Here is a 115,343-nt window from a genome sequence, read left to right as displayed (position 1 = left end):
GCATCTTCCTGCCCATTCTCATCAACTCCTTCACCGAATTCGGCATTTTCGGCATGTCCAACTACGGCATCCTGTTCTACCAGCTCCTGATTTTCCTGGTCAGCCTGCGCTATAACCCCCGGCTCAGCACGCCCGAGCAGCTGTTTATCAAACGGATGCGCCCCGAGCTGGTGCCGGCCGGCTGAGCCCCACCGGCCCGCCGGCAGCGCTTCCCCCGATTTTTCCTTTCTATTCACCCTTAGCTCCCTTCATCATGAAAGTAATCGACAACCTCCTGCTACTGGCCCGTTTCTCCCTGATGATGGGCATATTGATAATTCCCCGCGTGTTTTCGCCCCACCTCACCGACAGCGCCCTCTCGGAGCAGGAATATGCCGAAGGCGAGCCGCTGGGGCTGGCACCAACCTACCCCACATCGCCCGAAACGCGGGCGTTGTATGCCGCCGTTGAGTGGGAGGGGCGCGGCCCCGCTGCCGGCGCTTTCGGACGGCAAAGTGCTGGCCCGCGCTACTCTGCATCGCGCCAGCGTATGCACCAGTCCCCGCACCTGGGCAATGGCCCGCTGCGGCGCGGCTCCCGGCCCTAGCTGCCCGCCGCCGGCTCGCGGCCCCGGAAGCGACTACCCAAGCCAGTGCTTCGTGCGGAATATTCCGCCGGGGCGCTGGCTTTCGCTATTGGGGAAGCAGGCGGCCCGGCAGGGTGCACCGGCCTTCATTCGCGGTGCCCATACCCTGGAGCGGCACTCCAGTTTATGGAGTGCCGCAATCGGTGGCCGTATACTATTGCCCATATTATCAGTTGGTTAAGCGCAAAAAATAGCTTTGGCACCACCTTGGTATCAGGTCAGGCATGACCACTACTACATTATCAGCTCCTGACCAAGTACTGCTAACCGGTTTGATGGACAAGCTGGGATATGTGCCGACGCAAGCGCGTGGGATTCGGCTGCGGGGCATGTGCAACCCCGATGGCAGCCTGCGCTGGGTGTGGCCGGCGACGATGCACGAGCCCTTATTTCTGGAATTTTATAACGCGGCTTCGCCGAAGGCGAAACTATTTGAGTGGTCGGTCAGGCTGGCATTTGCCTGCGGCCTGCAGGGCCTGCTGTTCCCGCTGTTGCCCACTCGCTACGGCCGCACGGGCGTTCAGGGGTGGCCCATGACGGATTTTGCGCTGTTTACGGGCACCCCCGGCACTTACCGCAAGGCGGTGTGCTGCCACACCAACACCACGGGCCAACGCTTCTTTGTGAAGATGCCGCTGACCCCGGCGGCCACGCTGTGCGTGCAGGCCGAAACCCAGGCCCTGCGGGGGCTGGCCGACCGGCCGGCCGTTTCGTTCCGGGTGCCGGAGGTGGCAGCGGCGCCGCACGCTGGTTTCCTGCACCAAACCAGCGTGAAGCCCGCGCAGGCCGCCCGCGCCAGCTGCCTTACGCCCCGGCACCTGGCCTACCTACGCGAGCAGCTGCACGAAACTTCCGTGCGCCGCCCCCTGGCCGATACCACGTTCTGGCAGAGCACCGAAGCGCAGGTATCGGAGCTGCAGGGGCTGCCGGAAACCCGCATTCCCTACGGCCTGCGGGCCAAGCTGCTGCAGCTCTACCACCGCATCGACTCGGAGCAGGTGGCAGCGCTGGCCTTCGCCCACGGCGATTTCACGAGCTGGAACTGCTGGCTCGGCCCCGACCTGGTGGCCCTCTACGATTTGGAGTTTGCCCAGCCCGAGGCCCCGCTGCTCTACGACCTGTTTCATTTCCACGTGCAGCAGGGCTTGCTGGTGAGCCGCCGCCGGCCCGCGCAGGTACGGGCCGCCATGTGGCAGCAGGCCCGCGCCGAGTTTCCGGCCCTTCCCGAAGCCGAGCTGGCGCTGGCCTGGCAGCTGTACCTGCTGCACCACGTGTCGCGCTACGCCCTGGCCTACCATGTTCAGGAAGCCTGGCACGCGCAGGTGCAGTGGCAGCTAACCGGCTGGAACGAGTTGCTGACCCTGGAGCTGGCCCCCCACGCCGCGCACCGCCAATTGTGCCTCTACGATTTTCTGGATTCGCTGCAGCCCCGCGCCGGGGTGGTGCTCAAGCAGCGCGCCGAAAACGCCTACTACCCCGGCCCCACGGCCGACCTGGACCTGCTGGTGAGCCGCCCGCAGGTGGCCCGCTCGGTGGCGTTTTTGCGGAGCTTTCCGCTGGTGCGCTCGGTGGCGGTGCGGCGGCAGGCCCACATGCGCTCGGTGGACTGCTTTTTTCAGGACGGCACGTTTCTGTCCATCGATTTGCTGCACGAGCTCTGGCGGAAGTCGGTGTCGGTGATGGACGGCGCCGAGGTACTGGCCCACGCCCGCCACGCGGCCGGCATCACGGTGCCCGCGCTGCGCCACGACTTTGAGTACACCTGGTTGTTTTACTGGCTGAACGGCAGCGACCTGCCCGCCGCCCACCGCCGGCACTTCGAGCAGTGCACCCCGGCCGAGCAAGGCGAGATGCTGGACCACCTGGCTACCAAGTACAACCTGCATTTTAGCAGCATCGGGGCCGCCGCTACCCACCAACCGGCGTTGGCGCAAGAGGTGCGCGAGCACCTGCGGGAGCATTCCGGCAGTGGCTTTTTTCGGCGGCAGTGGCGGGCGCTGTGCTACGGCTGGGGCGTGGCCACCTCGTTTTTCCGGCCCAATGGCTTCGTCATCTCCTTCAGCGGCGTCGACGGGGCGGGCAAATCCACGGTCATCGAAAAGGTGAAGGAACACCTCGAGAAAAAATGGCGCAAGCGCGTGGTCGTGCTGCGGCACCGCCCCTCGGTGCTGCCCATCCTCAGCGCCTGGAAATACGGCCGCGCCGAAGCCGAGCGGCGCACGATGGCGAGCCTGCCGCGTCAGGGCCTGAACCAGAGCCTCAAATCCTCGCTTGCCCGCTTCAGCTACTACTACCTCGATTACCTGCTGGGCCAGGCGGTGGTGTGGCTGAAGTACACCAGCCGCGGCCAGGTGGTGCTGTACGACCGGTACTACTTCGATTTCATCAACGACGGCGAGCGCAGCAACATCCGGCTGCCCGAGCGCCTCACCAAGGCCCTGTACACCTTCGTGAGCAAGCCGCGCCTCAACTTCTTCCTCTACGCTGCCCCGGAAGTGATTTTGCGGCGCAAGCAGGAGCTCTCGGGCGAAGCCATTGTGCAGCTCACGCTGAAATACCGGACGCTGTTCGGGCAGCTGGCCGGGCAGTACCCGCAGTCGCGGTACGTGCCCATCGAGAACGATAATCTGGACAACACGCTAGCCCTCATCGGTCAGTATATCCAAGCGGAGGTTTAACATGCGCACTTTCCTGGAACAATGGGTGCGCCGGCGCAACCCCACCTTTCTCATTCACCCGGCCGTGCCCACGGGCTGGCTGCTGGGCTTCGCGGCCCGCACGGCCGGCGCGCTGCTGCGCGGCGCGGCGCTGGGCCTGCGCGGCCGCCACCCGCACGGCGCTATGCTGGGCCACGGCGTGCAATTCGCCTACCTAAGCGGCATTCGCTTCGGGGCTTGGCTGAAGGCCGGCGACCAAGTGCGGTTCAGCGGCCTGAGCACCGGCGGCCTGGTTATGGGGAGCAGCGTTAGCATTGGCGCGTTCAGCCAGGTTATCGTGTCGACTTCCTTGCAGGAGCCCGGCGCGTTCATTCGCATTGGCAACCGGGTGGGCATCGGCGAGTTTGCGTACTTGGGCGGCGGCGGCGGCCTGCAGATTGACGACGACTGCATCATCGGGCAGTACTTCAGCTGCCACCCCGAAAACCACCGGCATGCCGACGTGGGCGTGCCCATCCGGCTGCAGGGCGTGGTGCGCCGGGGCATCCACATCGGGCCCGGCTGCTGGATTGGCAGCAAGGTGACGGTGCTCGACGGCGTACGCATCGGGGCGGGGTGCGTGGTGGCGGCCGGGGCCGTGGTCACGCGCTCGGTGCCTGCCCGCAGCGTGGTGGCCGGGGTGCCGGCCCGCGTGATTTCCACCCGCGAGGCGCCGTCGGTGGCGGCACCTCGCGAAACCGCGCTGGCCTCATGAAAACCGTGCTGATGACGGCCTACGCCGTGAACCCCTACAAAGGCTCGGAAGACGGCATGGGCTGGAGCTTTATTCTGCAAGCCGCCCGCACCCACCGCGTGGTGGCCGTAACGCGCGAAAACAACGGGCCGGCCATTCGCCGCTTCCTGGCCGAGCACCCCGAGCTGGCCGCGCTGGCCGCCGGCATCACCTTTCTGTATTTCGACCTGCCGGCCTGGCTGCGCTGGTGGAAAAAAGGCCCGCTGCTGTCAGTGCTTTACTTCTATATGTGGCAGCTGGGGCTGGGCCTGTGGCTGTGGCGCCGCCGCCTGGCCGCGGCCGTGGACGTGGTGCACAACCTGAACTTCCACAACGACTGGACGCCGTCGTTTCTGTGGCTGCTGGGCCGGCCGCTGGTGTGGGGCCCCATTGGCCACCACCCGCTCATTCCGGCCAGCCACCTGCGCCAGTACGGCCGCGCCGCCTACTGCCAGGACCGGGCGCTGGGCCTCATGAAGCGCGCTTTCTGGACGTTTGACCCGTTTCTGCGCATCACGCGCCGGGCAGCCGGACAGGTGTTGTGCATGAATTCGGCGGTGGCACCCCGGCTGGGACTGCGCCCCGGCCGCTTCGAAATCGTGCCTTCAGTGGCCATTGACATGCCCACCGAGGCACCCGCCGAAGACCCCGCGCCGGGCCGGGAATTTGTGGTGATGATAGCCGCCCGCATGGTACCGCTGAAGGGGTTCGACATGGTGATTCAGGCCTTCGCGGCCTTCTACCACGGCCTGAGCGCCGCCGACCAGTCCAACGCCCGCCTGCTGCTCATTGGCAGCGGCGTGGAGGAAGCACGGCTGCTCCGGCTCGTGCAAAAACACCGCATCGGGCACTGCACCCAGCACTTGCCCTGGCTCGACCGGGCCGAGCTGCTGGGCACCTACCGCCAGGCCTCGGTTTTCTTTTTCCCCTCGCACGAAGGAGCCGGCATGGTGGTGGCCGAGGCCATGAGCCACGGCGTGCCGGTGCTCTGCTACCGGAACGAAGGCCCCGGCGAGCTGGTGCCGCCAGATTCCAGCCTCACGGTGCCCTACGCCAGCTTCGGGCAGAACGTGCGCGATTTCGCCGCGCAGCTCGGGCGGCTGCACGCCTGCCCGCTGCTGCTGGCCGCCGAAGCCCGCCTGGGCCAAAGCCACACCGCCACCCACCACACCTGGACCCGCCGGGGCCAGCAATTATCCCGCATTTATCAGCAAGCCCTTGTATCATGAAACGCATTATCTCCGTTCATCTGCTGAATGACCGCAGCGGCAGCCCCCAGGTGCTGCGCAACTCGCTGAGCTGCCTGAGCAGCGCCGGCTACCACATCGACCTGCTCACGGCCACCCCCGACGCCGAGGCCGGCTGCCTGAGCGAGCTGCCCGGCGTGGTGACGCACGCGCTGCCCTACCGCTGGCAGCCCAGCCGCTGGCGCACGCTGCTCAATTTCTGCTGGGTGCAGCTGGTGGTGTTTGCCAAAGTGCTGCACCTGGCCGGCCCGGGCACGGTGGTATATGTGAATTCCTTGCTGCCCGGCGGGGCGGCGCTGGCGGCCCGCTGCCGGGGTGCCCGCGTGGTGTACCACGTGCACGAGGTATCGCTGCGGCCGGCGCTGCTGCAGCGGCTGCTGTGCGGCATCGTGAACCTGACGGCCGACCGGGTGCTGTTCGTGTCGCACTTCGTGCGGCGGCAGCTGGCGCTGTCGGTGCCGCAGCAGGCGGTGGTGCACAACGCCTTATCGCCGGATTTTCTGGCCGAAGCCGACGCCGTGGCCCCGGCCGCCCAGCCCTTTCGGGTGCTGATGGCCTGCTCGCTGAAGGACTACAAAGGCGTGCCCGAGTTCTTCGGCCTGGCCCGCGCCCTGCCCGAAATGGAATTCGACCTGGTGCTGAACGCGGCCCCGGACCAGGTGGCCAGCTACCAGGCCAGCTACGCCCTGCCTGCCAACCTGACCCTGTACGCCAGCACCGCCAACATGCACGCCCACTACCGCCGGGCATCGGTGGTGGTGAACCTGTCGCGCCCCGCCGAGTGGGTCGAAACCTTCGGCATGACCATTCTGGAGGCCATGCAGTACGGCAAGCCGGTCATCGTGCCCGTGGTGGGCGGGGTAGAGGAGGTCAACATCGTGGGCAAAACCGGCTTTGCCATCGATGGCCGCGACCTCTCGGCCCTGGAGCGGGCGCTGCACCTGCTGCAGCAGTTCCCCCGCAAGTACGCCGCCATGTCGGCCGCGTGCCGGCGGCGGGCAGCCGAGTTTGCCCCCGGGCGCTTCTCGGAGCAAATAAACCAGCAGTTCGAGGCCGAGTTCGCGCGGTTTCCGCTGGCCCCGGTGCCAGTTCTTTATCCGGGGCGACCCATTCCGATGGTTGGGTAGTCCCGGCACGTTGCTTTTCACATCCCTTTTTATTTCTATTTGGCTCAACAGCTTATTCCTCTCTTTCATGTCAACCAAAAAAGTAGCTATTATCGGCACCGTAGGGCTGCCCGCCTGCTATGGTGGGTTCGAAACTCTAGTGGCCCAGCTCGCAACACACCTACACCAGGAGCACGAGCTCACGGTGTATTGCAGCGGCAAACGCTACCCCAAAGCCCAGCGCCAAACCCACCACGCGGGGGCCCGGCTGGTGTACCTGCCGCTGGACGCCAACGGCGTGCAAAGCATTTTCTACGATTGCCTGTCCATTCTGCACGCGCTGTTCTACGCCGACGTGCTGCTGGTGCTGGGCGTGCCCGGCGGCATTCTGCTGCCCTTCGTGAAGGTGTTTACCCGCAAGCGCATCATCGTGTCCATCGACGGCATCGAGTGGCGCCGCAGCAAGTGGAACCGCCTGGCTAAGTGGTACCTGCGCCTGGCCGAAAACCTGGCGGTGAAGTTTTCGCACGCCGATATTTCCGACAACGATGCCATTCAGAACTACACGGCCCGCACCTACAGCACGCGCAGCCGCGTCATCGAATACGGCGGCGACCACGCGGTGTGCCAGCCCATCACGCCGGCGCACAACGCGCGCTACCCGTTTTTGAGCAGCCCCTATGCCTTCAAGGTGTGCCGCATCGAGCCCGAAAACAACGTGGCCATGATACTCGAAGCCTTTGCCGAACTGCCGCAGCACCCCTTTGTATTGGTGGGCAACTGGGCCAACAGCGCGTTTGGCCAGCAGCTTAAGGCGCAGTACGGCGGCTTGCCCCACCTGCACCTGCTCGACCCGATTTACGACCAAGCCGAGCTCGACGTGCTACGCGGCCACTGCCAGGTGTACATCCACGGCCACAGCGCCGGCGGCACCAACCCGTCGCTGGTCGAGGCCATGTACCTGGGCTTGTCCATTGTGGCCTTTGGCGTCTCGTTCAACCGGGCCACCACCGAGCACAAAGCCCGCTACTTCGCCACCAAGGAAGAGCTGAAGGCCCTTATCAAAGACACGAGCCTGGCCACCTGGCAAGCCCTCGGCCGCGAGATGAAAACCATCGCCGAGCGGCGCTACAAGTGGGAAATCATCGCCCGCAAGTACAGCGCCCTCTTTCACAACCCCAGCGGCGCGCGCCGCAAGGGTGGCCTGCGCGCCCAAATCAGCCTGCTCGGCCAGGATGACTTGTTGCAACACGAACTGGGCCATTACGCTTCCCCAAGCATGTTTTACGAAGAAGAGCTGTAGGCCCCGGCTGCGCAGTCTCCTCCCGTTATGCGGCTTGTTCATCCTCTTTATTTTTCACCTGATACTGCCTTTTTACTAACATGTTAGAGCAACTACTTCCGTCTCCAGCCGACCATTCGCAGCAATGGTTGGCGCTGCTCGCATCCATTGCTACGGTCGAAGCCGATTCTTTTTACCAAAAACACGAGCGCTACCTGGCACTGCACGGCTGCGGATTTATGGCCTACGTTTACCAGGAGGCAATTGTGCAGATTTTGCTCGACGCGAATCTGGATGAGCGCTACGAACTGTGCGGGGTCTTCCGCCGCGTCATGAGCCAGAGTATTGACGCGCATTTCGGACAAATGGAGCTGACGGACCACACCCTGCGAGTCGGCCTGGCCGACAACGCCCGGCAGTGGCTGGCCTTTTTGCATTCGATGTCCCTGGCCGATAAGACATCCTTTCAGAGCGTCCACTTAGGCTTCCTCACCAGCTACGGCTGCAATTTTATGTCGCAGGTGTACTACGACACCTTCGAGTGTGCCCTTCGGCCGGGAGGGCTCGTAGCACCCGACAGAATTCTGGCTCCGTTTGAACAGGCACTGGGGCAAGGGCTGAAAAAGGCAGCTACCGCCCGGCCCGACTAACCGGGCCGGTTCGTGGGCCAGTCTTACGGTAGGGTTGTGCTTCGACCAGCGGCGGCTGGTTGGGGTACAACCCTACCGCATTTACGGTAGGATTTTTTCAACCCGGCGTTTGGAGCGGGTAGTAGCTTTGTTCTGTGGCTCATCTCTCTCAATGCGGCAAAGCCCACCGGTGCTCACATACCCAAATAGGACAGGTTTAATTATACTAAAATCACTTGCTAATAGGCGATTATATTGAACTTTGCCGTTGACAAGTATTCTTAATTCAGCTTTCGTTGCCGAGGGCGCCTGTAAGCCAAGTAGCTAATACCAGTGCTTGCACCAAAGGCAAATTTTTCTCTCCAAACAGAAAAAATATAATTAAAATAAGTTACAACCCTTTATGATTTACCCATTACCTTCCTCTGATTTGAAAACAATTTTATTTTTCTGCATATGAAAACGCTTTACTCAAAGGCTCTTATCATTCGAGCTCAGCAGCCCTGGCGCTTTTTGTGCCTGCTGGGCTGCCTGCTGGCAAGTTTGGGGGCACAGGCACAGTCCATTACGGTGCAGGCAGCCCTGGGCAATACGCTGCCGCTACAGGATTTTGGCTCGGTCCAGGTCAACCGCACTTCGGCTCAACAGTCCTTCCTCGTGAGCGGGGCCAACCTCACCGGCGCCGTCACCCTGAACACCGCAACGGGATTTGAAATCAGAACGGGGGGCAATGCTTTCAGCACTAATGCGATAACATTGAGTCCTACCGGTGGCACCCTTAGCTCCACCGCCATCGATGTCCGCTTTGCGCCGGTACCGTCCGGTACCCATCCGGACGGCTCCGGGGCCTATGCCGACAACCTGGTGGCGTCGACGCCGAGCGGTGCGGGCACGGTGTCGCAGCTGGTTGCGGTTGCGGGTACTGGCCAGGCCACGCCCACCAGTGCCTATGTGTACGTAGACCCGGCCACCCTGGCGTTTGGCACGGTGTCGCAGAGCGGCTCGGGCCAGGTGCTCAGCTTTGTGGTTGGGGGCGGCAACCTGGGCACCACGCCCATTACGCTGGCTTCGGCCCTCTCGGGCGGCACTGCGTCGGGCACCATCCTCATTCGCAACCCCGCCGTGGCCAACAGCGTGTTCGCCACTTCGCTCACGATTGCCCCGGTGAACGGCCAGGTGCCCGAAACCACCATCGAAACCCGCATCAACGGCCCGATTGCGAGCCAAAGTAATTTCACCGGCACGGTTACCGCCACCAGTGGCGCAGCCGTGGCCGCGCCCAACAGCGTGGTGCAGATAAAGGCCAACAACCCCTTTTCGGGCGGCAACACGTCCTCGACCTTTACGGTGAGCACGCCCCCCACCAACCCGGTAACGCCGGGCTATCCTTCGGGCGGCCAGCCGCTGCTGCCCTTCAATACGGTACCCAACAAGGCCTCGGCTACGCAAACGGTGCTGGTGAGTGGCAGCTTTCTCGTGAGTGGCATTACGGTGGGCGCGCCCACCAATTTTCAGGTGTCGCTCGACCCGGCCTTCCCCGGCCTGGGCAATGGCGGGGCGGGCACCGTAACAAACAACACCCTGGTAATTAATCCTGTAGAGGGCAGCGTGTCGAACGTTTCGGTTTACATCCGGTACGTGCCGGCCGTATCGGGCACCGAGAGCGGCACCGGGGTTATCTTCGACAGTGCCCCCGCCACCTCGGTGGCCGCCATTGTGCAGGCCAACAGCGTAGGCAGCGTGGAGTCGCAAACCCTGTACACCCAGGAAGGCCCCGTGGTGCTGACGCCGGGCGTGAGCACGGCGCCACAACTCATTCGCATTCATGCCGAGCTGCTCAGCAGCCCCTTGCGCCTGTTCGTATCGGGCGAGTCGGCCGGGGCGCTGGGCAACCCGTCGGGCTACGCGCAGTTTCGCCTTTCCAAAGATGGCGTCACCTACACCAACCCCACAGTAGCGGGCGCGGGCTTCATTACCCTCAACCCGGACCCCGGCACCAATGCCATCGACCAGGACGTGTACGTGGTATATGCGCCCAACCGCGTGGGCCTGGCCCAGGCAGTACTGCAGTACCAGACGCCGGATGTAACGGCTTCCCCTTCGAACGCCCTGACGCCCGTGGTAAGCTCGTTTTCGGGAACGGCAGCCAACAAGCTACGCGGCACGGCCATCGACGTGGAACCCACCCGCGACACGCCCTTCGCCGCGTCCCGCAACACGGGGGCCTCATCGGCTTCGATTGCCTTCAACCCCGACGTCAACCTCACGGGCTACGGCAAATTTCACGTGGTGCTCATCAGCACCAGCGCCACGCTTACCACGCCGGACGTGATGCCACTCGATGGAACGGATTACAATTCGGGGAACGGGGCCTTTCAGAGCGCCGGCCAAAGCACGCTGACGGACACGCAGGGCAAAGTGTATTACGTGGTGTATTCGGGCGGCTCTTCGACGGCCACGGTAACGGGGCTGAATTCGAACACCACGTACTACGCCTACGTGTTCGACTACAACAGCACCAACCCAAACTCGACCACCTTCATCAACAACGCCGAGAACTACAAAGGCCCGGCCCAAACCACCGTTTTCGGCGCGGTGCTCGCCGGCAGCCCGCTGCCCGTGGAACTGATGAGCTTCACGGCGCAGGTACAGGGACCTGCCGTGCGCCTGGACTGGGCCACGGCTTCGGAGCAGAACAATGCCGGCTTCACAGCGGAGCGCAGCACCGATGGGCGCACGTTCGTGGCCCTGGGCCGGGTGGCCGGCGCGGGCACCAGCGCCGCACCGCGCAGCTACGCCTTCCTCGATAAGAGCCTGCCCGCGGGCACGGCGCTGCTGTACTACCGCCTGCGCCAGACCGACCGCGACAGCACCGTGACGTTCTCGCCCGTGCGGATGGTGGCGCTGCCCAATGTGCCCGTAGCGGCACAACTGCTGGCGTACCCCAACCCCGCCCACGGCGCGGTGCTGGTGCGCGTGCTGGGCCTGGCCCCGGCCGCTACGGTGGAGGTGTACGATGCGCACGGCCGTCTGGTGCAGCGCACGCCCGCGCCAATGAGCGGGGCCGAAGCCACGCTTCCCCTGGAAGGCCTGGCGCCCGGTATCTACGCGGTGCGCTGCGGCTTGCTCAGCCAGCGCGTGCGGATAGATTAAGGCACCAACGGGCGGCGGCCCGCGCGCAAGCGGCCGCGCCCACCTTAACTGCCGCTCCTGGCTGGGGCAGCGTGCGCATTTCATTAATCAACTGTCGCCGTTTCCCGGCGGAATAGTCCTCTTACCTCGATGAAGCCGCAACCCATTCAAAAATTCCGCATCTCCGTTATCGAAGATGACTTGTGGTACGGGCAGTTGCTGCAGTACCACCTTTCCCAGAACCCCGATTATGAGGTGGCCCTGTACGCCTCGGGCAAAGAATTTTTCAGCGGCGTGCGCGAGCGGCCCGACTTGGTGACCATTGATTTTTCGCTGCCTGACATCTCCGGCGACCAGCTGCTACGGAAAATTGCGCAGCTCTACCCCGGCCTGCCGGTCATCGTCATTAGCGCCCAAAGCAAAATCGGCACCGTGGTGGAGCTGCTCAAGCTGGGGGCCATCGACTACCTCGTGAAAGACGAGCACACCCGGCAGTCGTTGTGGAACGCCGTGCGGGTGGTGCGCGAAAACGCCGCGCTGAACCAGCCGGCCGCTGCTCCCGCGTTGGCCCCGGCCGACGCCCACGGCTTCAGCACGCTGCTGAAGGGCAACAGCCCGGCCATCCAGCGCACCTTCGACATGATGGCCCGGGCCGCCCAAACCCCGGTCAACGTGTCCATCAACGGCGAAACTGGCACCGGCAAAGAGCTGGTGGCCAATGGCATTCACCTGCACTCGGAGCGCCGGAAGGGGCCGTTTGTGGCAGTGAACATGGCCGCCATTCCCAGCGAGTTGGTGGAAAGCGAGCTGTTTGGCCACGAAAAAGGGGCCTTCACGGGGGCCATTGGCCGCAAAATCGGCAAGTTCGAGGAGGCCAACCAAGGCACGCTGTTTCTCGACGAGATTGGCGAGCTGAGCCCGGTCATTCAGTCCAAGCTGCTGCGCGTGCTGCAGGAGCGCGAAATGCAGCGCGTGGGCGGCAACGACAAGATTAAGCTGAACGTGCGCCTGGTAACGGCCACGCACAAAAACCTGGCCGAGGAAGTGAGCAAGGGCACATTCCGGGAAGACCTGTACTTCCGCATCATGGGCCTGCCCATTGTGCTGCCGCCGTTGCGCGAGCGCGGCCCCGACATCGTGGTGCTGGCCCAGCATTTCCTGGAAGCTTTTTGCCATGAGTACCAGAAGCCGCCGCTGCTGCTATCGGCGGCGGCGCAGGCCAAGCTGGTGGCCTACGACTACCCGGGCAACGTGCGCGAACTGAAAACGGTACTGGAACTGGCCGCCGTGCTCAGCAACGGCCACGAAATTCGGCCTGTCGACCTCCTGTTCACCCCCCCCACCAAGAGCAAGGACTTTTTGTCGGAGGAAAAAACCCTGCGCGAATACACCCGCACCATCATCCGCTACCACCTCGACAAGTATAGCAACAATGTGCCCCTGATAGCGGAGAAGCTCGGAATCGGGCGCTCGACGATTTATAAACTGGTGCAGGACGGCGAAGTATAATGTGCACCATCCTTTCCCCCAAGAGCGGCGACGCGACGTCCCCGATGTACCTGCGCACGGTTGGCGGCGGCAAGCCCCCTGCCGATGCGCTGCCCTCGCCCGCGTGCGTGGCCCAGCCCATGCCCGGCGTGGTACTGGCTGGCGACGGCCCCCAAACCGTGGGCCTGCGGCGCAGCCTGCTGCGCGAGCAGCGCTGGCGCGGCGTAATGGAAACCCTGGGCAACAACACCTGGGAATACAACCTGCAAACCAAAAAGATGCGCCTGAGCCCCAAGTACCAGCAGTTGCTGGGCTACTACGGCGAGGCGATAGAGACTGAAATGGGCCTGGCGCCCCTTTACGCCAACGTTGCCCCCGCCGAACGCGCCGCCGCCAGCCAGCAGATGGCCGCGTACCTGCGCGGCGAACGCTCCCTGTTTGAGGTGACCTACCAGCTCACGGGCCCCGATGGCACCGACGAATGGGTGCTGTCGCGGGGAATGGTAACGCTGCACGACGACGGGGGCAAGCCCTTGCTGATAACCGGTACCCACACCGACATCACGGCCATTACCAAAGCCAACCTGGCGACCGAAGCCGCCAGCCTGCGCCTGGGCAGCACCATTGCCAGCCTGGAGCATGCCGTGCTGCTGGAGGATGAGCACCGGCGCGTTATTCTGGTGAATGCCGCTTTTTGCAGCCTTTTTGGCCTGGAGGAGGCCCCGGCGGCGCTGGTGGGCACCAGCACGAGCAAACTGGCGGAACAGATGAAGGCGTATTTCAACGAGGAGGACTCCTTTGCCCTGAGCATCGGGGTTATGCAGGATTCGATGCAGGCCATCAGCGACGAGTCGCTGGTGTTGCGCGACGGCCGCACCCTGCTCCGCAACTTCACCCCCATTCAGGTGCGGGGCGCTGGCGCGGGCTTTCTCTGGAAATACGAGGACGTTACCCGGCGCGTGAACGAGAGTGAAGCCCTGCAGCGGCGGGAGCGCAAGTACCGGAGCATTTTGGAAAACCTGAACCTGGGCTTACTCGAAGTAGACCTGGCGGGACAGGTTACCTTCGTGAACAACTGCTACTGCGAGCTCACGGGCTACACCCAGACCGAGCTGCTGCACCACAACCTCGACCACCTGCAGGTAAACGAGAGCTACCGGCAATTGCTCGAGCAAAAGACGAAATCGCGGGCCCGGGGCATTTCCGATACCTACGAATTGCCCATTAAAAACAAGCAGGGCGACCTGCGCTGGCTGCTCATCAGCGGTACCCCCGTCTACGGCGACGAGCAGCAGGTCATCGGTTCCATCGCGGTGCACCTCGACGTCACGCACCAAAAGCAGCTCGAAGCCAAGCTGCGCGATGCCAAAAAACTCGCCGAAGAGTCGTCGCAGGCCAAAGAGATGTTTCTGGCCAACATGAGCCACGAAATTCGCACGCCCATGAACGCCATCATGGGCATGAGCCAGTTGCTGAGCCACACGGCGCTCTCGCCCCAGCAAGACAACTACCTGCACGCCATCTCCACGTCGGCCGAAAACCTGCTGGTCATCATCAACGACATCCTCGACCTGTCGAAGATTGACGCGGGCAAGATGATGATTGAGAAAACCGGTTTCTGCCTGCATAAAATATGCGAACAGGTGGAGAAAACCCTGCACTACAAGGCCGATGACAAAGGCCTGAGCCTGGTGGTGGAGGTAGACCCCAACACCCCGGAGGTGCTGCTTGGCGACCCCCACCGCCTGGTACAGGTACTGCTGAACCTGGCCGGCAACTCCATCAAATTCACCGAAAAAGGCGAAGTCCATATCGGGTGCGTCCTGGCGGGCATTATCGGCACCGATGCCGTGCTCGAGTTTACCGTGCGCGACACCGGCATCGGCATGGAGCCGGCCTATGTCAAGAACCTGTTCCAGGCCTTCAGCCAGGAAAACGCTTCCATTTCGCGCCAGCACGGTGGCACGGGCCTGGGCCTGAACATCTCGATGAACCTGGTGTGCCTGATGGGGGGCGACCTGCAGGTGACCAGCGAGAAAGGCCAAGGGACGCAAAGCCGCTTTTCCTTGGTGCTGCCCATCGGCACCGACAGCGACCTGCCCCGCAACGAGCTGACCGTGAGCTCCAAGCTCATTCGGGAAAGCCTGCGCGGCAAGCGCGTGCTGCTGGTAGAAGACAATGCCTACAACCGGATGCTGGCCAAGTCGTTCCTGCGCCTCGCCCACATCGTGGTGACGGAGGCTGAGAACGGAGCCGCCGCGGTGGAGCTGACGCGCACTCAGGAGTTCGACCTGATACTGATGGACCTGCTCATGCCCGTGATGAGCGGGTACGAAGCCACCGCCGTTATCCGCAACGACCTTAAGTTGCACCTGCCCATCATCGCCCTCACGGCCAACGCCCTGCGCGGCGACAACCAGAAGTGCCTGGATGCGGGCATGAACGACTACCTCTCGAAGCCCTACAAGGAAAACGACCTGCTCAAAATCGTGCATGAGTGGGTGGTAGCCCCCCGGCATCTCAAGCAAGGCGGCGACAAGCTGTACCGGACCGACACCCTGAAGGAAGCTTCCAACAACGACCCCGTGTTTGTGGCCTTTATGCTGCGCACGTTCCTGCAAAGTGGCGAAAGCTGGCTGGCCTCCCTGCACGAGGCCTTCCGCGAGGGCAGCCTGAAAGGGCTAAAAGAGGCCGCGCACAAAATTCGGCCCAGCCTGGCGCATCTGCATATCTACCAGGTGCTGCAGCTCGTGACCCGGCTCGAAGCCTGGGAAGGAAACTTCGACGGCCCGGGCATCCACCCCATCGTGGAAGTTATTGAAACCCTGCTGCGGCAAACCATGGACCAGATGACGAAGGACCTGGAACAGTACGCCCTCCCAGTGGAATAGGCCCAGCGGCAGCCCCTTCATGACCGTCTTTTTACCCCGATGAAAAAATCTGTCGCCTTGGCTCTGGCACTGGTGTGCGCGCCCCTTATCCTGCTGGCGCAGGCTGGCAGCTGGAACCCCTCCGGTGCCGACTTGGCCTATCCCCGCACGCTGCTCAAGGCCGCGGCCCTGCCGGGCGTGCGGGCTTCGCTGAGCGCGCCCGACCGGCTTGGCATTTACCAGGGACTGTGGAACGACGTGCAGGCCCCGCCGCCCACCGACAATACCTCGGCCGCTGGCCGGCGGGCGCGGGCTACGTATGCCAAGAACGCGGCGTTTGTGGTACTGCTGGGCCAGCAGCCCAGCATCAGCGGCCTGGTGGCGTTGCCCGGTGCGGCGCGGGCCACCCTGGTGGCCGACGCCCGTGGGCTGCTCGAAAGCATCAACACCGACGTGGAAGTCTTCGCCACGCCAACGGGCGCCACGCCCTATACCGAGTGGCAGTGGCGCTCGAAAGAGTTGATTGACTACCTCGTGGCCTACGACCTGCTGCGCGGGGCCGGCGAAACCCCCGCGGACCTGACGGCTGGTGCCGGGCGCCTGCAGGCATTTGCCGGCCACCTCTACCAGCAGTCCGTTACGCCGATGGGGCCCTACAGCTTCTACGCCAACGTCAAAAACAACCACACCCTGATGACGGCCGCCGCGCTGGGCCTGGCCGCCGTGGTGCTGAACGAGGCCACCAGCGCCGACGCTACCCAGCAGCCCGCCACCTGGGCCGGCACGGGCCTCTACCACCTCGACAACGTGCTGTGGCGCGATGCCCAGCGCCAGTCCGACTCGACCCAGGTGGCGGGCTACGCCGAGGGGCCGTACTACCTCAAGTATGCGTTGCTGAATTGCCTGCCGCTGTTCCGGGCCATGGGTAATTTCCTGCCCGACGGCCGCCTGCCCTACACGTTCGGGGCCACCACGCGCAGCATCCGCAACCCGTATTTCGACCCCAAGTATGGCCGGCTTTACGAGTGGCTTACTGCCATCCGGATGCCCGACGGCCGCTTCCCGGCCCTGGAAGACTCCTACGTGGACATGGGCATGCCCGAGCTGGCCCTCACCGGCCAGGCGCGGTACGTGCAGCCCATGTACTTCAGCAAGCTCACGGGCACGGGCCTGGCCTCGCTCACGGGGCAGCTGCGCGACATTACGGTGGACATGCGCGCCGGCTGGCTGGCCGCCGCCGTGCTGCCCACCGCCCCCGCCCAGCCGGCCCTCACCGTGCTGCCGGCCAGCGGCAACCTGGTTTTTCGCTCCGGCAACGACTCGCTGGCCACCTACCTGCACGTATACGGCCGCGGCGGCCTGGCCCAAACCAACGCCGGCGGCCACAGCCAGGGCGACGCCAGCAGCTTCATTCTGCACGCCCGCGGCCAGCTCCTGGCCCTCGACCCCGGCTACCTAAGCTATGCCCGCCGGGCCGAGGTGGGCCAGGCCGCCAACCACAACCTGGTGCTGGTAGACGGGGCCGGGCCCGCCATTGGCACGCCCGGCGCGGGCAGCCCTGCCCAGTCGGCCGTGCAGCACGCTTTTCAGACGCCGCAGCTGGCCTACGGCGAAGTAACCACGGCCTATATGGGGGCTACCATCACCCGTAAAACCCTGTTTATCCGCAACGAATACTTCCTGCTGGCCGACGCCGTGCAGGCCACCGCCGCCCACACCTACACCTGGCAGCTGCACGGCTACGGGCTGCAGGGCGGCACCGCTGCCACCGGTCTCTGCACCCCCGGCCTGGCCAGCCACGAAGCCAGCTGGCAGAAAAACGGAGCCGGCCTGCTGGCCCACGTTACTGCTACGGGCGGCACCGCCACCTACGCCACCGCCACCAACCCCCACGAAACCACCTACAATACCGCCGAAAACCATACCACGCTGCTGGTGCAGCAACCCAGTGCCCTGCAAACCCAATTTCTGGCCGCGCTGTACCCGTACACCACGGCCAGCCCGCAGGTGGCCACCACCAGCCAAGCCACCACGGCTGCCCTGGCCACCACCTCGGCCGGCTTCATCGACGTGGCCTTCGCCCAGGCCGACTCCGTGCTCAGCACCGACGGCAGCGGCCGGCTGCCCCAGGCCGTGAGCGCCGACGGCCTCCTGAACTTGTATTCAGCTACAGCCTCGGGCGCTTTTGCCCAGCTTTTCATGCAGGGGGGCACCGTGCTGTTGGTCGGCGCTACGCCCGTGCTGCAATCTGCGCAACGGGCCACCCTCAGCTGGCAGCGCACCGGGGCTACCAGCTACGCGGGCTACGCCAGCCGCGCCACTACCCTCAACTTGGCCATGGGCAGCGCCCCGGCTGCCGTCACCGGAAGCGCTGTGACCGGCTATACCTACGATGTGGGGGCCCGGGAGCTGCAGGTAGTGCTGGCGGCCGCCGGCAGCTTTGAGGTATTCACCACGGCCAGCCAGTCGCCTTTGCCAGTAGTGTTGGTTGATTTCACGGGGAAGCGGGCGGGGAATACCGTGCTGCTGGCCTGGCACACGGCTTCGGAGCAGCAAAGCCTGGGCTTTGAGGTGCAGCGCATGGCGGGCCCGGACGCCGCCTTTACCACCCTGGGCTTCGTGGCAAGTACGGGCGCCGGAACTGCCCCCGCGAGCTACGCCTTTGGCGATGCGCTGGCCCCGAGCACCCTGGTGTACTACCGCCTGCGGCAAGTTGACCGGGATGGTGCGGCCACCTATTCGCCCGTGGTGGCGGTACGCGCAGCCACGGTTGCCGAAGCGCCCGTAACCTTGCTGCCCGCCTTTCCGCAGCCCGCCCGCCACGTCCTGACCGTGGCCCTGACTGGGCCCGCGCAGAACGTGGGCTTGCGGCTGTTCGACAGCCTGGGGCGCGAAGTTGCCCGCCAGCACGGCCACCAGCCACTCACCGAACTCGACGTGAGCCAGCTCATGCCCGGCTTGTACTACTTGGTTGCCCACGATGCCAATGGCCACCCCCTGCCCGGCCGCCAGAAGATAGTGGTGGGGCCGTAACGAATTCGGGAGCCAAGGGGCCGCCAGCGAATAGCACGTGGGGGCTTCCTTTCTGATTTACCCGGCAAGGCTGCTGTTGCAGGAATCGAATGCTGACCAGCGCCGCTAACAACCCCGTCTGTCGCTTGTAGAACAGCTTCATCATTCATAATTGGCCAGTAAGTAACAACGCTTACACTGCCGCACGCGTACCATATATTGCTTTCTCCCCCGGAAAATTGCAATGCTATGAATCAGCGGCTTGGCACTTCTGCGGTTCCGTTCAAGCGTAAAGCGCAAGGCGCAGCCTGCTATGCTGGTTGATGGCAGCGGGGCAACCGCCCCCTTTCTGCTCAATTCCATTTCGACTGCTAAGCAGCTGTGGGTCGGAGGCCTTGGGGTACTGGCGGGGCTGGGCCTACTGCTTTTTTACCTGGCGCATCGGCTGCGCGCCCGCCAGGCTCGAAACTTAGCTGCTCAGATTAGCATCCGCGCCGACATCGCGGCCAACCTGCACGACGAGCTGGGGTCGCAGTTGATGCGCATTCACTTACTGGCCGAATCCATGCTCCTGCAGCCCGGCGGCAACGCCATGCTGCCCGAGTTGCTGGGCTCCATTCAAGCGGCTTCTTCGGCGCTGCGCGACGTGGCCTGGGGCCTCGACGCCAACGCCGACAACGTGAACGCCCTACAGGACCGCATGCGCGAGCTGCTCGACCAGATGCGCCTGAACTGCCCGCTGGCTATCAGCTTCACTACCGAAGGCCTGGAGGGAACCGAAGCCATGCCGCCGCCCCTGCGACAGGAAGTGTATCTGGTGTTCAAAGAAGCCATTACCAACGCAATGCGGCACGCGCCGGGCGCCAGCAGCCTCGGGGTGCGCCTCTGCCGCGAGCAGGATTCTCTGTTGCTCGAGGTGCTCGACGATGGTGCGGCGGTAAAACCGGGCTGCCGCCACAGCATGGGCCTGCGCAACATGGCCAAGCGGGCACGGGAGCTGGGCGGCGAACTCGTGACCGGACCGCGAACCGACGGGGCCGGCTTTCGGGTGTGGCTCTGCGTGCCGCTGGTAGCGGAAGCTGCACCCTCTTGGCTTTCGCAGTGGGTTAGGGTGCCCCGGACGGGCAAGCGCGTGCTGGTGGCGGCCCCGGGGCGCAAGGTGCCGGGGCCAGACCAGGCAAAGCCCCGGGAGCGACGGGAACCCCCAAAACTCAGATAATGCCCCGCAAGTGCTGGCTGAGCAGTTGCGTGCGGCTATTGACCTGCATTTTACGGTACACGTGCTTGACGTGGGTGCGAATGGTGAGGGTGGACAAGTCGAGCCGCAGGGAAATTTCCTTGTCGCTCAGCCCGTCTACAATGCCCTGCAGCACCTGCCGCTCGCGCGGGGTGAGCAAGTCGGAGTGCGTGGTGGGCGTGGGCCGGAAGTGCGAAAGCACCTTGCGGCCCACGGCGCGGCTCATGGGGGCCCCGCCGCGGGCCACCTCCAGCACGGCTTCTTTAAGTTGGGCCAGGGGCGTGAGCTTGGCCATGTAGCCCGTGGCCCCGCAGCACAGGGCCTGGTAAATATGCTCCACGTCTTCGTAGGCCGTGAGCATGATGATTTCCATGGTGGGGTATTTCTCCTTTAGCAGCGGGAGCGCCTCGGTGCCGCTGATGCCGGGCAGGCCGATGTCGAGCAGCATCACCTGCGGGGCCATGGCGTCGGCCAACTGCTCGAGGGCATCTTCGATGGAATCGGCCACCAGCACTTCCCGGATTTCGGGCTGCATCTTAAAGTAGCTTTCCAGCAGTCGGCTCACCACGGTGTCATCCTCTACGATTGCCAGCGATAAAGACACCATAACTCAAGCGACTAAAAACGGCCTATAAACACGATGTCTGGACGTGCATCAGCTCCGTTGCAGCTGGGCGCGCACGCTCTTAGCAAGGTAGTTATTTTCCAGTATCTAAGCGTGGTCAAGCTTAATGCATCCGGAATCAACGTAGCAAAGGTAGCTGCCCCGGCCCCGGCCGAAGTTCCGGCTCAGCTACCCTAAATGCGGGTCATGAAGCGGAACAGGAAGAGGCAAACCGGGCCTGGAGCTACCCAGGGGCCTTTCTGCTACCACAACCGGGCAGGGCATGACCCGCAAATGCGGTAGGCCTTTCACTTGGGTCAGGGTTAAAGCCCCGTATACCTTTGCGTACTTTCGACGCTCGGCGATAGTTCTTCAGGCTGTTCGTACAAGAGCACCAGCCTGATGACCTGTTTTGTAGTTCAGCTTGTGGCATTCCCAGCCAACGTGGCCAGCGGCTTGGAAAGGTGAAAAAATATGCTACCCGGTAACAATATCATTTGACAGCTAATTAGTTACATGGTTATCAGCAGAAACAGTATGGGTATCCGCGCCGACCTCCGCCTGTTGCGCAACATCCTGGACCACGCGCCGGTCCTCATTTGCACCGTTGGCCCGGACGGGCAGCTGAAGCACGTGAGCGGGGCTTCTCGGTACCTGTTGGGCCCGGGACACAACCAACTGGTAGGTCAGGCGTTTGTCAACATCTTGCACGCCGAGGACCGCGCCGTGGCCCTGGCTGCCTGCGCGCAGGCGCTGGAGCAGGACAGCCCCGTTCTTTTCGAAAGCCGCTGCCTTAATGCCGACGGGGGCGAGGCCATCGTGGAATGGTCGGCCTTCCGGCCGCCGGCCGATGCGCTGTTGGTCTGCATTGGGCGCGACGTGACGGCGCAGCGCCAAGCTACCCGCCGCGCCCGTCAGCAAGAGGAATATTGCCGGGCCGTGACGGAGCACGGGTTCGACATGATGGCCCTGCTCGACGAGGAAGGCTGCTACCTCCACGTGGGCGGCTCCGTCACGTTGGCATTGGGCTACCAGCCCGAGGAACTGGTCGGCCGTTGCGCCTTCGATTTTATTCACCCAGACGACGTGGCCGCGGCGCATGCCAGCTGGACTGAGCAGGGCCACCGGTCCCTTTTCACCGTGTCTGATTTCCGCTTCCGCGCGGCCAGTGGGGAGTGGCGCTGGATGGAAACCTCCATTAACAACCAGCTGCTGAACCCCGACATCCGGGCGTACACCGCGGTTTCGCGCGACGTGACCGAGAAGAAAAACCGCGCCTTCGAGCTGGCGACCAGCGAACAGCGCTTTCGGCTGCTGTTCGAGAGCAACCAGAACCCGGCCGTTTTTCAGGATGCCGATGGGCGGGTGCTGAACGCGAACCCTTCTTTCCTGGCCTTTCTGAACATGACCAAAGAGCAGGTGATGCACCGGCCACTCACCGATTCTTGGCCGACAGACCTTGCCCCCAGTGGCGAAGAACGGTTTCGGCAAGCTCTGAATGGGCAGCAGCTAACCTACGAACCGTCGCTAATGCTCGACGGTGTGGAACGGACCTTCGCCGTGACCATGATTCCGTTGGTGGTGGAGGGCCGGATTGCCGGCGTGTACACCACGGCCAGGGATATTACGGAACTGGCTTCCGCGCAACGCCTCATCAAGCAGCAGGCCAACCAGCTTCAGAGCATTCTGGAGGGCATCAACGATGCCTTTATCTCGCTCGATAAGGAGTGGAAGATGACGTATATCAACAGCCGGGCCGAGCGGCTGATGAAGCTAAGCCGCGAGGCGGCCCTCGGCGTCAATATATGGACCTTTTTTCCCCAACTAGTGGGGGGCGTTTATTACCAGCAGTGTCAGCGCGCCATCGACACGGGAGCACCGGTGCAGTTTGAGGTGTATGCTGAGGATAGCCAGTCGTGGCTGGAGCTGAAAATATATCCTTTTGCCGATGGCGTATCGGTGCTTTTCACGGACATCACCAAGCGCGTGAAGGACGAGAAGCAACTGAGATTACTGGCCTTGGTGGCCCGGGGAACGGTCAACAGCGTCATCATTACCGACGCGCAAGGCCGCACCGAGTGGGTGAACGATGCCTTCACCCGCGACACCGGCTACACCCTGGCCGAGATGCTGGGCCAAAAGCCGGGGGCCGTGCTGCAAGGCCCCGAAACCGACCCGGCCGCCATCCGGCGCTTTCAGGAGCGGCTGCCGCTGCCCAAGCCGTTTTCAGTCACCATCCTCAACTACAAAAAGTCGGGGCAAAAACTGTGGTTCATGATGGACATCACCCCCATTTTCAACGATGCGGGCGAACTGATTCATGTCATCGCCATTCAGCAGAACATCAACTTCCGCAAAGAGATAGAGGCCAGCCAGGCCAAGATGACCCAGGATTTGTACCGTCACAACCGCGATTTGCAGCAGTTCACCTACGTGATTTCGCACAACCTGCGGGCTCCGCTGGCCAATGCCCTGGGCCTGGCCACGGTGCTCACGAAGGTGGATAAAAACACGGACGTCTTTGCGACGTCCCTCACCAACCTGCGCCAGAGCATGGTGCAGGCCGACAGCGTGCTCAGGGATTTGAACCAGATGCTCTCCATTCGCGACCAGAAGGACCTGCTGACGCAGGAGCCCCTGGCGCTGAAAGAGGTCGGCGAGCAAGCCATTGATAACATGCAAGAGGCCTTACTCCGGTGCGATGGACGGGTAACGCTCGACGTTGAAGAGGACCTCACGACGCGGGGCAACCGCGCCTATCTCTACAGCATTTTCTACAACCTGCTGTCCAATGCCATCAAGTACCGTTCCGAGGAACGCCCCTTGCGGGTGGACATCGAGTGCAGTACCGGTACCCACGGGGGGCCTGTCATCACCTTCACCGACAACGGCTCCGGCTTCGACATGTTCAAGGCAGGCTCCGATGTCTTTCAGCTCTACAAGCGCTTCCACACCAACCAGCGCGGTCGGGGCATTGGCCTGTTCCTGGTCAAGGCCCACGTTGAAGCCATGGGCGGCAAGATTGAGGTGACCAGCCAGGTAAATTTTGGCACCCGCTTCATCATTCACTTAGACAAGTCTTAACCCTGGTCGTATGCTCACCTACCTCATCGACGACGACCCCATTAGCCTGTTCGTGTCCGAGCAAACGCTGCGCCTGGAAGGCTTCATGGCTCCCATCGTTCCTTTTACCGGAGCCGTGGAAGCCCTGGCCTATTTGCTGCCCCGGCTCGTTGTAGAGCCGCCCGAATTTATCTTCCTCGACCTGAACATGCCCCTGATGGACGGGTGGTCGTTTGTGGAGGCGCTGGTCCCCCACGCTGCTGCCCTGAAAGGCCGGTGCCAGATTTACCTGCTTACCTCCTCGCTAGCCCTCGAAGATACCGAGAAGGCCCGGAGCCACGCGCTGGTGCAGGGCATCATTCACAAGCCGCTCGACGAAGACGAAATTCGGGCGGCAGTCCTAGAAAGAAACAGCATGGTCTCGGCGGCTGCGCATAAGCTATTGGTATTCAATAACCCGGGTATTGCATAGGCTTGCAGGCTGGGATAAGAAGATTCCGCAATGCGAGCAGACGTTTTGGATAGAAACGAGTAGGGTGCTAAATACCTGGGGCGATGGCCCTTATGTGGGGTGCAGCGGGGGCTATTGAATACCTTTTTAAGTGCGAACCGAGTGCATGGCCAAGGAGTGCTTGGCAAGGGCTGCGCAGGGCTTTGCCCCGCGCGTAACGCGCCGCTATGAGCACGGCTGCCGACACAAACAAGGCCAGGCAATGGCACGCGGTGCACTGCTACGTGGACAGCCCATTTTGGCCGTTGCCGTACTCAACGCAGAAATACTGGGTGCAAACCACAGCCTGGCCGTGAAACGCCAGGCATTGCTTCAGCGGCTGCCGTGCATTTTTTAACCAGCTCGCGGAAGCCAACCCAGGTGAAGCGCTGGCCAATGAACTCAGCGTTGGGGAAGCTGGCGTTGCCGGCCAGGGTGCCACTGGTCACGAAAATCGGGAAAAGTCAGTCTTCTGGGTCGCCCAAATGCCGCCCGTCAGGTTGTGGCCGATGAGCGGGCCGGCCAGGTTCATCTCGTCCATAATCTGTTCTTTAATTCCAGAATCTGTAGTGTGAGTCCCACCGGCACTGGGCTGCGTGTTCGCGGGCAGCCCCGGCAGCAAAAGAAATTTTTTGCTGCCGGGCATAACAGAACCAAACCGCTCCTGTCTGAAGTGGTTCACCTTGGCTGAGCCGATTTCGCGGATGCTGGGCGATTAGGGGCAGGGAATCTGGAGTATCTATTTATTTAATACGCTGCCAATCAATATTTTGAATTGATTGGCAAAGGCCGGCTGGTTGACCTGCTCGTGCGACGCGGCGCCTTGCACAGCCCCGCACATGTGCGGGCGGGCTTTGAGTTTGGTGGAAATGGCCCGTCGTGGTGCCAGCTTTAGCGTTGCCCCCAGCCCCAATCCATCGAAAACCTGACCGCCGCTGCGAAGGCTCTACTGTTGCCGTACGCTTCTGGCTTGCTCTTGGTAGTTCTCCAGTTTATTCAAACTGTTTTAACAAGCACCTATGATGAAAAAGTGTCTTTCCCTGCTGCTGTTGCTTTGCAGCGTCAGCTTCGCCAACTCCGCTTCGGCACAGAGCAAGCCGAAACCTAAACAGAGAAACGCCTTCAGTCACGCCACCGAATCGAGCGAGGGGAGAACCAATAAAGTCCGGTTCCGAAAAGGAAGCCGGCGCGGCGACTTCTTCGACCTGCACTTTAAAAACCTCGCGCAGTTCAAGACTGCCAAGTCCAACAGAAGCTATCGGTTCAGCAACGCTAGATAAGTAAAAAGCTGCTGCTGCGTACGAGGCAGCAGCTTTTTGCGCTAGAAAGGCAATGTCCAAGGCTGGAAAGTAGGAATTGGCGCGGGGCACACGGCCCTAAACGGCCCATGTGCTCTCAACCCCTGACCAGGTAGCATACCTGAGCGAACTGACCCGCCACGGCACGAGAGCCGTGAAAACGTGCCTGCGCGCCCAGACCATATTAGCCTTGCTAGCCCTGCGTGCAGGGCCTAAGCTGTGCTGCCGTGGTGGCGCACCAGTGGGCGTGCTACGCCACGGTTTGGCAGTGGATGTAGCAATTTAGCGTTCGCGGCTTGGCCATGCTAGCCTGCCCCGCAGCGGCCGGCCACTGCAAACCATGGGCTAAGAGCGGGCCGAACCCACCTTCCTGGCTTGTAGCAATGCCCCGCATGGCCCAGCCGGTGGTCGCTGTGCCTGCTGGTGGAAGGCCAGTGAACTCGGCTACTGCCGCCTGCTCTCGGCGGCTTCCGCCCACACCGTTCTCAAAAAAACGCGCTCCAGCCCCGGCTAAAGCGGCAGTGTTGCATTGGCCAATGGGCAGTACATGCTGTGCGATATTTAAACGGGTAAAACGGCTACCAAGGTGAAAGCCCTTAAGCAACTGAAGTACCGTTTGCCTAAACCTCGGTTAAACAGGAATGGGTACTTTACGACGTAACCTTGCCGCTATTTTCTAATCCATAAAGGGGTGAAGTAGCGTGGACTATCAACGTAATAGCCTTTTTTCGTGGTGTGGTAGGTCAGCGTTTTCAATCGAATCAAGAGCTTCGTATAGTCTTGAAATGAATGTGCATAGAGGAGTTCGCAATCCTTGAGGGAAAAGGCGAGCACCCTTTCTCGTTGCACTGCGACGGGAGAACAAGAGATGATGATACTCGACTGCAGCTCTTTGCACGTTACATCGTTGTCAATCAAAACCCACTTATCCCCGATGTACGCTTCGAGTTGGAATGCAACATAGCGCTGAGGAGCGCTGGTTGTGTAAAGTATCTCAACCTTGGCGAAGCTCGTTTTCCTCGGCGCCGCGGTTGGGGTTGGGGAGACGAGCAACCCAACTAAATGAAAAAATGATAGCAGGTTCATGCCGAATGTAAGACAGGCGTTAGTAGGCTCAAAGGTTCACCTGCTTTTTTGAAATCACCGAAACGCTCGTGACTGTTGCAGAACCCGATTTCGTAGAGGGAAGAAGCAAGGCAAGAAGCTGTTTCGCGACAAAGAGGTAGTCCGCTTTCGGCTCAGTGAGCAGGTGCCACGCCATAATCTGTACCGCCGGCTGGCCGAGCTCGTGGACTGGTCATTTCTCTATCAGGAAACGCAGGACCTTTACAACCTACCGGGCAGCCCTCGTTGGACCCGGTGGTGTTTTTCAAGCTCGTGCTCGTGGGCCGGCTAGAAAACCTCGTGAGTGACCGGCGCTTGGTCGAGTACTGTGCCCTGCGGCTGGACATCCTCTTGTTTCTGGGCTACGAGGTGGACAAAGAGCTGCCCTGGCACTCCACGGCGAGCCGCACCCGCCAGCTCTTCCCGGCCGCCGTGTTCGAGCGCCTCTTCGACCACGTCTTTGCCCAGTGCGTGGCCCGGGGCCTGGTCGCCGGCGACACGCAGGCCGTGGATTCGGCCCCCGTCAAGGCCAATGCGTCGCTCGACAGCGTGCGCGAAAAACAGCCGACAGGTGCCAGCGGGCCTTTTTTGGCCACGGGCCAGCCGGCGGTCCCGTCGCCAGCCGTCACCGCCGCGGCCCACCACTTACGCCGCGAAGCGGCCCGGCAAGCCAAGCGCCGGTCGGAGCCCGGGCCCCTGGGTGCGCAGCATGAGCAAGCCCGTTTGCTCAGCAACAAAACGCATTACAGCCCCACCGACCCCGACGCGCGCATTTCCATCAAACCCGGCAAGGCCCGCGCCCTCAACTACCTCTGCAGCCTGGCCGTCGACACGGCCCACGGGGTCATCCGCCACGTGCAGGCCGATTACACCGACAGCCGCGACAGCCTGCATTTGCCCCGCTTGCTCACCGGCTTGCAGCGGCGCTTGGGCACGAACGAGTTGCGCCTGCGCGACCTACTGGCCGACGCCGGCTACGCCAACGGCTCGAATTACGCCCTGCTCGAAGCTCAACAGGGCACGGCGTGGATACCCGTGTTTGGCCAGTACAAGCCCGAAATCGCGGGCTTCACCTACGACGCTTCGGCGGACACCTACGCCTGCGCAGCGGGCAAAGTCCTGCCCTTTCACCGCTTCAACGTCACCCCCGACGGCAGTTGGGTCAAGCTCTACTGGGCCACCTATCGCGACTGCCAGCAGTGCCCGCTCAAGCCGACGTGCGTGCCCGGAGCCAAGCGCAAACAACTCACCAAAACGATTTACGACGCCGCTTACCGCCGCGCCTGGCAGCGCCAGCAAAGCCGGCGCGGGCACCGCCACCGGCACCTGCGGCAAAGCACCGTCGAGGCCGTTTTCGGCAACCTGCTGCACCACTACGGCCTGCGTCGGATGAACGTGCGGGGGCAGGCTGGGGCACACAAAACCATGCTACTGACGGCCGTGGCCTACAACCTTAAAAAGCTGCTCAAGCACCGCCCCAACCGGCAAGCGAGCCTGGCGATGGTCCTGCCACGGCCCTTGTTAGCAGCTGATAGGCGCGCTAGGCGGCAAAATAGGCGCTCCCAAGTGCCAACCCCGGCACTCGGAGGCCGCTAACCAGAAAGTGAACCGCTTAAACCGAGTTCTGCAACAGCCACGAGCGTTTGTTAAACGTTCGCACACAGGCGACCATTAGCCATTTTGGCCGCGGTGCTTCCCTTATTGGGCTAGCCAGCGCCACCAGGCCTTTGTATTGCCTCCGCACCCGGTCTGTGGGCTTGGTTACAAGAACAAGTTTGGTATAAAGGTTAACCGATAGGCTAGAAATCGGCTTCCACTTGACCGTAAATAATGCTCTAGCATCCCTGCAATGAGCTTTTAAACAGTTGTCTGAGGCGTTCGCACTCGCCCTGAAGATTGCGCGACAGGGGGTGGCGCAAGGGTAAGAACAGAAATTTCCGTCAGGGCCGCCTGGGCGGATGGCGGCGCGAATGGCGCGTCGCAAAAACCGGGCGTTGGTCAACGAAAAAGGGGGGTTGGTCAATCGGAACGTAGCGCATGGGAGAACGGCGGCTTCTTTTGAGCCATCAAGTCACGAGGGGGCTTCCTAAAGACCACTCAACCACCAACGCCACCCCGATGAAAGCGCTGCTCACTTTTTTGCTGCTGTTGCTGACCGCCCACGCTCTGGTTGCCCAATCCCGTCCCCCTGCCGCCCTACCAGCTGCTGACCGGATTACGGTAACCGTTCACCCCGGCATTGAGCTGTTTACCATTGTGCAGCTGCTGGCGGGCAAGTATGGAATGCCCAACAAGTCGGTGTACGCCAAAGAAACCGAGGCTTATTTTGTGCCCTTCGCCAACCACCCCGCCGTGCGGCAGGCCCAGCGCCTGCAAAAGCTATACAGCGACACGCCCGAGCTAGGCTACTGCCTCGACAACTTCCCCGACGTGCGCATCCACTACCCGGCGCAATCGAACTGGTACACCCTGAACGACAAGGACACGATACAGACCTATATGCGGCTCTGCAAGCAGTTTGCCGAGGACAGCCATTTCTGGGCTTTTTACCAGCAGCACCAAGCCGATTACGCCGCCTGGGCGAAACCCCTGCAAGCCCGCCTCGCGAGTGAAGGCCTCGTGGACAAGCTCGATTCGTTTTATCGACTCCGCACCACAGCGGCCCGCTGGACCGTTTTCCTGGACCCGCTCAACAGCTGGGGGGCCCACGCCATTACGGCCAAAACCCTCAACCCGCGCTACGCCGACCGGGTCGTTTACAACGTGGGCTTTCTCAACCGCGAGTCGACCGACACCAGCGTACCGGCCTTCAACCTGGGCGCCGAATCGGTGATGATGGTCTGGCACGAGGGGAGCCATATTTACACGCAGGCGCTTCAGCAGCGGTATAAGGCCGATATTGCGAAGCTGGCGTACCTGTTCAACCAAGCCGACGCGGGCATGAAGCACAACAACATCAACGACTGGGCGCACTGTTTCGACGAGAACCTGGTGCGCGGCATCACCATTGCCTTGTTCCGGCGGCACCAGTCGCCGAAAGAGGCCCGCAAACAGGCCGCGCAGGAAATAGTCGGTGATTTCCAGTACGCCGGCGACATTGCCGACGTGATTTCGGCAAAGTATACAAGTCGGCGGACCGACCAGAATTTCGAGCAGTTCTTCCCCGAAATCCTGGCGTACCTAGCCCGGAAGTACCCAACCGCCAAATCGACGAACCTATGAGTGCTGCCCGGCCGCGCGTCTTTCCCGAATGGCCCGTCCACCTGCTCATCTGGGCGTTGCTGCTTGTCAAAGACGTGGCGACCACGTATGCCATACCCGCCTACCCGGTGCCCAAAACAGCGGTGGCCACCTACGGGCTGCTGGGGCTGGGCTACCTGCTCATCAGCGCGGCCGCGTTTTACTTGTCGGTGGGGCTGGTGGCCCGGCCGTTGCGGACGAGTGTATTGGGCTGGCGTCCTTTTGGCCGGGCGGCCCTGGGGTTGCTGCTGACCCTGCTTCTCATCACGGGGATGCGCTACGGGCTGGAATTCTACGTGTTCAAGCCCCTGCTCGGCTTCGACAACTACGTCCTGAACACCACCTTTACGGCGCGGTGGTTTGTCGAGAATAGCGTCCGGTTTTATTTCGATTACGTGCTGTATGGCCTGCTCTTCGGCGTTATCCGGCACAACTTGCTGGCCGAGCGGCGGCGGCGCGAAACCCAGCAAGCCAACACCACGGCCGAACTCACCTTTTTGCGCTCGCAGCTGAATCCGCACTTTCTGTTCAACACCATTAACGATATTTACGCGCTGGTGTACCAGAAGTCGGACGACGCGCCGGGGGCCTTGCTGAAACTATCCGAATTGCTGCGCTACATGCTGCACGAAGCCCACCACGACCGGGTGTTACTGACCCGCGAACTGGACTACCTGAACGGGTTAATCGAGCTACAACGCCTCGGCACGAAAGGCAAGCTGCACCTCGACTACCAGGTGCGGGGCCCGCTGAACGGGCAAACCATAGCGCCGATGCTGCTGGTATCCTTCGTGGAAAACGCGTTCAAGCACGGCGTGCTCAACAACCCCGCGCAGCCGGTGACGCTCCACCTGACGCTAACAGCGACGACCCTGGACTTATCCCTGCACAACGCCAAGAACAACCAGCAGAAAGACCAGCTGGGCGGCATCGGGCTGCCCAATGTGCGGCGCCGGCTGGCGCTGCTCTACCCGACGCGGCACACGCTGGCCGTGGCCGATACGCCCACCGATTTTCAGGTTACGCTTCACCTCGACTTATGATGGAACCCATTCAGTGCCTGATTGTGGACGACAAACCGTTGGCCATCGACATCCTGACCGACTACGTGGCGAAGGTGCCGTGCCTGCAGCTGGCGGGCAGCAGCGAAAACCCGGTGGAGGCCCTGAATTGGGTGGGGGAACGGCGCGTCGACCTGGTTTTTCTCGACATCCAAATGCCGCAGCTGACGGGGCTGCAGTTCATGCAGGCCCTGGACCGGCGCGCGCAGGTGATTCTGACCACGGCCTACGCCGATTACGCCCTGACTGGCTTCGAGCACGACGTCATCGATTACCTGCTCAAACCCATTTCGTTCGAACGGTTCTACCAGGCCGTCCAGAAGGCGCAGCGGCGGCTGCGCCCGGCCCCGCCAGAGGCACCGGCCGAAACGTCCCGCCCCTACCTGTTTGTCAAAACCGAACACCGGATGCAGCGGGTCGATTTGGCCGAGGTGCGCTACCTGGAGGGCTTGCAGAACTACGTCATCATTCACACGACGACGGAGAAAATCATCGCCCGGCAAACGCTTAACAGCCTGGAAGCAAGCCTGCCCGCGGCGGCGTTTGTGCGGGTGCACAAGTCGTTCATCGTGTCGCTGGCCCACGTCCACACCGTGGAGCGCAGCCGCATTTTTATCCAGGTAGAAGCCGGCGCTCCCCAAATCATTCCTGTCGGGGATGCGTACCGGACCGCCTTCTACGGGAGGCTGTAGCGTGGTTCTGCCCTCGATTTACCAGCATTTTTTTGCCCGTTTAGTAAGATTTGCCGGCCGGACAACCGGACGGCTCCAGGCAGTATTTGCCCCAACACGAGCGGATTGCGGCTGCTTATAAACCCCTTATTTCCAGTATGAAAACCCTGATTTTAATTGTTCTGTCCGCTCTGCTCTCCCTATCCGTCCGAGGTCAGAGTGCCACCGGATACCCGCAACTTATGGATGAAGCGGGTGCCGCCATGCAGGCCCGGAAATTTTGCGACGCGACTGCCCTTTTTGAGCAGGCTTTCACGCCGGATTCCGCCCAGGCGTCGATTTTCGATTTGTTTGCGGCGGCCCTCTCGTCCGCCCAGTGCCCCGCCAAACAGCCGCTGGCCTGGCGCTGGCTGGGCCAACTGAGCCGCCGCCGGCCGCTGCCCATGCAGGCCGGCGACCTCGACAACATCGTGTCCGACGCGGGCCTGGCTTCCCTGCGGGCCAACGAAACCGCCTGGGCGCGCTGGCTCGCGGCCATGCGCGGCGCCATTGCCGAGCAGGCCGTGGCCGAACAGGCCCGACGCGCCCGGTGGCTGACCGAAACGCAGGCCCGAGCCCTGGCCTTCCCGTCGAAAGCCGACCGCCAGCAGGGCCGCGTGGCCCCGGCGCCGGCGGGATTCGCGCTCTACTTCAGCCAAGTGCCGGGCGACACGGTGCGCGTGCCCTACCTGGTGCGGGTGCCCGCCGGCTACGACCCCGCCCGGCCGGCGCCGGTGGTGGTGTATCTGCACGGCGGCGTGGTCAGCACCCCGCAGTTCGGCCATGCCAACCCCGAAGTAGCCACGCAGGAGCCAGTGTTTGCGGCTGCCCCGGCCAACGCGCTGGTGGTCTATCCGTTCGGCCGGAAGAGCTTTGGCTGGGTGGAGCAGCCGGCCGCGTTTGCCCAGGTGCTGCGCATCGTCACGGACGTGCGCGCCCGCTACCGCACCGACCCGGCCCGTACCACGCTGGTGGGCCTGAGCAACGGCGGCTCGGCAGCCCTGTGGTTTGCCGCGCAGCCGGCCGCGCCCTTTAGCCGGTTTGTGGCCCTGTCGCCCGCGCCCAACCTGCTGCTGGCACAGTCAACCTACGGCCCGCTCGGCAAAACCAAGCCCGTGTTGATGGTCAGTGCCCAGGACGATGACATCTATGCCTACGAAGCCGTGCGCGCCGCCTACGACGCGCACCGCCCCGGCCGCTCCAACTGGGTTTTTCAGACTGTGCCCAAAGGCGGCCACGGCTTTATATATGGCCCCGAGGGGCAGGCGCTGCTGCGTCAGGCGCTGCAGAGTGATGCCGCAAAACCAGGCAAGCGGAATTATCCAGCGGTGGGCACGGCCCGGTCACCGCGTGCTGCGCGGTAGCTCGCTTGAGGTCTAGCCCAACTGGTAAGAGGTTGGTGAGCTGGGTTCAAGAAAATGGTCGAACAGGCAAACGGCCATCCATGTAGAAGTCCGTGTAGCTGAAATCGCGGTTCCGTTCACTGCTCCACACAGCGGCCATTAAATCGCCCCAGGAGCGAAAGCCACAGCCCATGAAATGCCCCCAGCCACTACGGACACGCCATTCGGGCTGTATTGGTGCCAATCCCCTCCCGCCCACACCTGGCCCTCGATGATGGCGTGCCGAATTTCGCGCGCTTCCCGCAATGAGGGCCACTTTTGTACTACCCATACCTAGTGCTTTGTAAAGCATTTTTCCAGTTAGCCGGCATGAAAACCTTTACGTTCAACACCCTGCCTCCCCTGCAAGACTTCCAGTTTTTAACGGATTCCTCGGGCTACGTCTTAACCCAAGCGGGACAATTATATCAGTTTGCTGGGCAGCACACCACGTTGGTCGAAACCCCGCGTCAGTTTACTGTTTCGCATTTTTATTTTCGCGACCAAACCCATGGGGCGTTGGTGGGGGTATCGCACGTCACGGAGCCTCCGATACAAAAAGGAGACCTTGGGGTAGCCGTCGTTCCGTTACTGCTGCTCCTGTGGCTGGCGTGGAAGGGGAGGCGACAGGCTACCACCCGCCGCTTGGCTGCTGCCTCGGGCTTCCTGCTGCTGACCAGTGGGCTGCTGCTCTCGTGTAGTTCCGCGTGGCAGCACTACCGCACGCCCGACCCCGCTTCCCCCCACGCGACGCTGCTGACGCATGCGCCGCTGGGCCCCTTGTCCTTTCATCGCTACTTCGCCAACAAGGGCCAACAGTCCTTCGTGGCGCTCACGCAGAACCAGGGCCGCAGCTGGGAAACGCACGAAATCCCCACCAACTTCTACCCCACGGCCCTTGCCAGCGTCGGCCGCAACTTTGTGGTGGGCACGTACGCCCGCCCGCAAGCGGGGGCGGTTCCGCTGCACGGCGATGGCGACCTCTGGGTGTACGGCACCGATGCGACGCGGACACCGCAGCTGGCCACCAACACCGGCCAGCATCCGCAGGGCATTCGCCTGAGCCGGGGCGTGACCGGCTTGCTGGTATCCGCCCGGGATTCGGCCCTCTACGTCTTTGGCAGCGACCGCATGCCCACCCTGCCGCCTTCGGTGATGAGTGCCACGCCGGGCAACATTTACGTATTGCCCGCCAGCTTGCAACCGCCCACCCGGTTGGTGGACACCCCGGATACCGTCGATGTGCAGTCGCTCGCGCAAGCGCGCACGGGCGAGCTCTGGGTAACGATGGCCGGCCGCAAACCGCACCTGAGCCACGGCAACCTGGGGTACGTGGCGTTGCCCACCAAACGGCTGCTGCGCTTGGCAGCCGGGCAGTGGCAACCCGTGACCGTTGCGCCCTTCACAAGCTTTGAGCAAGTGGTTTTCGTGCCGGGCACCCCGACCGGCTACCTGTTGGCCGACACGGGCGAGGTGCTGGAAACCCGCACCAACGGCGACGCCTGGCACCCGCTCGCGCGGCAGGGGGTTCGCCGGCTGCACCCGTGGCAGCACGCCATTACGTGGCTGGAAGGAGACAACCGGTTGGTGCTCCACGCCGCTCCAGAAAAAGAGTAAACGGGCACGAAACCGGGGCATCGCCCACTGGTCACGTTCGCGCGCCAAACCAACCGGTTCTCGTGTTTGAGCGGACGCCTCGTGGCTACCCGGCCGCAACCGGGCCGCCCTTTTGCTCCTTCAAGCAGCTTTTTAAACACCGAGGTGTTTGTCTCTCCCGTCCTCGCTTCTGTACATTATGCTTCCTTTTGTTCCCCGCCTGCTGGCTCTTGTTTTTAGCGGGATGACCTTGTGGGCGCATGCCCAATCGGCCCCCACGACCCCGGCTTCCGCTTCCCTGGCCCCAACCATTGCCCCGACGGCAACGGCCCCCGCATTCAAGAGCCTAACGCCCCAACAGGTGGACCACGTGGCCGCCTTGGGTCAGGTGTGGGGCTTTCTCAAATACTTTCACCCCGCCGTGGCCGTGGGCCAGCGCGACTGGGACACCGAGTTCCTGCGCCAGCTACCTGCGGTGCTGGCCTGCCGTTCCGTCGCCGAGCGCAGCCGCCTGCTCAACGCCTGGGTGACCGGCCTGGGCCCCGTACCGGCCTGCCCGGCCTGCGCCGTGCCGCCGGCCACGCCCGTGCGCCTGGCCCCCGACCTGCGCTGGGCCCGGGACGCGAAGCGCTTCAGTGCCCCGCTCCGGCAGCAGCTGGCCTTTATCGCAGCCAACCGCCACCAAGGCGCGTCCTACTACGTGGAGCAAAACCGGGCCAACACGGTGTTTCCGCACGAGGAAGCCTACGCCGAGCCGGCCCTGCCAGCCCAGGGCCTGCGCCTGCTCGGGCTGTGCCGCTACTGGAACATGCTGCAGTACTACTACCCCTATCCCTACGCCCTGGAAGGAGAGTGGGCGCGGGTACTGCCCGACCTGCTGCCCCGCTTTGCGGAAGCAACTACTCCGCTCGCCTACCGGCACGCCGCTCTGGCCTTGTTTGCCCGGGTGCACGACGGCCACGCCCGTTTCTACCCGCCCGACCCACTACTGGAGGCCGAACGCGGCGCGTACCAAGTGGCCGCCGATGTTCAATTTATTGACCGCCAAGCCGTGGTCGTGCGCGTACGCCGCGACGGGCTCGTGCCCCCTTCGCCCCTGGAACCGGGCGATGTGCTGACGCACCTGGCGGGCACCGCGGTGGCCGATTTGGTCAAACAGCGACTGCCGGAGACGGGCGCTTCTAACGAAGCGGCCCAGCTCAACACCATTGCCCTGAACCTGCTCTACACCCCTACGCCGCAGGTAGCGCTAACGGTGCTGCGGGCCGGCCAGCCCCTGCGTTTGGTTTCCCCCGCGGTGAAGGTGGGTTCGGTTCCCCCCGTGCAGCCGGCGGTAGCCGACAGCATGTACCGGTTCCTGACGCCCGAGGTGGGCTACATCGACATGGCCCGCATCAAGGGGGCCAAGGTGCCCGCCATCATGCAGGCCTTTGCCCACACCAAAGGCATCGTGGTGGACCAGCGCAACTACCCGGCGGAGGCCATACTCTTCTACCTATCAGGCTTTTTTATAAAGCAGCCCGTTCCCTTTGCCAAGTTCACGCAGCGCGACCCGTCCTACCCGGGGCGCTTCCTGTGGCAGCCGGCCGACACGCTCAAGCCCGTCGGCACCACGCCCTACACGGGAAAGGTAATCGTGTTGGTGAACGAAGTGAGCCGGAGTTTGGCTGAATTTACGGCCATGGCCTTACAGGCCACGCCGCACGGCACCCTGCTGGGCAGCCAAACGGCGGGCGCGGACGGCAATACGACCCCGATTACGCTGCCCGGGGGCTTGAAAACGCTAATGACCGGCATTGGCGTTTATTATCCGGATGGCCGCGAAACCCAACGAATCGGCCTTCGGATTGACGTACCCGTGCGCCCCACGATAGCGGGGCTGCGGGCGGGGCGCGACGAACTACGGGACCGGGCCGTCGAACTCATTCTTCAGGCACCGGCCGTGGCGAAATAGGGGCAGCACCGTCGACAGCGACAAAGAATGCGCCCCATTATGCACCCGCCGATGCATGTCTGGAGCACCTGATTCGCTGCCCTTTGCCTTACCATCCGTTGCGAAAACTCGGGCTCTACAGCAGCGACGGTCGTTGTTGGCACCTCAGAGCGAATGCTAAAATGCATTTACCTCTTGGTAGCGGTGCTGAGAGCCAGCGCCTGAATAACTCCAAGGCCACCCTCTATAAGCACCTACGCCACCGCTAGGTGGTCATCCATGCGCACCGAAAGGCGGCAACTGCCAAGGCCACCGATTAACTTTCGGACCAAACTTTTAACCAAGGCCTCTGTTCCTGCATCCGCCCGCTGCACCCGGCAGGTGGCATGGCCCGCCCGGCGGCCGGCGGCCCGACGCTCCATGTAGGACCTCGCCGACATTCTAACCACCACCCTCACGCTCTCGGAAGATGTGTACGTGGCCCTTTTATGCCCGCCGGCGCACCGACGCGGCCGGCACGGTGCGCGGCCGGTTCTTCCTGCGGCTGGACGACGGCCCCCCGGTGGTGCTCGGCGAAGTCGTCTACGCGGTGGCCTTCCTGACCCAGGCGCACGAGTACGTGCGCACCGCTTACTTGAAGACCGATGCGGAACAGTTGCTTGAGGTGGTCTAGGAATGGCGGACAGAAGAGGGACGTATATTTCTTCTGAGATGACAGCAAAAAAGAGCGGGGCGTCGCCCGACAAACGGCGCAAATACGACGAGGTGTTTAAGGCGGAGGCCTTGCGCCTGGCCACGGAAAGTCGCAGCACCCAAGCCGCGGCCCGGCAATTGGGCATCAGTCCCAAGCTGCTTTATCGCTGGCAACAAGCGCAGCTCGTGGCCGAAGTGGGCAGCGTGGAAGTGGCCGCGACCCGGAAGTACGCGCCCTGCGCGCGGCCAACAAGCGGCTGGCGCAGGAGCTCGACATTTTAAAAAAAGCCTTGGTCATCTTTGGCCAGCCGACGCCGTGAGCGCCTACCAGCGCATCGCCCAGTGGGCCACCTAGGTGCCCGTGCGCCAGCGCTGCCAAGCGCTGCGCGTGGCCCCGGCCGCCTACTACGCCTGGCACCGGCGGCAACGCCAATCCGTGCCCGAGCCCGTCTGGCAAGTAGCGGTTCGCAAAGCGTTTGCAAACCATAGCCAGCGCTACGGCACCCGCCAATTGTGCGCCGAAGTGCAGGCCGAAGGCCACCGGGTGGGCCGCTGGCGCATTCGACGTGTGCTCAAGGCCCACGGCTTGCGCGTCCTCCGGGTACGACCCAGCAGCCCCGCTCGGTTGTGCCGCGCACCACCGACTCGGACCCGGCCGAGCCGGCGGCCCCCAACCGCTTGCTCGGCCAACCGGCCCCCATTGCCCCCAATCGGGTGCGGGTCGGCGACATCACGCACTTGCCCCGCCAGGGCGGTGGCTGGCTCTAGCTGGCCGTGTGGCTGGACCGCTGCTCGCGCAAAATCGTCGGGTGGGACGTGCGCGACACCATGCCCGAAGACCTAGTCAACGAAGCCCTTCGGCGGGCGCTGGCCGTGCGTTGGCCCCCGGCCGGACTCATTGTGCATTCCGACCAAGGCAGTCAGTACACGGCCACCCGCTTCAAAGCCCTGCTGACCCGCCACGGGGTCCGGCAAAGCATGAGCCGGCGCGGCAACTGCTACGACAATGCCCACGCCGAACCCTTTTGAAGCCGCTTCAAAGCCGAGCTCCTTGACGGCGGCAGCTTTCCTGGCCTGGCCGAAGCCACGCTCGAAATCAGCCACCACATCGCCTATTACAACGCCGAACGGCGCCATTCTGCGCTCGGTTACCACTCACCCAACCACTCGGAACTCATCTGCAAACCACGTCCCAATTGGGTCCGGCTTAGCTAGACCACCTCAACTTCGTGAGGGCATACCTCAGAGCAGTTTGCCAATGTCTGACGGGGCCTTCTGTTGCTTCATGTTTCGGGGCTATTCTTCTGGCAGGCGCGGCGGTGCTTGTACACCCGCATTGCCGAAATTCGACTGCTGGCATTGGCGTTGTCTCCCCTTGCTAAGTGGTTCGTTCCTCAGGAGGCTTTCTAAAAAGGTGCTGAAATGACAGCTGATGCGGGATTATTATGCGCATTGCTACCCTTCAGACTAAAGCACTAGCCGAAAACCTAGTTATTTAGCGCCCAGTTTTCGCAAGTGCTCGGCGGCGTTGGCGTTCCTGGGATTTAGCGCCAGGGAGCGGCGGTAGTTCTCAATGGCCTGGGGCTTGTCGTCGGCGCTTTCGTAGGTTTCGGCCAGACTGTCGTAGGCATTCCACGCGTGGGGATATAGGCTGACGTTTAATTTAAACAGCTCCAACGCGGCCTTTGGCTGGCCCTGCTGCAGCAGGGTGTAGCCCCAGGTATTTACGTAGGCTTCGGTGAGGTGCAACTCGGGGTGCTTCTTTTTTACGGCCGTGACCACCGCTGCCGCCTGGCGGTATTGGCTGGCCGCCAGGCCCGCCCGCAACGCTTGCAGGGCGGGCGGCACGCCGTATAGGGCGTCGACAATCTGCCAGGCCGTGGCCTGGAGGGCGGCCTGCGTATTCGGGTCCGACTCGTTGGCCAGCAGCACGATGCCAAACTGCAGCTGCGGGTACAGCTCGCAATAGCTGGCGTAGCCGAACGTGCCCCCCGAATGCTGGAGCCGCCGCTTGCCATCCACGGTCTGGTCCAGGTTCCAGTTGAAGGCGATGGCCTCGGCGTCGGGCCGGCCCCAGGTGGGCTGCTGGACCAGGGCCACCGCTTTATCCGACGCGGCCAGCTGGTATTGGAGGTACTTCACCATATCGGCTGGGCTGTATTGCAGTCCGCCCGACGCCCGCGAGGTTTCTATGGCGTCGTACGGCATGTGGTGGCCGTTACCATCGTAGCCCGTCGATTTCGGCCCCGTGCCCGCCGAGCCGGTCAGGTGCAGGGGCTGGTCGATGTAGCGCACCAGCAAGTCGGCATACGAGGCCTGGTACACGCTTTCCAGCATGTAGGCCAGCAGTTGCGAAGCCACGTTGGAATGGCGCGGCAGCAGGCCCGGAAAGGTATCGAGCCTGGCCTGGTGCAGGTCGGCCAGGAAGTTTTGCTTGGTGTAGCCGCGCATGCGTTTCACCGCCAGCAACGGCACCGAGTCCGTGCTGGCGTGCTGCAACAAGCCCTCCAGCAAATTCTTGGGTAAATTATTCGGCAGCCGGGAAGTGGTATTAGCCAGATGTTTTAGCGTAATGGGCTTGCCCTGGAATGCCAGGTTGGGATAAGCCCCCGGCAGGTACTTGCGAATATCATCGTTCAGGCTAACCCGCTTTTCCAGCACCGCGTGGGCGAGTAGCAGGCTGGTAAACGTCTTGCTAATGGACCCGATTTCGTACGGGGTATTCTGCGTCGCAACCTGGCTTTTGCCTTTTTCCGTCGTGCCGAAATGGTAGAAGTAAGCCCGGCCGTTTTGGGTGATGCCGATGGACAACCCCACCCGCGCTGGCTGCTGCATAAAGGCATTGCCCAGCCGCTGCACTACCGTATCCATCCGTGCTTTTACATCAGGTGCCGGAGTGGTTTGTGCTTGCCCCAAAACACGCTTTGGTGGCGCGAGCAGCAGGGTGGCGAGAACAACAAACAAGGGAACTTTTCTGGTGTTTTTCATGCAGAAGGAAGATGGGACAAGCAGGGTAGAGGGGCAGGTAGGTTTGTTCCTTGCCGAGCCGATTTCAGGCTGTATAGCCGTGGGAACTGCGCTTATAGGGCATGGTTACAGGCGACCCGAAGCTTTTTCTGCCTGGGTTTCGGTGGGGCATAACTCAAAAAAGCTCAGCCAGGCCCTGACGAAGCTTTCTGTTACTACTGTTTCGGGGCTATTCGTCTGGCGGGCGCGGCCGGGCAGCGTTGGCTGCGTTTTGCTTGCAAAGCAGCCGTGCTTTCGCGAGCAATGGCATCGTGAGCCGCTGGAGCTGTGTGCAGCTGGCGGCGCAACGTTTGGGGGCGGAAGCAGTCTATTAAAGGCTTGGGAATAGTGCCCGGGCTTCTCACCTTTCCACGTTACACATGGTACGCATTCTATTCTTTTACCTGGCGCTGCTGGTGGCCGGTCCTGCTTTTGCCATCAAGCCAGTAGCCAAATGGTGGGCCAAACCCGACACCGTGGGCCTGAAATACCGGCAGATGGAGATTACTACTGCCGATAAGGTGAAGCTGGTGGCTTGGCTGATTGAGCCCGACGCCGCAGCCGTCGACCAGCATACCACGGTGGTGGTGGCCGGGGCCGATTCCTACAACATGTCCAGTAACATCTACACGGCCCGGGCGCTGGCCAGTGCGGGCTACCGGTCGTTGCTGTTCGACTACCGCGGATTTGGCCACAGCCAGGCTTTTGCCATCGACCAGCAGCGGCTGTACTACGAAGAGTTTTCCCTCGACCTGCGCGCGGCCCTGGCCGAGGCGCGGCAACTGGCCCCGCGCGACCGGGTGGGCATTCTGGGCTTGTCGATGGGAGCCCTGGTTGGTTCGGAAGTGGCGGCGCGGGCCCTGCCCGATTTCTTAATTACCGAAGGCTACCCCGGCGACCTGCCGGGCGTAGTTGCCTACCAAAAAGCGGCCAGAAACAAAACCGTTACGCTCCCCGCCGAGGCCACCGCCTACCCCCGGGTAGCGGCCCGCGTGCGCTGCCCGTGGCTGCTCATCGCCGGCACCCAGGACAAGAACACGCCCTTGGCCGACTCGTCGGCCGTCGTGCAAGCCGCGCGCCGGAACCAACGCCGCCAGTTAATGACGGTGGACTGCGGCCACCTGGGCGCCCAGGAGAAACTGACCGAAAAGTTTTTTGCCGAAGGGTACGTGCGCGCCATTGGGCGCTTCCTGGCGGGCGGCAAAGCCTAGCCCTGAGCCCGCCGTGATAGGTGACGCAACAAAAAGCCCCGCCAGACACTGACGGAGCTTTTTGTTGCGTCACCTTTCGGAGGGATTCGGGCGGCGGGGCAGCAGCGCGAACTTTTAGTTCGCCTGGCCGAACGATAATCGGGTGAGCAGCGCGGGGACGCGAACTATAAAGTTCGCGCTACTGCTACCCCGCGCCCCGCCCGTACCTTTGCCTCGTGCAACAGTTAGAAAACTCCCTCAAAACCGCCCTGCAAACCGCTGCTCAAGCAGTTTTCGGCGTCGAAATTCCCGCCGTCAGCCTCACGCTCCAGCCCACGCGCAAGGAGTTTGCCGGCAGCTTCACCCTCGTTACGTTTGCCCTCACCAAGGCCCTGGGCAAGGGCCCTGAGCAAATCGGGCAGGCCCTGGGCGAGTGGCTGAAAACCAACGAGCCCCGCGTGAGCGGCTACAACGTGGTGAAAGGCTTCCTCAACCTCGAAATTGCTGATGCCGAGTGGCTGGCCGTGTTCGAACAGCTGCGCGCGCAGCCCGCTACCGCGCCCGTAGCTACCGAGGGCGGCCCGCGCAACGTGGTGGTCGAGTACTCTTCGCCCAACACCAACAAGCCCCTGCACTTGGGCCACCTGCGCAACAACTTCCTGGGCTACTCCGTGGCCGAGATTCTGAAAGCCACCGGCGCCACGGTGTCGAAAGTGAACCTGGTGAACGACCGGGGCATCCACATCTGCAAGTCGATGCTGGGCTACCAGCGCTTCGGCCACCAGGAAACCCCCGAAAGCGCGGCCATCAAAGGCGACCACCTCGTAGGCAAGTACTACGTGCTGTTCGAGAAGCACTACCGCGAGGAAGTGAAGCAGCTCGAAGCCGAGGGCGTGGCCCCCGACATCGCCAAGCGCCAAGCCCCGCTGATGCTGGACGCCCAGCAGATGCTGCAGCAATGGGAAGCCGGCGACGAGGAGGTGGTATCCCTCTGGCGCCAGATGAACGGCTGGGTGTACGAAGGCCACAATGCGACCTACAAGGCCATTGGCGTCGATTTCGACAAGTTCTACTACGAGTCGGGTACTTACCTGCTGGGCAAGGAGCGGGTAGAAGAAGGCATGACCAAGGGCGTGTTCTTTAACAAGGAGAACGGCTCGGTGTGGGTCGACCTGCAAGCCGAGGGCCTCGACGAGAAGCTGCTGCTGCGCGGCGACGGCACCAGCGTCTACATCACCCAAGACCTGGGCACGGCCGAGCTCAAGTACCAGGATTTCGGCTACGACAGCAGCATCTACGTCATCGCCGATGAGCAGAACTACCACATGCAGGTGCTGCAGGCCACGCTCAAAAAGCTGGGCAAGCCCTACGCCGATGCCATTCACCACCTCAGCTACGGCATGGTGGATTTGCCCACCGGCAAGATGAAAACCCGCGAAGGCACCGTGGTGGATGCTGACGAACTGGTGCGCGATGTGGAGGCCGCCGCCAAAGCTGCCACGCTCGAAAAAGGCAAAACCGAAGGCCTTTCGGAGCAGGAGCTGGAGGAGTTGTACCACCTGCTCGGCCTCGGCGCCTTGAAATACTACCTGCTGAAAGTGGACCCCAAGAAGCGCATGCTCTTCAACCCCGAAGAGTCGGTGAGCCTCGAAGGGGACACCGGGCCATTTATCCAGTATTCGTACACCCGCACCGCTTCCATCGGCCGCAAAGCCGCGGAAATGGGCATTGACACCACCGGCGAGCTGGGCAATATTTCGGACCTGCAGTCCTCCGAAACCGAGCTTATTCAAGAGTTGGCCCGCTACGCCAGCGTAGTGGCTACCGCAGCCCGCACGCTTTCGCCGGCCGTGGTGGCGCAGTATTGCTACGAGCTGGCCCGGGCGTACAACCGCATGTTCGTCCAAGTGCCCTTCTTCGGGGAGACGGATGAAGCCAAGCGCCGCCTGCGTTTGGCCTTATCGGCTCGCGTTGGTGCGCAGTTAAAAGCGTCGCTGGGCCTGCTGGGCATCAGCGTGCCCGAGCGGATGTAATTGCCTGAACGTTGTAGAGCCGCGACCCTTCGCGTCTCCTCGTTGAACGACTGCCAGAACGACCAAGCTCGCGCATACCCAACAACATCAGCAACGCCGAGACGCGAAGGGTCGCGTCTCTACATCGCGCTATTTAATATGAAAAGCATTGCCGTTTACTGCGGTTCCAGCGCCGGAACCAACCCGAATTACATCGCCCAGGCGCAGGCCCTTGCCGCCGCCATGGTGGCCCGCGGCCTCACGCTGGTGTACGGCGGCGGCCGGGTGGGCCTCATGGGCACCATCGCCGATGCCGTGCTGGCCCTGGGCGGAGAGGTAATCGGCGTAATCCCCGATTTTCTGGATGCCAAGGAGCTGGCCCACAAAGGCTGCACCGAGCTGCACGTCGTGAAATCCATGCACGAGCGCAAGCTGATGATGGCCGACCGCGCCGACGGCTTCATCACCATGCCCGGCGGCTACGGCACCCTCGAAGAGCTGTTCGAAGTGCTGACCTGGGGCCAACTCGGCCTGCACAACAAACCAGTAGCCCTGCTGAACGTGGACGGCTACTACGACCTGCTCCTGCAATCGCTCGACCGCATGCGCGACGACCAGCTGCTGCGCGCCGAAAACCGCGCCCAACTCCTGCAATCGGCCAATCCAGAGGAACTGCTAACCCAGATGGCGGCTTACCAGCCGGTGCAGCTGGAGAAGTGGCTGACGCCGCCGACCACGTAACGCGCAACGTAGGACGCAGCCTTTGCTGCGTCACGGGGGCCGGGCGACGCAGCAAAGGCTGCGTCCTGCAAAACCCCACCAGCCTCCAATCGGTTACGCACGCAACTGCGCCATTTTCCCCAGCAACTTATGAAAAATTCCCTTCTCCTCACACTAGCCACTGCCGCTTCGGCCGTGGTTTTCATCGCCGCCAAGCCGGCCGCTCCCCTTGCCATGACCGAAACCGTTGAAACCACCGCCGCGCCCACGTCCGTCTACGATTTCACCGTGAAATCCATCGATGGCAAGGACGTGAAACTGAGCCAGTACAAAGGCAAAAAGCTGCTGATTGTGAACACCGCTTCGGAATGCGGCTACACCCCGCAGTACAAGGAGCTGGAGCAGCTCTACAAGCAGCACGGCGACAAGGTGACGGTGCTCGGCTTCCCGGCCAACAACTTCGGCGGCCAGGAGCCCGGCACCGAAGCCCAGATTGCCACCTTCTGCGAGAAGAACTACGGCGTAACCTTCCCGCTCTTCAGCAAGGTGTCGGTGAAGGGTGCCGACATGGCCCCGCTCTACAAGTACTTGTCCGACCGCACCAAGAACGGGACCGTGGGCGAAGCCCCCAGCTGGAACTTCTGCAAGTACCTGGTCGATGAAAAAGGCCACGTCGTGAAGTTCTACAAATCTGATGTGACGCCTATGAGCGCCGCGCTGCTGGCCGACATTGCCAAGTGATTGTTGCCTGGTCATGACTTGAAAGAACGTCATGCAGAGCGTAGCGAAGCATCTTGCTCGGAGTAGTATTCATTACTGCTGCAACGAAGCAAGCAAGATGCTTCGGCTGCGCTCAGCATGACGTTCTTTTGTTTATTGATTGTCTCCGCCTGATTTTTCTGTTGCCCATGTCGCCCTGGATTTCTGCCTTCCGCCCCCGTACGTTGCCACTGGCCCTGGCCAGCATCCTCACGGGCGCTTTTCTGGCCGCTGCCAACGGCCAGTTCAACGGCCTTGTAGTGGGCTTGGCCGCCCTCACCACCATCCTGCTCCAAATCCTGAGCAACCTCGCCAACGACTACGGCGACTCGCAGAACGGCGCCGACAGCGTACACCGCCAGGGCCCGCAGCGCGCCGTGCAAAGCGGCGCCATCACGCCCGCGCAAATGAAGCGCGGCATGTGGATTTGCGGGCTGCTGGCGATGGCCAGCGGCGTGGTGCTGCTGTGGGTGGCGCTGGGCGCGGCCGGGCTGGGGTTGTTTCTGGGGTTTCTGGCGCTGGGCTTTGCGGCCATCTGGGCGGCGGTGAACTACACGGCGGGCAAAAACCCCTACGGCTACGCGGGACTCGGCGACATTTCGGTGTTCCTGTTTTTCGGCCTGGTGGGCGTGTGCGGCACCTACTTTCTGCAAACCCGGGCGCTGCCGCTGCAAGTGCTGCTGCCGGCTGCCGCGCTGGGCTGCTTCGCCACGGCGGTGCTGAACGTAAACAACATCCGCGACATCAACTCCGATGTGCTGGCGGGTAAAATCACCATTCCGGTGCGACTGGGGCCTATTTATGCGCGGCGCTACCATTGGCTGCTGCTACTGATTGGTGTGGGCTGCGCTACCGTGTTTGTAGCCCTCACGTACCATTCGCCGTGGCAGTGGCTGTTTGCGCTGGCCGTGCCGCTGTTCGCCTTCAATGCCGTTCAGATATGGCAGCGGCAGGAGTCGATGCAGATTGACCCACTGCTGAAGCAAATGGCCCTGAGCACGCTGGTGTTCACGGTGCTGTTTGGGATAGGGCAGGTGCTGGGTTAGAAACACCGACGTTACTTTCGGCTCATGCTATCTGAAAAAGAAACCACGCGCCACAGCAAGCTGCTCAGCCTCGTACTGCGCCACAACCCAGCCCATATTGGCATTACCCTGGATGATCAGGGTTGGGTTGCCGTTTCTGAACTATTGGCGCAACTAGCCACACACCAGCGGCCGCTCACGCTTGAGCAGCTGAAGTACATCGTGGAAACCAGTCCCAAGCAGCGGTTTCGTTTCAACGACGACCGAACGCGCATCCGAGCCAGCCAGGGCCATTCGGTGGAAGTAAAATTGGGCTACACGCCCGTGGTGCCGCCCGAAGTGCTGTACCACGGCACGGCCAGTCAGCACCGGGCAAGCATTCTGCGGGAAGGCCTGCGAAAAATGGCGCGGCACCAGGTGCACCTGAGCGCGGACTTGGCTACGGCCCGCACGGTGGGCGCCCGGCACGGCCGGCTAGTGGTGTTCACGGTAGCTGCCGGGGCAATGCAGCAAGCCGGGTTTCTGTTTTACCGGGCCGATAACGGGGTGTGGCTGGCAGAGGAAGTGCCACCGGCGTATTTGCAAGTGGCCGAGGATGCTGTAAAAGGTCATGGGTCGGCTCCTGGGTAAAAGGAAGCCGCCGAATCGAGTAGCGGTTGCCCGCAGGTGGTTCCATGCCGACGATTCGGCACGATTTCCATTGGCCGGGCAGCAGCACGCCACGCATAAAAAAGGCTGCCCGCATGCGGGCAGCCTTTTTTATGCGTGGCGTGCTGCTTGTTAGTGTTTCAGCAAGCGCTCCACAAAGCTGCGGTCGTTGTTGCGCACCAGCACTACGTAGGTGCCATCAGGCAGGCTGCCCAGGGCGAAGGCATGAGCCTGGCCCCCGGCCATGGTACGCGTCATCACCACGCGGCCCGCCATGTCCAGCACCGTCACCTGGCTGGGGCCCGTGAGGGCAGTAAGGTCGAGGGTCGTGGTGGTGGCGGCGGGGTTCGGGTAGAGGGCCACGTACTGGGCGGCCAATGGGGTCCCCGCGGCGAAAGCAACAGTGCGTACGGGGCTGAAGGTGGCACGGCCCGAGCCATCGCGCTGTTGGAGCCGGTAGTACACCGCGCCGCTGTGCTGGCGGCCCACGCCGGCATCCACGAAGGCATAGGCGTGGGCCTGGCTGCTGGTGCCTGCGCCCGCCACGAAGCCCAGGGCCTCGTACGTGGTGCCGTTGAGCGAGCGTTCCACCTGGAAGCCGGCATTGTCGAGCTCCTGAGCCGTGCTCCAGCTCAGGCGGGCATCGGTTCCGGCCGCCGTTGCCTCAAAGCGCGTGAGTTCTACCGGCAGCGGCGCGGTGCCAATCACCAGCGTCACGACCTGCGTGTTCGTGCCGCCGTTGACGTCGATGGTGGTGATGCTGACGGGGTAGGAGCCCGCTACCAGCAGCGAGCGGTTGGCTACCCGTACCTGGCCTGTGGCCGGGTCAAGCTCCAGCCCGTCGGGCAGGGCGCCGGCGCTGGCCGTGCGCACGCCGTTGTCGACCACGGCCGCGGCCGCGTTGTAGGTGCCGCCGTTGGCGTCAAAGGCGTTGGACACAACGTCCCCGTTCTGGTACTGGTTTGCCCCGCCTTTCAGCGGTGTGCCGGTGTACACCGACGCATTGTCCACGCCCACGGCGATGGTGTACAGCGCCGGCGGCGAGGTAGCCCCCTGGTTGTCGGTGGTCGTGTACGCGAAGAAGGCGTTGCCGGCAAACGTCGCCAACGGGTCAAACTTGAGGTTGGCCGCGTTGCCTAGCCCAATTACTTGCCCCATAGCCACCGGGCTGCCGTTGAGCAGCAGGGTGCCCGCCGCCGCGGCCGGTAGGGCCGTGATGGTGTACGAGGCCAGGGAACCGTCCGGGTCGAACCCGCTGAGGGCACTGAGCGTCAGCGGCGCGGCGGTATTGCCTTCGGGCGACTGCAGGCGGTTGCTCACCGTGTTGGCCAGTGGGGCCTGGTTGGTGAGCGTCGTCGTCAGCGAGGCGGTGTTGTTGGCGGTGGTCGCGGCACTCTCCATCGTGGCGCTGCTCACCGTGGCCCCCAAGCTGGAGGTGGTGGTGGGAAAAGTGAAGCGGATGGTGTTGCTCACTTCGCCGTACTTGCCCACGGCTTGCAGCGCAATGATGGGGAAGGTTACCTGGCCGCTGGCCGCGTTGTAGCTGCCCCCGCCGGTGAGCACCACATCGGTCAGGCCGGTGGGCAGCTGCACGGTTTGCACCACCGAGTTGGCAGGCGAAGGGCCGCTGTTGACGGTCAGGACCTGGTACTCGGCGAGGGCGCCGGGCAGCAGCGCGGTGGGCCCGTATAAGAGAGTGGCTACGTCGGCCACCGGCACAATATTCACGCTCAGTACCTTGGTATTGTTCGCGATGTTGGGGTCCGTAAAGTTGCCGTTGACAGTGGCCGTGGCCCGGATGGGGTCCCGCACCGGGTCGTTCACCGTGATGGTGTACGTGAGGGTAGTCCCGCCGGCCAGGGCCGTTACCTGCGGGAACGTCACCACCCCGGTCGTGGTGCTGTAGGCGCTGGGGAGTAGGTTCCCGAAGCCGTCGCTCACCACCACGTTGCCCAGGCCGGCCACCAGCGTAACGCGCTCGCGCAGGTCGGAGGCGTCGGTGCCGGCGTTGGTGGCCGTCACCGTGAACACCACGGGCTGGCCCGCCGACTGGGAGCTCACATTGGCCGTGATGTTGGTTTGCAGGTCAACTTGGGTGGTGGTCGGCAGGGCCAGCGGCAGTATCAGCGTTTCCGCGTTGTTCGTCAGGTTGACGTCGTTGGTGCTCGTGGGCACGTTGGCCGCGACCGAAATACCTATCAACGGCCGGTCGGGAGCCGTTACCACCATGGTGTAGCTCATCGACCCGCTCACGCCCACCGCCATGTTGGCGATAGTGGGGAAGGTGACGATGCCCGTGGTGATGTCGTATACGCCGCCGTCGCTGGCCACCACGTTAAGGCCGGTGGCAATGCGTATCAGAGGTGACACATTGCCCGCCGGCGCTGGGCCGTTGTTGATGTACGAAGCGGTAAAGGTGACCGGGTTGCCAACCACGGCGCTGGCAGGGGCGGAAATGGCAATGGCCACGTCGGAGTTCCACTTGATTTCGGTGGCTATTGAGGCCGCATTGTTGGCCTTCGTCGGGTCGGTGCTGCTGCTGGTCACCGAGGCCTGGCTGATGAGGGTGCGCGGGGCGTTGGCATCGGTCGAAACGAAGGCCGGCGCCACGTAAGTGTACGAGTACGTTCTTACCGCGCCCACGCCCAGGGTGGCCACCGTGGGCCAAGTGATGACGCCGGTGGCCGGGTCGTACACGCCGCCCCCGGAGGTGGTCACGTCCAAAGAGGGAAGCCCGCTCGCAATGGCCACGGTCTGCACCACGTTCGTGGCCGGCAGCGGGCCCCGGTTGAGGGTGGTGACGGTGAAGTTGGTTATCTGGGTGGCCGAAGCCACGCCCGGGCCCACCAGCTGGGTGACCACGTCGGTTTCGGCAATCACGTCCACGTTGCGAATCACCTCGTTATCGGCCGGAACCGGGTCGGAGGTGCCCGATGCGACCGAGGCCATGGGCACCAGCGGGCCCGCGACCGGCGCGTTCACCGTCACGGTATTGGTCACGCTGCTGCCGCTGGCCAAGCTGGCGAGGGCTGGGAAGGTCACCAGGCCCGTGGCCGAATTATAGCTGCCGCCGCCCGAGATGCTGGTAACCGTGAGACCGAGGGGCAGCGAAAGCTGCTGCACCACGTTCAGGGCCGGGTTGGGGCCGTTGTTGCCCGTTTCGATGGTGAAGGTGAGCGGCGCGCCGGGAGCCACGTTCTTACTTGAGAAGTTCAGCAGGTTGTACACGTTGGCCTTGTCGGTCGTAACGGTGCCCGCGGCCGTAGGTGCGGCCGTGGCGGCGTCGTTGGCCGCGGTGCCCGCCGCCTGGCCCGTAGCGCTGCTCACGAGCGCCGTCGCCGTGAAGCCCGAGGCCGGCATGTGGAAGCTGACGGTGTTGTTGACCGGCAAGCCGCTGGTGAGCACGTTGATGGTCGGGAACGTCACCACCCCGGTGGAAGAGTTGTAGGTGCCTTTATTGGAAGGAAAGACGCCGGTGAGGCCCGTCGGCAGCTGAATGGTTTGCACGACGGCCGAGGCGGGCGAAGGCCCGTTGTTGGCCGTGGTCACCGCGAAGGTGGCCAAGTTGCCGGGCACCGCAGTGCCGGGCCCGCTGATGGTGGTGGCGACGTCGGCAATCGGCGTGATGTTCATGCTGGTCGTTGCCTGGTTGTTGGCGAAGATGCCCGGCGAAACCGTGCCCGCGCCCGTGCTCAGGCTGCCGCTGATGTTGACCGGGCCAATGGCCGGGGCTAGGAAGGTGATGGTCGACGGGGCCGAGCTACCATTGGGGATGGACGTGGTCGGGTAAGTTACAACCCCCGAAACCGCGTCGTATACGCCTCCATCGGTGATGGAGACGATGTTCAGCCCCGGCGTGAGCAGCGCGTAGCGCTGGGCGTTAGGAGAATCGCTGGGGCCGTTATTGGTGAAGTTCACCGTGAACGATACCTGCTGGTTTGGGGTCGCCGAAGCGACCAAGGCGCTGATGCCGTTCACGGCCTCGTCGGCTGCCGGGTTATTGGTTACCGTGAACGGGAAGGTGTCGGGCGCGGTGGCGGCGCCGGTGCCGCCGCTGGCGTCTTCCGGCGTGGTGGTCGTGGTGCGCGCCACAATTGTTGTGCTGCCGCTGGCATTCGGCGCAACGTAGCTGTAGCGGTACACGCTCACGTCGCGGCTCACCAGGGTACCCACCGTGCCAAAGTCGATGACCTGAGTAGAATTGTTGTAAGTAGCCCCCTGGGCGGTGAGGTTATTGAGCTGGGTCTGGGTAAGGCTCGCGCCGGCGGGCAGGGTCACGGTGCGGGTTACGTTCGAGGCCGAGGCCGGGCCGTTGTTGGCAAACAAAGCGCCGTAAGTGGCGGTGGTCTGCCCCGCGGCCGAGGCATTCAAGCCAAAGACCACGGCCACAATATCGGCAAAGCCGGTAACCGTGGTGGTCGCGGTGCCCGTGTCGTTGCCAGTCACCGGTTGCGCCGTGGTGGTACCAACTACCGCAGTAATGGTAACCGACGAAACTCCGGGCACCGTGTACGAAAGACCGAAGGAGTTGCTGCCGCCCGCGGCCAGCGTGGCCAGGCCCGGGTAAGTAACGGTTACGTTGCCCGTGCTGGGGTCGGGAGCGCTGATGCTAGTGCTGCCCGGAGCCGACACGCCGGTTACCACCGCCAGGGCGCTGCCCGAAGACAGCACCACCGAGCGGGTAACGTTGGCCGCGTCGACGCCGCCGTTGTTGGCAAAGGTCACCGATGCGTTCACGGTGCTGCCGCTGGTGGTGGTAGCCGTAGCCGTAGCCGTGGCGACCACGTCGGTGCTGCAGTTGATGCCGGCCGTGCTGTTGGCGATGCTATTGCTAATCTGGTTGTTGGCCAGGCCAGGTGAGCCCGCGGTGGCGCCGTAGGCGATGTTGCCGGCGGTGGTGCCGTTGGCCCCGCTGGCCACGGTCGCGGTGTTGGTGGTGGCGTTGCTGAGAATAACGCCGCCGCCGCCGCCGCCACCGGGGCCGTGCGCTGCGCCACCACCGGTATTGGTGCCGCCCGTGCCGCCATTGGCGGCCAGGTTGAGGATGCCGGCGCTGGCCGTGTTGTTGGCCGTGAACAAAATGGAGCCGCCGGCGCCGCCGCCGCCGCTGCCGTCGTTCGTCACGGCGTTGCTGGCGCTGGCGCCGTTGGCCAGCAGCGAGCCGAGGCCCGCCACCGAGCCCGCCCGCAGCAGCACGATGCCGCCACCGGCTGCGCCGCTGCTGGCGTAGCCGGTGAGCGAAGCGTCGCCGGTGCCGTCGTTGGTTACGCCAGCGCCGCCGCCACCGCCCATCACCAGGCGGCTGCTGCTGGGCGCGTTGAAGCCCCCGCCAAATTCGCCACCCACGGCCGTGTTGCTGCTCGAGGAGTTGCCGCCCCGGCCCCCGCGCGAGCCGTTGCCGCCGCCGCCGCCGCCGCTGTTCTGGTCATTGGCGGTGGGGTTGGCGTCGGTGCCGCCGCCGCCGGCGTTGCCGGCGCCGCCGCGCCCAGAGCTGCCGTTGGGGTAGCCGTCCACGCCGGTGTCAACCAGCGCGGTGCCGTTGCTCACGTAGCGGGGAGTGCCCGCGATGCCTTCGCCTTTCATGGCGTGGGCGCCCAGCACCGCGCCGGCCGAGGCCGGCGCTGCTGCGCGGTAGTCGGTGCCGGTGTAGCCGCTGGGGGCGCCGGTCAGCTTCTGGCCGGCCCCCCCGCGGAAGCCCATGCCCGAAGCGTCGAGCTTGGTGCCCTGCGCAAAGCTGATTTTGCCCACCACGTCCAGGGCCAGAATGCCGCCGGTGCGGCCGTCCCAGGCGCTGGGGGTCACGGTGGCGCCTACAGTCAGGTTCTGGTACTGCGGAATGCGCACCACCTGAAAGCGGCGCTGGCCGGTAGTGCTCGTGGCGCTGGCGTTCTGGTAACCATTTTTCAGGCCGCCAGCGTTGGCGATGGTGAGCGAGCCGCCGCCCACGGGCACGCCGTTGGCCGCCGTCACGTACTCGTATTTGCCGGCCGTAAAGTTGGCGTTGTTCAGGTTGTTGGTGGCCGAGCCCCCGGCGACGCCATCCCCGTACGCATCGGTGTTGGTGGCGTCGATGTCGGCACCCTGCATCTGGATGACGAGCAGCAGGTCGCCGGCGGCGATGGCCGTGAGCGCCGTACCGGTGGCCGCCCCCACCACCACCGAGGTGGCGCCGGCGACCAGCGTCTGGTCGGCGGCCGGATAGTAGGTGTTGGGGTTGCTGGTGATAACCGGCGAGCCGTCGCGACCGGGCGTGGCGCAGGCGCTGGCAATGCCCGCCGGGCCCACCGGCGACACCGTCACGGTGAGGGTAGCCGCCGGTGCCGTGCCGTTGTTGTTGGCCGGGGTGGGGTCGGCCGTGGCGCTGGTGTTGGCCGCGGTAATGGTGAAGCTGGTCGGGGTGGGCTGCACCACAATCGCCACGGTGTTGAATACGCTGCTGCCGCTGGCCAGCGACGCCAGCGTGTTGAAGGTGATGATGCCGGTCGAAGGGTCATACGTGCCGTTCGTGACGGTTACGCTGCTAAAAGGCGGCTTGCTCGACAGCGTCAGGGTCTGCACCACGTTGGTGGCGGTGGCCGGGCCGTTGTTGGTGGTGGTCACCCCATAGGTTTTCGTCTGGCCTTCTACGCCGACCCCCGAGCCGGTTACCACCGATGCCAGGTCGGCACCCGCCGTCACCGGCACAAAGTAGTTGGCCGTGTTCGAGCCGGTGCCCGTGTCGTCGGTCGCTTTGTAAGTAAAGCTGGCGTTGCCCGAAAACGTGCCGTTCGGGATAAAGGAAAGCTGGTAGCCGGGGTTGCCGGGCGTGGCCGAAGCAGGCACCGTAATCACCTGCCCCACGGTGGCGGCCACGCCGTTGACGTAGAGCGTGCCCTGGGCCGCCGTGGGCAGCGACATGATGGTGAACGAGGTGATGGTGGTGTTGCCCGTGGTCGCGTCCGGGTCGCTGGCGTTGAACGAGGCAATGTTGGTCTGGGTCGCGGTGCTGCTCAGGATGGCGGGTGAGCTGGTCACGTCGCTGGCCACCGGGGCCCGGTTCTGGGCCGTGGTCAGCGTGGCGGTGTTGTTGCCCGAAACAAGGTCATCGGCCGTCGAAACAAAGCTCGACGTAGCCGTTACGGCCACCGTAGCCGGCATGGTGTAGGTGATGGTGTTGGCCACCGAAGCTCCCGACGCCAGGTTGCTGATGGTAGCCAGCGTGAGCACGCCAGTGCTGGAGTTGTAGGTGCCGCCGGTTACGTTGGTCAGGCCCGTGGGCAGCTGCACCTGGGGCGCGATGCTGTTCACGGCGTCGGTGCCCCCGTTGGTGGTGGTGGCCGTGTACGTCACGGTGCTGCCCGCCCGGGCCCGCGTCGGGCCGGTCAGGGTGGTTTGCACGTCGGCCTGGGCGCACCAGGCTATCGATGGAAACACAATCAGCTGGCTGGAAGGGTCGGCCTGAGTGGTGGCCGTGTTGCGGTACGTCATCACCAGCCTGGTAATAGCCGAGGGAAACGTAACCAATGCGTTGGTGTTTGCCGAGGCAGGGCTGTTGGCAGTGCCCGTGAAGGTATTGTTGGCGTAGCTGTTGGTATTGCCCGTGGTAACGTTAGCGGTTGGTATGTTAACCAGGGTGTTGTTGGCGTCGTATCCCTGCAGGCTCAGAAAATCGGTGTAGCCGGTGCCGTTGTCAATATCGCCAATCGACAAAGTGAGATTGGCCAGCGGCCGGCTGAAGGTGAACGTGCTCGTGGTAACCACGCCCGAAAGGGTGGTGTAGTCTTCGGCCCACACCAAGCCCTTGCCAGGCATAGCGGGCTGGTCCGACACAAAGAAAAGGTCAGTAGTAGTGGGCGAAGCTGTGTAAGGAGTACCAGCGGGGTTGGCGGTAATGGTAACGCCATCTACCACCACTGACCGCGTCACTTTCCAATCTTCGCCTTCCGTGCGGGCGTAGTAGCTCAGCACGTTGGCCTGCCCTACGCCCGCGCCACAGGTCGCCTTGGCCACCGGAATGCCGTAGGTCGCCACAGCAGAGTTTAAGTTAGTGTTGTCCTTGGCAGTGAAGGAAAACACGGCCGTGCCAAAATAGCCGGCGGCCGGGTCAAACGTGAGGCTGCCAGCATCGGCTGGCACGATGACCTGGTTGGTGGTAACAGCCGTTCCCCGCAGCTTCAGAATGCCCGAGGCGGTGGGTGGCAGTGCGGTAATCGTATAAGACAAAATGGAGCTGCCCGCGTCGGCGTCGGTAGCAAACAGCGCCACTGCCAGGGGGGTGTCGGCGTAGCTGTTCAGCAGAATCTGGGAGGTACGCGCCCGCGCTACTGGTGCAACTGTTATCCGGGCAGCTCCTCCTTTACTGGTGCTTGGCACCGTTGCTGAGGCCTGAATACCCCCCGGCTGGTACACATCAGCACTCGCCGACTGCGCCCGGGCCAGCGGGCTGGCCAAGGCCAGCAGCAAGCCCGCGATGGCGGAAAGGAACAAGCGGCATCTTTCGCTTCTCCTATGCAATGGCTGCGTGGCTGGCCGTGCCCGGAAACCAGTTATTGCGGCTTCTAAGCTAGGTAGTGCCGGCATACGAAAACTGCGTATAGCTTTTTGCATAGGAATGAACTGAACGCGGGTGGCGAGGATTGATTATTTGAGACGCAAGTAGATGATGGATAAGTAGTAAGCCTGTGTGAAATTATTGCTAGGGAATACCCCACACAGGGGGGGGTACAGCTAAAGGGGATACGAAAACGAAAGGGTGTTTAAAGTCCTACGCAGTAGGATTAAACAAGTAATAGAATATTAACAACTGCAACGGTGCTAAGCCAGGGTGCTTAGTTATATTTTGCCTTAAAACAAGCTAATAAATTTAGAGGTATTTTTAAAATTTAGGATTTTGTGTCTATCGAAGATACGTACTGCTGATTAAAAAAAACAGCTAAGGCATTGAATTTTTAGATAGAAGACAGGATATTCACGGCGAAAGAGTCGATTTAGTCAGTTAAGGTATTAGATTATTTTAATGATGAACTTAAAATGAAGATAATCAAAAATAGAATAATTTAGAAGGTATATTAGTGCTGACGTGCGACAATAGGAGGTTGGAATAAGTTCTATATATTGTGAAATAATAATGTTGAGCGCAGTCTCAGCGGACTCGGCAAGCTGGGCGTGTTGGCCTTTTGTCGTTGTCGCTGAAGCACGGGGCATCATGCAGGGGCGACCCACTTTAGTCTTGGCCCAGAAAGCAGAAAGCAGGAAGCCCGTAGGCACGTATTGGCGCGTTTCCTGGAGGCCCGTTTTCAAGGCCGCGAAGGGAAAGTCGACTAAACCGCACAGGTGGCCAGCCCAAGCGGTGAAAATAGAAGGGTTAAACTGGGGCCGCGCATTAAGCAGCCATTGTTTTGTTTGTCTGGGGCTACCGCCGTCGGCCAACGAGGCCATAAGCAGCTGGCCTGGCCTGACGGCTGAGTGGGACAGGTCCGGAAATACACGAACAAGGGGCAGTGCGGGGCAGGGCCGCCGCCGGTGCCAGGAATAGAAACAAAAAAGGCGGCCTTGAAAGCCGCCTTTTCTATAAGGATATGCGCAAGAAAAGTTGCTTATTGATTATCTGCAGCACCCTTGGGGGCTTCGCCTGAGCCGGCATCAGCAGCCGGAACTGCCCCTTCAGGCTTGGGGCCGCGCTTGCGGTTGCGGCCACCGCGGCTGCGGCGACGCTCGCCATCGGCGCCGGGTTCCCCTTCGGCACGTGGTTCGCGCGGTGGGCGGGCTTCGCCTTCGGTGCGGGGCTCGCGTGGGGGGCGAGCCTCGCCTTCCGGACGTGGCTCGCGTGGAGTGCGGGGCTCCCGCGGCGGGCGAGCCTCGCCTTCGGGGCGCGGGGTGCGCTCGGGGCGGGGGCCACGGTCGCGGCGCTCTTCGCCTTCGGGGCGGAGCGGGCGCTGGTAGGGTACGGACGGCGCATGGCCGGCGTCGAGTGCTGCGAGGGCGCTTTTGGCGTTGGCCATGCGCTCCAGGTGCTTCGGGTCTTTGGGGTCGGGGGCGTCACGGCGGGGCTTGCCGCCGTCGCGGCCACCATCACGTCCGCCTCCAACTCCCCCTTCACGGCGCGGGCCGCGGTCGCTGCCTTCGGGGCGCGGGCCACGGTCGCGGCTTCCGCCACCACTGCCGCCGCTGCGGCCACCCCGCTCCGGACGGCCGCCGATTTTGCCGCCCAGGCCAGCAAAGCGCTTGGGGTCGAACTCGGGCGCCGGGCCCAGGCCCAGCTCCTCGGTGATGTTTTTCTTTTCGAGGTCGCGCTCGATGAGCTTTTCAATCTTCAGCACCCGGTCCTGGTCCTGGTCCGAGATGAAGGTGATGGCCGTGCCTTTGGTGGCGGCGCGGGCGGTGCGGCCGATGCGGTGAACGTAGTCCTCGGCGGCGCGCGGGATGTCGTAGTTCACCACGTGGCTCAGCGAGTCGATGTCGATGCCGCGGCTGAGCACGTCGGTGGCCACCAGGATGGGGAACTGCTTGTTTTTGAAGGCGCGCATGATTTCCTCGCGCTCTTCCTGGGTGCGGTCGGAGCTGATGCCGCGGGCTTCGATGCCGAGCTTGTTCACGGCCTTCACGATGCCGGCCACGGCCGCTTTCTGGCTGGTAAAGAGCACCATGCTCTGCACCTCCTGGGTTTTGATGATGTGCTCGAGGATGTGGATTTTCTGGCGGTCGAAGGCCATGTACATCTGCTGGTCGATGCCGGCGGCGGGCTTCGACACGGCCAGGCGAATTTCGTCGGGCTGGTTAAGAATCTGCTGCGAGAAGTCGCGGATTTTACTGGGCATGGTGGCCGAGAACAGCAGCGTCTGGCGCTCCTTGGGCAGCTGGCGCACGATGTTGAAGATGTCATCGCTGAAGCCCATGTCCATCATCTTGTCGGCCTCGTCCAGTACCAGGTACTTAATTTGGTCGAACTTCACGTAGCCCATTTGCAGGTGGGCGATGAGGCGGCCGGGCGTGGCGATGATAATATCGGCCCCCGAGGTGAGGGCGCGTTTCTGCTGCTCCCAGTTCTCCGATTTGCCGCCGCCGTAAATGGCGATTGAGCTGGCTTCCACGTAGTAGCCGAAGCCCATCACCTGCTCGTCAATCTGGGTGGCCAGCTCGCGGGTGGGCACCAGAATGAGGGTGGTGGTGTGGCCGTGCTTGGCGTGCGAAATCTTGTCGAGTAGCGGCAGCAGGTAGGCGGCGGTTTTGCCGGTGCCGGTTTGCGCGCAGGCAATTAAGTCTTTGCCTTCGAGAATTTTGGGGATGGCCTGCTCCTGAATGGGAGTGGCCTGCAGGTAGTTCATGGCGTCGATGCCAGAAAGCAGGTCGTCGTGGAGGTTGAATTCGTGAAACGTCAAGGTTCAGCTGATAAAAGTTGGTAAAGGGCTGACCTTGATGCCGTGGTCAGCAAACCGCTTGATTTGGGGTAAAGATACGGCCGGCGGCGGGTGTTGCAGTTCGGTCTCATCCGTCATCCTGAACGCAGTGAAGGACTTTCTCACAGTTGGGACACATGTGCGAAGTTTGTCGGTAATTGTCCTGGCGTGAGCAGGTCCTTCACTGCGTTCAGGATGACATACGCCTCTCGCCCATCCCCCCAAAGCCCATGCCCGCCCTCGACCGTTTCTCCACCCAGGCCGCCGACTACGCCCGCTACCGCATTGCCTACCCCGCCGAGCTCTACAACTGGCTGCTGCCCCAGGTAGAAAGCCGCGAGCGCGCCTGGGACTGCGCCACCGGCAACGGTCAGGTAGCAGCTGTGCTGGCCGATTTATTTGTGCGGGTTGATGCTACTGACCTCAGCGAAAACCAATTGGCGCAGGCCCCGAAGCGACCCAACATCAGCTACCAGAAGGCCACCGCCGAGCACACGCCCTTTCCCAACCAGCGCTTCGACCTCATTACCGTGGCCCAGGCGGTGCATTGGTTTGATATTGAAGCCTACCACGCCGAAGTGCGCCGGGTGGCCCGGCACGGCGCGGTGCTGGCCGAGTGGGGCTACCAGCTCTGCCGTCTCGAAACGCCCGAGCTGACCCAATTGCTGGATGAGTTCCACGACGTGACCTCGGCCCCGTACTGGGATACCAACCGCCGCCACATCGAAAACGAGTACGCCAACCTGCCCTTCCCGTTCGCCGACGTGCAGCACGCGCGCTTTGCCGTGGTGAAGCACTGGACGGCGGAAGACATGCTGAATTACCTGCGCACCTGGTCGGCTACGGCCAACTACGCCCGGCAGCACGACGGAGCCGACATGGTGGCCCTGGTAGCCGAGCAACTCACGCAGTTGTGGGGACCGGAGGCGCGCCCCGCCACATTCCCGGTATTTGCCCGGGCCGGGCGGGTAGAATAATTGGCGGGCCGGCGCGTTAACCCGCTGAACCAAGCGTTTTCGATGATTATTCTGGCTACCCAATTGCGGGCCGTGGGCCTGTTCTACCGCAGTGTTGCCCCATTTATGCTGGGCGTTTCGGCCCTGATACTGCTGGCCGTGTTGCTGCCGGCACTGGTCGAGGGCAGGAGTAGTGGTTTGCTGCCCGCCCTGCTGCTTATCAAGCTGGCCACCGCCCCGGTGGTGTGGTACCTGTCGGAGCAACTGCGCCCGGGACAATACTGGTTCTATTTCAACCTGAACGTGTCGCGGCGGCGGCTGTGGGCCGGCGTGGTGGCGCTCGATGGCGCACTGTTTCTGAGCGGCGCTTTGCTCATGCGGGCTGTCCTGGTATGAGCCGAGAGTTCGACAACCCAGCCCGCCCGCAGTTGCTGGAGGCCGACGGCATTCGCATCGAATTTGGGGGCCGACAGATATTAGCCAGCATTTACATGCGGGTGCAAACCGGCCAGATTGTAGGCCTGCTGGGCCGCAACGGCAGTGGCAAGTCGGTGCTGCTCCAAACCATTTTTGGGGCCCGCGCCGTGGCCGACGCCTCGGTGCGCGTGAACGGCCGGCGCGTGGTCCCTGCATTCCGTGCGCCGGGCCTGCTCAACTACCTGCCGCAGGAGCCGCTGTTGCCGCCCTCGCTGTCGCTGGCCAAGGCAGCGCGTATGTTGGGGGTGGATATTGAGCTGGCGACGGCCCGGTTTCCGGAGCTGCGCCCGCAGTTTGACCGGCGGCTAAACGAACTATCGGGCGGTTCGGCGCGGCTGGTGCAGGCACTGTTGCTACTGCATGCCAATACGGCTTTTTCGCTGTTCGATGAGCCATTTTCGGGCGTGATGCCGGTGCACGTCGAAACCCTGGCCGAGGAAATGCAGCGCATGAAATCGCGCAAAGGCCTGCTCATCACCGACCACCGCTACGCTGAGGTGCTGCCCATCTGCGACGTGGTGTACCTGCTGCATCAGGGCCGGCTGTTGCAGCTGGAAGGGGATGTGCGCGAGCAGCTGCGGGATTATGGGTACTTGGCGAGTTGAGCCGGTTGGGCCTGGCATATCTGCTGACACCAAGTGTCTTTATCTTGCCGCCTCCACCAGTTTCAATCAGTATTTTCAATGCCCTTAGCAGCCTTCTACCTGCCAGCAACTCCCAAACTGCTCTACGATGGCTTCGAAGATAATTGGGCTAGCCAGCCATGGCCGCTGCCGCTGCCCGACGGTGCTTCCTTCTTGGCGCAACTAAGCCGCGACGTGCTGCCGATAAAAATAGCCACTGAATGGCTGGGAAAAGAAGCTTTTCAGCAGCTTCTGCGCGATGTGCAGGCAGTAGTGCGGGACTGGTCGGGGCAGGGCGATTGGGGCTATAAAGGCTACGATAATCTGCCGCTGTACTGCGTGCGACACGGCCAGCAGCTGTGGGTGCTGGCGGCGGGCGAGTTTCAGCCGGCCCGCTACAAAACTTACTTGCACGGTAGCTGGCTGATTAATCAGCCAGCTGATTCTCTTCGATTATGAATTCTGACTCGGCAACTGCCAACACTTTGCCTTTTACCCACCTGCGCATCCTCGAATTGGCCTCGGTGCTGGCCGGTCCGCAGGTGGGCCAGTTCTTCGCCGAGCTGGGCGCCGAAGTGTTGAAGATTGAAAGCCCAACCGGCGACATCACCCGCACCTGGAAAACCAGCGCCGAAACTCATGCTAGTGCCACGCCCGAAGCTTCCGTTTCGGCCTACTTCTCCACTTCGAACTGGGGCAAAAGCTCACTGGTGCTCGACCTGACCACTGCGGCCGGCCAGTCCAAACTACACCAACTTGCTGCCCAAGCCGACGTCATCATCGCCAGCTACAAGCCCGGTGACGCCGAGAAGCTACGTGCCGACTACGCCACGCTGGCTGCCGAAAACCCGCGCCTTGTCTACGGCCACCTCACCGGCTACGGGCCCGATAATGTCCGCGCTGGCTACGACGCGGTGCTGCAGGCCGAAGCCGGCTTCATGTACCTCAACGCGGCCGGCCCCGGGCAGCCACCCCAGAAAATGCCCGTAGCCATGGTCGACCTGCTGGCCGCGCACCAGCTGAAGGAAGGCCTGCTCACCGCCTTGTTTCAACGCGAGCGCACCGGGCTTGGGGCACTGGTGCAAGTTAGCCTGCTCGACAGCGCGCTGGTTTCGCTGGCGAACCAAGCTGCCACCTACCTCGTGACGGGCACCGACCCGCAGCCCCTGGGCTCGGGCCACCCCAGCATAGTGCCCTACGGCACCGTATACCGTGCCGCCAATGGGCGCCAGCTGGTACTTGCCGTCGGTTCCGATGGCCAGTTCCGGCACCTGTGCGCCGCCTTGGGCCAGCCGGAATGGGCCACCGATGCGCGTTTTCAAACCAATACCGCCCGTGTGGCCCACCGCGCCGAGCTGGAGTCGTTGCTCACGGAGTGCATCGCGGCGGTGGATGGCGACGTCCTGCTGGCCGAACTGGAGCGCAGCACCGTGCCGGCTGGGGCCGTGCGCTCGGTGGGGGAGGCCCTGCGCCTGCCCTCGGCGGCTGGCATGCTGTTACCTGCCGTTGGGACCAGCGCGGCTGGGCTCCGCACGGTGGCTTTTCGGAGCCCGCACTGGCCCGTGGCGGCGCAGTTGGGTGCACCGCCAGCCTTGGGAGCGGCCGGCAGTGAGATAGCCAGCCACGATTGGTTGGGGCCGAATGAAACTACGGCCGGGGCTGCTTCCGTACCTCCAATAGCCTGAAGGCTGGCAGTGGCCGGGCGGGGCTGCCAGTATCGCCGCAATGGCTACCTTTTTTCGCGCCGCTGTTGCAGCGGCTTCACCACCTCTCCGCATGGCCAAGTCCCCATCCAAGAAAAGCGTCGCCCCCGAGTTGTTCACCACAACCGAAACCGCCGCTTCGCCGCCCGCGCCCGTCCATCCCGAATCCATTCCAGCCTCTAAAAAGGCGGCTAAGCCCCGCGGCAAAGCCCGGAAGCCCACCGCCGATGCAGCCCCAGCCGTGCCGGCCGAAGTACCCTCAGCCCACTCCGGAGCTACCGCTACCGACAACCGCCCCACCGCCGAAGCCGGCTCGCCCACCGAGGCCCCGGCCGACCGACTAAACCAGATTTTCGAAGGCCTCAAGCAAAAATCAACTGCCAAGCAGGCCATCTACCGCAATACCCAGGCCGCGTTCGATTGCCTGCGGCTGGTGTCGCAGGAGTTAGTGGTCGAGCTCAGCCGCAAGCTCACGCCCCTCGATTCGAGCGTGGTCATCGAATACCGGTCCATCAACGACATGGAGTTTCACATCCGGTTTTCGGGCGATTTGCTGGTGTTCGTGATGCACTCCAACATCGTCACCTTCCCCGACGACTACGGCCCCATGCCCAGCAAATACGTCGAGGTCGACTTTCGTCGCCGCTTCTTTGGCCACATCATGGCCTACAACTTCATGGCCGACAGCATCAAGTACCAGCGCCTGAACGACCCGGGCTACCTCGTGGGTCGTCTGCTCATCAACATCAACAACCACTACTACCTCGAAGGCGTGCAGCAGCTGGAGTTGCCCGATAACGACATGAGCGACAACGCCATCACCCCCGAAATGATGAAGCTGTTCGTGGAAAGCGCCATGATTGCCGCCGTCAACAACGACCTTATTGCCCCGCCACTGCCCGAAATCCAGAAAATCAGCGTCAAGCAAAAGCTGGAAAACCAACAGGTGAGCCGCGGCAGCAAAGTCGGTTTCAGCTTCTCGGCACAGCAGTCGTTTTAAGCCACCTAGCAGTCGCCTGTCATTGCGAGCGGAACGCGGCAATCCGTCCTCTCAATGCATCAAGAGGACGGATTGCCGCGTTCCGCTGCGCTCCACTCGCAATGACGGCTACCTTCCGTAGCCCACCTTCTGGCGCACTTTTGCCAGCACGCCGGCGCCGTACTCCTGCGCCCGTCGGGCCCCGACAGCCAACTTGGCATCCAGTTCCGGCAGGTTGTTCATGTAGAAGTTGAACTGTTCGCGCTCCGTGGCGAAGCGGCGCAGAATCAACTCGTAAAGCTCCTTTTTGGCATGGCCATAGCCGTAGCCGCCGGCCAGGTAGTTGGCGCGCATGGTCTCCCGCTCGGCCGGCGAGGCCAGTAGCGAGAACAGCCGGAAGGTTACGTCAGTGTCCGGGTTCTTGGGTTCTTCGAGCGGCGTGCTGTCCGAAATAATGGTTTTAATGGCTTTCAGCAGCTCTTTTTCGGAGGCGAACACGTCGATGATGTTGCCGTAGCTCTTGCTCATTTTCGCGCCATCGGTGCCGGGAATAGTCATTAACTCAGCATCGACGCGGGCCTGGGGTTCTACCAGTGTGTCGCCGTAGCGGGTGTTGAAGGCTTTGGCGATGTCGCGGGCAATTTCAAGGTGCTGAATCTGGTCTTTGCCCACGGGCACTACTTCGGCATCGTAGAGCAGAATGTCGGCCGCCATCAGCACCGGGTAGGTGAAGAGGCCGGCGTTCACGTCCGACAGCTTGTCGCTCTTGTCCTTGAAGCTGTGGGCATTGGCCAGCATGGGGTAGGGCGTGAAGCAGCTCAGGTACCAGGTCAGCTCGGTTACCTGTGGCACGTCGGACTGCCGGTAGAACAGGTTTTTTTCGGTATCGAAGCCGCAAGCCAGCCAGGCGGCGGCTACGGCGTAGGTGTTGGCGCGCAGCACTTCGGGGTCGCGCACCGTAGTGAGCGAGTGCAGGTCGGCGATGAAATACAGCGAGTCGTTGGCCGGATTTTTCGACAGCTCGATGGCGGGCAAAATGGCGCCGAGCAGATTGCCGAGGTGCGGCCGGCCGGTGCTCTGAATGCCGGTGAGAATGCGGGACATAGGGAGTTGTTATTCTTTGCGCTCAAGAACTGCCTCAGGCTGGAATGAGCGGTTTTTATTTAGTGCGTAGATGGCGCGTGGCAAATCTTGATAAGTAATGAGTCCCCCGTCCATCAGTTTCAACAAGTCGGGTCTGGCAACTAAGAATGGCCGAATATGTTGCCGAAAGTAAGATTTATCGTAAGTATCCCATATAGCCGCGAAGGAGGAATCAGGCTGGGCGCGTACCAAATAAACATCAATTGGGTAACGATAAAGAAAAAGCCAGTCTATACCAGTGTTTAGGAGGTGATGGTATCGGAGCAGCGTTATTTTTCCGCTATCCAGAACCTGGGCATAAACGGCTTTCTCGTTTACCGAACGAGAATTGATGTTGAACTGTAGCCGATTAATTACCGAATAGCGGTGCGGTCCAACAGCACAACTTAGCGCCTTATAAGCTTTTATACGCCGCTTTTCACCCGCTTCCGTTTCGACTAATAACTTCCGTCCATTCCGAAACTTGAGCTGGCCATAATGACGAATATTTGGCTGATTTCGTAAAACATATGAGCCTGTTTCGTAGCCCGCTGAAAATTGTGCCTGTACTACTGTCGGCAGTAGCATAATTACCAACACAAATAAGCCGCGAAAAATCATAATTAACGGGTTAAGCGCACGCCTTGGTTGTAGGCGTGCACGACGCTAATAAGCTGGGCCCGGCTGATGGCATTGGTGGCAAATTGCCGTTGCAAAACAGGGTCGGCTGGAAACAGAGCTGCTACGAAGCCGCCCGGCGCTTGTTTCTGGTCGAACCCTGGCGTGCGACCGGGGCTGTACGCAAAGAACGTACTCGTGCCGGCTTTGCGCAGCACCGGCAACTTCACGTGGGCCTTAAAGTTCGGGCCCATTTCGACCTGGTAGTAGTAATAGAACAGCTCCACGGGCCCCGTTTCCAGAATTTCCAGCAGCGCGGGCTCCTTAAAGTCGGCATCGGTGCCGCTGAGGAAACGGAAGTCGTTGACCCGTACAAACCGATGGCTTTCAACCGTGAAGGACGTGACTTCGGCTGCTCGGAACCGGCGCTCTTTGCCGTTTTTTACGCCCACCATCATGGTTGGGCTACCATTTTCGGCAAGGGCCAGCTTCAGCGACGCCTCGCCTTTGGAGCCGTTGGCTAGCTGGTAAGTGCCAGGCGCGAAGTTGAACTGGGCGCGGGCCGTTATGGACAGCAGCAGAAAACAGCACCAGAGGGCATTTTTCAAGGGGAGGGCGGTAAAAGTGGGACCGACGGCAGCGGACCTTGCTTACTGCTCGGTGCTGCCCGAATTGAACGCTTTAATCAACTCAATCAAGTCTTCCTGGGAAGTGGGCTTGGGGCCTACTTTTTTAATCAGGTCGGGCCGGCCAGCCAGGTACGACGTGAGGACTTCGCGGTATTTCTTGCCTATCACCGGAATCGAAACGGCTTCGTCTTCTCCCTGCCGGCGCAGCAGGTAGGCGGCCGATTGCACCGACTGCCGCTGCGGGTCGACGTTACCGTTGGAGCCGCGCATGTGGTTAGTTGCCACCATTTCCGCGAGGCGGAACTCAATCAATTCCAGCTTGCCTTCAGCGATGAGCTTACCAAAATCGTTTTTGCGGGCCATGGAGGAAAAGGGCATTCCTGAGTCTAGGCGAATAGAACGCAACATCACGAAATGGTCGCCGGCAATGGTGAAGGAGCGCACCTTAGCCGCCGGGAATTCCAGGCCTTTTTTGCCGGCCTTGCTAGCAGGGTCGGCCTTGGAGTCTTTCACCAGCAGTTTGGCTTTGAAGCCGGTTTCGTAGCTAAGCAGGCCCTTCCCGGTGGTGCCATCGACCAATTCGTAGGTGCCCAGCAAAAAATCAGACTGTGCATGGCCCAATAGGGGCGCGAAGGCCACCAATAGCAGCAGAAATAGATAACGCATGTCGAGAGAAAAAAGAGAGAAAACGAAACTGTATTAACCTACACCGAGACGTTATCCACTGCCTCGGCCTGCAACTCGGTGGTTTCGGCCGGGCCAAGGTAGCGGTCAATCAGGAAGTGCGCCAGGTAGAGCACCGGCGTGAGCAAAATAGCGGATGCGGACTTGTACCAGTAGTTGGTATTGGCCACGCTTAACACCTGCTCCATGGTCCAGTTGCCGAATACCTTGAAGGCGATGAACAGCACCACGAACGAATCGACGAGTTGCGAAATCAGCGTCGAGCCCGTGGCGCGCAGCCACACGTAGCGCCCGCCCGTGGCCCGACGAATGGCCGCGAAAATCGTAGCATCCAGCACCTGCCCCACCCCAAACGCCACAATGGAGCCCGTGATGATGCCCAGGCCCTGCCGGAAAATGCTTTGGTAGGCAAAGTCGATGTTGAAGGGCCGGCCAAGGTTGTCGGTTTTGTTTACGTCGAGCCAGAAATCGGCTGGCGGCAGCTTGGTCGTCAGGTATATCACCCCGAACGCAAACAGAATGAGGGCCACCGTGAGGTAGCTGATGCGCAGCACTCCCTTCTTGCCGAAATACTCGTTGATGATGTCCGTCGTCACGAACACGGCCGGCCAGATAAGCACGCCCGCCGTGAGGTTGCCAGGCAGGCCCATCAGCTTATCGGCCGAAAAAATCTTGACCCCGATGATTTCGGCCAATAGCGCATTCACCAGAAAAATCCCGCTGAGCACGAGGTACAGTTGCTGCTTTTTTTGGGCGTAGGTGTTCATGAGATAAAAATGTTGTGCCGTAGCAGGCAGCCTTTGCTGGCTTGATGCTCGTGCCACGCAGCAGAGGCTGCTTGCTACAGGCTCACCACCAGCCCCTCAAGCGCCAGGGCAGTTTGCGGAAACACGGGCTGCGCCTCGTGCAGCAGCGGCTCCAGCACTTTGTAGCGGCTGGAAAAGTGGCCCAGCAGCAGCTGCTTCACGCCGGCGGCCTGGGCCAGCAGGGCGGCCTGGCGGGCGGTGCTGTGGTGGGTTTGGGCGGCGCGCTCGCGCAGCTCGTCCAGAAACGTGGCCTCGTGGTAAAGCAGGTCGGCGCCGGCAATGAGCGGGGCCAGGGCCGGCGTGTAGAGCGTGTCGGAAAAGAAGGCGTAGCGGCGCGGGGTGGGGGCGGGGCCGGCCACATCGGCGTGGCGCAGGCCGGGCTGGTGCTCGTCGGGCGGCAGGTCCTCGCCCTGCGCTAGGCGGGCCAGGTGGGCGGGCGTGAGGCCCGTCGGCAGCTTCTCCTTGAGCAGGTTGGCCCGGCGGGGCTGCTCTTCGAACAGGTAACCGGCGCAGGGCACGCGGTGGCGCATGGGTAGCGAGTGCACGCGCAGGCCGGCATCTTCGTACACGAGGGCGTGGGCCTCGGTGTCGACTACGGTGAACTCCAGCTGGAACCCAATCTGCACGCCCGATACGCGACTCTGCGTCACCAGTACCTCGTCGAGGCCGGGCGGGCCGATGATGCACAGCGGCTGGGTGCGGCCTTGCAGGTGCATCGTGCCCAACAGGCCAAACAAGCCGAAGTAGTGGTCGCCGTGCAGGTGCGAGATGAAAATAACGCGCAGCTGGTTAGGCCGCACGCGGTACTCCAGCATCTGCCACTGCGTGCCTTCCCCGCAGTCAATCAAATAGTGGTAGGCGCCTACGGTGAGTACCTGCGCCGTGGGATGGCGCCCGGCAGTGGGAGTGGCCGAGGCCGACCCAAGAATCTTCAGCTCGAACGTCAATGGTTAGCTGTTGGCTGCCGGCTGTAAGCCGTTAGCTTTTTTAGTTGAAATGAAATACCGGCTCGGGGTAAAAAAAAGGCTGTTAGCTGGTAGCACTCCTACAGAAGGCTACCAGCTAACAGCCAAGTGGCGCAGTAAGGCACCCGCTAGAAGCTTGTAAAAAAAAATTACTCCTTGTCCGTCAGGTCGCGCTCGATGGCGTGCAAAAACACGCGGTCGATGCCTTCTTCTACCGTTGGCAGAATGTGCAGCACCGATTCGAGCTTGCTGATGGTGATGAGCTTCAGGACGTGGTCCTGCAGGCCGGTGAGCACGAGCAGGCCCCCGGTGGAGTTGCACAAGCGGTTGGCAATAAGGATAGAACTAAGGCCCGACGAATCAGTGTATTTCACGTTCGTAAGGTCGAGTATCAGGTTATTAATGCCTTCAGCGTTCAGCTTCACGAATTCCGATTTGAGGTCGGGCGCAACGGTGGTGTCGAGCTTTTTCTCCTCAATCGTAATGATGGTGTAGCTATCTTTTTTATCAATCGTGTACTTCATACAGCGTAGGGCAAGGGGGGTAAGAGAACGGCGAAGGTAAAGAAAAAACCTAAAATCTTGAGTGAAGTTTGGCTAATGTTTTGTGGGCAGCCGCACTGCGGCGGCCGGCCCGGCAAACGTGAGCGAGGCCCAGGTCGACTGCCAGTCGGCGCGTGTGCGCAAACGGGCGGGCGCTGGGCGCATATCCACGGTGGCCAGCAGGTACGGTCCCGGGCCGGATAAGCGTAACAGAATTCGACCGCTTTGGTTGGCGCGGGTGGTATAATGTGTAGTGGGCAAGCCACCGGGCTGGCGCTGCCACACCTGCACGGCCGCCCCAAAAGCGGGCTTGCCGCCGCGCAGCACGCGCACGGTTAGGGCCTTATCGGCGGCCAGGCGGTAGGGGTTTTGCTCGGGCACGAGTTCCAGGGGCAAGCCATAGTTGTGGCGGCAGGCGCTGTCGGTGGCCAGCGGTGCCAGGGCCGGGTCGCCTACTTGCAAAAGAGTTTTGGCGCAGCGGCTGTAGACTTCGCGGCCGGGTTTGGCGGTTTCCTCGTTTTCCTGGCGCAGCTTCAGGGCGTAGTCGAGGCCTTCCTCACGCAGGTAGGCAGTGAACTGGTCGGCAGGCAGCTCGATGAAGGAGCTGGTGCTTTGCAGCACCACCACGTGGGTGCCGGGCTGGGCAAAGGTGAAGCCGGTGCGGAAGGTGTCGGTGTCGGTGAAGTTTTTGGGCGTGAGGTTGGCGGTATCGGCCGGGGCGGGGCCGAAGCGCCGCAGGCGCTGGACTTTGGCGGCTTTGCTGGTCCAGGGAGCGCCCGCAAAGTTGGCGCCGACGAAGGCGCGCACGTGCACTACCTCGCCGGGCTGCAGGCGGAAGCGCGGGGCTTCGAGCCAGACCTCGTGGGCAAGGGCGGTGGTAACGAGCAGGGACGCCCCACTCAGAATTAAAAGCAACTTTTTGCCCATTAAGCGACAGTAAAACAGGGTTTCTAAAGATACGCGCAAAACGGAAGCTTCTTTAGCTGCAGGCTCACGAAGCCACTATTTTCTATGTTGCCGGCGCAAACGCTGCCAGATAAAACCGGGTAGTTCACGGGCAAGGCGGGCATGTTGAGGCTGGTCGAGTTGGGCGACCAGCGGTTCCTGTACCCCGTATTCGGCGGTTTCGGTAGTGGTTAGCTCATGCATATAAGGCTGGCCAGCAACGATGTATTGGTAATGGACGCGGTAGGTTTTGCGGCCGTCATCGTCTTTCTGGTCTAAATCTTCGAGCCGTTGGCAAATGGCGTCGGTGATGAATGGGTTGGTCGCCAAAGCAACAATGCGGCGGGTTCGCCGCCAGTTCAGATACATAATGCCAGGGCCGATACCCAGTAGCATAGGCAGCATGAGCAGTGTCCAGGAGGGGGTAGGGGAGTTACGCATTCCCTGGATGCAGGCAATGCCTGGCATTTTTGGCACGTATTGTACGCTTACCGGACTGCCGGCTGGCAGGCGGACAACCTCGGAGAACGAATGAGCTATATATGCTCGCCCATTACTTCGGTACTGGTAAGTATAGTCCGTAACCGTTGAGTCATTCACGTGCATCGTGGTGGCCGAGGTGCGGATGACCTTTCCGGTCGTCTGAGTCAATGGTAAGCAAGCCATTGGGAAACTGCTGAAGTCATAATCGTAGAGTATGAGCCCAGCAAAAAAGATTCCCGCAAGGCTAAACGCTATTCCAAAAAATGCGCTGCCATCACCGAGAAAAATCTGGAGCTTGTCGTCTGCAGTTAGGCGCATGCACAATGGCAAAAACTAGCGTTTTTTATTAACAGCGCTTACTGCCTTTCCAACGCTAGCGCGTAGGCCCGGTCATAGTGCACGCGCAGGTTTTTCCAGTCGAAGATGTCGGCCGAGCTTTCCACGCCGTTGCGCTGGATGATGCGCTCCTTGCGGCTGAGTTGCACGAAATTCCAGAGCATGTCGCACAGTTCCTCGGCCGATTCGTCGAAGGATTTCTCCTGGCGGTGCACCACGAAAATGCCCTTGCTTTCGGGGTCGGGCACGTTTTGCAGGGCGTAGTCGCCGAAGCCCGACAGGTCGGAGGTGATGGCGGGCACGCCGCGGGCCACGCATTCGAGCGGGGTATATCCCCACGGCTCGTAGTAGCTCGGGAAGATGCCCATGTGGCAGCCGCGCACAAACTGGCCGTACTCCATGCCGAGCAGGGGCGAGGCGGGCGACACAAAATCGGGGTGGTACACCATTTTCACCCGGTCGTGCTGGTGGTTCAGTAACTCGGAACGGCGCAGGAAATCGAGGATGTCGTCGTCGGCATCGTTCACCAGGTTGTGAGTAATGACCGGTGGCAGGGCGTTGGTTTTCCAGCTTTGCAGCTGTCGGCGGTAGCGCAGCTTCCAGTAGTCGTCTACCATCGCGCCGAGCTCGGGCAGCTTGTGGTCTTGGCTGGCGGCCGCGGCGTAGAACAGGCGCTCGCCCACCTGGCGCTCGATGGCGCGGCAGGTATCCTGCACCTCGTTCAGCATGGCGCGGCGCTCGAGCACCTGCGGGTTGATGCTGGTATAGGGCCGCTTGGTGATGAAGAACATCACCACCTGGCCCTCCAATCCGCTTTGCTGCAGGCGGTAGTTGAGGCGGGCCAGGGCTTCGAGCGTAAGGTCGAAGCCTTTGTTGTGGTACTCGTAGCGGCCCGAGGTGAAGAAGTACAGGGTCTTATCCAGGTCGAAGGCGTACGACTGGAAGAAGTGGGCCATCACGAATTCGTGGATTTTGGCCTTGTACTGCTGGTGCAGGTTTTGGAACTCGTGCAGGGCCACGAAGCGCTCGATGTTGAGCCCGTTGGGCATCACCGCGTCCGGGATTCTATCGAGCAGGTAGATGCACTCGCGCACCGTCAGCTCACTCACCGTCGTGAAGACGTGGCTGCCGTGGGCGGCAGCGCGTTCCATGCGCACGGCCGGCTCGATGTTGAAATGCCGCGCCTCGGCTTCCCAGTTCACCCACATCAGGTGGTCGTAGAAGTTGGCGTCGTTCATGGCCAGGTAGCGGCCCAGCAGCGTAGCGTGCGTGGTGAAAAGCAGGTGCGCCGGCACTTGCAGGCGGCGCAGCTCGGGGATGGCCACGCCGGTCATCCACTCGTGGAAGTGGCCCAGCAGGCGCTGCTCCGGCGCTTTTTGGGCGGCCAAGTGCTGGAAGAAAATCGTGCTCAGATGCCCAAATGCGATTACCTGGTGCAGCAAATCGTCGCTGTCGGGCGCGGGAATGCCGTGGCGTTGCCACAGGTCCGACTTCAGCTGCCCGAGGCGGTCGTAGGCCTGAAACGGGTTGATGAGCACCACGCGGGGCCGGCCGGTTACCAGCCAGGTGCCAATCTGCACGTCGTAGCCCTGCGCGCGCATGGTGCGCACGGCAGCCGCGAACGGGTCGGCGCCGGTGTGCACCGTCAGGTCATCGTAGGGTTCGAACTCGCCCTGGGCCATTTGCGGGAAGTAGGGCCCGAGCAGGCAATACCGGTCGCCCCAGGCGGGCATGGTGGCCGGCACCTTGCTCCGAATAACGGTGTAGATGCCACCCACCTGGTTGCAAACTTCCCAGGCCGCTTCAACCAGCAGCGAATCGGGAAACAGGGTCTCGGGGGCATGGGGGGTGGGCTGCATGAGGCGGAGCGAGGTCGAAGCGGAGGAAAGAACGTGGCGAAAGGTAAGCTGATTGGGCTGTAGTTGCCACCACAGGCCCCTTTTTTTCGGATGCGGTGAAAAACAGTGCTTGATGCAAGCTAAAACTTCGGGGCCGGGATGGTGGTTATCCGCCCTCAAATCCATTCATTTCTTCTGACTCATGGCCGATACCACCAACGTTCTTACCCTCGAATACGAAATCATGCCGGTGCTCGCGCAGCGACGCAGCACCCGTGCCTATTCCGACAAAGCCGTTGCGGCCGAAGTGGTGGAGCAGATTTTTGCCGCTGCCTCGTCGGCGGCTTCCTGCTACGGCGAGCAGCCCTGGCGCTACATCATGGGCAGCAAAACCAGCAGCTCCGAAGCGTACGAGAAAATACTGGGCGGCGTGCTGGAGTTCAACCAGGTGTGGGCTAAAGCAGCTCCCGTGCTGGCTGTGGGCGTAGCCAAGCTGAATTTCTCGCACGATGGCAATGCCAACGGCTGGGCCAAGTACGACGTGGGCCAGGCCACTGCCACGCTGGCGATAGAGGCCACCGAGCTGGGCCTGCAAATCCACCAGATGGCGGGTTTCTCGCCCGATGCCCTGCGCGCTGCGTTCAACATTCCCGAGGGTTTCGAGCCGGTGGTGGTGTTCACGCTGGGCTACCCCGGTCCGGCTTCGGCCCTGCCCGACCAAACCCGTGAGCGCGAAGAAGCGCCCCGTACCCGCAAGCCGCTAGCCGAGTTCCTGTTCGAAGGCGCCTGGCCCACGCCTGCCGGTGAGCGCTACGACCAGGCAACGGTATAAAGGGTTTGGTTGAGATAAGCAGGGGCGGGGTCGTATCCGTCCGTCACTGAACAATTCAGGAATGGGTCGTTCAACGGCGGGTGAATACGGCCCCGCCCCTACGCTTTTTGCACCTCCAGCACACCGGGAATAACCACCTGGGCAGGCAGCGTGCCGGTGCGGGCAAAGTCTGCCCACAGCTGCCGTACCTGCCGGCCCGCCGCGTCGAACTCTTCCCAATTGGCTTCTCCCAGCAGCGGGGTGGCGGCCCAGCTGGCCTGGTTGCCCAGCAGCAGCGGCAGGTCGACCACGTGGGCGGCTCCGAACGGGCTGCCAGGCGGCTGGTAGGTTAATACAAACCGCCAGGCTCGCCCACCCGCACGGGCTTGGTGCTCGGCGAAGGCCTGCGCCGGGCCCAGGTAGATGCGGCGCGAGGTTACGCGGGTGAGCAGGTTTACTAAATGGCTGCCCGCCAGCGGGAAGCGCTGCAGCCAATTAAAGGTGGGGTCGATGACCGCGAAGAAGCGGGTTTCCTCGGCAGTAGCTCCAATGAGCACGTCGATGTGCGGGGCCACGGCTGTCCAGGTGGCATCAATGGCAGTTTCGGGTGGCAGCGGTGCGGCGCCGTATTGCGGGCCGAAGGGCATGCCGCTTTTCAGGCCCTGCCAGCGCGCGGCTTTGATTACGGCATTTTCACGGGCCAGCACCTCATCAGTGGAAGCGGTGCTTGGTAGCGGGCCGATGGCGCGGCTCATTGCGCGTAGCATGCGCTGGCGGTTGCGCGTGAGGCCCAGCGGCGCGCTGTGCAGCATCACGCGCCGAAACAGATGGGTAGCCTCTGGCACCAGCATGAGCTGGGCAATGGCATCGGCTCCGGAGGAATGACCGAACATGGTTACCAGCGTTGGGTCGCCGCCAAATGCGCTGATGTTGCGCTGCACCCAGCGCAGGGCTTCGAGCATATCGAGCAGGCCAAGGTTGGCCGGTGTACCGCCGCTGCCCAGAAACCCAAACAGCCCCAGCCGGTAGGTAACGGCCACAAACACCACCCGCTGCTCGGCTACCCAAGTGGCGGGGTCGTAAATAGCCAAGTCGCCGGCCCCCGATACGTAGGAGCCGCCGTGCACCCACACAATCACGGGCAGCAGTTCATCGGGCTGGCGGTCGGCTGGTAGTGTAATGGAAAGGCGCAGGCAGTCTTCATCGAAGCTGAGGGCCGCGAACAGGTCGCCCATTACCTGGTCGACGCGCGGGTCGGCGAGCTGCGGGCAGGCGGGTGCGGGCGCCGTGGCGTGGATTGGTTTGGTAGCAGTCGGCTCGGGTTCCGGGAGGCCGAAACGGGCGGCCCGGGCGTAACGAATGCCCGTAGCGCGCAGCACAGGCCCATCGGCCCGGCCAATGATGGTGCCGGCCTGGGCGGTGAATTGGGGTGTGATGGGAGTATTATGCAAGGGGAGCGATTGGTAGTGATTTGATTAAAGTGGCTGTACTGAGCGAAACCAATAGCCGTTAAGGGAGGGTAGCACTAGGTACACAAGCAGCTAGGGCAACAAAGCCGAAGAGTGCCACGGCCCGCGTGGTGCCAAGCTGACACAGGTTGCGAGTACCAGTTTGCGAAGCGTACGCAAAGGCCGTTGGGTGCCAATTGGTGAGCAAGGCTTTGCGGATTCTTTATCCCAGTTGAATTCCAACTAAGCGCGTCGAACCGAGTTCGGCAAGGTATACGCGTTGCCGAGCAGCAGCGAATAGATATGAGGTGCGTGGCTAAACCCGGGGAAAGCCTATTTGAGCACCATTACTGCATGTAAACACCACCCCCCTGCTGGCAGCACCACATTCGTTGGTTGAATGTAGTGCTGCCAGCAAGGGGGTGGTGAACCAAACTTTCGGTGGTTTATGCGCTGGCCTGGCCAGGTCTGGTAGGCCCCGGCCGCTGGGTTGCAGCTACGCCGGTACCCGGTAAATGCTGACGCACTCGACGACGAGGTCGGATGAATCGGGTAGCGGGTGATTGGGGCGGATGCTAACCTGGATTTCGGCAATGGGCAACTGCCGCCCCGCCAGCTGCCCGAGCAACAGCGGCGTAATGTCGAAGAGAAAGGTGAGGCCATTGCCAGCACTTTCGGCGTGCCGGATGCTGGCCATGCGCAGCCCAAACAGCCCAACGCTGCCCGCCTGCCACTGGGCTGGCTGCGCCGGGTTGTCGTGGCCAGGCAGCTGAACGTAGACATTCAGCACGGTAGCGTCGCGGCTGCCGCGGATGTTCTCCAGCAGCAGGAACACCTGGCCCCGTGCCGGCTGCCCGGAAGCCATCGGCAGAATGGTCACTAACAGACGCTGGCTCTCGGCGCTGGGCCGGATGACGCAGCGGGCCCCTTCGCCCTTGATGGGCAGAGGAGTGGGGCCGGAAGCCAGCAGCTGTGCACCTTTGGGTAACGGAAAATCGGACATTACTCAAGCCTGAATGAGCGTGGAAGCGGGCGCCGGACTACGTCGGGGTCCCCAAAAATACAGGCGGACGTAGCAGCAGGCTGTCTCGAAGCCCCGCCAGCGCCACGCAGGGGTGCGGGGCGGGTCGAGGCGTTCGCAAAATACCAGCAGGCTAACAGCAGCCATTGCCCACAGATGGCCGTGCCCCAGCAACAGAGGCAGCAGCATGGCTGCCCAGCACGAGCCCGTGCACCAGCCGCCGTGGGTGAGCCCCATGCGCAGGGCATCCCAGTCGGCCCGGACCCCGAAAGCCGCCAGTGGGCCGTGGCGGTGGCCGCGGTTCAGGCAGCGCTGCTTGAGCGGCGACACCTGCCATACCAGAGCCGCTGTCGCTGCGCCCACGGCAAGCAGGTAGGCCGGGGTCTCCAGCGAACTAACTGCCACCGCCACTGCCCACAACGCGGCGCCCGCTGCCAGCCATACCACTCCATAGCCGGCTACGAACAAGGCCGAAGCCCGCATCCGTCGCCGCGAGAAGCAGCTTAGGCGAATGTGGTAGAGGGGCTGCACCAGCGTGGGCAACATCATCGCCACCAGCATTATTGCCCAGGCCCCCATCCAGGCCCAGGTCAGCGCCGGGGCCGCGGTATGCTGCAACACGACCCCCGCGCGGGTCAATGCTGCCCCTGACGGGGCCGGGGCCACAATCGGCATCGCGGTGCCGCACCACGATACCGATTGTGGCCCGCCCATTCTGGCCGCTCCCGTAGCGGCTGGCACCGGGCGCAACAGCACGAGCCAAGCCAGCAGGCTAAGGCCAAACACTATATTGCGCAGCCGTGCGTAGTCCCGGGCAGTGGCAGTCATAGCGTAAGGCTAGCCGCTAGGCTTCAGAGGCCTGGCGGAAGACACTGATACGCCCCACCTGCACCTCGCCTTTGGCCGACAGCGGCTTGTTGGGCACGATGCTGACCTGCAGCGAAGCAACATCGAGCCCCTGGGCCAGGTGCAGCTGGTCGATAAGCGGGGTGATGTCGAGCGTGAAGGTGAGGCCTTCGCCGCCATGCTGCCCATCACTCAGGCTCGCCAGGCGCAGCCCAAACAGGGCCACGCTCCCGGCCAGCACCGACTGGGCAGCAGCGGGCGCCGCTGTACTAGTTGGTGCCGCCGCCGGCGGGGCATCGAGGTACACGTTGAGCACCGTGGCATCGAAGGTACCGGTAATATTTTCCAGCTTCAGGAAGGCTTTGTCGGGCGGTGGGGCAGTGGCCATCTTGGCTACCGGGGCGAAGCTTTCGACGGTTTTGCGGCGTACGGTGGCGTCCAGCTTTACGGCAGCGGAAGTGCCCCGGCCCTGGATGCGCAAGCCATTCGCGCTGGCTCCGAGCAGCTCGGTCGGGCCCGAGGCCTGAGGGCGGGCGGCCTGACGGGCGACGGCGTCGGGGGTTGCCCCGAGTACTTTCAACCGCTCGGTGAGTAAGGCTGGGGCGGCGGGCAGGGCCGTCATTTCCTGGTAGTCGTAGCCGAGGGGAGCAAGGTCCTGCATCTGGCCCGGCGTGTAGTACCAGGGCTGGCCCGCGGCCCCGGGCATCGCAAACTGCTTGGCGGGGCCGTTCAGCCAGGCGGGGTCGGTGGGGTTGGCGTTGCCGCTGGCATTCCACACGGCCCACAGGCGGTCGATGTTGCAGTGGTGCAGGTAGAAGACGGGGTCGAGTGCGGCGGTGTTCGGGTCGGCCATCAGGCCGTACTCCGTGTCGCTGAGCTGGCCGCCCACGTACACGTGCACCAAGTCGTGCGGGTTCCTTTCGAAGTTGCCGTGGCCCTGGCCCGAGTGCGAGAAGGCGGTATTGGGGCCTCCAAAGCCCGGCGGCAGGGTTTGCTTGTTGTGGCCTGTGTATACGGTGTTGTGCATGGCCTCTTCGGTCACCACGCCGTAGGCAGGGTCTTTGTCGGGGCTGGCCGCCGTGGGAATAAAAATGTTGCTGTCGCTGTCGGGGCCATAGCGCATGGTGAAGTACAGCGCGTTGGCGGTGCCGTCGGGCAGGGTTTTCTGCGCAAACGCTGGCGGCATCTGGTACTGGCTGCCGGCGTTGCCGCCAAAGTAGCTCCAGTACGGCAGCGCCCAGGTAGTGGGCCCGCCCAGCGCCACAATGTCCTTCCGGAGCTGGGCCTCGATGGACAGCAGGTAGCCGCGATGCCAGGGGAAGAAGTACCAGCTGCCGTGCTGGCACTGGTTCCAGTACTGCGCTTGGGCTTGGGCAGTGGGCAGCGGCGTGGTGGGAATGGTTGGCGGGGCCTGCACAAACCCCCAGGCCGGAAAAGCGGCCGGCTTGGGGTACCACGCCGTTTGCGGGTTCGCGTACTCGCCGTGAATGGCGGCGTAGAACCACCAGCTCGTGGGGTCGGCAATGGGCCGGGTCATCATCTGGCCCACCCCTTTGGCGTACCATAAAAGGTCGGAGTTACTGAGGGTTCCCCCGCTGTTCCATGCGTTGTTTCGGGTGTAGGCTGCCATTGGTAGTGCTGGTGCTTTAGGATGATAGACAGGAATTTGTCGAAACAAATGTCGGCCTTGCCCATGCTCCCCAAATCAGTGCCAGCACTGAAATAACGCCTGCCTTCTCATCTTTTCGCAACCTCTTGGGCCGCGACCATCCAACCACCCCGAGGCAGCTGCTGCCCAGTGCCCAACCTGCGGGTTGCGTTGCTAAAACAGCCCGGCTTCGGCTAGCCTTCCTGCGACAAAATCAGCACGGCATACGGGGCCAGGGCAATGCTGCCGTGCCACTCGAAACCGTCGTACTCGCCTGCTTCAGCCTCGATGCCAAAGCTAGGCATGTCGCCGAACTCGCCGTCGTAGCCCTGCCAGTCGCTGTTGAAGCGCACCTGCCAGTGGCCGGGGCCCGGCAGGCCAATGGTATAGCCGTCGTGGGCCTGGTTGGCGAAGTTAGCCAGCACCACGGTGGTATCGCCGGGGCCGCCGTCGTCGGCCTTGCGGGCAAAGGCTACCAGCTTGTCGTCGTTGTTCACGTGGAAAACCTGGGTGTGCTGGCCGCTCAGGCCGCGCGTGCTGCCGTGATAGTTGCGGCGCAGGGCAATAAGGTCGCGGTAGAGGTGCACGAGGCCGCCGCGCTCCTCCAGCCGCTGCCATTGCACAGGCTCGGTGTCCGCGAACGCGCCATCGGCCAGCATTTCCTGGCCCTGGAAAATCATCGGTATGCCGGGAGCCGTCATCACCAGGGCCGCGCCCAGGGTGCTGCGCTTTTTAGCAAACCAATGGTCGGCCGCGCCGGGCATGATTTCCTCGGCCACGCGGCTTTTGCCGTTGGCCACTTCGTCGTGGCTTTCGGTGTAGATGACGCGCCGGAAAGCATTGTCGTTGTAGAGCTGGGTGAGGGCGCCGGCCACGGCGTGCATGTCGCGGTCGGCGTCGTTGGGCGTAGTAAGGGCATCGCGGATGGGGTACACAAACGAGCCGTCCCACTGCGAGTCGAAGCCCTGGCCGCCTTTTTCGGTGGCTTCGGTGATGGCGGCATTGCCGCGCAGGTCTTCGGCGATGGTGATTTTCCAGGGCATCGTCTGGTCGATTTCCTCGTTAATCCAGCGCATCAGGCTCCAGCCTTCGGGCAGGTCCTCGTCGGGGTTGTCCTCGCCGTTCACGTTGCGGATGAAGGAGATGGCATCGGCGCGCAGGCCATCGCAGCGGTAGTCGGTCAGCCACATCAGGGCGTTGTCGCGGATGTACTGGCGCACCTCGGGGCGGCCGTAGTCGGGGCGGTTGTCGCCCCAGGGGGTTTTGGCTTTCCAGTCGTTGTAGAAGTAGATGCCGCCGCCGTCGTTCTCGCTCCAGCCGTCGAATTGCCACAGGTCGAGGTCGCCGGGGCCGAAGTGGTTGTACACCACGTCCAGCACCACCGCAATGCCGTGCTGGTGGGCCGCCTTCACCATTTCCTTGAAGGCCACCGGTCCGCCGTAGTCGCTTTCGAGCGCAAACGGGCAGGCCGGGTTGTAGCCCCACGAGCGGCTGCCCGGAAACTCCGTCGCCGGCAGTAGCTCAATGCAGTTAATGCCCAAATTGCGCAGGTAGGGCAGCTTTTCGGCCACGCTCAGGAAGGTGCCCACGTTATTCGCATCGGGGGCATTGAACGTGCCCACGTGCAACTCGTAAATCACCAGCTCGTTCCAGGCCGGCATCTGAAAATTGTCGTCGCCCCAGTCAAAGTGCGGGTTGTGCACCACCGACGAGCCGGCCGAGTTTGTCACCTGCCGGGCGTAGGGGTCGTTGCGGTCGAAAGTCTGGTTGCCGTTGGTGATGTGGTACTTGTATTCGTCGCCGCACCTGGCATTGGGCACATCCACGGCCCAGTAGCCGTCGGCTTCGTGCTGGAGCGGGTGCCTGTCCGCCTCCCAATTATTAAAAGAGCCGATGACGGCCACCGAGTCGGCATTGGGGGCCCACACCCGGAAAGTGGTGCCGGCCGCGTGCGGTACCGCGCCCATGCCGGGCTGCGGTGCAGGGCCGGGCAGGGAAGAAGTAGTTTTAGGAGCTTTAGAAACAGGCGCTTTACTGGCGGGTTTGGTGCTGGAAGCGGTTTTGGAAGCGGAAGCGTTGGGCATTGATGAAACGACTGCCCGCCGCCCGGGCAGCCGAAAATGCGGCCGGTACTAGGCAGGGGAACCCCGGTATACGCGGCGCAGCCTGTTATGGCTAACCGGAACCGTTGTGCCAAGCATGAACATCGGTGGGAAGCTTTTTGCCGACCCGCGTTGTTAGTTTGTTTTCTGATTTTGAAATTCCCTGCTTGAAAACCCGTCCCAAACCCGTCATTTTTGGCCTCTACGGCTGGTCGCCCGACTACGGCTTCCGCTACATTCACCCGGCCAACCGCCGCGCCTTCGAGCTGCTGGAGCCCGTGGGCAAGCTTTTTGAAAAAATCTCCGAAGACGATGAAGGCGAGTGGATTACCATTCGCTACGACGAGCAGCAGTTCCTCGTGCGCCCCGAGCTGTTCAAGGAAATCTATTACAAACCCACCTTCAGCTTCGGCGATTCGGTGGAGGAGGTCACGCCCGCGCCGGGCCAGTACCGCCACTTCGGCCTCGTCTCCGACGTGTTCTGGGACGAAGCCACCGACACCGCCACCTACCAGATTGTGGAGCGTAAGCGCAAGCTGCCCCGTGTGTTTGCCGCCGGCGAGCTGCGCGCCGATTAGGAAGGGCCAACCGCCTTTGATTTGCTGTATCGCCGGGCACACAATGAATAATGCTTTGCAGGTAATTCCTTTGCTGCCCGGTAGCGAGTTGATTTGCTTCGTAGTGCGCGGCGCCTTTTCGCTGGCCGATTGCGCGGCGTTGCTCCCCGCCGAAGTGCGGGATAATTTTGAATCGGCGCACGCCAACTATCCCACGTATTACCGCAACAACGACCGGCTGGTTGTCGACAGCCCCGAGCTGGCCGCGCAGCTGCTGGCCACCATCAGGCCGGTGTTGCCCGCGCAACTGCCCGCCGATTCCGGGACGGATGATGCCTGGCAGCTGCGGGAGCTGAATCCGCGCTTGCGGTACTGCCGCTACTCGGCCGGGCAGTACTTTCATCGCCACCTCGATGGGGTGTACCACCATTCGGCTACGGTGCAGTCGCGCCTCACGTTCATGATTTACCTGAACGACGCAACTGAGTTCACGGGTGGCCGCACGCTGTTCTACCGCAGCAAGACCGATACGCAGGTTTGGGCCGAGTACCAGCCCGTGGCGGGCGACCTCATCGTATTCGACCACCGCATCTGGCACGAGGGCGAGGAACTGGCCGCCGGCCAGAAATTTGTGTTGCGTACCGACATTCTTTACCAGACTACAGCCGCCCTGGCGGCGACCACCGACCATTTCGGCGAAGGGCACCAAGGCTACATCTGGCAGGTGAAGCCCTTTGGGCCGCACCATTGGGTGAGTGGTGGCCGCGACACGCTGCTGAAAGTGTGGGATGCGCAGGGGCATTGCGTGCAGCGCCTGAGCGGCCACGAAAAATCAATTCTGTGCTTGGCGCAGCTCAACGAAAGGCAGTTGGTTTCCGGCTCGCGCGATGCCACGATTCGGGTCTGGACCCAATCGCCGAACGGCTTGGTGCCCGGCCGGGTATTACGGCCCCACCAAGGGGCCATTCTAACGGTGGCGCGCCTCAGCGACACAGAGTTGGTCAGCGGCGGGGCCGACGGTCTCATTCAGGTGAGCAATGTGGCGGATGGAAAGGTGCTGCGGACCCTGGCCGGGCATCACGACTGGGTGTGGCAAGTGTTGCCGCTGCCAGGCGGCCGGTTGGTGTCATGCTCAGAAGATGGCACGCTGAAGACCTGGAATCTGGTTTCCGGAGAATGCCTTCACTCGCAGTCGGCGGGGCATAGTCCGGCCCAGGTACTTGCGCTTGCCCGCGATGCCCGCTCGGAGTTACTCCTCAGTGGCCACTTCGATGGACGGATTCAGGTGTGGCGGCCCGCCCCAGATGGTGAATGCTGGACGCTGCAACAAACCTGGGCCGCCCACGAAGGCATCGTCAGGACCCTGTGTTTGCTGGCTGACGGTCGGTTGGCCAGCGGCGGAGAAGATAACACCGTCCGGGTTTGGACATTAACCAACGGCCAGTGCGACGGGGCCTTTCCGCATGCCGACTTTGTGCAGGCGGTGGTGGCGTTTCGTCCGGGCTGGTTGCTCAGCGCCTCATACGATGGGACGCTGAAGGCCTGGCCACTTCCCGCAGCGGGCAAGCGTTAAGCCCCACCGTTATACCCCCCTTGCTGCCCCGTCATGGCATCGAGGTGGCGTGTGGATTCGCCGGCCGGTAGCATGTAAGTAAGCGCGGCGGCTAGGATGATAAAGGACTCAACACTGATAGCGCGGCTCGATGGCCGCTACTTCACCCGATTGACCGCGCTGGCCGTACGCCTACCTGAAAATCGCAATATTGCTTTCTTCGTACCCGCGAATAATGGGTTGGCGTTGCGGTGTGGCGTTGAGTGGGTGGCCACTTCCAGGTCCCTTCTGGGCCTGTTTCGGCCCTCCTTAATTCTTACATGGCTGCGCTTAAAGGTGTTAATTAAAAGCAAATGGAAAAAACATTGCCCCGGCTTCGGTCGACCGCCCTCTCGTTTCTGCCCATGCTCGGCGAGGCGCTCAAGTGCATTGCCCTCGCCATCAAGGACTCGTTGAGCCCCAAAGTCATTTTTTATTCGGTGGCCATTTGGGGCGGCAGCTTCTTGTTCTGGGCGGGCATTTTTTGGTGGCAGTGGGCGCACATTATAGTGCTGGCCCAGGTGGGCACTGCCTTTCTCGCCCTGGGCATATTTATCTTCTTTCCGCAGCTGCTGGGGGCCGGCGCCGCCACCCAGGCGGCTATGGCCAGTGCCCCGGTGGCCGCCGTGGCAGCGAGTGTAGGCTTCACCATTGTCTCGTATGTGCTGGTGGCAGTGGTGTTTATCTTGCTAGTGCTTATTTCCGTCAGAATCCTGCTGGAAGCATTCCTGATGGGGTACGTGCAAACCCGCACGCTACGACGCTACCCCGAGTTGCAAAAAGGCGCCGACAACAATTGGCTGGAGGGCCTGCGGGGTGCTACCGGCAGCACCATCAAGGCGTTGGTCATTACCTTCATTTGCCTGTTCATTCCCGTTATCAACGGCATTCTTATTCTCCTGATAGCTTGCTACTACAGCGCCCGGTCGCTGGTAGGCGATGCCCTGGAAGACCTTGCCACCGTGCAAGAGCAAAAGCAATTCATCCGCGAAAACCGCTTCGGCATATTGGTGATGGGCTTGCTGCACTTCGCACTGCTGCTCATTCCCTTTGTGGGGTTGTTGGCCCCGGCTATTATTGGCTCCAGCATGTGCCACTTCTGCATGCGAGGCAAAGTGCGGCAGCTAGCCATTAGGCTGCAATAGAGCGGACTTCAACTTGATGTTTGGGCGTTGCAAAAGGTCGCGCCGCACTAGTTGCCGTCTCGTCGAGGCGGATGCCGGGTAGTGGCTGAAACGCCGCCGTTCCAGTTGTGCCACGAACAGCCGCAACAGCTTGCGCCTCTACAGCCCGTGCACCAGCTTAAAACCGACAACGAACAACCGACAACGAACAACGAACAACCGACAACTAGAAATCACACCCCCACCGCGATACCTACTACCACGGCCACGGCGCCCAGCGCAAAGAGCGCGGCCCATAGCGGCGCGGCAAACTTTATCCACTGCTCGAAGCGCACGCCGGTAGCCGCCAGCATGGCCATGAGCGTGCCGTTGGTGGGCGTGATGAGCTCGCACAGCCCAGCGCCGTACTGAAAAGCCAGCACCGTGACCTGCCGCGACAGGCCCAGAATATCGGACAGGGGCACCAGTAACGGCATGGTGAGGGTGGCCTGTCCGCTGCCGCTGGGCACGGGCACATGCAGCAGGGTTTGCACACCCATCATGCCCAGGGCGGCCAGCGCCACGGGTAGGTGGCCCAGCGGTTCGGCCAGCCCGTGCACAATGGTATCGACAATGTGACCCTGCTCCAGCACCACGAAAATGGCGCGGGCAAACCCAATCAGCAGGGCCGAAAAGGCGATGTCGCGGAAGCCGGCAATGAAGCCTTCGGCCGTGCCAGTGAGGCCGCGGCCCCCCACCAGCCCGGCCACAATGCCCAGCCCCAGAAACAGGGCCGACATCTGCTCGAACTCCCAGTGCAGCTGCACCACGCCGTAGGCAAACACGGCAAAGGCCGCCAGCATCAGCAGCAGCACCAGGCCCGAGCGACTGTTGGTAGCGGCCGCGTCGGCCGCGGCCTCGTTTTCATCGAGGTGAAGGTCGGGAGCCTGGCGGTGGCGCACGGCGTGGCGGGTGGTGGCCCACAGCCAGAAGCTTACCGCTACCACCAGAAAACCCATGCGGTAGGCGCCGCCCGAAAGCAGCGGCAGCTGCGCCAGCTTCTGGGCAATGCCTACTTGGAAGGGGTTGATGGGACTGAACGACGCGCCCACGAAAGCCGCCCCCACGCTCGCCGCCACGGCCGTGAGCACGGGGTAGCCCAGCCGCCGCATCAGCACCAGCAGCACGGGCACCAGCGGAATAATTTCCTCGCCCATGTTCTCCAAAGCCCCCATGGTGGCGAAGAGCGTGCCCACCAGCGGAATCACGAGGACCTCGCGGCCGTGGGCGCGGCGCAGCAGCCAGTCGACCCCAAACCGCAGCGCCCCGGTTTGGTCGACCACTGTAAAGGCGCCGCCAGCCAGGAAAATCAGGAACACCACCGCGGCCGCATCGGCCAGGCCTTTGGGCACGTCTACCAGCACCTCTAGTGGGCCCACCGGGGTGGCGGGCACGGCGTGGTAGGAGCCGGCCACCACCACCTGCCGCCCGGTTACGGCGTCGAGGTGGCGCGTGAATTCGCCGGCCGGCAGCACGTAGCTGAGCAGCGCCGCCAGCATGATAAAGCCCACGATGAGCACCAGCGGATGCGGAAAATGAAACTTGTTCATGGCGCGAACTTAGGGCGGCGGAACCCGAAGTAGCGCGAACTTTGTCCTTCGCGTCCCTGCGACGTCTGCGAATTACCGGCGAACTGCCCGGGCATGCCAAGGCCAAAACGCGCGCTACCCTCATGACCATCACCGCTTTTAAAGCCCTGCACCAGCGCCGCCAGCTCGACCACCTGGCCCGGCACGGCACGCGCCTGGCCGAGCGGGCCGAAGACAGCTTCGACCTCGCGCTGTATGCCGTGGAAGGGTTTTACGCCGAAACCTGGCGCAGCCGCGGCGAGGAAGCGGTGCTGTTTATCCACGTATTCCAGAAGCCCGCCGGGCTAGGGGAGTACCTGGCCCGCGTGCAGCTGCCCAGCGGGCTGTAGGTGGCAAGAGGAGTCTGCCGTTTTCCTGCGACATTCGGGCAGCCCTTCTGGGAATAATTGCCGACTACTCACCCTGCATGCGAAAAATCTACCTGCTTCTGACGCTTACGGCCCTGCTATTCTCCCCAGTGCGCGCCCAAGTCCTGTTGCCCACCATTGCCGATTCGATTACGCAGTCGCTGAACCGGCAATTTCCAGACCGGCAGCTCTCGGCCTGGCAGCGTGCGCAGCTGGTCCGACAGCAATTGGAAAATGCTGTGCTGGACCAGCAGATGCCCAAGATTCCGTTGCTCCTCGAATACCTGGCCCATGCCGCGCCTGACTCCTTGCCCGCGGTGCAGCCCCGCGAGGCCATGTCGCTGCTGCTGGCCTCTGGCGCGTATGGCCCACTGCTGAAGCGGGTGCTAGCTGATAAGTCAGCGCAAGCGCAGCAGCAGTATCGGCTGGCCCCGGTGGCGCGCCCTAATACCTTAGCGGACATTGCTGATTTCTACACTGCCACGCATGTCGAAACCCTCGTGGCCCAAACCCAGAAGCTACCTCAAGAAGAGGCGGCGTTCATCCAGCTCTTGCTGGAAGTGTTGCCGCGCGGCGGGGTTTCACCAGCCACCGACTCCACTATTCAGCGCTTCCAGCAACGGCATCCCCATTCGCCCTATGGCTACGTGCTGAAGGCTTTTCAGACGCAGGAACAGGTAAAAGTGAGTCTGCGTAAATGGCACGTGCGGGAGGAAGAGTTTGGCTCTGCATACTCTTTACACAATCCAAATTACAGGCTTTCCCATCTTCGTTTCGGTGGCGAGTACCACTGCGGAACTGCCATTTTTACTGGCGGAACAGGGGAGGTGTTTGGACCTGGTTTCAGAGCAGGCGTAGGAGCAGAACTGGGCTGGGACCGTTGCATGCTCTACTTGGGTGGATGCTTCGGCTGGGCCACAGTTCGCAACGATTTCACGTACCTTGGCAACAGTTGGAGCCGGGGCACTAAGCTACATTATTACTTCTTAGATGCCTCCGTTGGCTATCACCTAATTAATGGTGGAAAGGTGGTGCTAACTCCCTTTGTTGGCTTGTCGATGGGAAATTTCTATTTGCCAGTTAATAATTCAGACAGAAGCCTGGAATTATACTTAAGCCGTCCGCTTACTGCTGGCCTTGGTATCGATATAGTGGTTGGAGAAGGAGAGAGCAATGCAACTTTGTCGTCTTTGATGCTAAAAGTTCGTGGCGGTGTAAGGGCAGGCAATACTCTTATAAAGCCCGATACTCCCGGAACCTTGTTTTACATTGACCTTGGATTTGGTTTTAGAGTCGCTGGCAAAATAATTTTGCCATCACTTTGAAGGCTTAAATACGCAACATGGGTGCAACAGCGCCTACTAATCGGGGGTCATTGAGAGGAAATAGTCCTTTCCCTACCTTCATGCGTCGTCCACTTTGCTACCTGTTGCTCCTGCTGCTCCTCCTCAACTACCACAGCCCCGCCCAAACCACTCCGCCTGTCCCGCGCCCACCCGAAGCCTTCGGTTATCGCCGCCTCGTGGTGATGTACGGGCGCGACAGCGTGCAGGTATTGCTTCTGTCGAAGCCTGGCGAGGAGGCACGCAAGAAGCCCTTGCTGCTCTGGGAGCAGGGCTCAATACCCACGCCGCTAGTGTTGTATGATGAGCGTGGGGCTTATCCGGTATTCGGATTTCACCCCAAAAAGGTGCTCGAAAGCTGCCACCTGGCCATCATCAGCAAGCCCGGTATTCCACTTACGTTCGATGTCACTGGCCAGGACCCCAATCGCATTTTTCGGGAGCACCAGCCGCCGGCCTACTACTGCGCCCGCAACTACCTCAGCTACTACGTGCGGCGCGACGAAGCCGTACTGCGCTTCCTCAAAAAGCAGCCGTGGGTGGAGGCCAGCCGCGTGGTTATCGGCGGGCATTCGCAGGGCACATCGGTGGTGGCGCATCTGGCCGCCGTGCCGGGTTTGGTGAGCAAAGCCGTGTACCTGAGCGGCAACCCGCTGGGCCGGCTCATGTCGATGCTTGCCGAGAGCCGACAAACGGCTGATACCACGGGCGCAGCTTGGACCTTCCGCCGCTGGCGGGAAGTGGTGGCCGACCCTACCCGCACCGACTGCCAGGGCGACGACGCACGCAACACCTATGGCTTCGGTGCTTCAGAAATGCCTGAGCTGCTGCGCATACGGGTGCCGGTGTTCATAGGCTTCGGCACGCTCGACCGCGGTGTGGCCGGCGACGACTACCTGCGCCTGGAGACCATTCGGCAGCACCGCACCAACTTCACCTTTCGCGAATACCCCGGACGCGAGCACAATTTCTTCGGCGTGAAAAACGGCCAGCCCGATTACGACGACTTCTATTGGGACCAGGTAGGGGAGGACTTTCTGCGCTGGGCCGGCCTGTGGCCGCAGTAGCAGCTGCCTGAACGGTGTAGAGACGCGACCCTTCGCGTCTCCTCGCGGGTGAATCGTTCGCCGGGGAGACGCGAAGGGTCGCGTCTCTACACCGTTCAATAAAACCCTGCCTGCCGGCCCTCGGGCGCTATTTCCCCGGCCGGTCTACGTCGGTGAGCTGGCCCTTGTTGTGCATGATTTGCAGGTCGAGCACGGTGAGCGACTCGCTTTCCTTGCTGTATTTCTCGGGTGAGTTAAGCTCGGACAGGGGCGACCGGTCGTCGATTTCGTACTCGTTGGCTACCACTTCCACCGTGTTGCCTTTGGCGCTCAGCACCTTCAGCAGCGAATATTTGGTGCTGTCGCCGGGCGAATGAATGGTGTAGATGTCGCCCGCGTGCGGGGCCGTCAGCCAACCCTTGCTGTCGCGCTCGTGGAAGCGGCCCGCGATGGCCCCGCTGGCCATAATCACCGCGAACACCGCTACCCCGGCCCAGGTCCAGAGCGGAAAACGGGTGCTTTTCTTGAGCTCGCGCACGACGGGCTGCAGCTGGGTAGGCAGGGATTTCTCCTCCCAGGCCTGCTGGCAATGGTCGCACTGCGCCATAGCCGCTTTGCTGAAGGGAAAAAGCGGAATCCAGTACACGTGGGCGTAGCGGGCATACACGCTGGCCTTCATGGCCTCGGGAGTGTTGCAGGCCGGGCAGCTGGTGCCGGCCAAAGGAGCGGTGCGCAGGTGCGAACCTTTAGAGCCGTAGATAATCATGCGGGGTAAACGGCGGCAGTAGCGCGCAGGAAAGGTGAACTGTAAATTAAGCCAATGATTTCCCAAAGGAAAAGCGGACGGCGAAACGACCCGGGCCAAAATATCCGAATATGCAGCTGTTTCCACCGGCTCCGCTACCTTGGCCTGCATGAATCGCCGCCTGCCGCTCGCCTTTGCTCTGCTCAAGTTTATTTCCGGTTACTTTCTCATCAGCCCGCAGTACGAGCTGCAGCGCGACGAATACCTCTACCTCAACCACGGCCGGCACCTGGCCTGGGGCTACCTCGAAGTGCCGCCCCTGAGCGCCGCGCAGGGCTGGCTGAGTCTAGCGCTGGGCGGCAACGAAGGCTGGGTGCATTTCTGGCCGTTTCTGTGGGGCGCGGCCACCATCTATCTGGTGATGCGGCTGGCGCAGCGGCTGGGTGGGGGCTGGTTTGCGACGGCGCTGGCGGGCACCTGCTACCTGGGCACAGCCTTCGCCCGGCTCAACCTGCTGTTTCAGCCCAACTCGTTCGAGGTGTTTGGGTTCGTATTCTGCCTCTACTGGCTGGTGCGCTACGTGCAAACGGAGCGGCCGCGCTACCTCTACCTGCTGGGCCTAGGCCTCGGGCTGGGCCTGCTGAACAAGTACACCACGCTGTTTTTTATTGCCGCGCTCGGTGGTGCGCTGCTGCTTACACCCATGCGCCGCCTACTGCTGAGCCGGCATTTCTGGGGGGCGGCCGGGCTGGCGCTGCTGGTGTGGGCCCCTAACCTGGCCTGGCAAATCAGCCACGGCATCCCGTTCCGGCACCACATGCAGCTGCTGCACGACACGCAGCTGGTGCACGTGGACCCCACCGAGTTCTGGAAGCTGCAGCTGCTGATGTGCTTTGGGGCGCTGTGGGTGTGGGTGCCGGGCTTGGTGGCGCTGTTGCTTAGCGCGCGGCTGCGGCCGTACCGCGCCATGGGCTGGGTGGCGGTGCTGGGCGTGGGCCTGCAGGCGGTGCTGCACGGCAAGGCATACTACGCGCTGGGCTACTACCCGGTGCTGTTCAGCTTTGGGGCGTGGTGGTGGGAGGGCCGGCTGGCGGGCCTGGGCTGCCCACGGGTAGCAGCGGGGCTGCGGCCGGCGCTGGTGCTGCTGCCCCTGGCCCTGCTGGCGCCGTTGCTGCAGTTCATCTACCCGCTGCGGCCGCCGGCCATCATGGCCGCGCTGCGCCCGCAGTATGAGGCGCTGGGGTTATACACTTGGGAAGACGGCCAGAACCACGCCCTGCCCCAGGACTACGCCGACATGCGCGGCTGGCGCGAGCTGGCCGATAAAACCTGGGCCGCCTACCAAAGCCTGCCCGATTCGGTGCGCGCCCACACCCTCATCAAGTGCGCCAACTACGGCCAGGCCAGCGCCATCAACTACTACAACCGGCACCGGGCCCTGCCGCCCGCCCAGAGTTTCAACGGCAGCTTCCTGTACTGGTTTGTGCCGCGCACCAACTGGCAAGCCATTCTCATCATCGACGATGAGCTGCACCCTGAACTTGCAGCGCACTTCGCCAGTTACCATGAAGCAGGGGCCGTGGCCGATGCGTACGCCCGCGAACGCGGCACCCGCATTATCCTCGGCCTGGGCCCCAAACCTGCGCTAATTACCCGGGTAAACGATGAGTGGCGCGACGAGCTGGCCCAGTGGGAAAACCAGGCCCGGTAAACCGCCTGGTTGCGTTTTATAAAGTATTTATTATTAAATATATAATTGATTGATGCTCCGGCTGGCCTGACGGCAGTTCGGAAGTAATTTGCTTCGCAGCCAGCCTACGGGTTTTTACGTAGGAAAATGAATTGCTTGCGGGCCTGCCCACGAGCTGCGGCGCGCCACTACCCGGCAGCCCCCGCCGCACAAGAACTGTCCTTCTACCGCCCTTCTACCTATGGAAACTTACCGCATTATTTACGCCAGCACGGCCGCCCGACCGTTTGGCCTGGCCGAATTCGACCGGCTGCTCCTGCAGGCCCGCATCTACAACTACAGCGAAGGCATTGGCGGGCTGCTGCTGCGGGCCGGCTCCCAGTTTCTGGAGGTGCTCGAAGGGCCGGAGGCAGCCGTAGCCGAACTGTACGCGCGCATTGCCGCCGACCCGCGCCACCAAGCGGTGCGCACCATTGATGCAGCAGCGGCAGGTGGGCCGCTGTTTCTGCCCGCCCGCCTGGGCTTTGCTGAGGTTGAACTAACGGCCCTGGACCGCCTCATTGCCTATCTCGACCCGGCGCACCGGCGCGCGTTGTTCCCGCAGGGGTACGACGAGCAGGAAATCATCGCCGATTTGCTGCTGGAATTCGTGGAACTGCATTGCCCGCAGGTGCTGGCCCAGCCGGGCGACCAGGCCACCAGCCGCCCACAACGCTCGCAGTACGCCTAAAGGCGACACCAGCTGAGTCGTTTTTGCAGTCAGAACATCCATTCACTTTCTAAACGGTAGCTCGGCCAGGCTTTCCCAGGGCCCGCCCCGGTACGCCCAGAGATGTAGCCCCGTGCCCACGGCTTCAAACGGGACGAAATCGACCTGCATTTCAGCCAGCAACTGGCGGGCAGCAGCAGGGTCGACTTTATTTTGAATGGTGATGTGCGGCTGGAGCTTCTGCTGGTCCTGCGGAGTGAGGTAGGGGGCGAAATCGGTTTGCAGCCGGCGGTGCAGGGCGCGCAGCTCGTCGTTTTCGAGCGTGAACGCTACACCCCGGCCCAGCGAACGCAGGCCTGCCACGCGCAGCGGCAACGGCGGCAGGGCCTGAGCCACGGCCCGCAAATGCCCTTCTATCGCTGCTCGCTCGGCACCCGGCAGGTGATGAAAGAGCGTGAGGTGCGCCGCCAGGTAGTTGATGGCGGGTGGAAAGTGCCGTTGCCGCAGGGCGTCGAAATAGGTTTGGGCCGGCGCGTCGAGCGCCAGGGTGAGGATGAGCGGAGCAGGGGCAACGTCGGACATGGAACGGGGAAAACAGGACCAGAGCGCATACGCAGAAGTGGCTGGCTCCGTCCCGTTGGCAGCGCAATTTTAGCTAAATAAAACCGCCTTATTGCTGGTTTCTGACAGGTTTTCGGGACTCAATTCGGCATGAAAAACGTTGGCAAAGAGTCCCTCATAACCCGGTCAATATGCTGTTTGCCGCTTCCTCCGTAGCCCTGCCCGATGCGCCGGCTCCTCTTGTACCTGTGTTGCCGCGCACCCACTCGGCCAAGCTGTGGCTGCCCCAACGGGTGGTGTTCACGCCCGATGCCCTGGACGAACCCTTCGGCCAGCAAATCCTGGCCCGCGTAACTGCCCACAACCTGGAAGTGGAGCTGCTGAAAAGCAACCGCCTCACCGGCCTGCGCCAGGGCGATGACGTGCGCGCCACCTACCGCACCGCCAAAAACACCCTGGCCGTGGTGAAGGCCCCTGCCGGTGCCTTGCGCCTGCAGCCCACGCCGCCCTCGGCCGACTGGCAGCTGAACCTGGCCGAGGGCTGCCCTGCGCACTGCCAGTACTGCTACCTGGCCGGTTCGCTTAGTGGCCCGCCCGTGGTGAAGGCCTTTGCCAACCTGCCCCAGCTGCTGGCCAACACCGCGACCTACGAGCAAGCCGGCCGCGTGGTGAGCTTCGAGGCCAGCTGCTACACCGACGTGCTGGGCATCGAGCACCTCACGGGTAGCCTGGCCGCAGCTGTGCGCCACTTTGGTACCCGCGAAGGCGCGCAGCTACGTTTCGTGAGCAAGTACGACCACACCGACTCGCTGCTGGGCCTGCCGCACCACGGCCGCACGCGGGCCCGCTTTTCCCTCAATGCCGAGCCCGTGGCCCGGCGGCTAGAGGGCGGTACGGCTTCGGTCGAGGCCCGGGTGCAGGCCCTGCGCCGGTTGGCCCGGCCGGTGGCCCAGGGTGGGGGCGGCTACCCGGTGGGCGTGGTACTGGCGCCCATCATGCCCATTCCCGACTGGCAACAACACTACACCGAGCTTTTGGACCGCCTGCAGCAGGCCCTGGATTTCAACTGTGACCTTACCGTGGAGTTCATCACCCATCGCTTCACGCCCGGCTCGAAGGACGTGCTGCTGCAGTGGTACCCCAACACCAGCCTCGACCTGGCCGAGGAAGGCCGCGCGGTGAAACGCAACAAGTTTGGCGGCCTCAAGTACGTGTACCAGCCCGAGCAAATGCGGGCCATGAAAGCGTGGTTCTATGCTGAATGGCAGCGCCGCTTTCCAAACGCTCCGGTTCAGTACTGGACGTAAGGGAACGAATTGAAAATGAAGAAGTAGAAATGCGTGGGAGCAGTGACCAAAAACTGGTCGGTGCTTCTGCTGATTTTTAATTCTTCATTTTTAATTTTTAATTCCTTCCGCGCTCATGTCCGAAGTCGTCCTGTATTCCCTGCTCATCCAGAATGCTGCCCAAGTGCTAACCCTGGCTGGTGGGGCCTCCAATAAACCCTTGGCCGGTTCTGAGCTGAGTAGCTGGTGCATCACCGAAAACGGCTACGTGGCCTGCGTTGGCGAAACCATTGTGGCGGTGGGCCCCATGAGCGAGCTTGACCAGGCCTGCCTTGGGCCTGAAACCCGAATAATTGACGCCACCGGCCGCGTGGTGCTGCCCGGTTTGGTGGAATGCCACACCCATCTCGTATTCGGCGGCAACCGCGCCCACGAGTTCGAGCGCAAGCTGCGTGGCGAAAGCTACCTCGACATCCTGGCCAGCGGCGGCGGCATTCTGAGCACCGTGCGCGCCACCCGCGCCGCCTCCGAAGCCGAGCTTCTGGAAAATGCCCTGTACCACCTCGACGGTTTCCGGCGCTACGGCGTGACGACCGTGGAGGCCAAAAGCGGCTACGGCCTCGACCGCGACACCGAGCAGCGCCTCGTGCGCGTGGCGCGCCAAGCCGGCCGGCAGCAGCCCGTGCGGGTGGTGCCCACCTTCTTGGGCGCCCACGTGGTGCCGCCCGAGTTCAAGGCTGCCGGCCCGCAGGCCTACGTCGATTTTATCCTGCACGACGTGCTCTCGGATTTAAAGGGCGAAGCGGCTTTTGTTGATATTTTTTGTGAGGAAGGCGCCTTCCCGCTCGATGTGTCGCGCTACTACCTCGAGCAGGCCCACAAAATGGGCTTCGGCCTGAAAATCCATGCCGAGCAGCTGCACGACCTCGGCGGCTGCGAGATGGCCGCTGCGTTGGGTGCCACCAGTGTCGACCATTGCGACTACCTCACGCCGGCCGCGGCTGCCCGCATTGCGCAGCAAACCCAGGGGCAGACCGTGGCCGTGCTGCTGCCACTGGTGCCACTTTTTTTGCGCCAGGAGAAGTACGCGCCCGGCCGCGAATTCATCGATAATGGCCTGCCCGTGGCCGTGAGCACCGATTTCAACCCGGGTTCCTGCCCCAGCAAAAACCTGTGGCTGGCCCTGTCGGTGGCCTGCCTCAAAATGGGCCTCACGCCCAAGGAAGCCGTCGCCGCCGCTACCCTCAACGCCGCCTGGGCCATTGGCCGCGCGGCTGATTGCGGCAGCCTCGAACCCGGCAAGCGCGCCGATGTGCTGGTGCTGGACCTGGGCAGTGTAGCCGAAATTCCGTACTGGTTGGGCGAAAACCCGGTGCGTGACGTGGTAATTGCCGGCGCGCTGCAATAGCCGCAGGAAGGATAGTAACGAATTCACCACCTGCCCGCTGGCCGCTACCGCAGCCAGTAAGCCACGCCTACCAGTGCGGTAGCGGCCAGCGGATAGCGCGCCACGTAACCCGACGATGGCCGCGCCACCGACGTTACAAAGTGCGTGAGCGTGGGCTGGGCCAGCAGTTCCCAGCCCGGAGCCAGTTGGTAGCGGACTTCCGCCCCCAGGCTCAGGGCCAGGCTTAGGGGGCGGTAGGGGCTGCCAGTAGGGCCATAAGTGCGGCTGGTGCTGCCCTCGGTACTGCGGCCACCCAGGTAAAACGCCACGTCGGCCCCCGCCCTCAGGCCATAGCGCAGGTGCGCGTGCCCGGCACCCAGCTGGTAGCCAATGCGCAGCGGCAATGTCAGAAACTGGTAGGTGTTGCGCACATGCATCTTGCCCACTGAATCGGGGTAAAAGTTACTGGCGGTGGGCGAGCCATACGTTACGTGCACGATTACCGCTTGGTCGGCGGCGAACACGTGGTAACCCAGGCCCGTGCCCAGGCTCCAGCGCCCAGTTAGCTGCCGTTGCAGTTGCATTTCAGCTGCGAAGCCAGTGGTGGCTTGCTCGTCGGCGGCGGAGCCACTGCTCCATACCGTGCGATTGTTGATATAAGTAGGCGATGGGCTGGAGGATGGCATCGGCGCATAGGCGAGGCCGCCTGAGTACAGCGTGCGCGAGGTGAGCGCCGAGCCAGCCAGCGCCTGCACTGCCCAACGCCGAACAGCTACCACCGGCAGGGGAGGCAGGGAATCAGCCCGAGCCAACAGCGCCGGAGGTGTAGAAGACTGAAGCAGCAAAGGCACCACCCGCAGCATCGTCGGCTGCCAGGTCGCGCGAGCAGCTGTGGCAGTTGATTGGGGCGTAGGTCGAGCCGCTTCGACCTGCGTTTGGGCTACTATTTCGTCCGGCTGCTGCTCACCAGAAACCCGGCCAGTTAGTTGGGAAGTGGCGCGGGCAGAGCTTTCCCGGCTGGGGCTGTTGCGGGCATCGGTAGAAAGCCGCACTGCCTTCGAAGAATTGTTAGGGACATCGACGACGGGCCGGGTAACTGCCAAAGCCGATGCTGCCGAGGACCGGGAAGCCAATATGCTGGCGTCCACACCAAACCTGCTGGCTGCGCGTCCCGCTATACCATTCCTTCGCTTGGTGGCGCGGGTTATAGCCAATCTCTCAGGGCGCAATGCAACCGTGGAGCTCGTAGCGTCCGGCAAGCTCCGTGTCGAGGCTATTGCTACCGCCGGTTTGGTTGCCGTATCGTCTGCCGCTGGCGTATTTAATGAGCCATTATCGCCAGCTTCAGCAGTTGCTACCGCTGAGTGCGTTAGCCCATCAGCAGCTTGCTGAACTGTGCCACCGGGGGCCGAGACTGTACTAGACGGCTCTGCTGCATTCGATTCGGCGCGGGTGCTCCCCGCAGGTGCTGGCTGTGTGCCGGACGCCTGCGTTGCCAGGCTGCCAGGCTGCTCTCGCTCTGCTTGCTGGCCGCCCAGCCGCAACCCCTGCCAAGTGCTGAGGCCAACGAGTAGCAGCAAAGCCAATGCGGCCAGCATCCGGTGGCGCGCCTGGTGCCGCAACTGGGGGGCGGCCACCGGCGGCGGCAGTTGCGCCCGAATATTGCCCCACAGCGGTGCAGGCGGCTCCTGGCCGTAGTCGGCCAGGCGGTCGCGCAGGGCATCGAATAAGTCGTCGGGTTTGCGGTCGGTCATGGCAATTGGGGCGAATGCTGGGTCGCCAGGCGGGTTTCAAGCAGCCGGCGGGCCCGGGCCAGCTGCGATTTCGAGGTGCCCTCAGCAATGCCCAGTAACTCACTGATTTCCTGGTGTGAGTAGCCCTCCACGGCATAAAGGTTGAGCACCGTGCGGTAGCCGGGCGGCAACGTGGCCAGCAGGGCTAGCAGGTCGTCCACAGCGAGTTGGTCGAGAGCCGAGGGTTCGGCGGTGGGCAGGTCGGCGGCCAGCTCGTCGAGGGTGTCGCCGGCGGGGCCGGGGTGGCGCAGGCGGTGCTGCTCCACGGCGTGCAGCGAAGTTGTCACGGCAATGCGGCGCGCCCAGGCTTCGAACGGTCCCTGGCCGCGGTACTGGTCGAGGCGGGTGAAAATTTTAACGAAGGTGTTTTGCAGGGCGTCTTCGGCTTCGGTTCGGTTGGGGCAATAGCGGAGGCACACCCCCATTAGCCGGTAGGCCAGCAGGCGGTAAAGCTGGTGTTGCGCGGCCGAATCGCCCCGCCGGCACGCGGCCAGCAAAGCTTCGTCGACCGTGGTAACGGGAGGCGGCATGCAGCAGGAAAGGATAAAAGGCGAACGGTACCAACCCGCCTTGTGCACCCCTGACCGGTGGGGTACGCGTTGGGTTGCGCGGGCGTAAAAGTATTTTAAAATCAGCCGCGCAACTCTTGTCCCGCGCAGTTGCTGCGCATCAGCGCGCCGCGCCGTATTCTTGCCTGCCCAATCAATTCAGCCCAACCGTCAAAACCCTCCGCAGCCGTGCTCCGCTACTTCCACGTCGACGCCTTCGCCCAAACGCCCTTTGCCGGTAACCCCGCGGGTGTGTGCCCCCTCGAAACCCCGCTGCCCGCCGCGCTCATGCAGCAAATTGCCGCCGAAAACAGCTTGGCCGAAACCGCCTTTTTCGTGCCCCGCGCCGGCACTTCGGCCGAGTTCGACCTGCGCTGGTTCACGCCAACCGTCGAAATCGACCTCTGCGGCCACGCCACGCTTGCCGCCGCGCACGTGCTGTTTCAGCACCTGGGCTTTGCCGGCGAGCAGGTTACCTTCCACAGCCAGAGTGGGCCACTGCGGGTGGCCCGCGAAGCCAGCGGCCGCCTCGTGCTCGATTTTCCTTCGCGCCCGCCCCAGGAATTGACCGTGCATCCCACGGGCCTCACCGATGCCATTGGGGCCACGCCGTTGCGGGTGCTGGCGGCCCGCGACTTGCTGGTTGTGTTCAACTCCGAAGCCGAAGTGCTGGCCCTGAATCCGAATTTCGCTCGCATCGCGGCTCTGGAGTATGTGGGCGTTATTGCCACCGCGCCGGGCTCTAATGGGATTGATTTTGTCTCGCGCTTTTTCGCGCCCCGCGTCGGCGTGCCGGAAGACCCGGTTACGGGTTCAGCTCACAGCTCGCTCATTCCATTCTGGGCCGAAAAGCTGGGCAAAACTGAGCTGCGCGCCCGTCAGATTTCACCCCGCGGCGGCGACCTCTGGTGCCGCCTGCGCGACGGCGGCCGGGTCGACATTGGCGGCTACGCGGTGACGTATGCGGCGGGCGAACTGCTGTTGGGATAATGGGCAGTGAACTGACCATTTTCAGCCTCTATCGCAACCGCGGAACTGAACATTTCGTGCTGCTGCGGACGGTACGCCCGCCTTTCCCGAATTATTCGCAAACGCAAGACGACCTCGCTTATCAGGCTGAGCAAACCCGACGCGAAGCCTTACTGAATCATGTGGCTGCTACGATGGGAATAGGTGAGCGAGCAGCGTTCGAACTGATTGGGGAACTACAGGACCTACCCGTCGGTGAAGAATTGATGAAGGCCTCGGGTGGAGTGATGATAACAGTGTTTTATCTACATACTGAGTACGGTTATCCATGGGTTATACTGGGGACTGGGAGCAGCGAAGCCGGGTTTTTAAAAGAGCTGCGGGAAGATGAGGATTTGTTGAGCTTAAAACCAATCGGAAAACCAATCGTGATTGAGGCGAAATGCTTCGCCGAAAGTGATGCCGCTTCTCCGGGGAGGATATAAGGTAATTGGACTACCTATCTTCGGAGAACCTGTTGCAAAAAAAAGCACGGAATAAACCAGGTTATATTCAGCGACCTCTGGTGCCACCTGCGCGACGGCAGCCGGGTCGACATTGGCGGCTACGCGGTAACCACAGCCTCACTGCGGTAAATTATAATGAATGGTGCCTTTAGCAGCGAAGCAGAAAAGGAGCAGAAAATATTCACACTTCTACGAATGCTGCTGACCAACGAGTTGACAAAACCAAGCACGCATTCTGAGATTTCTGGGGCCGCCTCGTAGTGAGCTTGCCGGTAGCTAGAGCGCCAATGTGGCTGGACGTTAGCAACTGCCGCGCTGCGTACGAAAGACGCTCGCCACTTCGTTACTTCGATTTTCTACCCAAATCAGTGTTTATGAAAAACGCGTTACTCTTGTTGCTAAGCCTCGGCCTGACACCCGCTGTTTTCGCCCAAATAGCCCCGCGCCCCGCCCGAGAGCTCATCGACGAAGGCATCCGCCTCTACGATGCCGGCAAGTACGACGAGGCCGCGGCGCGCTACCAGCAGGTGCTGGCCGCCGAGCCTGCCAACAGCACTGCCCTCAGCGAACTGGCGCTCACCTACAACGCCCTCAACCGCAACGCCGAGGCGGCTGCCATTTGCAAAAAGCTCATCAAGGCCGACCCTCGCGTGGGCCAGAGCGTGTACGTGACCTACGGCAACAGCCTTGATGGCCTGAAGCAGCCCAAAGATGCCGTGCGGGTTTATGAGCAGGGGCTCAAATATTTCCCCGACTCGTACTCCCTCTATTTTAACACGGGCATCGCGCAGGCCCGCAACGGGCAGGTGCCGGCCAGCATCGGCAGCTTCCAGCAAGCCGTGGCGCTGAACCCCAACCACGCCAGTTCGCACATGAGCATGGGCGTGATGCAGCTTAGCAGCGGCACCCGCATTCCGGGCCTGCTGGCCCTGAGCCGCTTTTTGGTGCTGGAGCCGCGCGGGGCCCGGGCGGCCCAGCGCCTGCCCATGCTCGACAAGGCCATGAGCCTGGGCGTTTCCCGCACCGGCGAAAATGCCGTGACCATTAATATTTCCAGTGCGGCGCTTTCGGGCGCTAATGGCAAAGACAACGGCCCCGATAATTTCGGCCCGGCCGAAATGCTGCTTTCCCTTTCGAGTGCGGCGATGCTGGATAAGTCCCTCAATAAAGACGTGCCGCCGCCCGCCAATGCCACCGAGCGCTTCGTGCGCCAGTTCGATTCGCTTTGCAAAGGGCTGGGCGAGCTAGCCGACAAGCAAAAGGGCTTTACCTGGAATTACTACGTGCCCTACTTCGTCGAGATGCAGCAGAAGGGCTTTGTGCCCGCCTTCAGCTACTTAGCGCACGCTTCCCAAACCGACGCACCCGAGGTGCAGCAGTGGCTGGCAGCGCACCCCAACGAGGTAGCCGTGTTTCAGGAGTGGTCGAAAAATTACGTGTGGCCCAAGCCGGTGAAATAGCTTGCTAATTGTCAAGAATACAATTGTCTGATAAGCAGTTGATACCCCTACGCCTGCTGGTGAGCCAAGCAAAGGAGGCTTCACGCCCTGGCGTTTGGCTACGGGCCAGATGTCAGGAGTGCCGAGCGGTCGACTATTGAGCCGGTAAACGGAACCGATTTCAAAGGCAAAAGTCGTCGCGCACCTTTTTCAATGCTGCGCGTTACGGGGGCTCAAGCAGGCTGGCTGTGGCACCGGCCGCACTGGCGGGAAGTACAAGCCCGGGCCCAATTGCAAAATACTTGACTAATTATCAGCGCATTCGCTAGAAGGCGCCCTATATTTGACTGCTTGTAATTGTGCTGGATATCCCGCGCTTTTTTTTGCCCGACTTCATTGGGTTCTCCTTCTTTTAATTTTTTATGTCGCCACCTTTCACCCGATTCTTCCTGCTACGCGGGCTTTTGCTGGCCGGCGTGCTGCTGGCCGGGCGGCCCGGCGCCGCGCAGGATGTTACCCTCACGGGCCTGGATGCTTCCGTGTACCGGGGTTTCAAGACGGTGGAAGGGCAGGTGTACTACATGCTGCGGCAAGGCAGCACCTACGACCTGTTTCAGCTTGAAATCTACGGGCGCGACCTGCAGAAAAAGGCCACGACTGAGGTGCGCCTGGGCCGCAACTGGAACCTGCAGGCCACCCGCGTGGTGGGGGAGTTCACGTATTTCTACTTTTTTACCGGTAAGGAAGGCCTGCTGTTGAAGCTCGATGCCACGGGTAAGCAGGTGCAGGAAGCGCGTTTCCCGGGCACGGGCGACTATTTTGGGTTGGCGGCGATGGAGCCGGCCGGGGGCGGCGACTTTTACATTACGTACCCCATCGACCCCGGCAAACTTGGCTTTGTGGTGGCGCGCTACGGCTCCGACCTCACGGCCAAGCGCTGGCAGAAGGAATACCTGCCCGAAAAAGGCAAGTACAACGTGCACCAGTTTCAGGCCGATGCCACCCACGCCTATGCGGTGCTGGACAACACCAAGGCCAGCTACGAAGTGGTGTGCCTGGATGGCCTGACCGGCAACGAAACCAGCCGCAAAGAACTGCTCGGTTTGGGAGCCCCCAACCTGCTGGTGCCCAACCTGGCCAGTCTCGATAAAGCCGGCCACCTGATATTGGCCGGTTACTACGGCAACGTGCCCAAATCGGTGCTTAGCGCGCCTGTGAAGGTGGAAAACGCGACGCCTACCGATGGCTACTTCGTGCTTAGCCTGGCCCCCGAGGGCACCCCCGACTACCTGTCGCGCCTAAGTTTTGCCACCGAACTGGCGGGCAAGCTCAACACCCATTCCACTATTCAGCCCTACACCGTCGGCGACTACCCGGGCCTGAAGCTGCACGCGCTGCTGCCCCGGCCGGGCGGCGGCTATGCGCTGGTGGGCGAAACGTACAAGATGTTCTTCTTCACCGACCCGCTGTACAGTGCGGCGGGCGGCACCCGGGCTCCCGGGCCGGGCGGGGCCGCTGGCCCCGGTCCGCCCCGGCGCGACGTGCTGGACTTTGTGGTGCTCGACCTCACGACCCAGGGCAAGCTGGAGGCCGTGCGACGGATTCCCAAGCCCTATAAGATATATGAAGACCACAGCGCGGGCCCCGTGCCGCGCGAGTTCACCGACAAGCTGGTGTATTCGTACCGCTTTTTGTACCAGCCCGACCCGGCCAAGCTGCCTCAGGTAGTATTTCTGAACTGGCATCAGAACCTGCTCTACGTCAATACGCTGAAGCCGGCAACCGATGTGCGCGACAATATTTTTACGCGCCGCTACCTGGGCCAGCCGGCCGTGCCCGCCGGCCCCGACCGGGGCGAGTTGACGACGCTCAGCTTTGCCCCCACCTTCCAGACGCCCCCCGGGGAGTTTTTCTACGATGAGGTGCTGCCGCACGCGCCGGGCAAGTTTGTGTATTCGCACTTCGACCCGGCGAAGTCGGCCCTGCACTTGCAGGTGCTCGACGTGCCGGTTGAGTAGGCAGGATATTTTTTTAAGACTGTATTACGCTGATTTGTGCGCATATCCATGAAAACTACCCGCAACCGAGTGCTGGGCTTCGGCTTCCTCGTACTGGCGCTGCTGCCCGCCGCGGCCCACGCCCAGCAGGTGCAGGAAATACCCGGCGTGCCAGAACTGCCCCTGGTGCTGCCCACCGGCGACCAGGGCTATGCTGTGCTTTACCGCAGCGAAGCCGGCGAAGATGGCCAGGACGTGTACGCCATGCGTCTGCTCGACCCCTCCCTGAAAACCCGTTATCGCTACGCGCTCAACATTCCGCTCGGGGCCGCGCCACTGCCGCCGCTGCAGGGCAAGTCCACGTTTGCGCTGCCCTACCACAACCAGAGCGCGGCCAGCCTGGCGCTCTACACCTTCAACCCCCAAACCGGAACCCAGCTGCGACGCGACCTTACGGCGGCTCCTGACCGCAAGCGCATGCCCACCGGGCCACCCCTGCTGGCCATGACGCCCGCCGAGGGCTTTTGCGTGGTGCAGTCATTTCGGCGCGACACGGCCGGCTATGCCGTCACCATGCTCGGCAAGGACCTGAAAACCCAGTGGTCGCGCATGTACTTCCCCACCGACCTGCGCCAGCACCAGCCCCTGCAGGTGGCCGTGAGCAACAACTTGGTGACGTTGGTACTGGCCGATTCCTACATTATTAAACCCAACACGACCGAGCAGCGCAACATCACCGACGTGTCGGTGCTGTGCCTGGACCGTGCCACGGGCAAAGTGCTGTCGCGCACGCCGGTGCGCACCCCCCAAATCGTGCTCCAGCCCGCGCAACTGTTGGCCCTGGCCGATGGCCGCGTCGCGGCCTCGGGCCTCTACGCCCGGCCCCAGGCCCCCCGCCGCGATAGCGTGCTGGGCGTTTTTCTGACGTATTACCGGCCCGACGGCCAGGCCATACCGCCCGTGCTCACGCCCTGGGCTGAGCTCGGCGCGCGCCTCGGCGACCCCGACCTGGGCCGCCACCTGTATCAGGGCAAGGCGTCGTTCAATGTCCACGAACTGCTCAGCACCACGGGCACCGATGCCAAACTGGTAGGCGAGTATGGTCTGAATGGCCAGCCGGGTTCTTTTGTCGTGCTGAACTACACCGCCGCCGGCACCCTGGGCAGCCTCTACCCGGTGGCGCGCACATTTAAAACAGCCCCGGGGGCGGATGAGCTGCGCCTCAGCCGCTACCGCGACGTAACGGGCCGGCAGGGCGAGCCCATGCTGGTGTATTCCGGCGTAGAAAGCGCCCAGCAATATGCGTACGCCACGGTACTGGCCGAAACGCCCGCCCGCTCGGCCGCCCGGGCCAGCACTGCTCTGGACAAGCTGCCTGACCTGCCAGCCTACACCACCGAAAAGCCGATGGCCAGCACCCCCGGCATGGACCGGATGCTGGGCCGCCTCAACAACTTGCAGCAAAAGATGAACGCGGGCGTGGAAGCCGCCTATACTGCCGTAAACGGTGCCCAGGCCCCGGTATTGGCCACCTACCAATCCGACCAACTGCTCAACTTTGTGGTAGGCCCACCCGGCCAGTTGCTGGTGTATCGCTACGAGCCGAGCCGCAAAATGCTGCGCATCAAAACCCAGCCGCTGAAGTAAGGCTTACTAAAGTGTAAAAAAATTACACGGGTTCATCAACGTTCGATGCTGGTACCACTCTTCCCTCTCATCTCTATTGGAAATGACGGTGTCATCGACATCATTCCAAGTGCCGAAGGCTTGTCAAAAGCCTCGACCCGAGTACTGCTGAATACTGCGTATCCCAACACCGTCGAGTTGTTCGATAGGAACAATGGCAAGTGGAAATACCGACAGGTATCAGCGGAATTAAAAAACAACTGGCTGACTAAAATTCTGGCAATTACGGTTCATAATCCGATTCTGTGCGCAGAAGTTATCTGGACCTTTAACAGTAATTACCGACTTCCTGAATTGAAAGAAAAAATCAGGGAATGTGTTGATAAAGATGATGATATTATAACGCAGTTTGAAGGGGCGGATATTATAAAAGCGGCTATCGGGAAGGCCATAAATTTCAATGAAGTGATGGATGTGCTCAACAAATATTTATTCGAAGTTGAGCCGGAACAGCTATGGCAAGAGCAGGAAATGAGAGGTAAATAACTAGCTGCCGGTTAACGTTGATATGTGGCTTGCCCCTTCGCGCTTACAATTTCGTCGGTGTTTTCTTCTTCACCGCGCCGGTGCTGGCCCCCAGCCGCTCGGGGTTCTCGGTTAGAAAGTTGCTCCAGCTTTTGCCGCCGCTCACGGTGGCGTTGTTGCCCTTCTGGTAGTGGTGGCACAGGGCCACGGCCAGGGCATCGGTGGCATCGAGGAAGGTGCTGGCTTCGGCGATGGGCGGCAGCTTCAGGGTTTGGCGCAGCATGTGGGCCACCTGCTCTTTGGTGGAGTTGCCCGAGCCCGTGACGGACTGCTTAACCTTGGTGGGGGCATACTCCACGTAGGGAATCTGGCGCGAGAGGGCAGCTGCTATTGCCACGCCCTGGGCCCGGCCCAGCTTGAGCATGCTTTGCACGTTCACGCCGAAAAACGGGGCTTCGATGGCCAACTCGTCGGGCAGGTACTCGTCGATGAGCTCGAGCATGCGGTCGAAAATCCGCTTTAGCTTTACGGCGTGATTCGAGCCCAGGGCCTTCATATTGATAACGTCGTAGCACAGCACGTCCACGCGCTGCCCGCGCACCTCAATCAGGGCGTAGCCCATAATCTGGGTGCCGGGGTCGACGCCCATGATGATTTTGGGCAGCAGGTCGGCAGCGGGCGCGGGGCGGGGACGGGTGGGAGCGGGCATCTCTTACAAAGTTACGCCCCAGGGCAGGGTGGTGAACCAGCCGCTCAGGTTTCTTCTGTTTCTGGTAGCACTGCAACTCCACCCTCTGGCCCGTCAGACCCCGAAAACCGCCGTGCCCGTCAGTGGAAGCGCGTGGTTTTCTGGAGTAAAATCGGGGTTACGCTGCTCACGCTGGGGCTACTCTACAACTCCATCTTCGCCACGCCCGACACGGCGGCGGCCTGGCGGCACCTGCTGGCTACTACGCTCAGCGGGGCTGGGCGCGGCCCGGTGCTGCTGGCGCTGGCCCTGGTGCCCGCCAACTGGGGCCTCGAGGCCTGGAAATGGTACCGCTTGGCCCGGCATCTGGAGCCCGTTACATTCGGGCGCAGCTTTCGGGCGGTGCTGGTGGGGCTCACGCTGGGTTTCGCCACCCCCAACCGGGTGGGCGACTACGCCGGCCGCATCATCGAGCTGAAAAGCCGCCGGGTGAGTGCGCTGGGGGCGGTTTTTCTGGGGCGCTACTGCCAGCTGGTGGCTACCGTACTGGCCGGCGTGGCGGGCCTGCTCTACTTCGTGTTGAAGTTTTACCTGAACGGCTACCCGGCCGCTGGGGTGGGCGTGGTGGCCTCGGCGGTGGTGCTGAGTGGGTTGGTGCTGGTGCCGCTGTACCGGTCGCAGCTACTGCTGGCAGCGCTGGGGCTGTGGCGACCGTTGCGGCGGTTTCGGCCGGCGCTGGCCATTATGCCCACCTACCCGGCCCGGGCGCTGCACGCGGTGCTGGCTATTTCGGGGCTGCGCTACGCGGTATTCTGCGCTCAGTTTATGCTGCTGCTGGCGGCCTACGGCGTAGGCGGACCACTGGGGCCGGGCCTGGCCGCCGTGGCCGGCACGTTCTTTCTAAAGTCGTTGGTGCCCTCGCTCAATGCGCTGGCCGATGTGGGTGTGCGCGAATTGTCGGCCACGCACTTGTTTGGGCTGTTGGGCCAGCCGGCGCTGCCGGTACTTTCGGCCAGCCTCAGCTTGTGGGTCATCAACATCGCGCTGCCCAGCGCGGCCGGCCTGCTGCTGGTGCCGGGCCTGCGCGTGCTGCGCGAGAAACGGGCAGCCAAGTGATAGCGGCGTTGGGAATGTGCCTGCTGGTACTGCCGGCGCTCTATGCGGGGCTGATGGTGTGGCTAAGCGCTGCGCTTAATGAAGAATTAAGAGTGAAGAATGAAGAATTGGAGTCGTCTGCGAATCCCTCATTCCTCATTCCGGATTCCTCATTAAAATTTTCCGTCCTTATCGCCGCCCGCAACGAGGCCGAAAACCTGCCCCAACTCCTGGGCGACTTGGCTGCTCAGACGCTGCCCGCTGCTTGTTTCGAAGTGCTCATTGCCAACGACCATTCCACCGATGCTACCGCTGCTATCATTGCCGCCGCTGCTCAGGAAGCTGGTTTTGCACTGCGGCTGATTGAACTGTCCGTTCACACAACGGGCAAAAAAGCTGCCCTGCTCGCCGCGCAGCAAGCCGCGCGGGCGCCCTGGCTGGTCTGCACCGATGCCGACTGCCGCCTCGGCCCCGGCTGGCTGGCGGCCTACGCGGCCCTGCTGGTCCGGCAGCCGGCTACCAACTTCATCAGCGGGCCGGTGCTGCTCACGGGGCCGGCTAACTGGTTCACCACGCTCATGGGCCTGGAGTTTGCGGGGTTGGTGGGGGTGGGGGCCGCCTGCCTAGCCCGGCAGCAGCCCACCATGTGCAACGGGGCCAACCTGGCCTACCGGCGCAGCGCCTTCGAGGCAGTGGGGGGCTTTACGGACCACGCCCACCTGGCCAGCGGCGACGACGAATTCCTGCTGCACAGCATTCACGCGCGGTTTCCGGGCACGGCGCGGTTCCTGTTTGACGCCGACGCTATTGTGCGCACGGCCGCGCCGCTTACGTTGCGGGCGCTGCTCCGTCAGCGGGTGCGTTGGGCCAGCAAGTGGGCGCATTACCGCAGCGCGGCGCCGCAACGGCTGGCCCTGGTGGTGCTGGGTGCCAACGTGGCACTGGCTGTGGGCGTGGCGGCGGCGCTGGCCTGGCCCGGGCTGTGGCTGTGGGTAGCGGCAGCCGGAGTACTCAAGCTGGGTGGCGACGTATGGTTTTTGGGGCCCGTCTTGGGGTTTCTGGGGCGGCGAAAGTGGCTTGTGGGGCTGCTGCCACTGCAGTTGCTGTACGCGCCTTATGCACTGGCCGTAGGCCTGGCCGGGCGGCGCGGCGGCTACGAATGGAAGGGGCGGGCGGTGCGGTAGCGTGAGCAGCAAGGCGGGGTAAAAAAATATTGCCAAAAAACCGTCTCACAGGGCTTGGATGGTAAATTTGCCGCAACTATATTCCACCTAAGTCCAACGTGTTATGCGCCGCAACCCGGTAAGTTTCGCCCTGACGGTGGGCATGGCTTTGATAGTCGTGCTCTTTGGTTTCACCCTGCTGAGCGCCGCCGGCCTGGCCGGCTTTGCGGCCGATGATGCGCTGCTCGAGCAGCAAGGCCCCAATGACCACGGCATGCCAGAAGGGCCACAGTTTCCGGAGCAGACCGCCGCTGCTCCTAAGCCGCTGCTCACGGTCGCGCAAGCTGCCGAAGTAGCCGCCGGTGATGCCCTATTCAAAGGCAACTGCGCCCAGTGTCATGCCGTGAATGAGCAGGTAGTTGGCCCGGCCTTAGCTGGCATTACCAAGCGTCGGCCCATTTCCTGGCTTATTCCTTGGGTGAAAAATTCAAGCAAGCTCGTGGCCACCGGCGACGAATATGCCGTGGCGCTGTTCACCAAATTCAACAAGCAGCAAATGCCCTCTTTCGCGCTGTCAGATAAAGAAATTGCTTCCATCGTCGCCTACATTGCTTCACAGGAGGGGGCTGCAGTGCCAACGGGAGGCGCTACCGTCGCGGCACGGTAACGCCGATGATGACGCCGAAGTCGCCGTCGTTCTGAGGCTGCACAGACGAGTGCTCGTAGGTGCGCGACACAAATCCGTCGAGGTAGAGTGCTTGGCGGCACCCGGCTTGCCGGAAGTACTCGGCGAAATCGTAGAAGCTGATTTTAGTGCGCGACATGGCCAGCAGTACGTGGCCATTGGGCAAGATGCCCACCCCGTTGCGAATCTGCCGATTAGCGGAGCCACGTGTAAAAGCAGGATGAATCTGCCCATCAACTACCAGCATGGGCCCCGACTGCGTGGCGAAGGCTACTTGGCCGTCGTTGCGGAAAGCGGCGGTTTGGCAAATGTGCGCGGTGGTATCGGTATTGAGGTAAAGCACGCCGTTGGGCTTGAGATAGAAATTGCCTGGGCCACTGGTGGTGTCCAGAGGCGTGATGACTTTGCTGCCCTCAATAAACAAGCCTTGAGGCGCATATCCGGGGTTGAACATGCCCGCATTCATCGCAAAAACTAGTTTCTGCTGGTGAGCGGCCAACCATTTTTTCAGTCCTTCCAGACTTCCAAACCGGCGATTGCGCTCGTCTTTCCAATACAGTCGCAACTGGTGGCGGCGCAGGTCGGCGCGGTAGCTGATGAAGGCTGGCTGCGTAGCCATCTGGTACAAGTGCCAGCCAAAGCGCACCACTAGTGCGACAGTCAGTGCTGCAAGCAGGAGCCTGAATTTGTTCATCGCGGTAAATGTATGGTAGTTGGATGCAGCTTGAGCATAAGTAATGAGGCAGAAACGATTGAGAACAGGATGGTCTGAAACCTCATTGCTGGCGGCGCTTAACAACCCAGTATGCGCCGAATAGCAACGGTAAATAAGTAACCACTACTGCTGGTAGTGTCAGTTGATTGGGCGATACCATTCCCCAGGAAGATGGTAGGTAATCACGATTTGAGGCGTAGTACCGGACGAACCAGCTTTCGGCCAGGCTGGCAAGCATGCCCGGCACCAGCAGTAGCAGCACCCACGGCCGCCGGCGCAACGAGCGCCGCCACAGCACCTGCGGCAGCAGGCCCTGGCCCAACAGCTGCGCCCAGTAAGCCAACCAGTACGGCCCAGACAGCCGATTAAGCCAGGCGTAACGCTCCAGTTCATCAGCGCCGAAACTAGTCTGAATACCAGTAGCCAAGGTCTGGGCCAGTAGGATGCTGCCCGCAGCAAGCAGCAGCCCGGCCGAAACGGCCATCAATCGCACCAGGACCGTCCGCCAGTGGGGCCGCGCCAGATACAGTCCGCACAGCAGCGGCGTGGTCAGGCCAAAGCCGTAAAAAACCAAAGTGGTCAGGATAGAGAGGAAAAACATGCCGGCGGCAATTGAATTAGCGGCGGCCGAATTTCCGGCGCAGGTCGCGGGCCAGGTTATCAAACACGTAGTCGTGCTCCTGCCGGATGCCCAGCTTCTCCAACGGCCCCCAGTAGGCCCGGGGCCGCAGCACCGAGGTGTACGTAGTGAGGCGGGTCATTTTGCAGCCGTGCGGGCCGGCCGGCTCGAACCGATAGGTGGCTTCCCGGAAGCCCAGCCATTTACGCCCCACCAGGTTGTACAACTCCACATCCATCTGCAACAGGCGGCCGCGCTCCAGGGCGGTGATGCGCTCGGTGATGGTGCCGGCCCCAAAGTCGTCGTTGCTCAGGAGGCCCGCTTTGAAATAGCAGGTGCGCCGGCCGCCCACAGCTTCCTTTTCCAACACGCACTTCACGGGGATGGGCAGGTCAAAATTCATGAGAAAAGGCTTGGGCGCGTCGAGCGTATCGACGGATTTGATGGCATCGTAGACCTGCTCGGGCGAGTAGGGGTACACCCGTTCGGTGGTCACGGCGATAATGGCGGCCTCGTTGCGCGTGGCGTACTGCTCCAGCGGCGCGCCCACCACGAACAGCAGCAATGGAGCCAGCAGCACCGGTAGTTGGTTGCGTTCGCGCAGCTGCTGGTTGCGGGCGGCGAGGTGCGAAACCACAAAACCCAGAAAAATCAGTGGTACGATAATCGGCAGCACCATCACGATGCACAGCAGCCCCGACAGGCCCGGCACGTACAGGCCCAGCAACGTGAGCGCCGTGGCAATGAGCGCGCCCCACAGCGTGTAGCGCTTGTTGAGCATGGCCCCAAGGGCGAGGCCCAACAAAATGGGCAGCAGCACAAACAGCATCCAACCGTAATTGGCCAGCCCCAGCAGTAGGAGGGCAATGCCCGTCTCGAGAAAGAGCAGGGTGAGAATAAACGTCAGCTGGAAGCTGCGGTCGGCCAGGAGCTTGCGCATGTGCAGAACAAAAGGGGTGACAATCCGCAAGCAGGGGCTGTTTCAGCATTGGTCTTCGGGCCCGCTAAAGATACCGGCCCCGGCGGCCCGCCAACCCCGCTCCCGGGCTTACATTTGCCTGCATCACCGCACGAGCGATTTACTTCCGTGACCGACCCCGAATACGACCTGCTCGACGAGCTTTACTTCGTCACCCCGTTCCGCACGCTGCTCCAGAAAACAGGCTTGCCTGTTCAGGAGCTCGAAAACCAACTCCGCAGCCTCCTGGAGCAAGGCCTCATCCGCAGCTACTGGCCCGACCCCGACACCGAGCTGGCTTACGAAACCACGTCCTTCGGCGCCATTGCCCGCGATGCCGCCTACCTGGCCTCGAAGGATGGCCTGCTGCAACACAACACCCGCTAACGGTGGCCGCGGCAGTTTCCGCAAAGCCGCCCATCTCGGCTGCCGCCGCCCGGCCGCCGGGCTACTACGTGCGCCAGCGCCTGTGGCAAAACCGGCCTGCCGTGGCCGGGTTGGCCTTTATTGCGCTGTGCACGCTGGTGGCCCTGCTGGGCTATTGGATAATGCCCGACAACTCGCCCAACGCCAACCACGGCTTCGTGCAGGTGCAGAAAGAAGGCCCCGGCCTGCGCGTACAGCTGTTGCGCCAGCCCCTGCCCGACTCGGCCCGCCTGGGCGCGGCCACCGACAATATCTTCACCACTTGGCTGCGCGGTCGCGAGCCCGAGTGGCAGGAAACCCCCATCGGCGGCTACGAATTCGCCGGCGACTCCATCATTCTGAAGCCCCTGGGCGAACACTCGGCCGAGGCTGGCCGCCTGCGCCGCCTGCCGCTGGCCACCGTAGCCGGCCACCCGGGCCCGCGTGCCAGCCTGCAGCGCGAAATCCAGGAAAGCCACTTGCTCACCCGCACCTACGCGCTGGGCACCGACAAAGCCGGGCGCGACGAGCTGAGCCGGCTGCTGCTGGGCACGCGCATTTCGCTGGGCATTGGGTTGGTGGCGGTACTGATATCGTTGGTGCTGGGCATGGCCGTGGGTGCGGTGGCCGGCTATTTCGGCGGTTGGGTCGATTCGCTGCTACTGGGCCTGATGACCGTGGTGTGGAGCATTCCGGGCATTATGCTGGTTATTGCCATTTCGCTGGCACTCGATAGCAAAGGCGTGTGGGTGAGCTTTGTGGCCGTGGGCCTTACCATGTGGGTCGACGTGGCCCGCGTGGTGCGCGGCCAGATGCTAAGCCTGCGCTCGGCCACGTTTGTGGAAGCTGGCCGGGTGCTGGGCCTGCCCACTGCGCGCCTCATTGCGCAGCACCTGCTGCCCAACATGCGCGGGCCGCTCATTGTGCTGGCCACCAGCAACTTTGCTTCAGCAATTTTGCTCGAAGCCGGCCTGAGCTTCCTGGGGCTGGGCGTGCAGCCACCCGCGCCCAGCTGGGGGCTGATGGTGAAGGAAGGCTACGACCTGCTGGGCACCCAGGCCGGGCTGTGGCTTACGCTGCTGCCGGGTACCGCCATTTCGCTGCTGGTACTCAGCTTCAACCTGCTTGGCAATGGCCTGCGTGACGCCTACGACCCCAAAACGCCCGTAGCGGTGTAACGCGAACTCGCGCCCGCTGCTTTCCCGGCGCTTTTTGTACCTTGCCGCGTATGGCCGCAGCAGCTCCCAATTCTCCCACCCAACCGCCCACTGATTCAGCCCTGCTTGCCGCGCGCGACGAGCAGCTCAAGCAGCTGCGGCGCCAGCTGCAGCTCAAGCAGTTCGAGCTAGATACGGTGCTGGGCGTGGCCCACGACATGACGGCCCGCGACCACTCCGTCGACGAGCTCTACCACATGTTGCGCCTCACCCTGCAAGGGCAGCGCAACGTGGTGCAGCTGGCATTGTTTGCGCGCGAAGACGACCAGTTCCGGCCCCGCCTGGTGCTGGGCTGCGACATGGCCACCGCCGAAAATCTGTGCCTCTCGCGCCCCCTGCTCGACGGCGAAATACGCGAGCCCCGGTCCGTGGAAGACCTGCTGCTAGACCCCGACTGGGACCGGTACGAGCTTGTGCTGCCCATTCTGCGCCAGCGCCACGTGGTAGCCTACGTGTTTGTCGGCGGCCTGCGGTCCGACTACGACCGCCAGCAACTCATTCCGTTCCTCACTTCACTGGCCAACACGCTGATGGGGGCCGTGGAAAACCGCCGCCTCCAGGCCCAGCGCATTGCCGACGCGGCCGTGCGCAAGGAAATTGAAATTGCCCAGGAAGTGCAGGCGTTGCTTTTCCCGCGCAAGCTGCCCAACGACGCCGACCTGGCCATTGAGCGCAGCTACGTACCCCACACCGAAATTGGCGGCGATTACTACGACGTGGTCGAAATCGATGCCGACCGCCTGATGCTGTGCGTAGCCGACGTGAGTGGCAAGGGCGTGCCCGCGTCCCTGCTCATGTCGAATTTCCAGGCCGGCCTGCGCACGCTGCTGCGCCAGGGCGTGCCGCTGGCCACGGTGGTGCCCGAACTCAACCACCTGCTGTTCCGCAACTCGGGCGGCGAGAAGTTTATTACGGCTTTCCTCGGCATCTACAATCGCCGCACCCGCCAGCTCGAATACGTGAACGCCGGCCACAACGACCCGCTGCTGCTCGCCGACAACGGTCAGGTTACTACCCTCAAAGTAGGCACCGTGATGCTAGGCATTATGGAAGAGCTACCGATGCTGCGGGTAGGGCAGGTGGCTATTCCGCGCCACTCAATGTTGCTGCTTTACACCGATGGCTTGACCGAGGTGTTTGATGCCGAGGGCAACGAGTTTGGGGAAGAGGGTGTGCTCGAAGTGCTGCACCGCAGCCGCTACCTGCCGCTGCCCAAGCTGCATCAGGAAATGCTCCGTAGCATCGACGCCTACAGCTCGCGCGGCTCGCATTTCGCCGACGACGTAACCATGCTCAGCTGCCGCTTCAAGTAGTGGCCCCTATGATACCGGAAGACGTCATTGCGGAAATCAATCAAAAGCTGGAAACGGCTTTTGCTCAACTCGATGATTGGTTCGCTGCGCCAGAGGCCATCCGCCGCTACCATCCGGCTGATGGCGGCTGGACCATTGATGAGATTCTTGAGCATGTTGCGCTCACCAACCATTACCTGCTCATTCTCATTGAGAAAGGCGCTGCCAAGGCCCTCAAAAACGCGCATGGGCTGGACCTGGCTACCGAGCTGGATGCCCGCCAATCGGCGCGCGTCCGCCTCGACGAAATCAGCCAGCCCGGAGCATTTAAATGGATGCGGCCCGACCATATGGCGCCGCACGGCCTGAAATCGGGCCCGGAAGTAGCGGCCACGCTCCGGCAGCAGCTGCATCAATGCCAGGCCGTGCTCAGCCGCCTGCCCAATGGCGAAGGTGTGCTGTGCCGTACGACCATGACGGTGAACGAGCTGGGCAAGATGGACGTGTACGATTTCGTCTATTTCCTAGGCAAACACGCCGAGCGACACCTGGCCCAAATTGCTGGCGTGGCAACCGAGTACCAAGCTCAGAGCCGCTAAACTACCGTTGGGGCTTCCTCTTCCAGCCAGGTTTCGCAGCGCACCAGCAAGGCCAGGCAGATGAAAAATACCGGCCCAATCTTGTCAGCCTCCACCAGCTCGTTCAGGGTGAGGTGGAAGACGATGATGACAAACGAGAGCGTGGCGGCCAGCACCACGCGGCGCACTTCGGGCCGGGCCTGGGCGCGGTGGTACAGGCTCTCGGCCAACAGCAACGTCGTTGCTATCAGGCTGAGAAACAACAAAAAGCCGGGAATCCCTTGCTCGGCCAATTGCAGCAGGAAGTAATTGTGGGTTGTCGATTTTTCGGGGTTGGCGCTCACGTAGGTGCGAAAGCTCTTTACGGTGTAGCGCTTGTATTCGGGGTAGAAAGTGGCTGGTCCGCTGCCAGTGAGCGGCTTTTCGCCAATCATGCGGGCGGCCGCTACCCAGCGGTACACCCGCTCCATCCCCGACACGTCCTGAAACTTGTAGGTGGCTTCGAGGTGGCGCTCAAAGTTTCGGCCGTTGAAAACCGTGTGCTCGTAGTCGGGGGCGTATTCCATGTACCGGTCGCCAACCACGAAGTAGCTCACCGTGAGGGTGGTGCCAATGGCCACGGCCAGTAGCAGTACCCGCGTAAGGCGCAGCCGCAGCACCAGAAAATACAGTGCCGCCAGCGGCACCGACACGATGGACGCCCGGGTGTAGGATGTGAGCAGCCCGAACAGCAGCACCCCCAGCGCCAGCCGCCACGCCAGCCGCGCCCCGCCACTGCGCGCGGCTCGTAGCGCAAACCAGCAAAACGGCAGCAGCAGCGCCAGCATGGTGGCATAAATCACGTGGTTGCGGAAAAACGGGTGCAGCGCCCAGTTGATGTCGCCGAAGCTGAACCCCCGCGTGGCGTGCCGGCTGGCCACATAAGCCACGCCCAGGCAGGCGCTGGCCGCGTACACGGCCGCAAAGCGCCAGGCCTCGGCCGGGCGGCGCACCACCAGCAGCGTGCCCAGCACGAAGGGCACCAGGTACCACACCTTGGCCAGCAGGTACTTGAGCGACTTGGTATGGTCGACGGAAAAAGCCGCATCCAGCGCTGTCCAGGCCAGCATCAGCGCCAGAATGATGAGCAGCGGGTGCCCCCACTCGCGGCGCGGCAGCGTGCCCTGGCGCAGCAGCAGCGTTAGCCCCACGCAGGCCGTGAGCACCAGCATCAGCGGTTCGGAGGGAATGTCCATGCTCAACCCGCCAAACAAACCGATTTCCTGCGAAAAGGGTAATGCCGCAAACAGCGCGTAGTACACCCAGCGCCACTCTAACAAAGACAGCAGTGCACCTATTGCCAGCAAAGCCGGCAGCAGCAGCACCGGCTGCTGCCGTAGCCCCGCCGCCGCGCCGCCCAGCAACAGCAGCCCCACGAAGCTCACAAACAGCCACTGCGGCCCATCCAGGGCCTGGCGCAGGCGCTGCAGCCGGTTGTTCAGCGGCGGGTTCACGCCGTGGGTGCGGCTGTGCCCCGGTGGTAGCGGTACAACTCCAGCAGCGCAATAAACAGCACCGACAAGGCAAACATGGCCAGCACCGAACCCAGCACAATAAGCGAGCGCACCGGTTTGAACTTGCGGGTGGCGGGGTAGGCCTTCTGCACCTGGTACAGGCTCGAAATGCGGCCCTTCAGGCTGAGGCCGGCCGATTCGTAGGCCGAGCGGGCAGCCACGAGGCGGTTTTGCAGGTCGGCCACGCGGGCCACAAACATGGTGAGCGAGTCGGTGCCCCGCACATAGTTTTCGAGGTTAATCAGGTTGCCCCCGTCGGCTTTGGTGAGGCCGCGCAGGGCGCGGCGCAGGCCGGCCACGTCGCCCCCACCAGCTTCGGCGCGGCGCAGGGCGGCTTCGGTTTCCACCAATTCCTTGGCCATGTAGCGGCCCTGCATCTCGAGACCGAAAATGCCGTAGCGGCGGCGCGCGCCCACCAGCTCGCGGCGGCTGCGCTCGAAGCTGGTGCTCAGGTATTCGTAGCGCCGGCGGTAGAGGTCGAGCACGGTGCGGCGGTTCTCAAACGTGAGCTGCTGGTTCACCGAGTCGATGACGCCGACCACGGCGTTGGCCACATCGGCAGCCAGCTTTTTGTCGTGGTCGGCAAAGCTGAGCTCGATGGCGTCGTGCTCGTTGTGCACCAAACTCAGGTTGCTGCTGAACTCGCTCACCACGAAGTTGTCGGCATTGTCGTCGCCGGGGGGGCCGGCCTTGTAGTGCTCGTACAGCTTGAACTTCTTGATAATGCTCTCGGCCACCGGCAACGACTCGCCGATGGTGATGGCCCGGTCCAGGTCTTCGGCGCGGCTGCTGAGCTCGAGCTGCCCGCGCATCTGGGCATTTTCCTCCAGCAGGCGGTCGGGGTCGGCCGTTTGGGGGTTGGTAGGGATGAAGATGGCGGTGGAGCGGTACACGTTGGGCAGCAGCAGGGCTACCACCACGCTCACGATGGCAGCCAGTGCCACGGCCCCGGCCACGAAGTATTTCCAGCGGTTGATAATGGGCCCGAGGCCCACCAGCGAGAAAGAAGGTGCAGACATAGTGAAGAAGAAAGCCGCCGCCCCGCCAGTTTAATTGGGTAGGCCCGGCGCGGGGCAGCGGCAAGCAAAGATAGGCGGCAAATGCCCCGTTGCGGTGCGCCAAGCGGGTGGCCCGGTGCTGTGCGTAGCTTTGCGGCCCGCGCCCGGCGTGCGGCCTTTACTTCAGATTTAGCTTTCCCGCTCGCATCAAACGCTTTTTCGGTAATATCAGCTTCGTCGTCCTGCTCAACCTGCTGGTGAAACCCGGCTGGGTGGTGGTCGAAAACCTGGTGCAGGACCGGCTCGGGCATGCCACGTTCGGGCTGGTTACGGCCCTGTCGGCCCTCACGCTGGTCGTGGCGGCCTTGTCCGACCTGGGCCTCACGCCCTACACCGTGCAGCGCGTGGCGGC

97 protein-coding genes and 2 pseudogenes (2 of these 99 only partly in view) are annotated in these 115,343 nt (G+C 62.4%); 66 read left to right on the top strand and 33 right to left on the bottom strand.

What is annotated here, in order from left to right:
* From ABD837_RS10615 to ABD837_RS10555, 13 genes are all read left to right on the top strand, one after another.
* Positions 1-185 carry the 3' end of an O-antigen ligase family protein gene (locus tag ABD837_RS10615; protein ID WP_345053896.1) on the top strand. It extends 1,135 nt beyond the left edge of the window, so 185 of the gene's 1,320 nt are visible here — the last part of the coding sequence; the start codon falls outside the window, past its left edge; the stop codon is at positions 183-185.
* Positions 186-253: 68 nt separating this feature from the next.
* Positions 254-586: a hypothetical protein gene (locus ABD837_RS10610; protein WP_345053894.1), complete on the top strand. Its 333-nt coding sequence runs from the start codon at positions 254-256 to the stop codon at positions 584-586.
* Between the two features lie 263 nt (positions 587-849).
* Positions 850-3,303 carry a nucleoside/nucleotide kinase family protein gene (locus ABD837_RS10605; protein WP_345053891.1) on the top strand — a complete coding sequence of 818 codons (2,454 nt, stop codon included), beginning with the start codon at positions 850-852 and terminating at the stop codon, positions 3,301-3,303.
* A gap of 1 nt (position 3,304) precedes the next feature.
* Positions 3,305-4,036, top strand: a complete 732-nt coding sequence (locus ABD837_RS10600) for an acyltransferase (protein WP_345053888.1) — start codon at positions 3,305-3,307, stop codon at positions 4,034-4,036.
* Positions 4,033-5,283: a glycosyltransferase family 4 protein gene (locus ABD837_RS10595; RefSeq protein WP_345053885.1), complete on the top strand. Its 1,251-nt coding sequence runs from the start codon at positions 4,033-4,035 to the stop codon at positions 5,281-5,283. The genes ABD837_RS10600 and ABD837_RS10595 overlap by 4 nt, the downstream gene beginning before the upstream one ends.
* Entirely contained in the window at positions 5,280-6,428 is a 1,149-nt protein-coding gene (locus tag ABD837_RS10590) for a glycosyltransferase family 4 protein (RefSeq protein WP_345053883.1), read from the top strand. Before ABD837_RS10595 ends, ABD837_RS10590 begins: the two co-directional genes overlap by 4 nt.
* A 67-nt stretch (positions 6,429-6,495) precedes the next feature.
* Positions 6,496-7,710 (top strand): DUF1972 domain-containing protein, encoded by a 1,215-nt coding sequence (locus tag ABD837_RS10585; RefSeq protein ID WP_345053880.1) that lies wholly within the window; start codon positions 6,496-6,498, stop codon positions 7,708-7,710.
* Between the two features lie 80 nt (positions 7,711-7,790).
* A complete protein-coding gene (locus tag ABD837_RS10580; RefSeq protein WP_345053878.1) occupies positions 7,791-8,339 on the top strand; it encodes a hypothetical protein in 549 nt (182 codons plus the stop codon).
* Positions 8,340-8,774: 435 nt separating this feature from the next.
* The gene (locus ABD837_RS10575; protein WP_345053875.1) at positions 8,775-11,471 is read left to right on the top strand and encodes a T9SS type A sorting domain-containing protein; all 2,697 of its coding nucleotides are present in this window, start codon (positions 8,775-8,777) and stop codon (positions 11,469-11,471) included.
* Between the two features lie 129 nt (positions 11,472-11,600).
* Complete coding sequence (locus ABD837_RS10570) at positions 11,601-12,959, top strand: sigma-54-dependent transcriptional regulator (protein ID WP_345053872.1); 1,359 nt, start codon at positions 11,601-11,603, stop codon at positions 12,957-12,959.
* The gene (locus tag ABD837_RS10565; RefSeq protein WP_345053870.1) at positions 12,959-15,829 is read left to right on the top strand and encodes a PAS domain S-box protein; all 2,871 of its coding nucleotides are present in this window, start codon (positions 12,959-12,961) and stop codon (positions 15,827-15,829) included. Before ABD837_RS10570 ends, ABD837_RS10565 begins: the two co-directional genes overlap by 1 nt.
* A 39-nt stretch (positions 15,830-15,868) precedes the next feature.
* On the top strand, positions 15,869-18,841 hold the full coding sequence (locus tag ABD837_RS10560) for a heparinase II/III domain-containing protein (RefSeq protein ID WP_345053867.1): 2,973 nt from the start codon (positions 15,869-15,871) through the stop codon (positions 18,839-18,841).
* Positions 18,842-19,133: 292 nt separating this feature from the next.
* Complete coding sequence (locus ABD837_RS10555) at positions 19,134-20,039, top strand: sensor histidine kinase (RefSeq protein WP_345053864.1); 906 nt, start codon at positions 19,134-19,136, stop codon at positions 20,037-20,039.
* On the opposite strand, the gene ABD837_RS10550 is transcribed toward ABD837_RS10555, so the two are convergent.
* Positions 20,032-20,664 carry a response regulator gene (locus ABD837_RS10550; protein ID WP_345053861.1) on the bottom strand — a complete coding sequence of 211 codons (633 nt, stop codon included), beginning with the start codon at positions 20,662-20,664 and terminating at the stop codon, positions 20,032-20,034. The two genes, ABD837_RS10555 and ABD837_RS10550, sit on opposite strands and share 8 nt — an antisense overlap.
* Before the next feature lie 534 nt (positions 20,665-21,198).
* Here ABD837_RS10550 and ABD837_RS10545 point away from each other — a divergent pair.
* Together ABD837_RS10545 and ABD837_RS10540 are read left to right on the top strand one after the other, a co-directional pair.
* Positions 21,199-23,745, top strand: a complete 2,547-nt coding sequence (locus ABD837_RS10545) for a PAS domain S-box protein (RefSeq protein ID WP_345053857.1) — start codon at positions 21,199-21,201, stop codon at positions 23,743-23,745.
* A 10-nt stretch (positions 23,746-23,755) separates the two neighbouring features.
* Positions 23,756-24,196 (top strand): response regulator, encoded by a 441-nt coding sequence (locus ABD837_RS10540; RefSeq protein ID WP_345053855.1) that lies wholly within the window; start codon positions 23,756-23,758, stop codon positions 24,194-24,196.
* Between the two features lie 463 nt (positions 24,197-24,659).
* Here the strand turns inward: ABD837_RS10540 and ABD837_RS10535 are convergent, their stop codons facing one another.
* The 3 genes from ABD837_RS10535 to ABD837_RS10525 form a co-directional block, all read right to left on the bottom strand.
* Complete coding sequence (locus ABD837_RS10535; protein WP_345053852.1) at positions 24,660-24,896, bottom strand: hypothetical protein; 237 nt, start codon at positions 24,894-24,896, stop codon at positions 24,660-24,662.
* A 310-nt stretch (positions 24,897-25,206) separates the two neighbouring features.
* On the bottom strand, positions 25,207-25,554 hold the full coding sequence (locus ABD837_RS10530; protein ID WP_345053849.1) for a hypothetical protein: 348 nt from the start codon (positions 25,552-25,554) through the stop codon (positions 25,207-25,209).
* Between the two features lie 627 nt (positions 25,555-26,181).
* Positions 26,182-26,598: a hypothetical protein gene (locus ABD837_RS10525; protein WP_345053847.1), complete on the bottom strand. Its 417-nt coding sequence runs from the start codon at positions 26,596-26,598 to the stop codon at positions 26,182-26,184.
* Positions 26,599-26,805: 207 nt separating this feature from the next.
* On the opposite strand from ABD837_RS10525, the gene ABD837_RS10520 reads away from it, so the two are divergent.
* From ABD837_RS10520 to ABD837_RS24980, 13 genes and pseudogenes are all read left to right on the top strand, one after another.
* Positions 26,806-28,212, top strand: coding sequence for an IS1182 family transposase (locus ABD837_RS10520; protein ID WP_345054000.1), 1,407 nt, complete (start codon positions 26,806-26,808; stop codon positions 28,210-28,212).
* Positions 28,213-28,734: 522 nt separating this feature from the next.
* The gene (locus tag ABD837_RS10515; RefSeq protein ID WP_345053845.1) at positions 28,735-29,838 is read left to right on the top strand and encodes a DUF4932 domain-containing protein; all 1,104 of its coding nucleotides are present in this window, start codon (positions 28,735-28,737) and stop codon (positions 29,836-29,838) included.
* Positions 29,835-30,899 (top strand): sensor histidine kinase, encoded by a 1,065-nt coding sequence (locus ABD837_RS10510; protein ID WP_345053842.1) that lies wholly within the window; start codon positions 29,835-29,837, stop codon positions 30,897-30,899. Before ABD837_RS10515 ends, ABD837_RS10510 begins: the two co-directional genes overlap by 4 nt.
* On the top strand, positions 30,896-31,609 hold the full coding sequence (locus tag ABD837_RS10505; protein ID WP_345053839.1) for a LytR/AlgR family response regulator transcription factor: 714 nt from the start codon (positions 30,896-30,898) through the stop codon (positions 31,607-31,609). The genes ABD837_RS10510 and ABD837_RS10505 overlap by 4 nt, the downstream gene beginning before the upstream one ends.
* A 221-nt stretch (positions 31,610-31,830) precedes the next feature.
* Complete coding sequence (locus ABD837_RS10500) at positions 31,831-32,991, top strand: alpha/beta hydrolase-fold protein (RefSeq protein ID WP_345053836.1); 1,161 nt, start codon at positions 31,831-31,833, stop codon at positions 32,989-32,991.
* 348 nt (positions 32,992-33,339) lie between these two features.
* Positions 33,340-34,626, top strand: a complete 1,287-nt coding sequence (locus ABD837_RS10495; RefSeq protein ID WP_345053833.1) for a hypothetical protein — start codon at positions 33,340-33,342, stop codon at positions 34,624-34,626.
* Between the two features lie 178 nt (positions 34,627-34,804).
* Positions 34,805-36,559, top strand: a complete 1,755-nt coding sequence (locus ABD837_RS10490) for a S41 family peptidase (protein WP_345053830.1) — start codon at positions 34,805-34,807, stop codon at positions 36,557-36,559.
* A gap of 448 nt (positions 36,560-37,007) precedes the next feature.
* Positions 37,008-37,211 carry a hypothetical protein gene (locus ABD837_RS10485; RefSeq protein WP_345053828.1) on the top strand — a complete coding sequence of 68 codons (204 nt, stop codon included), beginning with the start codon at positions 37,008-37,010 and terminating at the stop codon, positions 37,209-37,211.
* A gap of 38 nt (positions 37,212-37,249) precedes the next feature.
* A complete protein-coding gene (locus ABD837_RS10480; RefSeq protein WP_345053825.1) occupies positions 37,250-37,513 on the top strand; it encodes a transposase in 264 nt (87 codons plus the stop codon).
* A 73-nt stretch (positions 37,514-37,586) separates the two neighbouring features.
* Positions 37,587-37,826: pseudogene (locus ABD837_RS24985) on the top strand (IS3 family transposase); the annotation flags it as partial.
* 32 nt (positions 37,827-37,858) lie between these two features.
* Positions 37,859-37,999, top strand: coding sequence for a hypothetical protein (locus tag ABD837_RS10475; protein ID WP_345053822.1), 141 nt, complete (start codon positions 37,859-37,861; stop codon positions 37,997-37,999).
* A 6-nt stretch (positions 38,000-38,005) separates the two neighbouring features.
* Entirely contained in the window at positions 38,006-38,260 is a 255-nt protein-coding gene (locus ABD837_RS10470) for a DDE-type integrase/transposase/recombinase (protein ID WP_345053820.1), read from the top strand.
* Between the two features lie 15 nt (positions 38,261-38,275).
* Positions 38,276-38,446, top strand: a pseudogene (locus ABD837_RS24980) (integrase core domain-containing protein); the annotation flags it as partial.
* Positions 38,447-38,722: 276 nt separating this feature from the next.
* Here ABD837_RS24980 and ABD837_RS10465 read toward each other — a convergent pair.
* Positions 38,723-40,219, bottom strand: coding sequence for a serine hydrolase domain-containing protein (locus tag ABD837_RS10465; RefSeq protein WP_345053817.1), 1,497 nt, complete (start codon positions 40,217-40,219; stop codon positions 38,723-38,725).
* On the opposite strand from ABD837_RS10465, the gene ABD837_RS10460 reads away from it, so the two are divergent.
* The 7 genes from ABD837_RS10460 (at position 40,218) to ABD837_RS10430 (ending at position 46,573) form a co-directional block, all read left to right on the top strand.
* Positions 40,218-40,586, top strand: coding sequence for a hypothetical protein (locus ABD837_RS10460; protein ID WP_345053814.1), 369 nt, complete (start codon positions 40,218-40,220; stop codon positions 40,584-40,586). The genes ABD837_RS10465 and ABD837_RS10460 overlap by 2 nt on opposite strands.
* 31 nt (positions 40,587-40,617) lie before the next feature.
* Positions 40,618-41,448, top strand: a complete 831-nt coding sequence (locus tag ABD837_RS10455) for an alpha/beta hydrolase (RefSeq protein WP_345053811.1) — start codon at positions 40,618-40,620, stop codon at positions 41,446-41,448.
* Positions 41,449-41,663: 215 nt separating this feature from the next.
* Positions 41,664-43,460, top strand: coding sequence for an arginine--tRNA ligase (gene argS / locus ABD837_RS10450; RefSeq protein WP_345053808.1), 1,797 nt, complete (start codon positions 41,664-41,666; stop codon positions 43,458-43,460).
* A gap of 138 nt (positions 43,461-43,598) precedes the next feature.
* Positions 43,599-44,180, top strand: a complete 582-nt coding sequence (locus ABD837_RS10445; RefSeq protein WP_345053806.1) for an LOG family protein — start codon at positions 43,599-43,601, stop codon at positions 44,178-44,180.
* A 129-nt stretch (positions 44,181-44,309) separates the two neighbouring features.
* Positions 44,310-44,900 carry a glutathione peroxidase gene (locus ABD837_RS10440; protein ID WP_425554330.1) on the top strand — a complete coding sequence of 197 codons (591 nt, stop codon included), beginning with the start codon at positions 44,310-44,312 and terminating at the stop codon, positions 44,898-44,900.
* Positions 44,901-45,067: 167 nt separating this feature from the next.
* Complete coding sequence (locus ABD837_RS10435) at positions 45,068-45,964, top strand: 1,4-dihydroxy-2-naphthoate polyprenyltransferase (RefSeq protein WP_345053803.1); 897 nt, start codon at positions 45,068-45,070, stop codon at positions 45,962-45,964.
* Between the two features lie 24 nt (positions 45,965-45,988).
* A complete protein-coding gene (locus tag ABD837_RS10430; protein ID WP_345053800.1) occupies positions 45,989-46,573 on the top strand; it encodes an RNA 2'-phosphotransferase in 585 nt (194 codons plus the stop codon).
* 150 nt (positions 46,574-46,723) lie between these two features.
* Here the strand turns inward: ABD837_RS10430 and ABD837_RS10425 are convergent, their stop codons facing one another.
* Both ABD837_RS10425 and ABD837_RS10420 read right to left on the bottom strand, forming a co-directional pair.
* Positions 46,724-55,057: a T9SS type A sorting domain-containing protein gene (locus ABD837_RS10425; RefSeq protein WP_345053796.1), complete on the bottom strand. Its 8,334-nt coding sequence runs from the start codon at positions 55,055-55,057 to the stop codon at positions 46,724-46,726.
* A 1,109-nt stretch (positions 55,058-56,166) separates the two neighbouring features.
* The gene (locus ABD837_RS10420; RefSeq protein ID WP_345053793.1) at positions 56,167-57,948 is read right to left on the bottom strand and encodes a DEAD/DEAH box helicase; all 1,782 of its coding nucleotides are present in this window, start codon (positions 57,946-57,948) and stop codon (positions 56,167-56,169) included.
* A 248-nt stretch (positions 57,949-58,196) separates the two neighbouring features.
* On the opposite strand from ABD837_RS10420, the gene ABD837_RS10415 reads away from it, so the two are divergent.
* From ABD837_RS10415 to ABD837_RS10390, 6 genes are all read left to right on the top strand, one after another.
* Positions 58,197-58,943, top strand: a complete 747-nt coding sequence (locus ABD837_RS10415) for a class I SAM-dependent methyltransferase (RefSeq protein ID WP_345053790.1) — start codon at positions 58,197-58,199, stop codon at positions 58,941-58,943.
* Positions 58,944-58,985: 42 nt separating this feature from the next.
* Entirely contained in the window at positions 58,986-59,318 is a 333-nt protein-coding gene (locus ABD837_RS10410; protein WP_345053788.1) for a hypothetical protein, read from the top strand.
* Positions 59,315-60,004, top strand: a complete 690-nt coding sequence (locus tag ABD837_RS10405) for an ATP-binding cassette domain-containing protein (protein ID WP_345053785.1) — start codon at positions 59,315-59,317, stop codon at positions 60,002-60,004. The genes ABD837_RS10410 and ABD837_RS10405 overlap by 4 nt, the downstream gene beginning before the upstream one ends.
* Positions 60,005-60,082: 78 nt before the next feature.
* Positions 60,083-60,481 (top strand): hypothetical protein, encoded by a 399-nt coding sequence (locus ABD837_RS10400; protein ID WP_345053783.1) that lies wholly within the window; start codon positions 60,083-60,085, stop codon positions 60,479-60,481.
* Positions 60,478-61,707 (top strand): CaiB/BaiF CoA transferase family protein, encoded by a 1,230-nt coding sequence (locus tag ABD837_RS10395; protein ID WP_345053780.1) that lies wholly within the window; start codon positions 60,478-60,480, stop codon positions 61,705-61,707. Before ABD837_RS10400 ends, ABD837_RS10395 begins: the two co-directional genes overlap by 4 nt.
* Before the next feature lie 91 nt (positions 61,708-61,798).
* A complete protein-coding gene (locus tag ABD837_RS10390) occupies positions 61,799-62,725 on the top strand; it encodes a hypothetical protein (RefSeq protein WP_345053778.1) in 927 nt (308 codons plus the stop codon).
* Between the two features lie 108 nt (positions 62,726-62,833).
* Here ABD837_RS10390 and trpS read toward each other — a convergent pair whose 3' ends face one another.
* From trpS to ABD837_RS10340, 10 genes are all read right to left on the bottom strand, one after another.
* Complete coding sequence (gene trpS / locus ABD837_RS10385; RefSeq protein ID WP_345053775.1) at positions 62,834-63,808, bottom strand: tryptophan--tRNA ligase; 975 nt, start codon at positions 63,806-63,808, stop codon at positions 62,834-62,836.
* A 9-nt stretch (positions 63,809-63,817) separates the two neighbouring features.
* The gene (locus ABD837_RS10380; protein WP_345053772.1) at positions 63,818-64,447 is read right to left on the bottom strand and encodes a hypothetical protein; all 630 of its coding nucleotides are present in this window, start codon (positions 64,445-64,447) and stop codon (positions 63,818-63,820) included.
* Positions 64,448-64,449: 2 nt separating this feature from the next.
* Positions 64,450-65,052 (bottom strand): hypothetical protein, encoded by a 603-nt coding sequence (locus tag ABD837_RS10375; RefSeq protein WP_345053769.1) that lies wholly within the window; start codon positions 65,050-65,052, stop codon positions 64,450-64,452.
* A gap of 42 nt (positions 65,053-65,094) precedes the next feature.
* Complete coding sequence (locus ABD837_RS10370) at positions 65,095-65,739, bottom strand: hypothetical protein (RefSeq protein ID WP_345053766.1); 645 nt, start codon at positions 65,737-65,739, stop codon at positions 65,095-65,097.
* Between the two features lie 38 nt (positions 65,740-65,777).
* Positions 65,778-66,524 (bottom strand): queuosine precursor transporter, encoded by a 747-nt coding sequence (locus ABD837_RS10365; protein WP_345053764.1) that lies wholly within the window; start codon positions 66,522-66,524, stop codon positions 65,778-65,780.
* Between the two features lie 74 nt (positions 66,525-66,598).
* A complete protein-coding gene (locus tag ABD837_RS10360) occupies positions 66,599-67,510 on the bottom strand; it encodes a ribonuclease Z (protein ID WP_345053763.1) in 912 nt (303 codons plus the stop codon).
* Positions 67,511-67,677: 167 nt separating this feature from the next.
* Positions 67,678-68,052, bottom strand: a complete 375-nt coding sequence (locus ABD837_RS10355) for an STAS domain-containing protein (RefSeq protein ID WP_168675310.1) — start codon at positions 68,050-68,052, stop codon at positions 67,678-67,680.
* Between the two features lie 72 nt (positions 68,053-68,124).
* The gene (locus ABD837_RS10350; RefSeq protein WP_345053758.1) at positions 68,125-68,997 is read right to left on the bottom strand and encodes a DUF4198 domain-containing protein; all 873 of its coding nucleotides are present in this window, start codon (positions 68,995-68,997) and stop codon (positions 68,125-68,127) included.
* Positions 68,998-69,072: 75 nt separating this feature from the next.
* Positions 69,073-69,816: a DUF3592 domain-containing protein gene (locus ABD837_RS10345; RefSeq protein WP_345053755.1), complete on the bottom strand. Its 744-nt coding sequence runs from the start codon at positions 69,814-69,816 to the stop codon at positions 69,073-69,075.
* 38 nt (positions 69,817-69,854) lie between these two features.
* Positions 69,855-71,693: a glycosyltransferase gene (locus tag ABD837_RS10340; RefSeq protein WP_345053753.1), complete on the bottom strand. Its 1,839-nt coding sequence runs from the start codon at positions 71,691-71,693 to the stop codon at positions 69,855-69,857.
* Positions 71,694-71,874: 181 nt separating this feature from the next.
* On the opposite strand from ABD837_RS10340, the gene ABD837_RS10335 reads away from it, so the two are divergent.
* Positions 71,875-72,504, top strand: a complete 630-nt coding sequence (locus ABD837_RS10335) for a nitroreductase family protein (RefSeq protein ID WP_345053752.1) — start codon at positions 71,875-71,877, stop codon at positions 72,502-72,504.
* A 98-nt stretch (positions 72,505-72,602) separates the two neighbouring features.
* On the opposite strand, the gene ABD837_RS10330 is transcribed toward ABD837_RS10335, so the two are convergent.
* The 5 genes from ABD837_RS10330 to ABD837_RS10310 all read right to left on the bottom strand — a co-directional run bounded on the left by ABD837_RS10330 (position 72,603) and on the right by ABD837_RS10310 (position 79,530).
* Complete coding sequence (locus ABD837_RS10330; RefSeq protein ID WP_345053751.1) at positions 72,603-73,934, bottom strand: carboxylesterase family protein; 1,332 nt, start codon at positions 73,932-73,934, stop codon at positions 72,603-72,605.
* A gap of 493 nt (positions 73,935-74,427) precedes the next feature.
* Positions 74,428-74,934 carry a DUF7868 domain-containing protein gene (locus ABD837_RS10325; RefSeq protein ID WP_345053749.1) on the bottom strand — a complete coding sequence of 169 codons (507 nt, stop codon included), beginning with the start codon at positions 74,932-74,934 and terminating at the stop codon, positions 74,428-74,430.
* 3 nt (positions 74,935-74,937) lie between these two features.
* On the bottom strand, positions 74,938-75,780 hold the full coding sequence (locus ABD837_RS10320; RefSeq protein WP_345053747.1) for a copper chaperone: 843 nt from the start codon (positions 75,778-75,780) through the stop codon (positions 74,938-74,940).
* A 16-nt stretch (positions 75,781-75,796) separates the two neighbouring features.
* Complete coding sequence (locus ABD837_RS10315; protein WP_345053744.1) at positions 75,797-77,428, bottom strand: tyrosinase family protein; 1,632 nt, start codon at positions 77,426-77,428, stop codon at positions 75,797-75,799.
* A 212-nt stretch (positions 77,429-77,640) separates the two neighbouring features.
* On the bottom strand, positions 77,641-79,530 hold the full coding sequence (locus ABD837_RS10310; protein WP_345053742.1) for an alpha-amylase family glycosyl hydrolase: 1,890 nt from the start codon (positions 79,528-79,530) through the stop codon (positions 77,641-77,643).
* Positions 79,531-79,715: 185 nt separating this feature from the next.
* Here ABD837_RS10310 and ABD837_RS10305 point away from each other — a divergent pair, with 185 nt between their 5' ends.
* The 3 genes from ABD837_RS10305 to ABD837_RS10295 all read left to right on the top strand — a co-directional run bounded on the left by ABD837_RS10305 (position 79,716) and on the right by ABD837_RS10295 (position 82,841).
* On the top strand, positions 79,716-80,126 hold the full coding sequence (locus ABD837_RS10305) for a DUF6960 family protein (RefSeq protein ID WP_345053739.1): 411 nt from the start codon (positions 79,716-79,718) through the stop codon (positions 80,124-80,126).
* Positions 80,127-80,169: 43 nt separating this feature from the next.
* On the top strand, positions 80,170-81,678 hold the full coding sequence (locus ABD837_RS10300; RefSeq protein ID WP_345053737.1) for a 2OG-Fe(II) oxygenase: 1,509 nt from the start codon (positions 80,170-80,172) through the stop codon (positions 81,676-81,678).
* Between the two features lie 332 nt (positions 81,679-82,010).
* Complete coding sequence (locus tag ABD837_RS10295; protein WP_345053735.1) at positions 82,011-82,841, top strand: EI24 domain-containing protein; 831 nt, start codon at positions 82,011-82,013, stop codon at positions 82,839-82,841.
* 212 nt (positions 82,842-83,053) lie between these two features.
* Here the strand turns inward: ABD837_RS10295 and ABD837_RS10290 are convergent, their stop codons facing one another.
* Complete coding sequence (locus ABD837_RS10290; protein WP_345053732.1) at positions 83,054-84,409, bottom strand: YfcC family protein; 1,356 nt, start codon at positions 84,407-84,409, stop codon at positions 83,054-83,056.
* A 122-nt stretch (positions 84,410-84,531) separates the two neighbouring features.
* Between ABD837_RS10290 and ABD837_RS10285 the strand changes: the two genes are divergently transcribed.
* From ABD837_RS10285 to ABD837_RS10275, 3 genes are all read left to right on the top strand, one after another.
* On the top strand, positions 84,532-84,777 hold the full coding sequence (locus ABD837_RS10285; RefSeq protein WP_345053730.1) for a hypothetical protein: 246 nt from the start codon (positions 84,532-84,534) through the stop codon (positions 84,775-84,777).
* A 77-nt stretch (positions 84,778-84,854) separates the two neighbouring features.
* Positions 84,855-86,120, top strand: a complete 1,266-nt coding sequence (locus tag ABD837_RS10280; protein ID WP_345053727.1) for a hypothetical protein — start codon at positions 84,855-84,857, stop codon at positions 86,118-86,120.
* Between the two features lie 80 nt (positions 86,121-86,200).
* Positions 86,201-87,205 carry an alpha/beta hydrolase family protein gene (locus ABD837_RS10275; protein ID WP_345053725.1) on the top strand — a complete coding sequence of 335 codons (1,005 nt, stop codon included), beginning with the start codon at positions 86,201-86,203 and terminating at the stop codon, positions 87,203-87,205.
* 127 nt (positions 87,206-87,332) lie between these two features.
* Here ABD837_RS10275 and ABD837_RS10270 read toward each other — a convergent pair whose 3' ends face one another.
* Entirely contained in the window at positions 87,333-87,950 is a 618-nt protein-coding gene (locus ABD837_RS10270) for a hypothetical protein (protein WP_345053723.1), read from the bottom strand.
* A 148-nt stretch (positions 87,951-88,098) separates the two neighbouring features.
* Between ABD837_RS10270 and ABD837_RS10265 the strand changes: the two genes are divergently transcribed.
* Complete coding sequence (locus ABD837_RS10265) at positions 88,099-89,640, top strand: glycosyltransferase family 39 protein (RefSeq protein WP_345053720.1); 1,542 nt, start codon at positions 88,099-88,101, stop codon at positions 89,638-89,640.
* A 220-nt stretch (positions 89,641-89,860) separates the two neighbouring features.
* A complete protein-coding gene (locus ABD837_RS10260; RefSeq protein ID WP_345053717.1) occupies positions 89,861-90,349 on the top strand; it encodes a BLUF domain-containing protein in 489 nt (162 codons plus the stop codon).
* Positions 90,350-90,391: 42 nt separating this feature from the next.
* On the opposite strand, the gene ABD837_RS10255 is transcribed toward ABD837_RS10260, so the two are convergent.
* Entirely contained in the window at positions 90,392-90,910 is a 519-nt protein-coding gene (locus ABD837_RS10255; RefSeq protein ID WP_345053714.1) for a 2'-5' RNA ligase family protein, read from the bottom strand.
* Between the two features lie 170 nt (positions 90,911-91,080).
* Here ABD837_RS10255 and ABD837_RS10250 point away from each other — a divergent pair, with 170 nt between their 5' ends.
* Both ABD837_RS10250 and hutI read left to right on the top strand, forming a co-directional pair.
* The gene (locus ABD837_RS10250) at positions 91,081-92,196 is read left to right on the top strand and encodes a spore photoproduct lyase family protein (RefSeq protein WP_345053712.1); all 1,116 of its coding nucleotides are present in this window, start codon (positions 91,081-91,083) and stop codon (positions 92,194-92,196) included.
* A 115-nt stretch (positions 92,197-92,311) separates the two neighbouring features.
* Positions 92,312-93,583 (top strand): imidazolonepropionase, encoded by a 1,272-nt coding sequence (gene hutI / locus ABD837_RS10245; protein WP_345053710.1) that lies wholly within the window; start codon positions 92,312-92,314, stop codon positions 93,581-93,583.
* 44 nt (positions 93,584-93,627) lie between these two features.
* Here hutI and ABD837_RS10240 read toward each other — a convergent pair whose 3' ends face one another.
* Positions 93,628-95,316, bottom strand: coding sequence for a porin family protein (locus ABD837_RS10240; protein WP_345053707.1), 1,689 nt, complete (start codon positions 95,314-95,316; stop codon positions 93,628-93,630).
* Complete coding sequence (locus ABD837_RS10235) at positions 95,313-95,885, bottom strand: RNA polymerase sigma factor (RefSeq protein WP_345053705.1); 573 nt, start codon at positions 95,883-95,885, stop codon at positions 95,313-95,315. Before ABD837_RS10235 ends, ABD837_RS10240 begins: the two co-directional genes overlap by 4 nt.
* Before the next feature lie 207 nt (positions 95,886-96,092).
* On the opposite strand from ABD837_RS10235, the gene ABD837_RS10230 reads away from it, so the two are divergent.
* From ABD837_RS10230 to ABD837_RS10205, 6 genes are all read left to right on the top strand, one after another.
* The gene (locus ABD837_RS10230; protein ID WP_345053702.1) at positions 96,093-96,893 is read left to right on the top strand and encodes a PhzF family phenazine biosynthesis protein; all 801 of its coding nucleotides are present in this window, start codon (positions 96,093-96,095) and stop codon (positions 96,891-96,893) included.
* Positions 96,893-97,357, top strand: coding sequence for a hypothetical protein (locus ABD837_RS10225; protein ID WP_345053700.1), 465 nt, complete (start codon positions 96,893-96,895; stop codon positions 97,355-97,357). Before ABD837_RS10230 ends, ABD837_RS10225 begins: the two co-directional genes overlap by 1 nt.
* Before the next feature lie 395 nt (positions 97,358-97,752).
* Entirely contained in the window at positions 97,753-98,838 is a 1,086-nt protein-coding gene (locus ABD837_RS10220) for a tetratricopeptide repeat protein (RefSeq protein ID WP_345053698.1), read from the top strand.
* 401 nt (positions 98,839-99,239) lie between these two features.
* Positions 99,240-100,835 carry a hypothetical protein gene (locus tag ABD837_RS10215; protein ID WP_345053695.1) on the top strand — a complete coding sequence of 532 codons (1,596 nt, stop codon included), beginning with the start codon at positions 99,240-99,242 and terminating at the stop codon, positions 100,833-100,835.
* A gap of 48 nt (positions 100,836-100,883) precedes the next feature.
* Positions 100,884-102,461 (top strand): hypothetical protein, encoded by a 1,578-nt coding sequence (locus ABD837_RS10210; protein ID WP_345053693.1) that lies wholly within the window; start codon positions 100,884-100,886, stop codon positions 102,459-102,461.
* Positions 102,462-102,506: 45 nt separating this feature from the next.
* A complete protein-coding gene (locus tag ABD837_RS10205; RefSeq protein WP_345053691.1) occupies positions 102,507-102,986 on the top strand; it encodes a hypothetical protein in 480 nt (159 codons plus the stop codon).
* Positions 102,987-103,029: 43 nt separating this feature from the next.
* On the opposite strand, the gene ruvC is transcribed toward ABD837_RS10205, so the two are convergent.
* A complete protein-coding gene (gene ruvC, locus ABD837_RS10200; protein WP_345053688.1) occupies positions 103,030-103,674 on the bottom strand; it encodes a crossover junction endodeoxyribonuclease RuvC in 645 nt (214 codons plus the stop codon).
* Positions 103,675-103,806: 132 nt separating this feature from the next.
* On the opposite strand from ruvC, the gene ABD837_RS10195 reads away from it, so the two are divergent.
* The 3 genes from ABD837_RS10195 to ABD837_RS10185 all read left to right on the top strand — a co-directional run bounded on the left by ABD837_RS10195 (position 103,807) and on the right by ABD837_RS10185 (position 106,578).
* Entirely contained in the window at positions 103,807-104,769 is a 963-nt protein-coding gene (locus ABD837_RS10195) for a lysylphosphatidylglycerol synthase domain-containing protein (protein ID WP_345053686.1), read from the top strand.
* A gap of 14 nt (positions 104,770-104,783) precedes the next feature.
* The gene (locus ABD837_RS10190; RefSeq protein ID WP_345053683.1) at positions 104,784-105,932 is read left to right on the top strand and encodes a glycosyltransferase; all 1,149 of its coding nucleotides are present in this window, start codon (positions 104,784-104,786) and stop codon (positions 105,930-105,932) included.
* 103 nt (positions 105,933-106,035) lie between these two features.
* On the top strand, positions 106,036-106,578 hold the full coding sequence (locus ABD837_RS10185; protein ID WP_345053681.1) for a c-type cytochrome: 543 nt from the start codon (positions 106,036-106,038) through the stop codon (positions 106,576-106,578).
* Here ABD837_RS10185 and ABD837_RS10180 read toward each other — a convergent pair.
* From ABD837_RS10180 to ABD837_RS10170, 3 genes are all read right to left on the bottom strand, one after another.
* A complete protein-coding gene (locus tag ABD837_RS10180; RefSeq protein ID WP_345053678.1) occupies positions 106,559-107,290 on the bottom strand; it encodes a phosphodiester glycosidase family protein in 732 nt (243 codons plus the stop codon). The genes ABD837_RS10185 and ABD837_RS10180 overlap by 20 nt on opposite strands.
* An 82-nt stretch (positions 107,291-107,372) precedes the next feature.
* Complete coding sequence (locus ABD837_RS10175) at positions 107,373-107,912, bottom strand: hypothetical protein (RefSeq protein ID WP_345053676.1); 540 nt, start codon at positions 107,910-107,912, stop codon at positions 107,373-107,375.
* A 16-nt stretch (positions 107,913-107,928) separates the two neighbouring features.
* On the bottom strand, positions 107,929-108,870 hold the full coding sequence (locus ABD837_RS10170; RefSeq protein WP_345053674.1) for an SRPBCC family protein: 942 nt from the start codon (positions 108,868-108,870) through the stop codon (positions 107,929-107,931).
* A 147-nt stretch (positions 108,871-109,017) separates the two neighbouring features.
* On the opposite strand from ABD837_RS10170, the gene ABD837_RS10165 reads away from it, so the two are divergent.
* Genes ABD837_RS10165 through ABD837_RS10150 form a run of 4 tightly spaced genes read left to right on the top strand, consistent with a single transcriptional unit; the run spans position 109,018 to position 112,401 of the window.
* The gene (locus ABD837_RS10165) at positions 109,018-109,275 is read left to right on the top strand and encodes a hypothetical protein (RefSeq protein WP_345053671.1); all 258 of its coding nucleotides are present in this window, start codon (positions 109,018-109,020) and stop codon (positions 109,273-109,275) included.
* Positions 109,276-109,277: 2 nt separating this feature from the next.
* Entirely contained in the window at positions 109,278-110,471 is a 1,194-nt protein-coding gene (locus ABD837_RS10160; protein ID WP_345053667.1) for an ABC transporter permease, read from the top strand.
* A gap of 50 nt (positions 110,472-110,521) precedes the next feature.
* Positions 110,522-111,823: a PP2C family protein-serine/threonine phosphatase gene (locus tag ABD837_RS10155; protein ID WP_345053665.1), complete on the top strand. Its 1,302-nt coding sequence runs from the start codon at positions 110,522-110,524 to the stop codon at positions 111,821-111,823.
* 8 nt (positions 111,824-111,831) lie between these two features.
* Complete coding sequence (locus ABD837_RS10150) at positions 111,832-112,401, top strand: DinB family protein (RefSeq protein ID WP_345053662.1); 570 nt, start codon at positions 111,832-111,834, stop codon at positions 112,399-112,401.
* Here ABD837_RS10150 and ABD837_RS10145 read toward each other — a convergent pair.
* Positions 112,398-113,873, bottom strand: a complete 1,476-nt coding sequence (locus tag ABD837_RS10145) for an O-antigen ligase family protein (RefSeq protein ID WP_345053661.1) — start codon at positions 113,871-113,873, stop codon at positions 112,398-112,400. The two genes, ABD837_RS10150 and ABD837_RS10145, sit on opposite strands and share 4 nt — an antisense overlap.
* A complete protein-coding gene (locus ABD837_RS10140) occupies positions 113,870-114,952 on the bottom strand; it encodes a GumC domain-containing protein (protein WP_345053659.1) in 1,083 nt (360 codons plus the stop codon). The genes ABD837_RS10145 and ABD837_RS10140 overlap by 4 nt, the downstream gene beginning before the upstream one ends.
* 185 nt (positions 114,953-115,137) lie before the next feature.
* Here ABD837_RS10140 and ABD837_RS10135 point away from each other — a divergent pair, with 185 nt between their 5' ends.
* Positions 115,138-115,343: the beginning of an oligosaccharide flippase family protein gene (locus tag ABD837_RS10135; RefSeq protein ID WP_345053995.1), read on the top strand. The gene runs 1,231 nt beyond the window's last position; the window shows 206 of its 1,437 coding nt (coding positions 1-206); the start codon lies at positions 115,138-115,140; the stop codon falls past the right edge of the window.

It is taken from the genome of Hymenobacter glaciei, assembly GCF_039539585.1.
GTDB classification, from domain to species: Bacteria; Bacteroidota; Bacteroidia; order Cytophagales; family Hymenobacteraceae; genus Hymenobacter; species Hymenobacter glaciei.
Note: the sequence above shows the minus strand (reverse complement) of the source record. Positions and strands in the feature narration are given on the sequence as shown.

Excerpts from the sequence above, each read along its gene's own strand:
- ABD837_RS10610 (WP_345053894.1), top strand. The coding sequence starts at position 254 with ATGAAAGTAATCGACAACCTCCTGCTACTGGCCCGTTTCTCCCTGATG.
- ABD837_RS10605 (WP_345053891.1), top strand. The coding sequence starts at position 850 with ATGACCACTACTACATTATCAGCTCCTGACCAAGTACTGCTAACCGGT.
- ABD837_RS10600 (WP_345053888.1), top strand. The coding sequence starts at position 3,305 with ATGCGCACTTTCCTGGAACAATGGGTGCGCCGGCGCAACCCCACCTTT.
- ABD837_RS10595 (WP_345053885.1), top strand. The coding sequence starts at position 4,033 with ATGAAAACCGTGCTGATGACGGCCTACGCCGTGAACCCCTACAAAGGC.
- ABD837_RS10590 (WP_345053883.1), top strand. The coding sequence starts at position 5,280 with ATGAAACGCATTATCTCCGTTCATCTGCTGAATGACCGCAGCGGCAGC.
- ABD837_RS10585 (WP_345053880.1), top strand. The coding sequence starts at position 6,496 with ATGTCAACCAAAAAAGTAGCTATTATCGGCACCGTAGGGCTGCCCGCC.
- ABD837_RS10580 (WP_345053878.1), top strand. The coding sequence starts at position 7,791 with ATGTTAGAGCAACTACTTCCGTCTCCAGCCGACCATTCGCAGCAATGG.
- ABD837_RS10575 (WP_345053875.1), top strand. The coding sequence starts at position 8,775 with ATGAAAACGCTTTACTCAAAGGCTCTTATCATTCGAGCTCAGCAGCCC.
- ABD837_RS10570 (WP_345053872.1), top strand. The coding sequence starts at position 11,601 with ATGAAGCCGCAACCCATTCAAAAATTCCGCATCTCCGTTATCGAAGAT.
- ABD837_RS10565 (WP_345053870.1), top strand. The coding sequence starts at position 12,959 with ATGTGCACCATCCTTTCCCCCAAGAGCGGCGACGCGACGTCCCCGATG.
- ABD837_RS10560 (WP_345053867.1), top strand. The coding sequence starts at position 15,869 with ATGAAAAAATCTGTCGCCTTGGCTCTGGCACTGGTGTGCGCGCCCCTT.
- ABD837_RS10555 (WP_345053864.1), top strand. The coding sequence starts at position 19,134 with ATGCTGGTTGATGGCAGCGGGGCAACCGCCCCCTTTCTGCTCAATTCC.
- ABD837_RS10550 (WP_345053861.1), bottom strand. The coding sequence starts at position 20,664 with ATGGTGTCTTTATCGCTGGCAATCGTAGAGGATGACACCGTGGTGAGC.
- ABD837_RS10545 (WP_345053857.1), top strand. The coding sequence starts at position 21,199 with ATGGGTATCCGCGCCGACCTCCGCCTGTTGCGCAACATCCTGGACCAC.
- ABD837_RS10540 (WP_345053855.1), top strand. The coding sequence starts at position 23,756 with ATGCTCACCTACCTCATCGACGACGACCCCATTAGCCTGTTCGTGTCC.
- ABD837_RS10525 (WP_345053847.1), bottom strand. The coding sequence starts at position 26,598 with ATGAACCTGCTATCATTTTTTCATTTAGTTGGGTTGCTCGTCTCCCCA.
- ABD837_RS10515 (WP_345053845.1), top strand. The coding sequence starts at position 28,735 with ATGAAAGCGCTGCTCACTTTTTTGCTGCTGTTGCTGACCGCCCACGCT.
- ABD837_RS10510 (WP_345053842.1), top strand. The coding sequence starts at position 29,835 with ATGAGTGCTGCCCGGCCGCGCGTCTTTCCCGAATGGCCCGTCCACCTG.
- ABD837_RS10505 (WP_345053839.1), top strand. The coding sequence starts at position 30,896 with ATGATGGAACCCATTCAGTGCCTGATTGTGGACGACAAACCGTTGGCC.
- ABD837_RS10500 (WP_345053836.1), top strand. The coding sequence starts at position 31,831 with ATGGATGAAGCGGGTGCCGCCATGCAGGCCCGGAAATTTTGCGACGCG.
- ABD837_RS10495 (WP_345053833.1), top strand. The coding sequence starts at position 33,340 with ATGAAAACCTTTACGTTCAACACCCTGCCTCCCCTGCAAGACTTCCAG.
- ABD837_RS10490 (WP_345053830.1), top strand. The coding sequence starts at position 34,805 with ATGCTTCCTTTTGTTCCCCGCCTGCTGGCTCTTGTTTTTAGCGGGATG.
- ABD837_RS10485 (WP_345053828.1), top strand. The coding sequence starts at position 37,008 with ATGTGTACGTGGCCCTTTTATGCCCGCCGGCGCACCGACGCGGCCGGC.
- ABD837_RS10480 (WP_345053825.1), top strand. The coding sequence starts at position 37,250 with ATGACAGCAAAAAAGAGCGGGGCGTCGCCCGACAAACGGCGCAAATAC.
- ABD837_RS10460 (WP_345053814.1), top strand. The coding sequence starts at position 40,218 with ATGCAGAAGGAAGATGGGACAAGCAGGGTAGAGGGGCAGGTAGGTTTG.
- ABD837_RS10465 (WP_345053817.1), bottom strand. The coding sequence starts at position 40,219 with ATGAAAAACACCAGAAAAGTTCCCTTGTTTGTTGTTCTCGCCACCCTG.
- ABD837_RS10455 (WP_345053811.1), top strand. The coding sequence starts at position 40,618 with ATGGTACGCATTCTATTCTTTTACCTGGCGCTGCTGGTGGCCGGTCCT.
- ABD837_RS10445 (WP_345053806.1), top strand. The coding sequence starts at position 43,599 with ATGAAAAGCATTGCCGTTTACTGCGGTTCCAGCGCCGGAACCAACCCG.
- ABD837_RS10440 (WP_425554330.1), top strand. The coding sequence starts at position 44,310 with ATGAAAAATTCCCTTCTCCTCACACTAGCCACTGCCGCTTCGGCCGTG.
- ABD837_RS10435 (WP_345053803.1), top strand. The coding sequence starts at position 45,068 with ATGTCGCCCTGGATTTCTGCCTTCCGCCCCCGTACGTTGCCACTGGCC.
- ABD837_RS10430 (WP_345053800.1), top strand. The coding sequence starts at position 45,989 with ATGCTATCTGAAAAAGAAACCACGCGCCACAGCAAGCTGCTCAGCCTC.
- ABD837_RS10415 (WP_345053790.1), top strand. The coding sequence starts at position 58,197 with ATGCCCGCCCTCGACCGTTTCTCCACCCAGGCCGCCGACTACGCCCGC.
- ABD837_RS10410 (WP_345053788.1), top strand. The coding sequence starts at position 58,986 with ATGATTATTCTGGCTACCCAATTGCGGGCCGTGGGCCTGTTCTACCGC.
- ABD837_RS10405 (WP_345053785.1), top strand. The coding sequence starts at position 59,315 with ATGAGCCGAGAGTTCGACAACCCAGCCCGCCCGCAGTTGCTGGAGGCC.
- ABD837_RS10400 (WP_345053783.1), top strand. The coding sequence starts at position 60,083 with ATGCCCTTAGCAGCCTTCTACCTGCCAGCAACTCCCAAACTGCTCTAC.
- ABD837_RS10395 (WP_345053780.1), top strand. The coding sequence starts at position 60,478 with ATGAATTCTGACTCGGCAACTGCCAACACTTTGCCTTTTACCCACCTG.
- ABD837_RS10390 (WP_345053778.1), top strand. The coding sequence starts at position 61,799 with ATGGCCAAGTCCCCATCCAAGAAAAGCGTCGCCCCCGAGTTGTTCACC.
- trpS (WP_345053775.1), bottom strand. The coding sequence starts at position 63,808 with ATGTCCCGCATTCTCACCGGCATTCAGAGCACCGGCCGGCCGCACCTC.
- ABD837_RS10380 (WP_345053772.1), bottom strand. The coding sequence starts at position 64,447 with ATGATTTTTCGCGGCTTATTTGTGTTGGTAATTATGCTACTGCCGACA.
- ABD837_RS10370 (WP_345053766.1), bottom strand. The coding sequence starts at position 65,739 with ATGCGTTATCTATTTCTGCTGCTATTGGTGGCCTTCGCGCCCCTATTG.
- ABD837_RS10365 (WP_345053764.1), bottom strand. The coding sequence starts at position 66,524 with ATGAACACCTACGCCCAAAAAAAGCAGCAACTGTACCTCGTGCTCAGC.
- ABD837_RS10355 (WP_168675310.1), bottom strand. The coding sequence starts at position 68,052 with ATGAAGTACACGATTGATAAAAAAGATAGCTACACCATCATTACGATT.
- ABD837_RS10350 (WP_345053758.1), bottom strand. The coding sequence starts at position 68,997 with ATGGGCAAAAAGTTGCTTTTAATTCTGAGTGGGGCGTCCCTGCTCGTT.
- ABD837_RS10345 (WP_345053755.1), bottom strand. The coding sequence starts at position 69,816 with ATGCGCCTAACTGCAGACGACAAGCTCCAGATTTTTCTCGGTGATGGC.
- ABD837_RS10340 (WP_345053753.1), bottom strand. The coding sequence starts at position 71,693 with ATGCAGCCCACCCCCCATGCCCCCGAGACCCTGTTTCCCGATTCGCTG.
- ABD837_RS10335 (WP_345053752.1), top strand. The coding sequence starts at position 71,875 with ATGGCCGATACCACCAACGTTCTTACCCTCGAATACGAAATCATGCCG.
- ABD837_RS10325 (WP_345053749.1), bottom strand. The coding sequence starts at position 74,934 with ATGTCCGATTTTCCGTTACCCAAAGGTGCACAGCTGCTGGCTTCCGGC.
- ABD837_RS10320 (WP_345053747.1), bottom strand. The coding sequence starts at position 75,780 with ATGACTGCCACTGCCCGGGACTACGCACGGCTGCGCAATATAGTGTTT.
- ABD837_RS10315 (WP_345053744.1), bottom strand. The coding sequence starts at position 77,428 with ATGGCAGCCTACACCCGAAACAACGCATGGAACAGCGGGGGAACCCTC.
- ABD837_RS10310 (WP_345053742.1), bottom strand. The coding sequence starts at position 79,530 with ATGCCCAACGCTTCCGCTTCCAAAACCGCTTCCAGCACCAAACCCGCC.
- ABD837_RS10300 (WP_345053737.1), top strand. The coding sequence starts at position 80,170 with ATGAATAATGCTTTGCAGGTAATTCCTTTGCTGCCCGGTAGCGAGTTG.
- ABD837_RS10295 (WP_345053735.1), top strand. The coding sequence starts at position 82,011 with ATGGAAAAAACATTGCCCCGGCTTCGGTCGACCGCCCTCTCGTTTCTG.
- ABD837_RS10290 (WP_345053732.1), bottom strand. The coding sequence starts at position 84,409 with ATGAACAAGTTTCATTTTCCGCATCCGCTGGTGCTCATCGTGGGCTTT.
- ABD837_RS10285 (WP_345053730.1), top strand. The coding sequence starts at position 84,532 with ATGACCATCACCGCTTTTAAAGCCCTGCACCAGCGCCGCCAGCTCGAC.
- ABD837_RS10280 (WP_345053727.1), top strand. The coding sequence starts at position 84,855 with ATGCGAAAAATCTACCTGCTTCTGACGCTTACGGCCCTGCTATTCTCC.
- ABD837_RS10275 (WP_345053725.1), top strand. The coding sequence starts at position 86,201 with ATGCGTCGTCCACTTTGCTACCTGTTGCTCCTGCTGCTCCTCCTCAAC.
- ABD837_RS10270 (WP_345053723.1), bottom strand. The coding sequence starts at position 87,950 with ATGATTATCTACGGCTCTAAAGGTTCGCACCTGCGCACCGCTCCTTTG.
- ABD837_RS10265 (WP_345053720.1), top strand. The coding sequence starts at position 88,099 with ATGAATCGCCGCCTGCCGCTCGCCTTTGCTCTGCTCAAGTTTATTTCC.
- ABD837_RS10260 (WP_345053717.1), top strand. The coding sequence starts at position 89,861 with ATGGAAACTTACCGCATTATTTACGCCAGCACGGCCGCCCGACCGTTT.
- ABD837_RS10255 (WP_345053714.1), bottom strand. The coding sequence starts at position 90,910 with ATGTCCGACGTTGCCCCTGCTCCGCTCATCCTCACCCTGGCGCTCGAC.
- ABD837_RS10250 (WP_345053712.1), top strand. The coding sequence starts at position 91,081 with ATGCTGTTTGCCGCTTCCTCCGTAGCCCTGCCCGATGCGCCGGCTCCT.
- hutI (WP_345053710.1), top strand. The coding sequence starts at position 92,312 with ATGTCCGAAGTCGTCCTGTATTCCCTGCTCATCCAGAATGCTGCCCAA.
- ABD837_RS10240 (WP_345053707.1), bottom strand. The coding sequence starts at position 95,316 with ATGACCGACCGCAAACCCGACGACTTATTCGATGCCCTGCGCGACCGC.
- ABD837_RS10235 (WP_345053705.1), bottom strand. The coding sequence starts at position 95,885 with ATGCCGCCTCCCGTTACCACGGTCGACGAAGCTTTGCTGGCCGCGTGC.
- ABD837_RS10225 (WP_345053700.1), top strand. The coding sequence starts at position 96,893 with ATGGGCAGTGAACTGACCATTTTCAGCCTCTATCGCAACCGCGGAACT.
- ABD837_RS10220 (WP_345053698.1), top strand. The coding sequence starts at position 97,753 with ATGAAAAACGCGTTACTCTTGTTGCTAAGCCTCGGCCTGACACCCGCT.
- ABD837_RS10215 (WP_345053695.1), top strand. The coding sequence starts at position 99,240 with ATGTCGCCACCTTTCACCCGATTCTTCCTGCTACGCGGGCTTTTGCTG.
- ABD837_RS10210 (WP_345053693.1), top strand. The coding sequence starts at position 100,884 with ATGAAAACTACCCGCAACCGAGTGCTGGGCTTCGGCTTCCTCGTACTG.
- ABD837_RS10205 (WP_345053691.1), top strand. The coding sequence starts at position 102,507 with ATGCTGGTACCACTCTTCCCTCTCATCTCTATTGGAAATGACGGTGTC.
- ruvC (WP_345053688.1), bottom strand. The coding sequence starts at position 103,674 with ATGCCCGCTCCCACCCGTCCCCGCCCCGCGCCCGCTGCCGACCTGCTG.
- ABD837_RS10190 (WP_345053683.1), top strand. The coding sequence starts at position 104,784 with ATGTGCCTGCTGGTACTGCCGGCGCTCTATGCGGGGCTGATGGTGTGG.
- ABD837_RS10185 (WP_345053681.1), top strand. The coding sequence starts at position 106,036 with ATGCGCCGCAACCCGGTAAGTTTCGCCCTGACGGTGGGCATGGCTTTG.
- ABD837_RS10180 (WP_345053678.1), bottom strand. The coding sequence starts at position 107,290 with ATGAACAAATTCAGGCTCCTGCTTGCAGCACTGACTGTCGCACTAGTG.
- ABD837_RS10175 (WP_345053676.1), bottom strand. The coding sequence starts at position 107,912 with ATGTTTTTCCTCTCTATCCTGACCACTTTGGTTTTTTACGGCTTTGGC.
- ABD837_RS10170 (WP_345053674.1), bottom strand. The coding sequence starts at position 108,870 with ATGCGCAAGCTCCTGGCCGACCGCAGCTTCCAGCTGACGTTTATTCTC.
- ABD837_RS10155 (WP_345053665.1), top strand. The coding sequence starts at position 110,522 with ATGGCCGCAGCAGCTCCCAATTCTCCCACCCAACCGCCCACTGATTCA.
- ABD837_RS10150 (WP_345053662.1), top strand. The coding sequence starts at position 111,832 with ATGATACCGGAAGACGTCATTGCGGAAATCAATCAAAAGCTGGAAACG.
- ABD837_RS10140 (WP_345053659.1), bottom strand. The coding sequence starts at position 114,952 with ATGTCTGCACCTTCTTTCTCGCTGGTGGGCCTCGGGCCCATTATCAAC.